This is a genomic window from Shewanella psychrophila (assembly GCF_002005305.1).
GTDB lineage: Bacteria > Pseudomonadota > Gammaproteobacteria > Enterobacterales > Shewanellaceae > Shewanella > Shewanella psychrophila.
In genome coordinates, this window is record NZ_CP014782.1 from 1 (window position 1) to 115,343 (window position 115,343).

General features: G+C 44.7%; 100 protein-coding genes, 3 rRNA genes and 4 pseudogenes. 46 read left to right on the forward strand and 61 right to left on the reverse strand.

The features are described from left to right. Positions 1–332: 332 nt before the first annotated feature. Both mioC and ubiG read right to left on the reverse strand, forming a co-directional pair. A complete protein-coding gene (gene mioC / locus sps_RS00005) occupies positions 333–773 on the reverse strand; it encodes an FMN-binding protein MioC (protein WP_077750598.1) in 441 nt (146 codons plus the stop codon). Between the two features lie 203 nt (positions 774–976). Further along, positions 977–1,750: a bifunctional 2-polyprenyl-6-hydroxyphenol methylase/3-demethylubiquinol 3-O-methyltransferase UbiG gene (ubiG, locus tag sps_RS00010; RefSeq protein WP_077750599.1), complete on the reverse strand. Its 774-nt coding sequence runs from the start codon at positions 1,748–1,750 to the stop codon at positions 977–979. Between the two features lie 217 nt (positions 1,751–1,967). On the opposite strand from ubiG, the gene sps_RS00015 reads away from it, so the two are divergent. The 7 genes from sps_RS00015 (at position 1,968) to sps_RS00045 (ending at position 9,103) form a co-directional block, all read left to right on the forward strand. After that, entirely contained in the window at positions 1,968–2,525 is a 558-nt protein-coding gene (locus sps_RS00015; RefSeq protein ID WP_077750600.1) for an NAD/FAD-utilizing enzyme, read from the forward strand. A gap of 503 nt (positions 2,526–3,028) precedes the next feature. Beyond that, complete coding sequence (locus sps_RS00020; protein WP_077755494.1) at positions 3,029–4,507, forward strand: c-type cytochrome; 1,479 nt, start codon at positions 3,029–3,031, stop codon at positions 4,505–4,507. Continuing rightward, the gene (locus tag sps_RS00025; RefSeq protein WP_077750601.1) at positions 4,504–6,327 is read left to right on the forward strand and encodes a cytochrome c oxidase subunit I; all 1,824 of its coding nucleotides are present in this window, start codon (positions 4,504–4,506) and stop codon (positions 6,325–6,327) included. Before sps_RS00020 ends, sps_RS00025 begins: the two co-directional genes overlap by 4 nt. Then, the gene (locus sps_RS00030; RefSeq protein ID WP_077750602.1) at positions 6,327–7,019 is read left to right on the forward strand and encodes a cytochrome c oxidase subunit 3; all 693 of its coding nucleotides are present in this window, start codon (positions 6,327–6,329) and stop codon (positions 7,017–7,019) included. Before sps_RS00025 ends, sps_RS00030 begins: the two co-directional genes overlap by 1 nt. Before the next feature lie 127 nt (positions 7,020–7,146). Further along, positions 7,147–7,839, forward strand: coding sequence for a heme-copper oxidase subunit III family protein (locus sps_RS00035; RefSeq protein WP_077750603.1), 693 nt, complete (start codon positions 7,147–7,149; stop codon positions 7,837–7,839). 170 nt (positions 7,840–8,009) lie between these two features. Beyond that, a complete protein-coding gene (locus sps_RS00040; protein WP_077750604.1) occupies positions 8,010–8,369 on the forward strand; it encodes a cytochrome C oxidase subunit IV family protein in 360 nt (119 codons plus the stop codon). Positions 8,370–8,410: 41 nt separating this feature from the next. Beyond that, complete coding sequence (locus tag sps_RS00045; protein ID WP_077750605.1) at positions 8,411–9,103, forward strand: SCO family protein; 693 nt, start codon at positions 8,411–8,413, stop codon at positions 9,101–9,103. Positions 9,104–9,192: 89 nt separating this feature from the next. Here sps_RS00045 and sps_RS00050 read toward each other — a convergent pair whose 3' ends face one another. The 3 genes and pseudogenes from sps_RS00050 to sps_RS00060 form a co-directional block, all read right to left on the reverse strand. Continuing rightward, positions 9,193–9,912: an SDR family oxidoreductase gene (locus tag sps_RS00050; RefSeq protein WP_077750606.1), complete on the reverse strand. Its 720-nt coding sequence runs from the start codon at positions 9,910–9,912 to the stop codon at positions 9,193–9,195. A 17-nt stretch (positions 9,913–9,929) separates the two neighbouring features. Continuing rightward, positions 9,930–10,187, reverse strand: a pseudogene (locus sps_RS00055) (2OG-Fe(II) oxygenase family protein); the annotation flags it as partial. 336 nt (positions 10,188–10,523) lie between these two features. Further along, positions 10,524–11,165, reverse strand: coding sequence for a LysE family translocator (locus sps_RS00060; protein ID WP_179948403.1), 642 nt, complete (start codon positions 11,163–11,165; stop codon positions 10,524–10,526). A gap of 894 nt (positions 11,166–12,059) precedes the next feature. Here sps_RS00060 and sps_RS00065 point away from each other — a divergent pair. The 3 genes from sps_RS00065 (at position 12,060) to sps_RS00075 (ending at position 15,543) form a co-directional block, all read left to right on the forward strand. Continuing rightward, on the forward strand, positions 12,060–12,260 hold the full coding sequence (locus sps_RS00065; RefSeq protein ID WP_077750608.1) for a hypothetical protein: 201 nt from the start codon (positions 12,060–12,062) through the stop codon (positions 12,258–12,260). A 767-nt stretch (positions 12,261–13,027) separates the two neighbouring features. Continuing rightward, positions 13,028–14,242, forward strand: a complete 1,215-nt coding sequence (locus tag sps_RS00070) for a winged helix-turn-helix domain-containing protein (RefSeq protein WP_077750609.1) — start codon at positions 13,028–13,030, stop codon at positions 14,240–14,242. A gap of 359 nt (positions 14,243–14,601) precedes the next feature. Next, the gene (locus sps_RS00075) at positions 14,602–15,543 is read left to right on the forward strand and encodes a DUF1186 domain-containing protein (RefSeq protein ID WP_077750610.1); all 942 of its coding nucleotides are present in this window, start codon (positions 14,602–14,604) and stop codon (positions 15,541–15,543) included. A 10-nt stretch (positions 15,544–15,553) separates the two neighbouring features. Here the strand turns inward: sps_RS00075 and sps_RS00080 are convergent, their stop codons facing one another. The 3 genes from sps_RS00080 to sps_RS00090 form a co-directional block, all read right to left on the reverse strand. Then, a complete protein-coding gene (locus sps_RS00080) occupies positions 15,554–15,814 on the reverse strand; it encodes a Txe/YoeB family addiction module toxin (RefSeq protein WP_077750611.1) in 261 nt (86 codons plus the stop codon). Next, a complete protein-coding gene (locus sps_RS00085) occupies positions 15,814–16,065 on the reverse strand; it encodes a type II toxin-antitoxin system Phd/YefM family antitoxin (RefSeq protein WP_077750612.1) in 252 nt (83 codons plus the stop codon). Before sps_RS00085 ends, sps_RS00080 begins: the two co-directional genes overlap by 1 nt. A 632-nt stretch (positions 16,066–16,697) precedes the next feature. After that, complete coding sequence (locus sps_RS00090) at positions 16,698–18,296, reverse strand: DNA cytosine methyltransferase (RefSeq protein WP_077750613.1); 1,599 nt, start codon at positions 18,294–18,296, stop codon at positions 16,698–16,700. Between the two features lie 282 nt (positions 18,297–18,578). Here sps_RS00090 and sps_RS29175 point away from each other — a divergent pair. The 3 genes and pseudogenes from sps_RS29175 to sps_RS28410 form a co-directional block, all read left to right on the forward strand. After that, positions 18,579–20,048, forward strand: a pseudogene (locus tag sps_RS29175) (MvaI/BcnI family restriction endonuclease). Positions 20,049–20,191: 143 nt separating this feature from the next. Then, positions 20,192–20,398, forward strand: a complete 207-nt coding sequence (locus tag sps_RS00100; RefSeq protein ID WP_179948389.1) for a hypothetical protein — start codon at positions 20,192–20,194, stop codon at positions 20,396–20,398. A 59-nt stretch (positions 20,399–20,457) separates the two neighbouring features. Next, positions 20,458–20,580 (forward strand): annotated as a pseudogene (locus tag sps_RS28410) (IS256 family transposase); the annotation flags it as partial. A gap of 23 nt (positions 20,581–20,603) precedes the next feature. Here the strand turns inward: sps_RS28410 and sps_RS00105 are convergent. Beyond that, entirely contained in the window at positions 20,604–21,521 is a 918-nt protein-coding gene (locus sps_RS00105) for an IS5 family transposase (protein WP_077750614.1), read from the reverse strand. A gap of 58 nt (positions 21,522–21,579) precedes the next feature. Between sps_RS00105 and sps_RS00110 the strand changes: the two genes are divergently transcribed. Next, a complete protein-coding gene (locus sps_RS00110; protein WP_077750615.1) occupies positions 21,580–22,728 on the forward strand; it encodes an IS256 family transposase in 1,149 nt (382 codons plus the stop codon). Between the two features lie 545 nt (positions 22,729–23,273). On the opposite strand, the gene sps_RS00115 is transcribed toward sps_RS00110, so the two are convergent. The 3 genes from sps_RS00115 to sps_RS00130 form a co-directional block, all read right to left on the reverse strand. Beyond that, positions 23,274–24,563 (reverse strand): type II toxin-antitoxin system HipA family toxin, encoded by a 1,290-nt coding sequence (locus sps_RS00115; protein ID WP_077750616.1) that lies wholly within the window; start codon positions 24,561–24,563, stop codon positions 23,274–23,276. Beyond that, complete coding sequence (locus tag sps_RS00120; RefSeq protein WP_077750617.1) at positions 24,553–24,852, reverse strand: helix-turn-helix domain-containing protein; 300 nt, start codon at positions 24,850–24,852, stop codon at positions 24,553–24,555. Before sps_RS00120 ends, sps_RS00115 begins: the two co-directional genes overlap by 11 nt. Before the next feature lie 430 nt (positions 24,853–25,282). After that, the gene (locus tag sps_RS00130; protein WP_077750619.1) at positions 25,283–26,392 is read right to left on the reverse strand and encodes a Fic family protein; all 1,110 of its coding nucleotides are present in this window, start codon (positions 26,390–26,392) and stop codon (positions 25,283–25,285) included. A 715-nt stretch (positions 26,393–27,107) separates the two neighbouring features. On the opposite strand from sps_RS00130, the gene sps_RS00140 reads away from it, so the two are divergent. The 3 genes from sps_RS00140 (at position 27,108) to sps_RS00155 (ending at position 31,754) form a co-directional block, all read left to right on the forward strand. Further along, positions 27,108–28,112 carry a 5'/3'-nucleotidase SurE gene (locus sps_RS00140; protein WP_077755496.1) on the forward strand — a complete coding sequence of 335 codons (1,005 nt, stop codon included), beginning with the start codon at positions 27,108–27,110 and terminating at the stop codon, positions 28,110–28,112. Positions 28,113–28,127: 15 nt separating this feature from the next. After that, positions 28,128–28,790 carry a hypothetical protein gene (locus sps_RS00145; protein WP_077750621.1) on the forward strand — a complete coding sequence of 221 codons (663 nt, stop codon included), beginning with the start codon at positions 28,128–28,130 and terminating at the stop codon, positions 28,788–28,790. A gap of 441 nt (positions 28,791–29,231) precedes the next feature. Then, positions 29,232–31,754: a helicase-related protein gene (locus tag sps_RS00155; RefSeq protein ID WP_077750623.1), complete on the forward strand. Its 2,523-nt coding sequence runs from the start codon at positions 29,232–29,234 to the stop codon at positions 31,752–31,754. 704 nt (positions 31,755–32,458) lie between these two features. Here sps_RS00155 and mnmE read toward each other — a convergent pair. The 5 genes from mnmE to rpmH all read right to left on the reverse strand — a co-directional run bounded on the left by mnmE (position 32,459) and on the right by rpmH (position 36,329). Continuing rightward, positions 32,459–33,820 carry a tRNA uridine-5-carboxymethylaminomethyl(34) synthesis GTPase MnmE gene (gene mnmE, locus sps_RS00165; protein WP_077750625.1) on the reverse strand — a complete coding sequence of 454 codons (1,362 nt, stop codon included), beginning with the start codon at positions 33,818–33,820 and terminating at the stop codon, positions 32,459–32,461. 135 nt (positions 33,821–33,955) lie between these two features. Beyond that, the gene (gene yidC / locus sps_RS00170; RefSeq protein ID WP_077750626.1) at positions 33,956–35,593 is read right to left on the reverse strand and encodes a membrane protein insertase YidC; all 1,638 of its coding nucleotides are present in this window, start codon (positions 35,591–35,593) and stop codon (positions 33,956–33,958) included. A 3-nt stretch (positions 35,594–35,596) separates the two neighbouring features. Next, positions 35,597–35,854 carry a membrane protein insertion efficiency factor YidD gene (yidD, locus tag sps_RS00175; RefSeq protein ID WP_077750627.1) on the reverse strand — a complete coding sequence of 86 codons (258 nt, stop codon included), beginning with the start codon at positions 35,852–35,854 and terminating at the stop codon, positions 35,597–35,599. After that, on the reverse strand, positions 35,821–36,177 hold the full coding sequence (gene rnpA / locus sps_RS00180; RefSeq protein ID WP_149027194.1) for a ribonuclease P protein component: 357 nt from the start codon (positions 36,175–36,177) through the stop codon (positions 35,821–35,823). Before rnpA ends, yidD begins: the two co-directional genes overlap by 34 nt. A gap of 14 nt (positions 36,178–36,191) precedes the next feature. Further along, positions 36,192–36,329: a 50S ribosomal protein L34 gene (rpmH, locus tag sps_RS00185; RefSeq protein WP_006083827.1), complete on the reverse strand. Its 138-nt coding sequence runs from the start codon at positions 36,327–36,329 to the stop codon at positions 36,192–36,194. Positions 36,330–36,776: 447 nt separating this feature from the next. Here rpmH and dnaA point away from each other — a divergent pair, with 447 nt between their 5' ends. The 8 genes from dnaA to sps_RS00225 all read left to right on the forward strand — a co-directional run bounded on the left by dnaA (position 36,777) and on the right by sps_RS00225 (position 45,794). Beyond that, positions 36,777–38,165 (forward strand): chromosomal replication initiator protein DnaA, encoded by a 1,389-nt coding sequence (gene dnaA / locus sps_RS00190; RefSeq protein WP_077750629.1) that lies wholly within the window; start codon positions 36,777–36,779, stop codon positions 38,163–38,165. Between the two features lie 19 nt (positions 38,166–38,184). Then, positions 38,185–39,285, forward strand: a complete 1,101-nt coding sequence (gene dnaN / locus sps_RS00195) for a DNA polymerase III subunit beta (protein ID WP_077750630.1) — start codon at positions 38,185–38,187, stop codon at positions 39,283–39,285. A gap of 211 nt (positions 39,286–39,496) precedes the next feature. After that, positions 39,497–40,594, forward strand: coding sequence for a DNA replication/repair protein RecF (gene recF / locus sps_RS00200; protein WP_077750631.1), 1,098 nt, complete (start codon positions 39,497–39,499; stop codon positions 40,592–40,594). A 1-nt stretch (position 40,595) separates the two neighbouring features. Beyond that, the gene (gene gyrB, locus sps_RS00205; RefSeq protein ID WP_077750632.1) at positions 40,596–43,013 is read left to right on the forward strand and encodes a DNA topoisomerase (ATP-hydrolyzing) subunit B; all 2,418 of its coding nucleotides are present in this window, start codon (positions 40,596–40,598) and stop codon (positions 43,011–43,013) included. A gap of 433 nt (positions 43,014–43,446) precedes the next feature. Next, entirely contained in the window at positions 43,447–43,782 is a 336-nt protein-coding gene (locus sps_RS00210) for a c-type cytochrome (protein WP_237157965.1), read from the forward strand. Positions 43,783–43,784: 2 nt separating this feature from the next. Continuing rightward, positions 43,785–45,011, forward strand: coding sequence for a sulfite oxidase (locus sps_RS00215; protein WP_077750633.1), 1,227 nt, complete (start codon positions 43,785–43,787; stop codon positions 45,009–45,011). Continuing rightward, positions 45,011–45,442: a cytochrome C gene (locus tag sps_RS00220; protein ID WP_149027195.1), complete on the forward strand. Its 432-nt coding sequence runs from the start codon at positions 45,011–45,013 to the stop codon at positions 45,440–45,442. The genes sps_RS00215 and sps_RS00220 overlap by 1 nt, the downstream gene beginning before the upstream one ends. A 1-nt stretch (position 45,443) precedes the next feature. Continuing rightward, positions 45,444–45,794, forward strand: a complete 351-nt coding sequence (locus tag sps_RS00225) for a c-type cytochrome (protein ID WP_077750634.1) — start codon at positions 45,444–45,446, stop codon at positions 45,792–45,794. 24 nt (positions 45,795–45,818) lie between these two features. On the opposite strand, the gene pxpA is transcribed toward sps_RS00225, so the two are convergent. From pxpA to pxpB, 3 genes are all read right to left on the reverse strand, one after another. Next, a complete protein-coding gene (gene pxpA, locus sps_RS00230; RefSeq protein ID WP_077750635.1) occupies positions 45,819–46,556 on the reverse strand; it encodes a 5-oxoprolinase subunit PxpA in 738 nt (245 codons plus the stop codon). An 84-nt stretch (positions 46,557–46,640) separates the two neighbouring features. Next, on the reverse strand, positions 46,641–47,570 hold the full coding sequence (locus sps_RS00235) for a 5-oxoprolinase subunit C family protein (protein ID WP_077750636.1): 930 nt from the start codon (positions 47,568–47,570) through the stop codon (positions 46,641–46,643). After that, on the reverse strand, positions 47,567–48,286 hold the full coding sequence (pxpB, locus tag sps_RS00240) for a 5-oxoprolinase subunit PxpB (protein WP_077750637.1): 720 nt from the start codon (positions 48,284–48,286) through the stop codon (positions 47,567–47,569). Before pxpB ends, sps_RS00235 begins: the two co-directional genes overlap by 4 nt. Positions 48,287–48,432: 146 nt before the next feature. Here pxpB and sps_RS00245 point away from each other — a divergent pair, with 146 nt between their 5' ends. Continuing rightward, positions 48,433–49,500 carry an HDOD domain-containing protein gene (locus sps_RS00245; protein WP_077750638.1) on the forward strand — a complete coding sequence of 356 codons (1,068 nt, stop codon included), beginning with the start codon at positions 48,433–48,435 and terminating at the stop codon, positions 49,498–49,500. Positions 49,501–49,605: 105 nt separating this feature from the next. On the opposite strand, the gene glyS is transcribed toward sps_RS00245, so the two are convergent. Both glyS and glyQ read right to left on the reverse strand, forming a co-directional pair. Further along, positions 49,606–51,675, reverse strand: coding sequence for a glycine--tRNA ligase subunit beta (glyS, locus tag sps_RS00250; protein ID WP_077750639.1), 2,070 nt, complete (start codon positions 51,673–51,675; stop codon positions 49,606–49,608). An 11-nt stretch (positions 51,676–51,686) separates the two neighbouring features. Further along, a complete protein-coding gene (gene glyQ / locus sps_RS00255) occupies positions 51,687–52,592 on the reverse strand; it encodes a glycine--tRNA ligase subunit alpha (protein ID WP_077750640.1) in 906 nt (301 codons plus the stop codon). A 180-nt stretch (positions 52,593–52,772) separates the two neighbouring features. On the opposite strand from glyQ, the gene sps_RS00260 reads away from it, so the two are divergent. Continuing rightward, positions 52,773–53,357, forward strand: coding sequence for a DNA-3-methyladenine glycosylase I (locus sps_RS00260; protein ID WP_077750641.1), 585 nt, complete (start codon positions 52,773–52,775; stop codon positions 53,355–53,357). A 190-nt stretch (positions 53,358–53,547) separates the two neighbouring features. Here sps_RS00260 and sps_RS00265 read toward each other — a convergent pair whose 3' ends face one another. From sps_RS00265 to fadB, 8 genes are all read right to left on the reverse strand, one after another. Then, positions 53,548–54,534 carry a hypothetical protein gene (locus sps_RS00265; RefSeq protein ID WP_077750642.1) on the reverse strand — a complete coding sequence of 329 codons (987 nt, stop codon included), beginning with the start codon at positions 54,532–54,534 and terminating at the stop codon, positions 53,548–53,550. 233 nt (positions 54,535–54,767) lie between these two features. Further along, positions 54,768–58,013, reverse strand: coding sequence for an amidohydrolase family protein (locus sps_RS00270; RefSeq protein WP_077750643.1), 3,246 nt, complete (start codon positions 58,011–58,013; stop codon positions 54,768–54,770). Between the two features lie 417 nt (positions 58,014–58,430). Next, positions 58,431–58,868 (reverse strand): MOSC domain-containing protein, encoded by a 438-nt coding sequence (locus sps_RS00275; protein ID WP_077750644.1) that lies wholly within the window; start codon positions 58,866–58,868, stop codon positions 58,431–58,433. 33 nt (positions 58,869–58,901) lie between these two features. Then, positions 58,902–59,135, reverse strand: coding sequence for a sulfurtransferase TusA (gene tusA, locus sps_RS00280; RefSeq protein WP_149027376.1), 234 nt, complete (start codon positions 59,133–59,135; stop codon positions 58,902–58,904). A 188-nt stretch (positions 59,136–59,323) separates the two neighbouring features. After that, positions 59,324–59,791, reverse strand: a complete 468-nt coding sequence (ybaK, locus tag sps_RS00285; RefSeq protein WP_077750645.1) for a Cys-tRNA(Pro) deacylase — start codon at positions 59,789–59,791, stop codon at positions 59,324–59,326. Beyond that, on the reverse strand, positions 59,788–60,288 hold the full coding sequence (locus tag sps_RS00290; RefSeq protein WP_077750646.1) for a GNAT family N-acetyltransferase: 501 nt from the start codon (positions 60,286–60,288) through the stop codon (positions 59,788–59,790). Before sps_RS00290 ends, ybaK begins: the two co-directional genes overlap by 4 nt. 202 nt (positions 60,289–60,490) lie before the next feature. Further along, the gene (gene fadA / locus sps_RS00295) at positions 60,491–61,654 is read right to left on the reverse strand and encodes an acetyl-CoA C-acyltransferase FadA (RefSeq protein WP_077750647.1); all 1,164 of its coding nucleotides are present in this window, start codon (positions 61,652–61,654) and stop codon (positions 60,491–60,493) included. 18 nt (positions 61,655–61,672) lie between these two features. Next, positions 61,673–63,826 carry a fatty acid oxidation complex subunit alpha FadB gene (fadB, locus tag sps_RS00300; RefSeq protein WP_077750648.1) on the reverse strand — a complete coding sequence of 718 codons (2,154 nt, stop codon included), beginning with the start codon at positions 63,824–63,826 and terminating at the stop codon, positions 61,673–61,675. A gap of 302 nt (positions 63,827–64,128) precedes the next feature. On the opposite strand from fadB, the gene pepQ reads away from it, so the two are divergent. The 4 genes from pepQ to hemG (sps_RS00320) all read left to right on the forward strand — a co-directional run bounded on the left by pepQ (position 64,129) and on the right by hemG (sps_RS00320) (position 68,460). Continuing rightward, positions 64,129–65,448 (forward strand): Xaa-Pro dipeptidase, encoded by a 1,320-nt coding sequence (gene pepQ, locus sps_RS00305; RefSeq protein ID WP_077750649.1) that lies wholly within the window; start codon positions 64,129–64,131, stop codon positions 65,446–65,448. 126 nt (positions 65,449–65,574) lie between these two features. Further along, complete coding sequence (locus sps_RS00310; protein WP_077750650.1) at positions 65,575–66,192, forward strand: YigZ family protein; 618 nt, start codon at positions 65,575–65,577, stop codon at positions 66,190–66,192. Between the two features lie 166 nt (positions 66,193–66,358). Further along, a complete protein-coding gene (locus sps_RS00315) occupies positions 66,359–67,816 on the forward strand; it encodes a TrkH family potassium uptake protein (protein WP_077750651.1) in 1,458 nt (485 codons plus the stop codon). Between the two features lie 116 nt (positions 67,817–67,932). Continuing rightward, on the forward strand, positions 67,933–68,460 hold the full coding sequence (gene hemG / locus sps_RS00320) for a menaquinone-dependent protoporphyrinogen IX dehydrogenase (protein WP_077750652.1): 528 nt from the start codon (positions 67,933–67,935) through the stop codon (positions 68,458–68,460). A gap of 742 nt (positions 68,461–69,202) precedes the next feature. Here hemG (sps_RS00320) and sps_RS00325 read toward each other — a convergent pair. Beyond that, positions 69,203–69,508: an ArsR/SmtB family transcription factor gene (locus tag sps_RS00325; protein ID WP_077750653.1), complete on the reverse strand. Its 306-nt coding sequence runs from the start codon at positions 69,506–69,508 to the stop codon at positions 69,203–69,205. A 197-nt stretch (positions 69,509–69,705) separates the two neighbouring features. Between sps_RS00325 and hemG (sps_RS00330) the strand changes: the two genes are divergently transcribed. From hemG (sps_RS00330) to sps_RS00340, 3 genes are all read left to right on the forward strand, one after another. Further along, positions 69,706–70,245, forward strand: coding sequence for a menaquinone-dependent protoporphyrinogen IX dehydrogenase (hemG, locus tag sps_RS00330; protein ID WP_077750654.1), 540 nt, complete (start codon positions 69,706–69,708; stop codon positions 70,243–70,245). A 587-nt stretch (positions 70,246–70,832) separates the two neighbouring features. Further along, the gene (locus sps_RS00335; protein ID WP_077750655.1) at positions 70,833–71,279 is read left to right on the forward strand and encodes a hypothetical protein; all 447 of its coding nucleotides are present in this window, start codon (positions 70,833–70,835) and stop codon (positions 71,277–71,279) included. Between the two features lie 316 nt (positions 71,280–71,595). After that, positions 71,596–71,970 carry a hypothetical protein gene (locus tag sps_RS00340; RefSeq protein ID WP_149027196.1) on the forward strand — a complete coding sequence of 125 codons (375 nt, stop codon included), beginning with the start codon at positions 71,596–71,598 and terminating at the stop codon, positions 71,968–71,970. A 539-nt stretch (positions 71,971–72,509) separates the two neighbouring features. On the opposite strand, the gene sps_RS00345 is transcribed toward sps_RS00340, so the two are convergent. The 5 genes from sps_RS00345 to def all read right to left on the reverse strand — a co-directional run bounded on the left by sps_RS00345 (position 72,510) and on the right by def (position 78,233). Continuing rightward, entirely contained in the window at positions 72,510–73,952 is a 1,443-nt protein-coding gene (locus sps_RS00345) for a TrkH family potassium uptake protein (RefSeq protein WP_077750657.1), read from the reverse strand. A gap of 102 nt (positions 73,953–74,054) precedes the next feature. After that, positions 74,055–75,464 carry a Trk system potassium transporter TrkA gene (gene trkA, locus sps_RS00350; RefSeq protein WP_077750658.1) on the reverse strand — a complete coding sequence of 470 codons (1,410 nt, stop codon included), beginning with the start codon at positions 75,462–75,464 and terminating at the stop codon, positions 74,055–74,057. A gap of 10 nt (positions 75,465–75,474) precedes the next feature. Beyond that, complete coding sequence (gene rsmB / locus sps_RS00355) at positions 75,475–76,752, reverse strand: 16S rRNA (cytosine(967)-C(5))-methyltransferase RsmB (RefSeq protein ID WP_077750659.1); 1,278 nt, start codon at positions 76,750–76,752, stop codon at positions 75,475–75,477. Between the two features lies 1 nt (position 76,753). Continuing rightward, the gene (gene fmt, locus sps_RS00360) at positions 76,754–77,713 is read right to left on the reverse strand and encodes a methionyl-tRNA formyltransferase (protein WP_077750660.1); all 960 of its coding nucleotides are present in this window, start codon (positions 77,711–77,713) and stop codon (positions 76,754–76,756) included. Between the two features lie 7 nt (positions 77,714–77,720). Beyond that, complete coding sequence (gene def / locus sps_RS00365) at positions 77,721–78,233, reverse strand: peptide deformylase (RefSeq protein ID WP_077750661.1); 513 nt, start codon at positions 78,231–78,233, stop codon at positions 77,721–77,723. Between the two features lie 181 nt (positions 78,234–78,414). Between def and sps_RS00370 the strand changes: the two genes are divergently transcribed. From sps_RS00370 to sps_RS00380, 3 genes are all read left to right on the forward strand, one after another. Continuing rightward, positions 78,415–79,515, forward strand: coding sequence for a LysM peptidoglycan-binding domain-containing protein (locus sps_RS00370; protein WP_077750662.1), 1,101 nt, complete (start codon positions 78,415–78,417; stop codon positions 79,513–79,515). Between the two features lie 230 nt (positions 79,516–79,745). After that, positions 79,746–80,741, forward strand: a complete 996-nt coding sequence (gene dprA, locus sps_RS00375) for a DNA-processing protein DprA (RefSeq protein WP_472542682.1) — start codon at positions 79,746–79,748, stop codon at positions 80,739–80,741. 2 nt (positions 80,742–80,743) lie between these two features. After that, positions 80,744–81,217 carry a DUF494 family protein gene (locus sps_RS00380; protein ID WP_077750664.1) on the forward strand — a complete coding sequence of 158 codons (474 nt, stop codon included), beginning with the start codon at positions 80,744–80,746 and terminating at the stop codon, positions 81,215–81,217. A 334-nt stretch (positions 81,218–81,551) separates the two neighbouring features. Here the strand turns inward: sps_RS00380 and sps_RS00385 are convergent, their stop codons facing one another. Beyond that, a complete protein-coding gene (locus sps_RS00385; RefSeq protein WP_077750665.1) occupies positions 81,552–83,324 on the reverse strand; it encodes a collagenase in 1,773 nt (590 codons plus the stop codon). A gap of 141 nt (positions 83,325–83,465) precedes the next feature. On the opposite strand from sps_RS00385, the gene sps_RS00390 reads away from it, so the two are divergent. From sps_RS00390 to hemF, 3 genes are all read left to right on the forward strand, one after another. Further along, positions 83,466–84,029 carry a DNA topoisomerase family protein gene (locus sps_RS00390; protein WP_077750666.1) on the forward strand — a complete coding sequence of 188 codons (564 nt, stop codon included), beginning with the start codon at positions 83,466–83,468 and terminating at the stop codon, positions 84,027–84,029. 173 nt (positions 84,030–84,202) lie between these two features. Next, complete coding sequence (gene tsaC, locus sps_RS00395) at positions 84,203–84,760, forward strand: L-threonylcarbamoyladenylate synthase type 1 TsaC (protein WP_077750667.1); 558 nt, start codon at positions 84,203–84,205, stop codon at positions 84,758–84,760. Between the two features lie 91 nt (positions 84,761–84,851). Then, positions 84,852–85,775, forward strand: a complete 924-nt coding sequence (gene hemF, locus sps_RS00400; RefSeq protein WP_077750668.1) for an oxygen-dependent coproporphyrinogen oxidase — start codon at positions 84,852–84,854, stop codon at positions 85,773–85,775. A 35-nt stretch (positions 85,776–85,810) separates the two neighbouring features. On the opposite strand, the pseudogene sps_RS00405 reads toward hemF, so the two are convergent. Continuing rightward, positions 85,811–85,951: pseudogene (locus tag sps_RS00405) on the reverse strand (globin domain-containing protein); the annotation flags it as partial. Between the two features lie 72 nt (positions 85,952–86,023). Between sps_RS00405 and aroE the strand changes: the two are divergent. Next, the gene (gene aroE / locus sps_RS00410) at positions 86,024–86,848 is read left to right on the forward strand and encodes a shikimate dehydrogenase (RefSeq protein ID WP_077755500.1); all 825 of its coding nucleotides are present in this window, start codon (positions 86,024–86,026) and stop codon (positions 86,846–86,848) included. After that, positions 86,845–87,108 carry a DUF1488 family protein gene (locus sps_RS00415; RefSeq protein ID WP_077750669.1) on the forward strand — a complete coding sequence of 88 codons (264 nt, stop codon included), beginning with the start codon at positions 86,845–86,847 and terminating at the stop codon, positions 87,106–87,108. Before aroE ends, sps_RS00415 begins: the two co-directional genes overlap by 4 nt. Positions 87,109–87,176: 68 nt before the next feature. Here the strand turns inward: sps_RS00415 and sps_RS00420 are convergent, their stop codons facing one another. Continuing rightward, positions 87,177–87,731, reverse strand: a complete 555-nt coding sequence (locus sps_RS00420; RefSeq protein WP_077750670.1) for a gamma carbonic anhydrase family protein — start codon at positions 87,729–87,731, stop codon at positions 87,177–87,179. Positions 87,732–88,386: 655 nt separating this feature from the next. Here sps_RS00420 and sps_RS00425 point away from each other — a divergent pair. From sps_RS00425 to sps_RS00440, 4 genes are all read left to right on the forward strand, one after another. Continuing rightward, positions 88,387–89,931 (forward strand): 16S ribosomal RNA (locus sps_RS00425). A 350-nt stretch (positions 89,932–90,281) separates the two neighbouring features. Continuing rightward, a 23S ribosomal RNA gene (locus sps_RS00430) occupies positions 90,282–93,186 on the forward strand. A 189-nt stretch (positions 93,187–93,375) separates the two neighbouring features. Next, positions 93,376–93,491 (forward strand): 5S ribosomal RNA (gene rrf / locus sps_RS00435). The 16S, 23S and 5S rRNA genes sit together here, the layout of an rRNA operon. Before the next feature lie 693 nt (positions 93,492–94,184). After that, positions 94,185–96,530 (forward strand): putative bifunctional diguanylate cyclase/phosphodiesterase, encoded by a 2,346-nt coding sequence (locus tag sps_RS00440; RefSeq protein WP_237157966.1) that lies wholly within the window; start codon positions 94,185–94,187, stop codon positions 96,528–96,530. Positions 96,531–96,887: 357 nt separating this feature from the next. Here the strand turns inward: sps_RS00440 and sps_RS00450 are convergent, their stop codons facing one another. The 22 genes from sps_RS00450 to sps_RS00555 form a co-directional block, all read right to left on the reverse strand. Further along, complete coding sequence (locus tag sps_RS00450) at positions 96,888–97,322, reverse strand: hypothetical protein (RefSeq protein ID WP_077750673.1); 435 nt, start codon at positions 97,320–97,322, stop codon at positions 96,888–96,890. Beyond that, the gene (locus sps_RS00455) at positions 97,319–98,329 is read right to left on the reverse strand and encodes a flagellar motor protein MotB (RefSeq protein WP_077750674.1); all 1,011 of its coding nucleotides are present in this window, start codon (positions 98,327–98,329) and stop codon (positions 97,319–97,321) included. Before sps_RS00455 ends, sps_RS00450 begins: the two co-directional genes overlap by 4 nt. Beyond that, entirely contained in the window at positions 98,329–99,186 is an 858-nt protein-coding gene (gene motA / locus sps_RS00460; RefSeq protein WP_077750675.1) for a flagellar motor stator protein MotA, read from the reverse strand. The genes sps_RS00455 and motA overlap by 1 nt, the downstream gene beginning before the upstream one ends. Before the next feature lie 16 nt (positions 99,187–99,202). Further along, a complete protein-coding gene (locus sps_RS00465) occupies positions 99,203–99,925 on the reverse strand; it encodes an RNA polymerase sigma factor FliA (protein ID WP_077750676.1) in 723 nt (240 codons plus the stop codon). A gap of 11 nt (positions 99,926–99,936) precedes the next feature. Next, positions 99,937–100,395, reverse strand: a complete 459-nt coding sequence (locus tag sps_RS00470) for a flagellar basal body-associated FliL family protein (protein WP_077750677.1) — start codon at positions 100,393–100,395, stop codon at positions 99,937–99,939. Between the two features lie 14 nt (positions 100,396–100,409). Next, entirely contained in the window at positions 100,410–101,447 is a 1,038-nt protein-coding gene (locus tag sps_RS00475) for a flagellar hook-length control protein FliK (RefSeq protein WP_077750678.1), read from the reverse strand. Then, complete coding sequence (locus tag sps_RS00480; RefSeq protein ID WP_077750679.1) at positions 101,437–101,763, reverse strand: hypothetical protein; 327 nt, start codon at positions 101,761–101,763, stop codon at positions 101,437–101,439. Before sps_RS00480 ends, sps_RS00475 begins: the two co-directional genes overlap by 11 nt. Beyond that, on the reverse strand, positions 101,732–102,112 hold the full coding sequence (gene fliS / locus sps_RS00485; protein ID WP_077750680.1) for a flagellar export chaperone FliS: 381 nt from the start codon (positions 102,110–102,112) through the stop codon (positions 101,732–101,734). The genes sps_RS00480 and fliS overlap by 32 nt, the downstream gene beginning before the upstream one ends. An 18-nt stretch (positions 102,113–102,130) precedes the next feature. Next, positions 102,131–103,498, reverse strand: coding sequence for a flagellar filament capping protein FliD (gene fliD, locus sps_RS00490; RefSeq protein ID WP_077750681.1), 1,368 nt, complete (start codon positions 103,496–103,498; stop codon positions 102,131–102,133). A gap of 365 nt (positions 103,499–103,863) precedes the next feature. Further along, the gene (locus sps_RS00495) at positions 103,864–104,718 is read right to left on the reverse strand and encodes a flagellin N-terminal helical domain-containing protein (RefSeq protein ID WP_077750682.1); all 855 of its coding nucleotides are present in this window, start codon (positions 104,716–104,718) and stop codon (positions 103,864–103,866) included. Positions 104,719–105,103: 385 nt separating this feature from the next. Further along, on the reverse strand, positions 105,104–106,147 hold the full coding sequence (locus sps_RS00500; RefSeq protein WP_237157967.1) for a hypothetical protein: 1,044 nt from the start codon (positions 106,145–106,147) through the stop codon (positions 105,104–105,106). Positions 106,148–106,161: 14 nt separating this feature from the next. Continuing rightward, a complete protein-coding gene (gene flgL, locus sps_RS00505) occupies positions 106,162–107,079 on the reverse strand; it encodes a flagellar hook-associated protein FlgL (RefSeq protein WP_077750683.1) in 918 nt (305 codons plus the stop codon). A 63-nt stretch (positions 107,080–107,142) separates the two neighbouring features. Beyond that, positions 107,143–108,525 (reverse strand): flagellar hook-associated protein FlgK, encoded by a 1,383-nt coding sequence (gene flgK, locus sps_RS00510; RefSeq protein ID WP_077750684.1) that lies wholly within the window; start codon positions 108,523–108,525, stop codon positions 107,143–107,145. 58 nt (positions 108,526–108,583) lie between these two features. Then, complete coding sequence (locus sps_RS00515) at positions 108,584–109,036, reverse strand: rod-binding protein (protein ID WP_077750685.1); 453 nt, start codon at positions 109,034–109,036, stop codon at positions 108,584–108,586. Further along, positions 109,036–110,076 carry a flagellar basal body P-ring protein FlgI gene (locus sps_RS00520; protein WP_252997350.1) on the reverse strand — a complete coding sequence of 347 codons (1,041 nt, stop codon included), beginning with the start codon at positions 110,074–110,076 and terminating at the stop codon, positions 109,036–109,038. The genes sps_RS00515 and sps_RS00520 overlap by 1 nt, the downstream gene beginning before the upstream one ends. A gap of 184 nt (positions 110,077–110,260) precedes the next feature. Further along, positions 110,261–110,923 (reverse strand): flagellar basal body L-ring protein FlgH, encoded by a 663-nt coding sequence (gene flgH / locus sps_RS00525; RefSeq protein WP_077750687.1) that lies wholly within the window; start codon positions 110,921–110,923, stop codon positions 110,261–110,263. A 34-nt stretch (positions 110,924–110,957) separates the two neighbouring features. Further along, entirely contained in the window at positions 110,958–111,743 is a 786-nt protein-coding gene (flgG, locus tag sps_RS00530) for a flagellar basal-body rod protein FlgG (protein ID WP_077750688.1), read from the reverse strand. Between the two features lie 41 nt (positions 111,744–111,784). Next, positions 111,785–112,519: a flagellar basal body rod protein FlgF gene (locus tag sps_RS00535; RefSeq protein ID WP_077750689.1), complete on the reverse strand. Its 735-nt coding sequence runs from the start codon at positions 112,517–112,519 to the stop codon at positions 111,785–111,787. An 11-nt stretch (positions 112,520–112,530) separates the two neighbouring features. Then, the gene (gene flgE / locus sps_RS00540) at positions 112,531–113,739 is read right to left on the reverse strand and encodes a flagellar hook protein FlgE (protein ID WP_077750690.1); all 1,209 of its coding nucleotides are present in this window, start codon (positions 113,737–113,739) and stop codon (positions 112,531–112,533) included. A 56-nt stretch (positions 113,740–113,795) separates the two neighbouring features. Next, positions 113,796–114,503 carry a flagellar hook assembly protein FlgD gene (locus sps_RS00545; protein WP_077750691.1) on the reverse strand — a complete coding sequence of 236 codons (708 nt, stop codon included), beginning with the start codon at positions 114,501–114,503 and terminating at the stop codon, positions 113,796–113,798. Between the two features lies 1 nt (position 114,504). Continuing rightward, entirely contained in the window at positions 114,505–114,924 is a 420-nt protein-coding gene (flgC, locus tag sps_RS00550) for a flagellar basal body rod protein FlgC (RefSeq protein ID WP_077750692.1), read from the reverse strand. A gap of 11 nt (positions 114,925–114,935) precedes the next feature. Then, positions 114,936–115,286, reverse strand: coding sequence for a flagellar basal body rod protein FlgB (locus sps_RS00555; protein WP_077750693.1), 351 nt, complete (start codon positions 115,284–115,286; stop codon positions 114,936–114,938). Positions 115,287–115,343 lie beyond the last annotated feature (57 nt).

Here is a 115,343-nt window from a genome sequence, read left to right on the forward strand (position 1 = left end):
TAATAGATCTTAAGATCTTTATATAGATCCTTTATTATTGTTACTATTAAGGGAGCGATCTTCTGTGGGTAACCGCTTTTTCCCTTTAGTATTCATGAGTTAGCAGCGATCAGATCCTGTGATCTTATTATGATCAAACTAATGTAAGCTTGTGGGTAGATCGGCTACTTATCCACAGGGGGGATCCTTAACCGGATCGGGCCTTGAGTAATACAGAGTTTGATCAAAAGAAAATAATAGGTTATCCACATATTTATCATTTTAGATCGTAATATGTGGATAAGTTAGATCTAATCTGTGAGTCGATCCTTAACTTATCCTTTAAAAAGATCTTAAAGACGATCTTGCCACTGTTCTAACCAAGCTAGTGCAGGATCTTCAGGGACATGATCGTATTGCACATCGATCTGGATCTTATCCACATAGACTTGTGCACCGCAACTCTCCAATGCTTGAGCTAATTTTTCCGGTCCTTGGCAGAAAGTGTCGTAACTTGAATCTCCGATCGCACAAATCGCATATTTAGTGTCACTAAGATCGGGTTTTTGAGACAAGATCTCCTCTAAAAATGGCGCTATATTGTCCGGAAGATCCCCTGCGCCATGTGTAGAAGAGACGATCAACCACAATGATTTTGGGTCTAGATCGGCATATTTTGGGGTCATATGTATGATATTTTCATGGCTTAAACCGGTTAAAATTGCCGAGAATTCATCGGCAACATACTCAGCATTACCCAGAGTAGTGCCTACTAAGATGTCTATTTTTGCCATCTTGTTTCCTTATTTTTACTGCTATGCCTATTTAAAAGGCTTGATATAAAGTGCTCAAATGGCCAAGTTTGAATCCTAAAATGGCCAGAGAAGACTCAGCATTTTTCCTAATACTAAGTGAAAAGCCTGCTTGGATCTTGCTACTTAGTGGGATTTACATCTGTATTTTCGTTGATTTTGACTCTCAGACTAAGCTAAATTGATTAGGTGTCTGATGATTTTGTAGCGAAAAGCAGATAGTTAACCTTGGTATTCCGGTTTACTGACCAGTGTTTAGTGAAGGGATTAAACGTCATGCCTTTAACATTTATTGTCTCTAGACCTTGTTTTGAGAGCATGGCCGATATCTCCTGTGGTTTCACGAAAAATCGCCATTCATGGGTGCCTATGGGGAGATACCTCATGACATATTCGGCGCCAATGATACCGACTATATATGACGTAACGGTTCGATTTAGGGTCGCCATTACCAATAAACCACCGGGCTTGAGTAGCCTACAGCAGGTATCTACCAATCCTTGTTGATCGGCGATATGCTCTATGACTTCGGTATTAAGTACTATGTCGTATCTATTGGATTTATCTTCAAGATCACTGGCTAAACAATGAATGTAATTGACTGATATATGATTTGTTTTCGCATGTTGGTTAGCGACTAGTATGTTGTGCTCGCTAGCATCTATACCTGTGACGTCAGCGCCAAGTTCGGCTAAAGGTTCGCACAGGAGTCCGGCACCGCAGCCGATATCGAGTAAGCTAAGGCCTGCCAATGGGGCCGGGTTATTAAGATCGAGAGCTAAATGTTGGGCTATCATCTTCTCGATGGCGATTAAGCGTGTTTGGTTAAATGCCAAAACCTGTTTGAATTTTCCTTTAGGATCGCGCCATTCTTTGGCTAAACGATCAAACTTAGCTATCTCTTCGGCCGTATTTAGGCTCGTACTGTGACCGGAAGTTAATTTGCTTCTATCTAACACGATATATTTGCTCAAAATTAGCTATTAGCTCGAGTATACCAAGTCTTGGTCTTTCTATTAATGTCTTGTCACAGCTAGCTATCCGCTCTGTTTCACCAATTATCGAGTAATGAATCGCTGCTATACTTGAGTAAATAACTTGGGTATTTTCATTACTTGTTATAACTGCTCAAACGTTTTTGACAAGCATGAAAAGATCTATTGTGAGGGTAAGGGCATGTTAAGACATTACTTTATTAGCAGCGATCTCGATGATCTGGAGAAGGTTGAACAGGAACTAGAAGCCGAGGGGATCACTGAGCCACAGATACATATATTGAGTGAGAAAGATGCCGATGTAGAAAATCATCATCTCCATGAAGTTGAACCTGTGCTAAAGCAAGACGTGGTTCACTCGACTGAAATTGGTGCCGTGATTGGTTTTGTTATTTCATCCGCAACCCTGATGCTTGCCTATGAGATGGGCTGGACCGAGAGTGCTGCGGGGTGGCTGCCGTTTATCTTTCTTTCAATTGTCATACTGGGTTTTTGTACCTGGGAGGGCGGTTTTATCGGTATTCAGAAACCAAATGTACATTTTGAACGATTTCAGGAGTTATTACATAAAGGAAAACATGTGTTATTTGTCGACGTTGACCCTAATCAAGAGCCTGTTTTTGCCAAGATCATCAATGCTCACCCTAAATTAGAGCCTGCAGGTCTGGGATCGGCAACCCCACATTGGGTGGTTCGTTGGCAAGATAAGTTCCACAGTTTCATGAAGACTATGCCTTAGTGGGATCCCTAAAACGTGGAGGGAGTTTCATGTTGAAACCGCTAGTTGTTTAAAGTTATTTAGCGCCTGTTCGGCGCTTTTTTATTGCTTGAGTTTATGGGCTTCTCAGGAGAGATCGCCATTTATAGTCTATCTTAATAATACCAGTTGCATTAAGTATCTGACCATTCAGCGGGAGTTCAAAGCGCTGTAGGCAAGGCTGGGGTTTGAAGCTAATAGTTATTCTATATCTAGGGCCCCAAACGCAGCATAAAGTGCTTTGAAGCCCGCGCTATGTGAGCGACTCAGGATTTCCACTTCTGCTTTGCATTGATTTAAAAGGGAGTAACCATTTCCTCATCACTGCGCCTTGAATTGAAAACCCTGAGGAACTCTGAATTGATTACATATTTAATGCAATCGGTATATTAGTCAGAAAAATCTTAATGATCTCGTAATTTTAAGTGTGGTCACTCTGGAGTTCAGCTGCTTTAAGTGTCCACTCTCTTATAGGGATGAGTGGCATGGCTATAGCGATTGTTATCCTGTTATTAGTACTCGTATCTGTGGTATTTCACTTCGCAAGCCCTTGGTGGTTTACTCCGATCGCGTCCAATTGGACAGCCATCGACGATACCATCACTATTACCTTCTGGATCACAGGTATAGTCTTCATTCTTGTTAATGGCTTCCTCGCTTTCTGTGTATTCCGCTTTCGTTTTGATAAAAACAAACGTGCCGATTATGAACCGGAGAATAAGAAACTCGAAGTGTGGCTAACCGTGTTCACCACTGTCGGTGTGGCGGCCATGCTTGCCCCTGGTTTGGTCGTTTGGGGGGATTTTGTCACGGTTCCCGACGATGCGGAGACATTCGAGGTCGTTGGTCAGCAGTGGCATTGGAGTTATCGGTTACCCGGTAAAGACGGCATATTAGGCCAAAGCGCCGTCGAGTTAATGGATGAGAAAAACCCTTTCGGTCTCAATCCCGATGATATGAATGCCCAAGACGATGTATTGATCCCCAGTAATGAGATGCATATTGTGTTAGATCAGCCGGTGAAGGTGTTGATGCGATCTAAGGATGTATTACATAACTTTGCGGTACCGCAATTTAGAGTCAAGATGGATCTGGTGCCCGGCATCGAGACCTACCTCTGGTTTACGCCTACACGACTCGGTCGTTTCGAGATGCTATGTGAAGAGCTATGTGGCATGGCTCATTACACCATGCGAGGCCAGATTGTGGTGGACACGGCTGAAGATTATCAAGCCTGGTTGGATAAGCTATTTACCTTCAGAGAGTCACTTAATGCACCTGAGGGAGATCTGCAGTTAGGTAAAACTTTGTATGCCAGCTGCGCCGCCTGTCATGGCAATAATGGTCAGGGCAATGAAACGCTCAATGCACCTATGTTGGCGGGCCAGCCAGCCTGGTATTTAACGCGTCAGCTTAACTATTATAAAAGTCAGGTTCGTGGCAGCCACCAGCAGGATATTTATGGTCAGCAGATGGCTGCTATGGCCAATACCTTAGCCGATGCTAAAGCGATCAAAGATGTCACGGCTTATATTGCATCCTTGCCAGCTCAGGCTATCTCCCCTGCAGCCGTGAATAACGGACCTCTGGCTCGTTCCATAGCCAGTGGTCAACGCCTGTTTACCAACTGTGCATATTGCCATGGTGATAAAGCTGAAGGTAAGTTTGCTCTTAATGCCCCCAGATTAGCGGGGCAACATGACTGGTATCTAAAGCGGCAGCTACAAAATTATCGTGCCAGCATCCGCGGGGCTCATAGGGGGGATCTTTACGGTACTCAGATGATTATGATGTCGCGATTACTGCAAAATGAACAAGCCATAGATGATGTTATTGCTTATATCACCAGATTAAAGCCAGCTTCTGATACCGGTTATCATCAATCGGTGAGTAGGGCGGTTAAAGCAACTGAATCCCCAAGCATTATGGATCAGAGCCATGAAACACAGGAGGTGAGCCGATGAGTTTTACCGCCATTGTCGATCAAGCCGACGAGTCCCAACATCCCACCAGCTTTATGACTAAGTATATCTGGAGCCAAGATCATAAGGTTATTGCTATTCAGTATTCTATCACTGCGCTGTTCGTTGGTTTAGTCGCTCTGGGGTTGTCGGCAATGATGCGTTTGCAGTTAGGCTTTCCCGATACTTTCTCCTTTATTGATCCCAGCAACTATCTGCAGTTTGTCACCATGCATGGCATGATAATGGTGATCTATTTGCTTACTGCTTTACTGCTAGGTGGTTTTGGTAACTACTTGATCCCCTTGATGGTAGGTGCCAGGGACATGGTGTTTCCCTACCTGAACATGCTCAGTTATTGGACTTACTTGTTGGCGGTCATCGTTTTGCTGGCGAGCTTCTTCGTTCCCGGAGGTCCGACAGGTGCAGGATGGACCTTGTATCCACCGCAAACTATTTTACCTGGTACTCCGGGAAGCGACGGTGGCATCCTGTTGATGTTGGTGTCACTGGCAATATTTATCGTCGCCTTCACCATGGGCGGGCTCAACTATGTCACCACCATATTACAGGCTCGTGCCAAAGGTATGACCCTGATGCGTATGCCGTTAACCATCTGGGGGATCTTCATCGCCACCATCTTAGGTCTGTTGGCATTCCCGGCGCTTTTAGTGAGTGCCATTATGATGATGTTAGATAAATTAGTGGGAACCAGCTTCTTTATGCCCGCAATATTGTCTTTGGGTGAGCCTCTCAATTACACCGGCGGTAGCCCGGTCTTGTTTCAGCATCTATTTTGGTTTTTCGGTCATCCCGAAGTCTATATTGTGGCGCTGCCGGCCTTCGGTATGGTGTCCGATGTGATAGCGACCCATGCCAGGAAAAATATCTTCGGCTATCGCATGATGGTGTGGGCTATCGTCGCCATTGGCGGCCTTAGTTTTGTTGTTTGGGCACATCACATGTATGTCAGCGGCATGAATCCCTATTTTGGTTTTTTCTTTGCGACGACAACCTTGATCATTGCTATTCCCACGGCACTTAAAGTCTATAACTGGTCGCTCACTTTATGGCGTGGCAACATACATATGACTGTGCCCATGATGTTCGCCATCGGTTTTATCTTCACCTTTACCCATGGCGGGTTAACCGGGCTGTTTCTCGGTAATGTGGTGGTCGACTTGCCCTTGTCGGATACCTACTTTGTTGTGGCTCATTTTCATATGGTGATGGGGGTTTCACCTATAATGGTGTTGTTTGCCGCTATTTATCATTGGTTTCCTAAGATCACAGGACGCTTCCTCAACACTGGTCTGGGTAAGTTTCATTTCTGGATGACTTTCATCGGGACATACTCCATCTATCTCCCCATGCACTATCTGGGTTTTCTCGGTGTACCGCGGCGTTACTTTGCTATGGGGCCAACCGAGTTTATCCCCGAGTCGGCTCAATCTCTGAATGCCAGTATCACCATATCGGCGCTGATTGTTGGCCTGGTGCAGCTAATATTCTTATTTAACATCATCTGGAGCATCTTTAAAGGCAAGAAATCCGGGTCTAATCCCTGGAATGCCACCACGCTGGAATGGCAAACCGAATATACACCGCCTAGACACGGTAACTGGGGAGAAAAGATCCCCGTGGTTTATCGCTGGGCCTACGATTACAGCGTCCCTGGCGTGAAGGCTGACTTTATTCCGCAGAATGTCTCACCGGAAGAGGTTGAGATGATGGATGAGCCAGATGTGATGCCAGCAGCCACTAGTGAAACGAACGACCAAACAAAAGTTAACTCGCAGTCAGATGATAAGGGAGGTGTTTGATGAACTTTTTCACGAGCACATTCAGCAAACTCACCGAGAAGCCCTGGTTAGCTCAGTCAGCTGGCACATTTGATCAAGGTGTAATCGAATATCAAGCTGGGTATCCCGGCAAGACGGCGCTGAAATTTTTTATCGCCGTGGTCACTGTCATCTTCTTTCTGTTTAGCGTGACTTATCTGTCGCGCTCTCAATATGCCGACTTTCAGGCCTTGGGGGGCGAGCCCTGGTCACCTCTCTATCAACCTCTGTGGTTATGGGTTAATACGGGCTGGTTGCTGTTGGCTAGCCTGAGCCTACACTTTGCCGTTGGCCAAGTGAGTGAAACTAAGCTCAACAGATTACTGGGTTTACTGACATTGGGCGTTATCTTCTCCCTATTCTTCTTATTTGGTCAGTGGAGTGTATGGCAGCAGCTTTATCTACAAGGTTTTTCTATTAACTCGAATCCGGCCAATAGTTATTTTTATTTGCTAACAGCAATTCATGGTCTGCACTTGCTCGGCGGCTTATTTGCTTTGGCTCGGGTGCTGGTTATTTTTAGCCGCAAGGTGAAGCTGGATATATTGCAGCGGAGTTTAGTCTTATGTGCTTGGTATTGGCATTACCTATTGTTGCTCTGGCTATTTATCTTCGCCTTGCTGACCGCTTCCCCCAGCACTTATAACACTATCGCAGCCTGGTGTGGCTTGTAGGGATTTAGTGTTAGTGATTGTAGTTGTTTGTAGAAAACGACACATGAGCATAGATGATAAACGGAAAAGTAGCCTTATGTGGCTTGTAGGACTCGTGTTAAGGCTGGTGTAAGTAGTGGAGTGACACATGAGCATAGATGATAAACAAGAAAAAGCAGAAGCGCCCATAGCATCGGACAATTGGCAAGGTGCCGTGAGTGATTGGGGCGCTGATAAACAGGTTTTCAATATGCCTTGGGGCAAGTTGATGATGTGGTTGTTTCTGCTCAGCGATACCTTTGTTTTCAGCGTGTTTCTAGTGGGCTACATGAATGTGCGCATGTCCAGCATGGACAGTTGGCCCCTAACCAGCGAAGTGTTTGCGCTAACCATAGCCGGGCACCATATCCCGTTAGTGCTCATTGCCATCATGACCTTCATCTTGATCACCAGCAGCGGCACCATGGCGATGGCCGTTAATTATGCTTATCGCGGCGACAGACGAAAAACCGTTATGTTTATGGCCGCTACGGCTTTATTAGGCGCTTCTTTCGTCGGCATGCAAGCATTTGAGTGGTCCAAGCTCATCATAGAGGAGGGCGTTCGTCCCTGGGGGAATCCCTTGGGCTCGGCACAATTTGGTGCCACCTTCTTTATGATCACAGGCTTTCATGGCATGCATGTCACCGCTGGTGTTATTTTTCTCTTGGTTATTGCTAGACGTGTTGCTAACGGTCACTACGAAGGCAAAGGCTATCATATCGTCGAGATAACGGGTCTCTATTGGCACTTTGTAGACTTAGTTTGGGTGTTTATTTTCGCACTTTTCTATCTCTGGTAAGCGATATAGAAAATAGGTTAAGAGCGAAAAGTGGTAAAGGCGATAAGCAGGAAGGTAAAAGCTTTATTGGACGCTATGGTAGAGCTGGTCTGGGTGTTTATTCTTGATAAGTGATAAGTGATAAGTGATAAGTGATAAGTGATAAGTGATAAGTGATATTGAGGTGGTGTATGAGTCAGATAACAGGTAAAGATGCGGAGCCTGCTGAGGCGGATAAAGCCCAGCCTAAGCTACATCCCATCAGTCTCTACTTGAAAATATGGGGGTTACTGTTTGTGCTCAGCACCATGTCCTATCTGGTGGATTTCTTTGAAGTGCAAGGAATGCTGAGATGGACCTTGATCTTAATATTTATGGCGTTAAAGGCCGGGCTGATTATCACTATATTTATGTATGTCAGGTGGGAAAGGTTGGCATTAAAGCTGGTGCTGTTTATCCCTCCATTGGCTATAGTCGTGTTTATTAGCTTGATGGCCATCGAGGGTGACTACACTTTAGTTAATCGCCTAATCTCATTTATCTCGGTGTAAAGTTATGTCTGACGAGTCACTCGCTAAAGTTATTCGCTAATATGTCACGCCAAGTTAAGGCTAAACTCTTTTTAGGTGTCGGCGTATTCATTATCGTCACTTTAGTGCTAACCAGTATTTCATTCATTTGGGTTAAGTCCAGTCCTCGGGTTAATTTACAACTGCAAAGTGCGAGCTTGCTACAAAAGCCGATTAAACTCTCAGATTTCACCTTAGTTAATCAACATAATCAATACTTTACTCAAACTGACTTACGCGGCCAGTGGCATATATTGGCCTATGGATATCTAAATTGCCCGGATGTATGCCCGGCAACTCTGCTCCTATTAAATAGCCTGATGCTTAGTCTGCAAAAAAATCATCAATTTGAAGATGTTCAATTACTTTTCTATACCATAGATCCTAGTAGAGACTCGATTGAAAAATTGGCTGAGTATGTAGCGTTCTTTGGTGAAGATATAATAGGACTGAAGCCTGTTGAGGTTGAGTTATACGATGGAATGGCCAAGCGGTTCGAACAAGAATTAGGTATAAGAGTCAAGATAAGCAGGCAGATGGAAGGAGAGGATATTTATCAGGTCGGTCATGGGGTCGCCATTTACCTTCTGGACCCCCAAGGTCGGCTCCACGCTGTGTTTGAACCGAGCCTAGATCCCTTCGGCAATCGTCATTTCAATAAAGATGATATCTATCATGATTATGTTTTGATCCGCAAAAATGCCGCTAGGATATGAGTACGTTATAGGTTGATAAGCCACAACTGAACATTGTTTGTGTTGTACTCAATGTTATATCAGTTATGGCTGAAACCTATATTAATCGCTTAGTTTTGTTGCTTCGTTGGAGCTATTTTTAAGTCTCGAATACACACAGATTGAGGAAGTTCTACGGCAAACTCTACTGCTGACGCTACATCATCTGCTGAAATAACCCCACCGATAGATTCTTTCCAATCTTTATAATCTTTTTGTACTGCGGGGACAGAAATATGACTTACAAGTTCTGTTTCTGCTGCGCCTGGAGATATTTCAATAACTCTTACATTATAAGGAGCCAACTCCCACCTAGTTGCTTCCGTTAAACCATGAACAGCATATTTTGTTGCACAATAGGCCGCATGAAATTCATATGTTTTTTGTCCGGCCAAGCTCGACATATTGACTATTGTGCCACTTTGACGTTTTTTCATTTTGGAAATAACAATTTCCATACCATTCAAAACACCTTTGAGGTTTACGTTTATCATGGCTTCCCACTCTTTAGGATCTTGAGAATCAAGCTCTGATAACAACATAATACCAGCGTTATTGATTAAAGTTTCTACTTCTCCGTAGATAGCTTCAGCTTCAATAATGGCATTTTTAAATCCTTCGGCATCACAAACATCAACAGCTTTACAAATAGTATTTGATAATTTTAAATCTTCCATAGGCTCTAGCCTACGTGCGATCAAGAGTAATGGATAATCAAGCGCATTTAAACGTCGAGCGATGGCTGAGCCAAAACCACTGCTAGCACCAGTGATTACAACTAACTTTTTCATTTAAGATCCTTATAAAATTATTTGTTTACTTCTATCATAGGTTTTACTACTTGATCTAGTGTATCACCGAGGAAAAACGCTGCAGAATAGCGTTTAGTCTTACTTGTTAACACTCTATGTTCAGTCGCTGGAAGTTGACCCCTTGTAAGCATTTCAAGTAATTGACCTATTTTAACAACAATTCCTTCTGGAATTGTTGGTACATCTTCCCAAATACCATCTACCCTAATTTGCAATCCTCCAACTTTATTTTGCAAAAGTAAAGTGAGTAAGCCTTCATTTTTATGTACCCAACCCCTTGTAAACCCTTGGCTTCAGGGTAACTAATTGTAATTGTCCGAGCAAGTACATCTTCAGCTACTTTGATTGAACCATTATTTTAACGACTGACCATTACATCAGGAGTTAACATGGCTAAACGTTCTCATAAAGATTAGGGCCGCTTTGATAAAACAGCAGTCCGCTAGCAGTTTATCGATTACGGCTTTTTGTCGTAAAAATAAGTGTTGTCTCTCTATTGTCAGACCATCATAGATCACAGTAAAAAATGATAAACAAAACAGGGCGGGATCTTTTTATTTAAAAGATATCCCGTTTTTATAGAGAGAGTACTAGCCCATGGCCTGAACTTGAGAGCCCAGTAACAAGATGGCTAAGGCGAAGAATATCATGCCCATAAACTTATTCTGATTAGCCCTGAACTTGTCATTTTTCAATAGTGACTTACCCAAAGTACCCACCATTAACACCAGTAATAAGTTAAACAATAATCCCATCACATTGAGTAGCAGGCCTAGAGCCAGCATCTGCTCGCCTGATGTTGCCGTTAGCTGAGGTGAAACAAATTGAGGCAGGAAGAGCACAAAGAAGAGTAAGGCCTTAGGGTTTAACAGGCAGCAGAATGCCGCGCGTCGGTATAGCACCTTAGCTAGCCCAGATTGCTGGGTTATTTCCGGTGTATCAGCAGGTCCACTACGCATGCAATCCCAACCCATCTTCATTAGATAAGATCCGCCTAAGATGCGTAGCACCTGCAAAGCCATAGGATTCATGGCAATCAATGCCGACACGCCCATAGCTGCAAGTAGTGTCAGTATTAAGCCTGAAGTCGCATTGCCCAGGCTGGCAAATATACCGACTTTTTTGCCATAGCTTAAACTAGAGCTCGCAATCAGTAACATGTCGGGGCCCGGTATAAGGAGTAGGGCGATAATGGTAGTCAAATATAGCGGGAGTATAGCGAGATCGATCATCATAAATGCATAGGTTGGAACAGACGGCGGCATTCTACCTCTATCAGGACCTATCGGCAGTAGTTTATCTGTGGCTTTTGAGAACTCTTAGCTATTAAAACTACGTACAACTGAGATATTTGAACTAGGTCTAGGTTTACTACTGAGTGGTGTTTCTTGTAAAGCGCCTAAGATTAATAGCGTCATATTTTTGTCAAAGTGGCTTAAACACTGGCTTACATAGGATTCGCAGGGTTGTTTTTTTATAGTTTTTTATTCAGTAACTATATTTTTTGGTTATAAATATTGCGATTTTTCAGGTACCAGTAGAAAAGTGCTTTAATTTACAGTGATACTTTATTGGTTAGTTAATTTGATTTTTACGGCTTTGTTTACTAGCAGGCAATATTGGATTCAAATGAACATACTCACAATGACTAGGTCACTAGCTATTTGATATTAGCGTTATGGAAAACAGCTAACTGATTATTTGTATTGATTAAATATCATTCACTTCTATTTACTTTGGTTTGTTATGAGCATCGCTATAAATTTTATATTCGTAAATGACTGGCCTGGATAATCTATAAAAAGACGCGTCATATATTAGTTCATTTCTTCTAAAATCCACATTTAGCACCTGCTTGTTAAGTGTTCAATAAAATGACGATAAGTAAGATGTTTGACGCAACTAACAGTCAGTCAAAACTAAAAAAGTGCTGATAAAACAGACAACATCTTGACAGTATCCGCTGTATTAAATTTACTCTAAAATGATTTGTATTATCTCGTTACCATTATAAAACATCGGCTTTATAGTCTGTTTTTAGCCATGATATTGGTTAACCATTTCTCGAGTCATGTCGTGAACCACTTCATTATTAATTTCACGCAATAGGTGAATAAAGAGTCCTTATGTTACGTTATATTTTATCAGCCATAATCCTCTACGCATTCTGGTTAACTTACCAAGATGCATCGGAATACTTTGATGAGCAGTCACTCAATGAAGTCGAACTGGCTCAGGCTGAAGTTACAGTAAAATTAGCCAAGCAAGCGGCTCTGCTGGAGGAGACCAGGCGTTATAGCCAGATTGAAGATCTTGGCAGTGAGTAAGCCGATTATCGACCAAAAAATTTGGGTCCTTGTTGGTTCACAAGGTTGAAAGAACTTATTGGTTAGGTTTAGGGTTTGTTTGGCAGATTTTGTGTTTGGTTGGTTTATGGGAGAGCATAGCTTCATTTAAGTTTATAACCTGCGGTTCGCTGAATATGCAGATACTTCTGCGAGACGCCGGCTCTTGATTTCATAAGAGTTGTCCTTATAGGCTCTGCCAAAACTTCCTTGTTTTGGAAGCTCGCTGCCGCATCTACACCTGTTGGTAAAGCAAAACGTTATATCTTCGGTTTATCAGCCTTCATAACCATGCAGACTTAGGGCTTTTCTCCCTCTTTTACAATTCTATGAAGTGTTCGATGTAGTATCTGAGAAAACATCTGATGTGAATGGTCTTGTATGTTCCAGACATACATAAGACACTTTATAGGTAAGGTTCACAAATGCCGTGGTGACAGGTCAATGATATTCCCTTCATCATAATGACATTTCCCATATCCATATGGGAAATGTCATAGAACTGCCTTGTTTTTGCCTACCTACACCGGGTATTTAAAAGGAGTGCGTTTCTTCGATTAAATGATTTATCTCCTCCATTATTTTTCTATTTACCCTTCATATAAGCCTTGGTTAATTCTATTTTGAAATTGTGTGCTGTGTGGGTCATATTGATGGCTGTGTATTTGAAAGTGGCATATGAGTAAAAGGTTTATGAAAGGGATGAAGAGGGTGACTGTCTTGAATAACACCGTCAGTGGTGGGGAGTTATGACGAGTCCGTATTCTGCTCAGGAGTGGTTGCAGCTAAATCTACAGCAGCAAGGGTTATTAAAGTCTGCTAGCTCGGTGAGTGAGGCTATTGAGCGGCTGAGCTATGTGCAGATAGACTCTATTAACGTGGTGGAGCGGGCACATCATCATGTGCTGCATAATCGAATACCTGAGTATCAAGCCTCTCAATTGGATTTGGCTATGACTAATAAGGAGATATTTGAGTATTGGTCTCACGCTGCGGCTTATTTGCCTATGTCCGATTACCGTTACAGCTTGTACCACAAAACACACCTAAAGCAGGGGGGTAAGCATTGGTTTGAACCTGAGCATAAAGTCATGCGTGAGGTAAAAGCCAAGATCACCGCCGAAGGGCCGTTGAAGGCTAGCCATTTTGCTTCTACTTCGACTGGCACTAGCACCGGATGGTGGGACTGGAAACCGGCTAAGCGGGCTCTGGAGCAGTTATTTATGCAAGGCGAGCTCATGGTGGCTCACCGGGATAAATTTCAGAAGGTGTACGATTTAACCGAACGTGTGTTGCCATCCAATGTCGACAATCAATTACCTGATGAAACTGAGTTCGCCCGCTACCTTATCCATCGCTATTTAAGTGCCCACGGTTTCGGCACTATTCAGCAGATCTTCTACCTACGTAAAAACATCAAAGCTATTTTAGTTAAGACACTGAATGAGATGTGCCTCGCCGGAGAGCTAGCCCGCTTCTCTGAATCCGGGCAGGAGTATTTTTACTTTGCTGAACAGCAGCCATTAACCCCAGTGCCAAATCGTGTCTGGTTACTCAATCCCTTCGATAACCTGGTTATCCAGAGGCAGAGATTAAAACACTGGTTCGGATTTGATTATCAGATAGAGGTATATGTCCCGGCAGCTAAGCGCCGCTATGGCTACTACTCGTTACCCATATTATGGCGAGATCGCTTTGTTGGTCGAGTAGATGTAAAGGCTGAACGGAAACAGGGCTTGCTGTTACTCCAGCAATTAACCATTGAGGAACAGGCTTTTTCTTCTAATTCTAAATGCAGTACAGGCTCCAGTAGTAGCTCAAGAGCATATGAGTCAGAGCTTGAGCAGTTTGTTGCAGCGTTAGCGCTAGCGATAAATGAATATGCCAGATTTAATAACTGCCAGCAGTGGAAATTGGTTAAATCCAATCATAAAGGGGTGGCAGACTTGTTGGTTAACAAGTAATTTATTCGCTTGAACGATGAAGCTATTTCATCGTTTTAATTAACCCGTTATGGTGTTTGAGCGTGTGATGGGGAACCATGGCCTTCATTGTGTTAATCGCCTCCAGCAAGTGCTGTATATGGTCTTGCATGTTCCCTGCATGCATAAGACATTTCCAATATCCTTAGGGTCAGGTGTCACAGAACGGCCGCATTTTGGAAACTCGCAGCCGTATCTACACTGGATCTGTAACAGAAGTGTGTTTCTTCGATTTATCTGTGCGGTGTTCAATATTCAAGTGCACAATTATTACTTGGGGGTTTTAGTCTTCACTTTTGTTACTCTATAAGGCTAAATCACCTCTTAGCCTTGAATGTAATATGAAATTAGATGAGATAATTACCACCCTGAGTCGTGGCGACCTAACTGAACTTCCGGTTGATGCCTTGTTGGCGGCTAGAGATCAATGGTCTGAGCTACTGCCTGTGATAGACGATTTGATGCAGCAGTTTATTGCTAAAGAGGCGTTGACCGATCCTGAGTCCAATCTGCTCTTCTTTGGCATCTGTCTGATTATCGACCGTAAGCAGTTTAGTTGTTTTGACTCCTTGATATATCTTACTAATAAAGATGACTGTAATGCGCCACTAGATAAACTTCTTGGTGATTTCATCGCTTCAGATCTATCTACTGCTTACTATATTTTGGCCCAAGGTAAGCCTGAGCAACTAGGTTACTTAGTTAGCTCTGATCAAGCAGGTGAACTGGTTAAGATGGCCGCGTTAAGCGCGCTGTTCTCTCAATTACATACTGGCCAAATTGATAGAGAAACACTTAATCACAGCATTCAAGGTTTTATCGATAGTCTCGTTAAAAATAATCACTCCATAGCCCTATTTGAATTGATTAACCTGTTAATTTCGAATCAGTTTAATCAGTATCACAGCCAGTTTGTTGGTTATGTAGAGAGTAAAGTGATTGATGAAGGTCCAGCTGAAAATCAGTGCATTATCGATTGGGATAATCAATCTATAGGTTATTCAGAGTGGGAAAGTGGCCTAATAAGCGGTGAGTATGATGTGATTGATTCACTTAGCCAATGGGCAGGTTTCAATGCCGAGTCTGAGATGAATGATGAGGAGTTGCTGGCCATCTTCGGTGAGATGATGGAAAGCTCTGATGAACTTGGTTATATAGATAGCGAAAACTTTCCAGAGATGGGGGATATTCAGCTACCTTTTATCGCCGATATCCAAGCAGGCCGTAACGACCCTTGCCCCTGTGGCAGTGGTAAGAAGTACAAGAAGTGTTGTTTAAATTAGTTTGTATACTTTAGGAAGAGTAGTGATAGCGTACGGCAACGATCGTTAACTTATCCTGAGTCGCCTTATAAACTAAACGATGTTCATCGGTGATCCGTCTAGACCAATAACCAGAAAGGTTCTCTTTTAACCTTTCTGGTTTGCCGATACCTTCAAAAGGTGTCCTTTGGCAATCTTTAATAAGCAGGTTAATTCGTTTCAATGTTTTTTTATCTTGTTGTTGCCAATAAAGGTAATCATTCCAGGCGTTATCAGAGAAGAGAATATTCATTAATCCAGTAACTCACGCTCTTGAGCTTGGCCATCTTCAACCTGCTTTATAGAATCTAGCAGATGCTTTGCATTTACTGGGTTTGAAAGTAAGTAGATAGTTTCTTTCCAGCTATTGAACTCTGACTCTGAAAACATGACAACATTTTCAGCACCTCTACGGTGGATCACCGCAGGTTCGCAGTCGTTGACCACGCTGTCACAGACCGATTTAAGGTTACTTCTAACCTCGGTAAAACTATAAACACTCATAAACACCTCTACATGTACGTTAATGAGTACAGTTTAGTTTAAATGTGTTAGTTGTACAAGATTAAGTACAAGTGTGGGGCCTTGTAGATTCACAAGGTTGAAGGAGTTTTTTGGGTTCATTTGGCTTTACTTCTGTTTGGTGGATTGAAGGTAATCGTACCTTCATTGCTACTTATCACCTCCGGTGAGGGATGTGCAGACACTTCTGCGAGACGCCGCAAGCACATCCCTGTGGGCTCTGCCAAAACATCCTTGTTTTGGAAGCTCGCAGCCGCATCTACACCTTGTCTCTAAAAGGCAGTGTTTCTTCGACTTAGGTTGACTCTAGACAGATCATAGCGTTGGAATATTTTTGATGACCGATAAATAGCTTGTTCGCTTCTGCTTCGGCCATTAACCAATGTTGCGATTGGGAGTGGGGAGCATGATTGTTATGGGCTTCTGAACACTCAATAGGGTCTAAGGTGTTTTGTTGGAAGTACGCGATGGCGAGTTCTAATCCTTCATCAACTAACCAGTCTGGTACATCACCAATGCCATAAGCATCGAGAGTCGTATTTCCCAGTAAATATATGCTCCAGGGATATTAGTTACCGCTAATTATCCTCGGAGATAGGCCGCTAAACCACGGACTATGAGTCACATTTACTGTTAAGTAGATCTTTTATTACTTTGCCTAATGCTAGACCTAGTAGTGGAGGAACTGCATTACCAACTTGGGTATATTGTGGTACTTCAAATTTTCTCATTTGACCGCCTGTAGTAACCTTGGAGCGGAATACGAAATTATCAGGGAAAGATTGAATTCTAGCCATTTCTCTTACAGTTAGCACTCTTAATTCATCTTCATCATAATGGCAAGCATCATCTGGAATAGATAAGGCTGCTGGTGCTGGTGAATTTGGGGCGAGTGCTTTCTGTGTTTGCTTTTTAGTGGGATGTGACAATAAATAAGTTATAAACGATTCTTTGTTTAAAAATAATTCTAGCTTTCCACTTTCTTTTAGATAGCAGTATTCTTTTACTTCATTCCAAATATTATCATCTAGTTGAGTATCGCTACCCTTTAAAATTGCAAAAACAGCTTTAGTTACAGAACGATTATCTATCTGTTGAAGTACTTGATAAAGACGGAACCTGCGCTTCACTATTTCACTATTATTTCTTTGTTCGTTATTGGGGATTTCGCCTTCTCTTTTTTTGAGAGAGTTAGAGAATGTTTTATTTAAGTTTTTAACAAACTTTGATGGTGAACTTGGCTTCTTTTGTTTCAAATCATCTAACGCTTCACAAACTGAAACTTCTTCTCTACTTACTAGATGATGTAAAAATGAATTTTTATATAGAGCGAAATCTGCTGGTTTTGTAGCATCAAAATATGGAATTGATCCAAATTTCACGCTTTCGACATCCATTTTAACGGCTTGAAAAAAGCTTTCAGATAGCTTGAATAGCTTAGATTCAGTGCTATCACTTTTGAAGTTGATAGCTAATAGATCGTAAATATCTTCTCGTATAGCTATCATAATAAAACGAGGTCGGTTTTGAGCTACACCCGCTAACCGGGCATTTATGTGAAGGCATAGAGGGATATAACCTTTTGTAGCGAAAACTTTTGCGACTTCGAACCAAGCATGGAAAGAGTTACCCTCATCATCTTTGAAAGCTCGCAATATTCCAGTGACGTTTTCTAAAACAGCAATTTTAGGTCTTACATGAGAAACAAATTTAGCAAACTCCCATGGTAATGAGTTTTTATCGCAATCTTTTTTACGTAAACCAGCCATGCTAAAGCTTTGACAAGGTGGGCCGCCTGAAACAAGGTCTAAACCGCCATCTCCGAAAGCATCTTGTAATTTTTCTACAAGCTCAGGAGTTTTTTCCAGTAATTTATTTAGTTCAACAATGCTTCCAATTACCAGCTTTCCTTGTAATTCATTTAAATCTTTAGGGATGTCACTAAATCCTTCGCCAGAGGAGAAAGAAGGCGAATTAAATGGGTTTTCTCTTAACCTAGATTTTAAGTCGCTGAATTGACTATTTAACCAATATGATTGGTTTGGTTTCCCACCATTGTTTGCGATTTCTTCTAGGTTTTCATTTAAGAAGTTATAAGCAAATGTCTCTGCAGCCATAGGTGATAATTCATTGGCCATGACTAGCTTGAAGTCGGCCTTATCTAAGCCTAATGATAAGCCACCGCAGCCTGCGAATAATTCGATATGGTTCAATATACACCTACAAGAAGAAATTTTGACTTTGGGGATTCTAATCGAAAAAGGTTATAAAGTCCAGGCATTCAGGTCTAGTTTTTATAATCTAATCTTGACAGTTAAAATACTTAAATATACCTTATAAACAAGGCTTTGGAGAGAAGCCTACAACCCAATAAAGTAAAGACCCTATGCGTCCTCTCTGTAAAAACTAGTTTCGTTAGCACTAATTAGCTTATTTTTGGGTAGTAAGTCTGGTGTATAACTCATTGAAACTTAAGTTTTTACAGAGGTGTATGCGTGACTTCAGAACAAAGCCATTCTAAAAATCCCTTCATAAATATTGAGCGGTTAAAGCAAAAAGCAAAAAAGCTCAAAAAATCACAAAATATAACCCAATCAGAAGCCCTGTTACTCGTTGCGCAACAAGTAAACTTTGGAAATTGGAAAGCTGTTCTTAAAGCTTTTGATAAACAGCAAGTTTTATCAAGACCAGATCCTTTTGCATCTAAAAAAGTTGAGGATGGAGAACTAAACCAATTAGATGTTGGTAGTTATCATACTGATAGTAAGGAACTTCTAGTAAGTAAAAACAAATCATTATTAACAAAGTTAGGAATTGAATTTTCTATTTTTGAACCAACTACTACAGGTTTAAAAAAATCAATACTCGATGCTACTCAACCAGTTAGAACACACTTTGAACTCACAAATTTTCATGATTATGAAAATCAAGGCCAAGGACAAAAATCTAAAGTAAAGAAAAGTGCATTTTTCATCTCGGATAAAGGGTGTAATGCATCAAAAGTTAGTCTTTATAGGCCTGAAACTAAGAAAGGTGATCCTAGAATGTGGTTCACCAAGTTGGGTGATTTCGCTGATTCTGGAGATCAAATAGCCATTGTTGTCAGTGAAGATTCTGCATATTTAATAAACCTGAGTACCAATGCCTTAGAGTTAGAGGCTAGTAAACCAAATTTGATTCAAGAGATTAGTCCTAGTTATGGTATTAAAACTACGGATTTACAAAGTTTTATAAATAAGTACTTAGCTGCTAGCAATAGTATATCTTATGAGCTTTTAGCTAAATTAAAGGTGCTAGCTAAAAAACCTCTTCGAGCCATTATGGAAGGTAATACTGCAATTGGTATGTCTATAGAGGCAGCTTTAGATATTGAGGCTAACTCTAGTAAATTGCCCGACTACAAAGGGATTGAATTAAAATCTGGGCGCGGTAACAAGACTAGAACGACCCTATTTGCACAAGTTGCTGATTGGGGGCTTAGTACTTGTAAAAGTAGTGCAGCCATTTTGGACCAATATGGCTATGCTCGAGAAAACGATTTTAGGCTTTACTGTACGCTCAGCACTAACAGGGCTAACAGCCAAGGGTTGAAATTTGAGTTTAACCGTGAAAAAGATGAATTGAATGAGATTCATAGTAGTGGGGATCATGTAGCAACTTGGCCTGGTAATCTATTGCGTCAGAGATTAAAAGAAAAGCATGCTGAAACCTTCTGAATAGAGGCAAAAAGTCAATTTATTGAAGGTGTTGAGCATTTTAACCTATTATCAGTTGTACACACAAAGTCGCCTTTATTAGGTCAACTTATGCCTTTGGTCGAAAGTGGAGTAATAACAATGGATCATTTGATTAAGCGTACTGGAGGTGTAAAGCCCAAAGTTGCAGAGAAAGGGCCGTTATTTAAGATAAATAAGCGAGATTTGAGTCTTTTATTTCCTGAACCTGTAAAGTATTACCTAACCTAGTTAATAAAGTTTAGCTGTATCTAATTCTGATACAGCTTGAGTATTTATAAGTGCATTAAAATCCTCTTAAAATATTAACCATATAAAAATCAATGTAGTTATGTACTATAATTAAGTAGTGTAACCTTCTTCGGTATTTAGTCATGCACCAATACAAACAAGAGTTTGGTGAAGCTTTTGATCTTGGTTTTGAGCTTAGCCATTTTTCATTTCTTAAAGATAAAAGTTGGCATAATGACGTGTGTCCAAGCTTTATGTTTAAGGCCAAGGTGAACTCTGATATTTCAGTTGGTCTAGAGCAAAGTGAGCAATACCTCGTCTTGTGGGTTGACTATTTCAAGAGCCTGTAAATAATTTTGTGTAACTACCTTTCAATCAGTACCCTATGTGGGTCAATGGAAGGTAGAGTATGAATAAAAAAGAACTAGAAGCATTCGCTAAACAAGCCGCTAAAGGCATTAAAACCGAAGCCGATTTAAATGACTTTAGGGCTATGCTAGGCGTTGTTGATCAAATCCTCGCTATAGATGCAGCTACTCCAAGGGTTTGAGCTAACTAGGCAGCCTGTTTCCTAACTGGCATTCCTAGTCTTATGACTTTGTTCATTGCCTTTACACCTGCCAGCGCTTCACCTACTTGAGCATTATAATCTCGTAGGCTAAGTTTCGGACTAATTAGTTGCTTATATCGGTACATTGCTGTTTCAGATAGTGACCGTAAGTGATAGTCATTTTCCTTCTTCCATTGCGCTAACTCATTATTTTTGAGGGCTCTCACAGCCTCGTTTCGAGGGTGCCCATCCTCCCAAAACCCAGCACTGCTTCTTGGTGGGATAGTGGGTTTGCAACCTTTACGCTGAAGGAGTTTGTGACACGCTTTGGTGTCGTATGCTCCATCAGCAGAAACTTGTTTAATCTGTCTTCTTAACGGCTTGATTAATGTGGGTAACACTTCATTATCAGCAACGTTAACCAGAGTGACTTCTGCTGCTACGACTTCATGCGTATTAGCATCTACTGCGAGGTGTAACTTACGCCAGGTACGACGCTTTTCTTTACCATACTTTCGAGTCTTCCATTCTCCCTCGCCGTAAACTTTAAGGCCCGTTGAATCAATCACTACATGTGCCACAGAGCCACGACTCGGTGAGCGATATTTGATATTTACGGTCTTGGCACGTTTGCTAATGCAGCTATAGCTTGGTGAGGTTAGTGGCACATTCATAAGCTGGAAAACCGAGGTAGTGAAACCTTCTAGTGCTCTCAGTGATAAGTTGAATACACCTTTAACAACCAATGCAGTTTCAATAGCAACATCAGAGTAAATATACCCACGGCCACGGCGGCCGTGATGTTCAGAGCAACACCAAGAGCTAATGGCGTGCTCATCAATCCAAAAGGTCAAGGACCCTCGATTAATCAATGCCTTGTTGTACTGAGACCAATTGGTCATTTTACGCTTAGCTTTACCCATCTTGATGTTTCCAATAACCACATTGGAAGATCAGATCACATAAGCTGCAAAAGGTTCAATCGATTTAGGAAACAAGGCCGCTATGCTAACCAAAGTCACTGTTGAGGCCGCATTAAATGCTGAACTCGATCATCACTTAGGCTATCAAAAAAACGAGAAGGTCGCGGCTGGTAATAACCGCAATGGCTACTCCCACAAACAAATAAAGACCGAAGATGGATGCTTCGAGTTAGACACTCCCCGTGACCGAAATGGTAGCTTTGAGCCTGAGATTGTTAAAAAGAACCAAAGCCGCTTCACCTCGATGGATGACAAAATTTTACATCTTTATGCGAAAGGAATGACGACACGAGATATTGTCGATACCTTTGATGAGATGTATGGCGCAGAGATATCACCAACGCTAATTTCTCGCGTCACTAACTCAGTCCTTGAGCGTGTCGTCGAATGGCAATCTCGTCCGCTAGAACCCGTGTATCCTATCGTTTACCTTGACTGTATTGTGGTTAAAATCAGGGAGAACAGTAAGGTCATCAACAAAGCTATTTTCCTCGCGCTTGGCGTTAACCTCGAAGGCCATAAAGAGTTACTTGGCATGTGGATAGCAGAGAACGAGGGCGCTAAGTTTTGGTTAAATGTACTGACAGAGCTTCAAAATCGTGGACTCAAAGATATCCTCATCGCCTGCATTGACGGTCTAAAAGGTTTTCCTGATGCCATAAATACCGTGTTCCCAAACACTCAAATCCAGCTCTGCATCGTCCATATGGTTCGAAACTCGATGAAGTTTGTGCCGTACAAAGATTACAAGGCGGTGACAGCTGATTTAAAGAGGATTTACCAGTCAGTGACCGAAGAGGAAGCGTTGCTTAATTTGGAACGTTTTGGCGAGCAATGGGACGCTAAATATCCTAGTATCTCAGCATCCTGGCACAGGCACTGGACTAATCTTAATACGCTATTTAATTACCCTCAAGACATCCGGAAAGCCATCTATACAACTAATGCTATCGAGTCATTAAACAGTGTGATTAGGAAAGCAATCAAGAATCGTAAGCTCTTCCCAAATGATGACTCAGCGAAGAAAGTCGTTTACTTGGCGATTATGCAAGCTTCGAAGAAGTGGACCATGCCGATAAGAAACTGGAAACCAGCACTCAATCGTTTTATTATTGAATTTGAAGATCGAATAGCAGACTATATATAATTTAGGTAGTTACACAGAATCTGCTACAGGGTCTATTTCAATGGAACCCCCGACGAGGATGAACGTGAGAATGCCGGCTCTAGTCGCTACACAGTGATCACAGCAACAGCTACCCGTTTCAGCACTTCTGAATGCGATATAGAAATAGGCCATGACGAAGACAGTATCATCCTATTTGAATCTGAAGATCCCAAAGCACTAACGCAATTTCTTGAAAAATATCGCCTATCAACCCCCACCTCTTTAGTAACAAGCTAATTAGTCGTAGATCGAAGAGAAACACTGTTTTTGCTTTTTAATTACCAGTGTAGATGCGGCTGCGAGTTTCGGTTTCAGGGATGAAACCGCAAAGCGTATAGGGATATATTCACAGCGCCTCGCAGAAGTGTCTGCACTAAAGCCTGCTGCAAGCAATAAACACCAATATAGCCATGCTGCCAAATCCCCCACCAAGCAAAAATACAGCCAAATGAACCCAACAGACTAACCTTCAAAGCTATTACTCAAACTTGTTAGCTGACAAGTAAGTTAACTCCTGTTTTAACTCAAAATAGTGAGCTGTTTTCGGTTCTGCGCTGTGAAAGTGTGCTTTCAACCTCTTTAATTGTCTGTTTAGATACACCAATATCTTTTGCTAATTCAGCAAAACTAGCAGTGATATCAACGATCTCCTCTATAAGCTGCTTGGCCTCTTGCCAGCGGTTAAAGCCTGCGGTTTCGGCCAGCTTCTGTATTGTGGCTAAAGGTGGCTGTTTCCCATGACCAATAAATGAAGTTGAGTGTTCATTAAATGGGTGTGGGCTGTAGGTAGTATCGTAAAACGGTGCTGGACTCCAGCGACCCGAGTCATCTTGCAAAAATGCCCAGTTTTTACTGTGATCATCTTGATTACTGGCAAAGAGATTAAACATCGCACGACTAAATTGCAGCCTGCCTACTGCAGGTGATTTACATAGATGACGGCTCATCTTAATTAAGTCTTCATAATCTAAACTCGGCATTCTAAAGTCTGCATCTAAAAGACCGCATGCACTATGCATGTGAATGCGACCTGCCGTTTTATCTATGCCGTTATCTACCCAGTCAAATCGTTTTAACGCCAGCCAAGCTGGAGCTCCACTACTTGCAGGAGCCTCTAATAATTTCCATTTTGGAGGCTCAAGCTGCAAACTGTTTGCCATTTGAAGATAAACGGCCTCACATAGCCCCTCTTCATGGCCGAGTGACAAGTTTTTTGACGTGAACTTAACAAGCCAAGCCTCATCACCTTGCTTGGGTACTGTTCGACAGGTTTTATGATCACTTTCATTCAGATAGATTTGCGCTTTAGGGCGAGCACCGCCAGAGCTGCCTGCTGTGACTAGGGCTGCAAGTACCTCATCAGTTTGGCCATCAAACAGAGCCTGTGCCTGCAAGCCAAGGTGAGCGATATCGACATCATCATTCACTTTTTCTTGGTATTGATACTCAGGCGTAAAAATAAGTGAACCCATGGCATTGGATCCAACAAAGGCTAACCGATCCATTGCGGTAATTTGTGCTAACCCTATTCCCTGCTGCCTAAACACTCTGTCTTGCAGTAGAAGCCCCCATCCATCAGGTAAGCTGTCGGCAAAGACACCATGTAAACCACCGTGAGGTGCTCTGGGGGCAAGTTGTAACTCGCTACTGTCAGACATTGTAAATGGCGAAAGGTTACCAAACTGCTGCAAGTAATCGTTACTGTATTGAAAGTATACACCTTGACGGTTTTGAGCTAATTGACCAACAGTTACTTGCTTTCCTGACATTAAAGTTCTGTCGATCTCCAGCTTCTGAATTGGCTTAAAACTCATCTTTTAATACCTCTTCAATGGAAGTCGGCATTTTAGAGTGCTTGATTAATGAGGAGGTTCGCGTCAACTCATATAATCGTGCCAATTCATCTAAGCTTTGCCATAGCAACAGTAGTTGACGAAATGATATCTGACCCGTTAGCTCAAATTTTTTTATCGTAGGCGCAGGAACACAGCTACGCAGTGCTAATGCATCACGGGAAAGACTTTGTTGTTCTCGCAACTTCCTCAGGTGAACAGCAAAAGCTAATTGGACATCTTTATCATCTAGTAATTGAAATGGAGGCATAGCAAGCACCTGTGGACATAATAGTATCTATTATAACTTAAAAGTGGCAAGAATAGACACTATTGTATCCAAATTGAGTGTGCTGTCTCTCCCTCACTTTCTATATATTAATAAAGTAGTCAATAAAGGGGTAGTAGCTAATTAAGCGGAAATTAATCGATATATACTTTTTGGGCTATAAAATGCCTATGTCTATTCCAAATTATCGTGGTGAGAATGCTCTTTTTTCAAACGTTAACCTAGATACTCAATCTAAGAAGATAATTAAAGCTATCACCACGGCGAATATGGCGAAGCCATGTGCTAATGAGCGAGAGCTAGGGATAGCGAACTGGCCGTTTAACAGGGACGTTATTGGTACACAGAGGACACGGAGAAAAGACTAAGTCGAAGAAATACAGCCCAATGAACCCAACTAAAGCTAATTACGTTACTTGCTAGCAATTAAGTATCGAGTACTTCGTCCACCAGCTCCCGCTTTAACTAAAAAGCCTTGCTCAGCAAGCTGTGTCAAATGACGAGTTGCTGTTGCACGGCTTACCTTTGCGACTTTCTGATATTGGCTACTGCTTATGCCCAGCTCAAAACTATCTCCAGGGCTGGCATCCAATAAGCGGTTAAGCACTTTTACTTGTTCACCACTCAAGAGTGTCTGATCGACACGTTGCCAATAGTTGGTTTTCGCTACTGTTTGAGCTATATCATTGAGTGATTTCTGCAAACTGCTATTGAGCGTATCTAAAAACCAGACTAACCAAGAGGTAATATCTAACTCGCCTTTTTGAGTGCTTTCCAAAATATCGTAATAGGCTTGTCTGCGCTCTAGGATACTCACTGACATGGCATAAAAATGGATAGAGCGGTTTTCAGCCTGTGCGAGAGCTAAATCTGTGAGTAAGCGGGTTATTCTGCCATTACCATCATCGAGTGGATGCAGAGTCACAAACCACAGGTGAGTGATGGCTGCACGGATCAAGGGGTCCATTGCCACATCTTGCTGTGATCTGTTGAACCAATCTATAAACCTTGTGAGTTCATCTTCGAGCCCAGAGCGAGGTGGGGCTTCAAAATGGACTTTAGGCTTATCTATGCGTCCCGAGATAACTTGCATAGGCTCGATACCCCGTAACACGCCACCTTGAACGGGATTAAACAGGGTATAGCCTTCGGGGAAGAGTAATGTATGCCAATCCATGATCCGCTGTAAACTTAACTCTGTTTGCCAGTTCTGCAGGGCATCTAGTGTCATCTCAGCTAAGCCATCAGTTTGAACCGTGGTGGGATAGGGCTTCTCATCACTGATACCTAGCTTGTTGGCCAAAGATGATCGCACCGAGAAGGCATTGAGTTTTTCACCTTCAATAGCACTGGAGTGAATGATATTTGCCAGTAAGGTATCAAGTGTCATTTGAGCTGATGGCTCGCGATCAAATTTACCAAGCAGCAAGCCCTGGTTGAAACTAACCTGACGTAATAATAAGGCTATATTATCGGTTTCCCAGCGAAAATCAGGCCAGTTAGCTTGTTGCCAAATCCACATATAGAACCTCTATGAGTCGCTATGAGTCAAATAACACTGTTATTCTACTCACTATGTGAGGCGAATAACAAGCTTAATCGCCTCAATACTTGAGGCTAATAGCCCTTCTAATTGCCTCAATGACTGTTAAACCGACAAAACCGAAGAAATTCACAGCCTGTATTCTTTGTTTGTCATCAACAGGTGTAGATGCAGCTGCGAGCTTCGATGACAGGGCGAGGTTTCAAGAAATGAAACTCCTCGAGCGAGAGATAGGGATATCGAACTGGCTGTTTAACAGGGAGGTTATTGGAAACCGCAAAGCGGCCAGAGATGGCTTCATAGCGTCTCATAGAAGCGTCTGCACATACCCCGCTGGAGGCGATTAACATCAGAAATGTCATGAACTACTAAACCCCCACCAAACAAAAATACAGCCCAACGAACCCAACAGGCTAACCAAAAGCCTATTTGCCAAACTTGGTGCTCTTCATGTGAGGTGACAAGTGCATCAATTTGTATATTTATAGTTTCTGCACTTCCGCTGTCACACTCCCTTCATTTTCCTTCTCTATGGTTGGTGGCCGTTGGTAACCGGTATGTCGTCTGAAACCGCTTTTTACGGCAATCCTTTGGTCAATAAACACATTAACTATCTATTAGTTCTTCTGTTAGTTATTTCCGGCGGCCATCGATGATGGCTCGTCTGGTATTAGATAAAGAAATAGGGAATAAAATGAAAATTAAAACTGGTCTTTTATCTGCGTTGATTGCTCAAGCTTTGTTGGTTTCTGCACCTGCGGCGGCGTTGAATATTGTGCTAACGAATGATGATAGCTGGAATACCCATAATATTAAGGCGATGAAAGAGGCGCTGGTTGCTAAAGGGCACGATGTGATTATGGCGGCGCCTTGTACCGGCCAGAGCGGTAAGGGCGGCTCATTCGGTTTCTTTAAATCGGTGAAAGTTGATGAGACTAAGGCCGAGCAGTATGAGTACTGCGTGGGGGATGAAGATACTTCACAAGCCTTCGAAGATTATGTGGAAGGTACGCCTGTGATGTCTGTTTTATACGGCATCGATGTCGCGGCGCAAAATAAATGGGGTAAGGCACCCGATCTGGTTGTTTCTGGGCCTAACGAAGGCAATAACTTAGGTTATATGAATAATAACTCCGGCACCTTGGGGGCGACCATGATTGCACTTAGCCGTGGTATTCCGGCTATCGCAGTGAGTGGCAATGAGAATTCTCTGTCGGATCCGACCCAGGGCCCTAAGATTGCCAATGTAGTGGTGAATGTGATCGATAAGCTGGAAGCCAGCCGTACAGACAATCAGCCGCTGCTGCCAGCGTATATGGGGCTAAACATCAATACGCCGGAAGATATCGATGCCAGCTTAGGTTATCGATTTACCGATGTGGGTTGGAACGGTGGTGGTATAGCGCTTAAGTTTGTCGAAGATTTTAGTGAGAACGAGATGATAGTCGGCTATTTTGCGCAAATCCTGTTAGCTCAGGGAGCGGCTGAGACTATGGAGCAGGCATTAATCATGGCAAAGGGGATGTTGCGCGGTAAGCAAGGTATCGGCTTTAACCCGAGTGATGTGAATGACAGCAATGAAAACTCTGAAGGTGTTGCGGTCAAGAATGGCTACATCACTATCAGCACCATAGATGCCAGTGTGCAGGCGACCAGAGCTAAGGTGGCCCTTACTCAGCAACGTTTATCCGGCTTATAAGCAAGGGGCAATATCATGAACAAGTGTCTTTTAGGCTTAATGAGTCTCGCTTTATTGGCTGGGTGCAGCAGTGATAACGACGATGGCAACAAGGCTCCTGAAGTGTCAGGCGTGTTTTCTGGGGTTAGCTATAGCGAAGCCGGCACCCCCTTAAAGGTGACGGCTACGGTAATCAATTTAGCTGCCTCTAACACGATTAATGAAACAATTGTCACACTATGGGACGAGAGAGATCGGCAGATGAGTTACTCAGGGGTCTATCATCTAGACTCTAATAGGCTGACTTTTGCTAACGAGCAATATGAGTGTATCCCGGATAATAATCTGTGGTTGTGTGCCTCTGCTGTTGAGAGCTTTACACTGCCTAAAATTACCCTGGAAACGGTAAGTGCCGATGGGTTACTGGGCAGTTATCGTGCTCAAGTTGAGTCTGAGCCTTATGAAGTGACCATAGCTGCGGATAACAAGATGACTATCTCGGGTGCAAGCTGTGAAGCGAATGGTTCAATATCCTATGAACTCAACGAGCAAGTATTGATGTTTGAGATGGCAGATAATGACTGTGGGTTCGAGCATCTGACTGGGATTATGAGTTATGTCAGCGATAACGATGAGCTGTACAGTCTCGAGTTTCAGACCATTAACACAGATTTCCCGAACACTTGGGTGAAGCTTTAAGATGAATAAAATAGAAGCTGGTGAATATACTCACCAGCTTCTATTTTTGTCAGACATTAAGTCCGACTCTTATGTGAACGGCTTTTTTGACAAGTGTGTCTTGTCGTTTACACATTTAGGACTTAAAAATAGCCACTTCTAAGGCATACTGCCATTCACTCTTAGGTTCGTGTCTACCTCATTAGAGCGGAAATAAGCAGTGTCACCTTTATTTATAATGCTGATTAATGATTGATTTAGATGTATATTTTTTAATAATTTAAAATTTAACAAATACCTGAGTGATTGAATCGCTATAATTAAATTCTGTTTTCCTGTCTTTGTTCCCTCCAATCCCATTGCCCGTTAAACTTGACCAAATATTTAATATTCTCTATAGGATAAACATCCTATGTCGCATCATACTATGTATATGATCTACCTAATAAAAGTGACTCATCTATGAACTCATTACCCATTGACAAGCTCTATCAAGAGTTTAAATCTGCCATCAAGGACAATCACTTAGTGGTGGAGTCGGATACTGGTTCGGGTAAATCTACCCGCTTGCCACTTTGGTGTGTAGGAGCCGGGTGTGTAGAAGTTGGGGATAGAGAGAGAGGGGGGACAGAGCCAAAAGAAGATGGAAAGCTTAGGCGAGTGTTAGTGGTGGAGCCTCGTAGAGTCGCCTGTTTGGCGCTGTCTTCATTTGTTAGTGAGCAAACTGAGTTAAAAGTGGGTCATGCCATACGTTTCGACTCTACCGTGACTGACGATACTCAAATAGCCTTCGTTACACCGGGTATTGCTCTACGTTGGCTGCAAGAAACCGGTTTAGCTAGTTTCGATACTGTGATTATTGATGAATTCCACGAACGCCGTTGGGATACTGACTTGTTGTTGGCCATGTTGAAGCTGAAGGCTCAATCTTCTCCTGAGTTTAGAATCATATTGACTTCGGCCACCATAGACGGTGAACGTTTGACCCGCTATTTAAGTAAAACAGCACATCGTTTAGTGACGGAAGGAAAAAGGTTCCACGTGGAACTAAAATTTCAGGCCAGTGAAAGTCACCATCTGCCTGACATTCGTGGCGTGGAACAAGGGGTGAAAACCGCTGTGTCGGGTCTGCTGCAAGAGACTGATGGAGATATACTGGTGTTTCTTCCTGGTAAGCGTGAGATTCAAAGCGCTATTCAAAGTTGTCAGCCTTTGATTATGGCCAGTGGTAAGCCATTGGAACTATTAGCACTCCATGGTGGTATCAGCCCTCAAGAGCAGAAGAATGTCTTGCAGCAAGCCGATCATCAGCGAGTCATCTTCGCCACCAATGTGGCGGAAACTTCATTGACTATCCCTGGGGTCTCCGCTGTGGTTGATACCGGGCTTGAGCGAAGAACCCATCAGCGCAACGGCCGTACAGTGCTTTCTCTTGCAAGAATATCTAAAGCCAGCTGTGACCAGAGAATGGGACGTGCTGGCCGTACGCAAAACGGTATCTGTATACGCTTATGGGGCAAGAATGCTCCCATGGAGGCTATGACACCGCCAGAGGTTCAACGTGAGGAGTTAGTGGAGCCTATGCTAGCTGCCGCTTGTTGTGGTTATAAGTTGTCTGAACTTAAGTTTGTCGATGATTTGCCGCTAAAATCAGTGGCTATTGCCGAGCAGAAGTTACTGGCTATGGGCGCTATAGATGACAGCGGGTTAATCACTGCTCATGGCAAAAAGCTATCCCCGTTACCGATAGATACTCAGTTTGCTCACCTTATCAGTGCTATGCCCGATGACATTTGTCGTGGCCTTATGATCGATCTCGCTGGGGCTCTGAGTGTGCCACAAGGCTTGTTCAAGTTACCCACCAGTGAATTTGATCTTAAGTTGCTGAGTGAATGGGAACCTCTGGGTTGTGATGCATTTACGCTAATAAAAATAGTCAGAGAGAAGCTCCCCGGTTTTCTTGGGGATGCCGATGCTGGCTATGTTCATCGGGGAGCTCGCAAAGAGGCGCGCATGCTTGCAAACCAGATCCGCTCGGCCCTGGGCTTGCAGAGTATCGAGCAATCATCCGCCTTGGTCAGCAAAGACATCGAGCTGCGCAGGCGTTGGTTGTTAGCCGTTATCAAGGCTGCACCTGAACTTGCCTACGTCAGGCGTGAAAAACGTATCACAGCCCTTGGAAACGGTTTTAGTGAGGCACAAATCGGCCGTGTCAGTCGTTTCTGTAGTGAGCTTAAGGGAGTCGATGGCAAGGAGCGTGCTTTAGGGGCGGTGATATTCGATCTGCACTCTATAGCCGGTAAAGGGGCAAAGCAAACACTTAATCTAGCCTCTTGTATGGCACCAGTTTCATTTAACTTCTTGTTAGAGGCTCAGTTAGGTGAGGAGCGCCTAGGAGACACTAAAGAGAAGGGGCAGAGTCATAAGCTGGTGGTTGAGACTATTTACGCTGGTAGAGTGATAGGTTCTCGTCTGAAAAAAGTTGAGGGAGAGCAGGCGATAGAGGCTATTGTGCGTAGCATAGACGTTGGCCGGCAATTTAAGGGGTTATCCCAGCGTTTAAAAAACGATATTGCCGCCTGGAATATCTGGTTAGCCCTAGGAAAGGCCAAGGAGCAATTTGCTGAATCGGGTCAAATTAACAGTTTAGGTGAAGAACCATTAGTGTTCGATGTCTATCTTATGGAGAGGTTAAATGAGCTTGGGGTGGAAAGTTTTGATGATCTGGAGCTGATAGAGGCGGATGATCTCTTGTTCGAGGGGATACCTGATTGGCTGCGTGAAGAGTTCGATAGCTTGTACCCGGCTAAATTGATATTAGCTGACCTCAAACTTACCGTTGAATACCAAGCTAAACGTAAGCTAGTGACACTGGTTTACGCTAATGGATCACGTAAAACTGGCCCTAAGCGCTGGGAGTTACCTCGCTGGCAAGGTTGGAAGATTCAATACCGGAAGGCCAGCCGAGTTATAGATGTAAAGTGATTCATATTAGCTAGCGGTTGGATGTGATAATCGAGGGTTTTATCGGCTATATTTAAATGTTTTGATCCGTTTTTAGGTTTCAATTTTGAGAGATATATTGAGCATAAACTTAAAAGCATCGAAGTTATAAAAATCATTTTTGATCTTTGCCCGATCAGATCGATTTTGATCAGTAGAATTAAAATTCGTTTTGCGTATAACTTTTTAGCTAAGATCTTAAATTTTGTATTTTACAAGTAAAATCGGCATTTTTATCCACAAAGAGAATTGTTTTATATCAGTAGGTTAGGTTTTGATCTGCTCGATATTTGAATAAATGATCTAAATTTACATTGCTTGTTGATATCTCTGTTGATGATTTTGATCGAGATCAAAAAACGTACAGGCTTAGATCTGCTATTTTTATCGGCTAAAATAGTGGCTTTAACGGCTAATTTAGCTGCATAAAGCATAATATTCAGTCGTTCGTTTTATTTTAAAATATGAGTATTTAATATTGTCGTGAAACTTGTCGATCTGAGGAGCTAGGTCTTAGAAGCCATTTTCTAGGATCGAAACGCTGGATTCCGGCCAAAAGAATGCCGGAATGACGCAGGGGGAAATAGGGAAGGAGTGCCTCGGATCTTTAATTAGCGCAGCGTCGTCTTAGCTTTAACAGGATGAAGTCCGTCGAACAGCGAAGCGTCCGTCTTTTGCCGAGGTCTTTACTTCCCTATACAGAAGGAGCTGAAGATCTTTCCGAGTAGATCGTCTGAGGTGAATTTACCTGTGATCTCAGAAAGTGCCATCTGAGTCATGCGTAACTCTTCGGCAAGTAATTCACCGGCCAGGTAAACCTCTAACTGCTCTTTGCCTAACATCAGGTGACTGCTGGCTAGATCAAGTGCCTCTAAATGACGACGACGTGCGATAAAGCCGCCTTCGAGATTACTCTGATAACCCATAAGGGATTTCAGGTGTTGTTTGACGGAATCGACACCTAAACCTGTCTTAGCTGAGATGCGAAATACTGGATGGCCGTGATCTTCGGTGAGTTCTAGTGATTCGCCTGTGATGTCTGCCTTGTTACGTACCACTGTAATACCTAGTTTCTTAGGTAAGCGATCGATAAAGTCAGGCCATATTTCGTGCGGATCTACTGCATTTGTTGTGGTGCCATCGACCATAAACAGCACCTGATCGGCGGTTTCTATTTCGGCCCAGGCTCGTTCGATCCCTATCTGTTCGACGGTATCCGAGGTGTCACGTAATCCAGCTGTGTCGATAATATGCAGTGGCATGCCATCGAGATGGATATGTTCACGTAGTACGTCACGGGTCGTGCCTGCTATTTCGGTGACGATGGCAGACTCTTTACCCGCAAGTGCGTTAAGAAGGCTAGATTTCCCCGCATTGGGTCGACCTGCAATCACTACCTTCATACCTTCACGGATTATCGAACCTTGCTTGGCGCTGGCCTTAACCGAATCCAGTCTGGTGATGATCTTGTTGAGTGAACCGGCAATCTTTCCGTCTGAGAGGAAGTCTACTTCTTCATCGGGAAAGTCTATGGCTGCCTCGACGTATAGGCGCAAGTTAGTGACCTGTTCGACTAATGCATGTACTTCTGTCGAAAATTCGCCTTGGAGCGAGTTCAGTGCGCTCTTAGCAGCTTGTTCGCTGGTGGCATCGATAAGATCGGCGATGGCTTCGGCCTGGGTGAGATCTAATTTGTCATTCATGAAGGCCTGTTCGCTAAACTCACCGGGTCTGGCGATGCGAATGCCTTTGGTTTCCATTACACGCTTGATCAGCATATCGAGCACGATTTGGCCGCCATGACCTTGTAGTTCCAGTACATCTTCACCGGTAAAGGAGTTAGGGCCCTGGAAATAGAGGGCGATACCTTGATCGATCACTTCACCATCGGCAGTCTTAAAATCACAGTAGTCGGCATATCGTGTCTTGGGAATGTGTCCAAGCATGGCCATAGCTACTTCGCTGGCCTGATCGCCGGAGATACGAATGATACCTACACCACCACGCCCTGGAGCGGTTGCTTGTGCCACGATAGTATCTGCTGTCATTACTGTGATTCCTACTCTTGTTCAAGGGTATAAAATGGGTGTGAAACTGAAAGGCTCAGTCTCTCATAAAAAGCAAAAAGCGGTTGATACCTAAGTATCAACCGCTTTTCAATTAACGCTTATTTGGTATCAGACTTATTTTAAGCCTTTCTTCGCCAGACCTGCGTAGATTATTTTCTGCTGCGTGATAGCAACTAAGTTACCTACTAACCAGTAAAGTACCAGACCGGCAGGGAACCACAGGAAGAACACAGTAAATACTACAGGCATCCACTGCATCATCTTCTGTTGCATAGGATCCATAGTCGGTGCCATAGGCTGCATCTTCTGCATGACGAACATGGAGATACCCATCAGAATCGGCATCACGTAGTAAGGATCTTGTACCGATAAATCGGTGATCCATAACATAAATGGTGCATGACGCAATTCAACACTTTCCAGTAGTACCCAGTAAAGTGCGATGAAAATTGGCATTTGTAGCAAGATAGGAAGACAGCCACCCATAGGGTTAACTTTCTCTTTCTTGTACAGTTCCATCATGGCTTGACCCATCTTCTGACGGTCATCGCCAAAGCGCTCTTTCATTTCAGCAAGTTTAGGCTGTAGATTACGCATCTTAGCCATAGACGTGTACTGAGCTTTAGTTAGCGGGAACAACATACCACGTACTGTAAGCGTGATAAGAATAATCGCTAGACCCCAGTTAGACACAATCGACTGGAAGAACATGAGTAGCTTGTAGATAGGAACAGCTATCCACCAAAGGAAACCATAATCTACTACTAGGTTAAGTGAGTCTGAGATTGCAGAAAGGGCTTCCTGATCTTTAGGACCTACATAGAACTCAGCATTGATAGTCTGAGTCGCACCCGGTGCAACATCATAGATGGCGCCACGGAAACCGATATTTGCCTGACCGCCTGCACTGATGCTAGAGAAGATGGTGTTCTGGTCACTTTCTGGTGGTACCCAAGCAGAAACGAAGTAGTGTTGCAGCATCGCTGCCCAACCACCTAAGGTCTTCTTATCCAGATTCTTATCAGCCATATCATCGAAGCTGTACTTCTCGTAACGAATGTCCGAAGTTGAGAAGGCGGCACCACGATAAGTCGGCATCATCATGCTGCTTTCGCTTTTCTTGATGCTGTGCTTAATCTGACCGTACATCTGAACTTGAAGCTGCTTATCTGTAGTGTTGTTGATGACATAATCGACATCAATCTTGAATTGACCACGGTGGAAGATAAACATCTTAGTGTACTTAGCACCGTCATCAGCAACATAGGTCAATGGTACTTCTAGAGTATCTTGACCCGAAGCCATGGTGAAGTCACGGGATGTACTGTCGAAGTGAGCACGGCCCTTAGAACTGCTGTCGATACCATTACGACCAATAAGACCACTTTGAGCTATGTAGTTAATATCTTTAGTCTGTTCAAGAAGAACGAATGGTTCGTCATTTTCCAGTTCTAGCTTATGTTCAACTAGGGCCGAGTAGACGATATCACCACCAACAGGATTAATCTTGATAACGAGTTGGTCGGTATTAACAGTGATCAATTCTTTTGAAGCTACAATTGCAGCTGGAAGCGCAGAATCAGCATCTGGAACATCTGAACTGTGCGCGTCTGTAGAATTTGATGCAGTCGTTACTGAAGTTGTTGTTTCAGTAGCTACTGGTTGCGGAGCTTGATCCATCTGCCATTGTTGCCAAAGCAAAAAGCTGACAAAAAGCAGACCGATAAGCAATATATTGCGTTGAGATTCCATAGCCTATTTATTACACCTGTGTTTTTTTGAGGGGACGGGATCAATACCGCCCGGATGCAAAGGGTGACATTTTAATACGCGTTTAGCTGTAAGCCAACTGCCTTTTACAAATCCATGCAAACGAATGGCTTCGATAGCATAATGTGAGCATGTTGGATGAAAGCGGCACTTATTAGCCCCCAGCAGGGGACTGATAAAGATTTGGTAGCCACGAATAATCGTGGTAGCTAGCCATTGTAACGGCGACTGAGTTTTCGCCATAGCTTTTCTACCAATTTATGGAGCTCTGCATTATCCATCTCTACAACGCCATTTCTGACCAAAACAACAATATCGACCGGAGGTATTTCGTGTTGATGCAAACGAAAGTTATCTCGGATGATACGTTTAATTCTGTTTCGCTGGTGAGCTTTCTTAACAAAACGCTTAGCAACAGTTAATCCAATACGTGGATGCTGCTCAGAATTCGGTATAGCAAGTAAGGTTATTTCAGCGGATGAAGCTTTGATAGGTTTTGCAAATACAGATTTGAATTGCGCGGGAGTTAACAAACGTAACTCCCGCGTAAAGGTATAGCTAGTCACTTGCATTTCTACTATTAAGCAGAAAGACGAGCGCGACCTTTAGCACGACGACGAGCTAGGACCTTGCGGCCTCCAACTGTAGCCATACGAGCGCGGAATCCGTGAGAACGCTTGCGCTTGAGGTTGCTTGGTTGAAAAGTACGTTTACTCATTGTGGCAATCCGTCTTTATGTTAGTTGAACAAAACCCAAATTCTCAAAATTGAGCAATAGGGGCAAAAAAGAGGCCGAATTGTAATCACTTTAACTTTGCTCGTCAACAAGCAAACGCATCAAGTGGCAAAATTCTAGCCATTTATTTTCTAGCCGACTTCGCCAAAGCCACCAGAATTTGTGGATAACTCTGTGTATGACCACTACATGTTGTGGATCTAGTGATCATTTAGTCGATCTAGGCGCGGTAATTATAGATCGATTCGGATCGCTTTATAAAGCTGGATTTGACGCTTTTTACAAATAATAGGATCGCCGTAGATCCTTTTGGATCGGTATCTTCTGCCAAAGGTGATCTATCTGGGGATAATTATATTATAAGGATAGCGATCCTAGTGATCTCAATATAGAATACACCTCTTTGTATGATCTTTTGGGGATAAGTACGTGGCGGTTTCACTTTGGCAGCAATGTCTCGGGCGACTACAAGATGAGCTCTCGTCTCAACAATTTAGTATGTGGATCAGACCGTTGCAAGCAGAAATGGATGGGAACACACTGGTTCTCTACGCGCCAAATCGCTTCGTACTCGACTGGGTCAGAGACAAGTATATTAACATCATCAATCAGTTTTTTACTGAACAGCTGGGTAGTGATGCACCTAAGTTACGCTTCGATATAGGCAGTAAACCTGCGGCTCCACGTCCGGTTCAGGCCACTCCTGCCATGGCTCCCCCGAGAGTAGAGATGAATTCCAGGCCGGCTAGGACTTCATTTAATGTGAATACTCCCGAACCTGCGATTATGGCAAATCACAGAAGCAATATTAATCCTGCTTATCAGTTTGAAAACTTTGTCGAGGGTAAGTCTAACCAATTGGGTAAGGCTGCGGCACTTCAGGTTGCTGAAAATCCTGGTGGCGCTTACAACCCGTTATTTCTCTATGGCGGTACCGGTTTAGGTAAGACTCACTTGTTGCATGCTGTGGGTAACAGCATCATTAAGAATAATCCCAATGCCAAAGTGGTTTACATGCATTCTGAGCGTTTCGTTCAGGATATGGTGAAAGCCCTGCAGAATAATGCCATCGAAGAGTTCAAACGTTATTACCGTAGCGTCGATGCTCTTTTTATCGATGATATTCAATTTTTTGCTAATAAAGATAGATCCCAGGAAGAGTTTTTCCATACCTTCAATGCGTTACTGGAAGGTAATCATCAGGTGATCCTGACCTCAGATAAATACCCGAAAGAGATCGATGGCGTAGAAGATCGTCTCAAGTCTCGTTTCGGTTGGGGTTTAACTGTAGCGATCGAGCCTCCTGAGTTAGAGACTCGTGTTGCCATCCTGATGCGTAAGGCGCAGGAGAGTGGTATCAATCTACCCGATGAAGTCGCTTTCTTCATCGCTAAGCGATTACGTTCTAATGTTCGTGAGCTCGAGGGTGCATTGAATCGAGTTATAGCTAATGCTAATTTTACCGGTCGCCCAATTACTATTGATTTCGTCCGCGAAGCTTTGCGAGATCTACTGGCGCTGCAGGAAAAGTTAGTCACCATAGATAATATTCAGAAGACTGTTGCCGAATATTACAAGATTAAGATGGCGGATATGCTGTCTAAGCGTCGCTCTCGCAGTGTCGCCAGACCTCGTCAGGTGGCTATGGCGCTATCGAAAGAATTAACAAACCAGAGCTTACCTGAGATAGGTGATGCCTTTGGTGGTCGTGATCATACAACTGTGTTGCACGCATGTCGTAAAATTGCACAGTTGCGCGAAGAAAGTCATGACATTAAAGAAGATTATGCTAACTTGATCCGTACGTTATCTTCATAAATCTGGGAAATTGAAACTGATGAAATTTTCAATTGATAGGGATGCCCTATTAAAGCCGCTGCAATTAGTTAATGGAGCGGTGGAGAGACGACATAACTTGCCTATTCTGGCAAACCTTTTAGTTGAAGTAAGTGGTCACTCACTTAAGATGACTGGTACCGACCTTGAAGTCGAATTAGTCGGTCAAGTCCAGTTAGAAGGTGATGTTCAAGAGGGGCGAATAACCGTTCCGGCGAAAAAATTCCTCGATATTGTTAAATCACTTCCCGATCAGGTCGAGTTAAAGATTGAGCAACAGGAAAATCGCCTGTTACTTAGATCTGGCCGTAGTCGCTTTACTTTAGCGACACTTCCGGCAGAAGAGTATCCCAATGTCGAAGCCTTCGAATCTGACATCGAATTTACCATTAAGCAAGGCACACTGAAGTCGATTATTGATGCGACTCAGTTTTCCATGGCTAACCAAGATGTGCGTTATTACCTTAACGGTCTGCTACTGGAAACCGACGGTAATGTGCTGCGTGCCATAGCAACCGACGGTCATCGCTTAGCCTTGAGTCATCGTCAAATAGAGGCGACTCTGCCTGAGAAGCAAGTTATCGTACCCCGTAAAGGTGTCGTAGAGTTGCAACGTCTATTCGAAGGTGAAGACTTAGATGTGACTATTGCCATAGGTGATAATGCCATACGTGCGACGACATCCAGTGCAGTATTAACCAGTAAGTTAGTTGACGGCCGTTTCCCAGATTATCGCCGAGTCTTGCCTAAGGGCGGCGATAAGGTTGTTATCGCCAGTCGTAATCATCTTAAACAAGCGCTATTACGTGCCTCGATTCTTTCCAATGAGAAGTTTCGTGGCGTGCGTGTTCAGCTTGAAAACAATCTGATTAAGATCACCGCCAACAATCCTGAGCAGGAAGAAGCGGAGGAGATCTTAGATGTGGAATATGACAACACGCCACTGGAGATAGGTTTCAACGTTAGTTACCTGTTGGATGTGCTCAATAACCTACCCTCAGACGATGTACGCATCACGCTTATCGATGGCAACTCTAGTGCATTGATCGAGAATCATATCGAAGAAGATTCTATGTATGTGGTTATGCCCATGAGGCTCTAGTCTTCATTCGACTAGATAAACATAAATTAATATTGAAGAGGCTGCTAACGCAGCCTTTTTTTTGGATGAAATCCGAGCTTTGATGTGGTCTGTGGATATGCTAATCTTCTTGGCTATTTGAATTTTTCCACCCGATTATTTGCGGCTTTTTTATCCGTTAAATTAAGTGCATTTTGTTAGCTTGCCTGAATAAGTGATTAATGAGCCATAAATGAGTTTGACGCGTCTTCATATTGAAACCTTTCGGAATATCGCTTCTGCTCAACTGCTTCCGGCCGAAGGGATTAATCTCATTTATGGTCAAAATGGCAGTGGAAAAACCAGTATTTTAGAAGCTATCTATTTTCTTGGTATGGGCCGCTCCTTTCGTAGCCACCTTTCCCAGCGTGTGATTCAACACTCGGATGATAAGTTAACCTTATTCGCTAACTTAAATGTGCAGGATAAAGAGAGCAAGATAGGTCTCAGACGATTTCGCAGCGGCGAGACCGAGGTCAAGATTGACGGCGATAAAGTTAAACGTTTATCGACCTTGGCCGAATCTTTGCCGATACAAGTGATCACTCCAGAGAGTTTTGCCTTGCTGTTTGAAGGGCCAAAATCGAGACGTCAGTTTATCGATTGGGGGGCGTTTCATTGTGATAAAAGTTTTCATTCGGCATGGGTTAATGTAAAGCGAATTTTAAAGCAACGAAATCAGTTACTTAAAAATGAGGCGAGCTACGCTCAGATTCAATATTGGGATAGAGAGTTAGTTCGTTATTCTGAAGTCGTGACAGATATAAGAACTGAATATGTAAACTCGTTAAATGAGCAACTTAAGGGTATAATCGGAGAGTTTTTACCTCTGGTCGATGTGAAGATTTCTTTCACCCGAGGTTGGGATAGTAAAACAGATTATGCGCAGCTCTTAGAGACGCAATATTCCAGAGATGTATCCAGCGGCAATACCGCTAGTGGTCCCCATAAAGCCGATTTGAGATTACGTGTCGGCACCTTGCCAGTTCAGGATGCTTTATCCCGAGGACAGTTGAAATTGTTAGTCTGTGCACTGCGTATTGCACAGGGAAAGTTACTTAAGCAGCAAATAGATAAGAATAGTATTTATCTGGTGGATGATCTTCCATCGGAATTGGATGCAAAGCACAGGCAATTGTTGCTGCAGCAGTTAACCGATACCGGCGCACAAGTTTTTGTCACCGCCATCGAGCCTGCAGCGATACTAGATTCGTTAAACACGCCACCGAGTAAGGTGTTCCATGTGGAACAGGGGCGTGTAACGGTAATTGAACAACCGACGAGAGAATAATATGTCAGAGAATAGTTACGATTCTTCGAGTATTAAGGTACTAAAAGGCCTTGATGCAGTACGGAAGAGACCAGGGATGTATATCGGTGATACCGACGACGGTTCAGGTCTACATCACATGGTATTCGAAGTGGTCGATAACTCTATCGATGAAGCTTTAGCGGGTCATTGTAATGAGGTTGTCATCACAATCCATGCCGATGGTTCGGTATCGGTGAAAGATGATGGTCGTGGTATTCCTGTGGAAATTCACCCAGAAGAGGGTATTTCGGCCGCAGAAGTGATCATGACCGTACTCCATGCGGGCGGTAAGTTCGATGATAACTCATACAAAGTCTCCGGTGGTCTTCATGGCGTGGGGGTTTCGGTTGTAAACGCTCTGTCTGAGAAGCTACAGCTTACTATTCGTCGTAACGGTAAGCTCTATGAGCAGTTCTACAGCATGGGTGAGCCCGATGCACCGATCAAAGAGATTGGCGATTCGACTAGTACGGGTACCGAGCTAAGATTCTGGCCAAGCCATGAGACCTTTTCCGATACTCTGTTCCATTTCGATATTCTGGTTAAACGGGTACGTGAGCTGTCATTCCTAAACTCAGGTGTAGGCATTCGCTTGGTTGATGAGCGTGATAACCGTGATGAGTTTTTCCAGTACCAAGGTGGCATAAGCGCCTTCGTCGATTACCTGAACGTGAATAAGACACCTGTGAATAAAGACGTGTTTCACTTTATTCAAGAGCGTGAAGACGGCATCACAGTCGAAGTGGCTATGCAGTGGAACGATGGTTTCCAGGAGAATATCTTCTGTTTCACCAATAACATTCCTCAGCGTGATGGTGGTACTCACCTTGCTGGCTTCCGTGGTGCCTTGACCCGTAACCTTAATGCCTACATGGAGCGTGAAGGTTATAACAAGAAGGGCAAGACTAGTGCTACTGGTGATGATGCCCGTGAAGGCCTGACTGCGGTTGTTTCGGTTAAGGTTCCGGATCCTAAGTTCAGCTCTCAGACTAAAGACAAGTTAGTTTCAAGTGAAGTTAAGTCGGCGGTTGAGCAGACCATGGGTGAGCAGTTGGGTGATTACCTGATGGAGCATCCAAACGAAGCCAAGTTGATAGTAGGTAAGATTATCGATGCGGCTCGTGCTCGTGAAGCGGCACGTAAAGCCCGTGAGATGACGCGTCGTAAAGGCGCATTAGATTTAGGTGGTCTGCCGGGTAAACTAGCTGATTGCCAAGAGAAAGACCCCGCGCTTTCTGAAATATACATAGTGGAAGGAGACTCTGCTGGCGGTAGCGCCAAGCAGGGACGTAACCGAAAGAATCAAGCTATTCTGCCATTGAAAGGTAAGATCTTAAACGTTGAGAAGGCTCGCTTCGATAAGATGCTTTCTTCTCAGGAAGTTGCGACTCTGATCACCGCACTAGGTTGTGGTATTGGTCGTGATGAATACGATCCCGATAAGACGCGTTACCACAACATCGTCATCATGACCGATGCCGACGTCGATGGGTCTCACATTCGAACTCTGCTGCTGACCTTCTTCTTCCGTCAGATGCCTGAGCTTATCGAACGTGGCTATATTTATATCGCCCAACCACCTCTCTATAAGGTGAAGAAAGGCAGACAGGAACAGTACCTGAAAGATGAACTTGCCTTGACTGAGTTTCTGACTAACTTGGCCTTAGACGGTGGTGAACTCCACGCCTCTGCTGATGCGCCGGCTATGTCGGGTGCACCGTTAGAGAAATTGGTTTATCAGTATCGTGAAGTTGAAACCATCTTTGAACGTTTAGAGCAGCGTTATCCGACTCTACTGACCGAGCGTATGCTCTATCATCCGGCACTGAGTACAGATGTGTTAGCCGACGAGGGTAAAGTTCAGAAATGGTGTGACGAGTTTGTCGCAGATCTAACAGAGAAAGAGTCTGGCGGTGTTATCTATAGCGCTGAGCCGATTTTGGATCCTGAGCGTAAAGTGTATCTGCCAAATGTGCACATACGTAAGCATGGTATCGATACCAGCTATCTGTTTACTTACGACTTCTTGACCTCAAGTGACTATGAGCGCATGGCTAAGCTTGCTGCGGCGCTTGAAGGACTTATCGTTGATGGCGGTTATGTTAAGCGTGGTGAGCGCGTCAAGGAGGTTTCTACCTTCGTCGAGGCACTTAACTGGCTGATGAATGATTCTAGACGTGGTCTCTATATCCAACGTTATAAGGGATTGGGCGAGATGAACCCTGAGCAACTTTGGGAAACCACTATGGATCCTGAGTCGCGCCGTATGCTGGTAGTGACTATTGAAGATGCCATCGGTGCCGATCAGTTGTTTACCTGTTTGATGGGTGATCAAGTTGAACCGCGTCGTAACTTCATCGAAGAGAATGCGTTGAACGTAGCGAACTTGGATGTCTAAATAGATCTGCTGCGCATCTCTATTGATGCCACTACGTGGCGTTAAGAGCTAAGCGTTAACAGTGAAAGATAAAGCCTCAGAGAAATCCGGGGCTTTTTTGTACATGGACCTTTTTTATAGAGTGCTTATCCCCGGAGTACAGGAGGTACTAGGAGGGGGGTTATATCTGGCCATTAATGTTCCCTTGTTGTAATCAAAGAGTATTGGCGTCTCCTTCTTAATCCCTTCTCACTCACCTTCTTTATTCCCTCTTTTCCAGCCCTGATTAACTTTTCTCAACGCTTTAAATCAAGAAGTTTGAATATTCTTAACCGTCTTGTTAAGGCTAAATTAGCGACACGTTAAGTGAGCCTTCAGCTAATGCTATAGGGTTCACTGCAAATGATACCAATGGGTATGAGTCGTTAATTTATTGAGCACTATGGAGGCTGTAATGCCCATGTTTAATCTCAGAAGTGCCGAGCATAGATTGAGTTTGATTCTATCAAGCTTAGTCATGCTTACTGTTTTGGCGCCTTCGGCTGCGCAGGCCGGAGAGTCACCTCAGTTGCTCAATATGTGTATTGCTTGCCATGGCGCTGTAGGCACTAATGACTTTCCCAATATTGCAGACTTACGATGGCAGAATCAGGAATATCTGGTTAAACAACTTCAGGCATTTAAATCCGGTGAGCGCAGTGACAAGACCATGTCTAAGGTGGCGCAGTTATTAACCGATGAAGATATGCAGAGCCTGGCGCAATATTTTTACACTGGAGAGAATAAATAATTATGAGTTTAGACAGACGAGCTTTTATTAAAGGGGCTATTGCTACCTCTGCGGTCGCTATATTGCCGGTTAAATGGGTATTTGCTGGAAATATGCCTCTGGGAATGGCCTCTCTGGATATTTCATCTTTAACCTGGAGTAAGGCTGAAGATCTTCCCGATTACTTCACTGTTTTGAATACAAAACCGTTAAATGCTTACCCAGCAGAGCACATGCTGGATAAGGCTGTGACTCCTGGTGATGTAGCATTCATTCGCTGGAATGGTCAGATGCCAGACTTTAAGGCTATGGATCTTAAAACCTGGACCTTCAAGGTGGATGGCGAATCTGTAAAGACACCTAAGACCTATACCTTAGATGAGCTAAAGCAAAGGTTTAAACATCATACCCGCAGACTCGTGCTTGAGTGTGGCGGTAATAGTCGGGTTAACTTCTTTCCCGGTACTAAGGGCAATCAGTGGAATAATGCTGCTGTGTACTGTTCTGAGTGGACAGGGGTCTTAGTCAGGGATGTGCTGTATGACTGTGGCATCAAGGAAGATGCCGTGTATACCGGACATCATGGTATCGACAAGCATCTTAGTGGTCACGGTGAGGCTATTTCACGAGGCGTGCCTATCGATGCTGCTCTGAGTGATGATGCCTTGATCGCCTGGTCGATGAACGGTGAAGATATCCCTTATATGCATGGTTATCCACTGCGTATTGTTTTCGGCGGACGGCCCGCTTCGGTATCACAGAAATGCGCGGTGGGGATCAGTGTACGAAACAAGGTACACGACGGTCATAAGATGGCGGCTCCTGCTTATCAGGTGCCTAAGTATCCGGTGGCTCCTGGTGAGAAAGTCGATAACAAAGACTTTGAGATAATTGAGCAGATGATTGTAAAGTCATTGATCACTTTCCCTGAATCCGGTACCGAGATGAAGCTTGGCAAGAAAACCGTGCTTCGTGGTCATGCCTGGGCTGGTTTGAGAGAAGTTATCAAGGTTGAGGTTAGCTATGACTATGGTACTCGCTGGCATATCGTTGAGCTAGAGAAGCCCAAGAACGCAACGGCCTGGCAGCAATGGCAGACAGAGTTAGACTTACCTGAGCAGGGGTATTATGAGATTTGGGCCAGAGCCACTGATAGCGAGGGTGATACCCAGCCTGTGGTGCAGCCTCAGTGGAACCCAAAAGGTTATATGTTTAATGGCTGCCATAGAATAGCCGTTAGGGTGGTCTGATGAAGTCCTTTATTCGGTTTGTCTGTCTGCTCCTGCTCTCTACATGCCTGCATGCTCAAGCCGTTGAACTAAGCGATACCAATACTTCAATTGCTAAGATTGATTACCCCGTCGATGCTAAATCCGGTTTGATTAAGGCACCTGGCTGGGAGTTAGTGAATGGTCAGTGTAACGCCTGTCACTCTAGTTTAATCGTGTCACAAAATCATGGTGATAGAGATTTTTGGCGAGAGACTATTCAGTGGATGGTGGATACACAGGGATTATGGGATCTGTCTGATACCTGGGATCCAACATTGGATTACTTAAGTACTTATTACAATCAAGTCGATATTGATATGACCTTGTTTCGACGTAAGCCAATAGATAAAGACCTGCTGCCACCAAGTCGGAAAGCCGATACTGGCACTGTGATAAAGAGGGAAGAGTAAGATGAAAAAGTTAATCGGTATCGCATTTCTATTTATTATTTCCATCGTCTCTGTTGGTGTGAGCGCAGCGGAACCACAACAAGGGAATATTGAGCAGGGGAGACAGCTAGCCAACACCAGGTGTGAAGCTTGTCATGGACCTATGATGTTAAGTCAGGCGGGTTTATTTCCTAGCCTCAGGGGACAGAAGCAAGCTTATCTATATAAACAACTTAAGGATTTTAAATCTGGGGACAGAGCCGATATCAACATGCAGGCTCAGGCTGGTGGCCTGACCGATGAGCAAATGAGAGATCTTACTTTCTACTATAGCCTTCTGACTCCCATCAATCTGAATGCCAAGGTTAAATAAGTTATCTTTGGCGTTTGATTGGCGTTATCTATTTTTAAGGTATTCAGTGATCTTCTGGGCGAACCTTAAGGCATGCTCATTATCCCCATGTAAACAGATACTATCGGCCTTGAGCTGCAGCATGGATCCATCTAATGTCGATAGTGGTCGATTAGCTAACACTTGCTCAACTTGTTTTATGGATTGATTGTCATCTTCTATTACCGCTCCAGACATAGTTCTGGGAGCCAGAGAGCCGTCAGCTAAATAGGTGCGATCGGCAAAAGCCTCTTCAATTACCGTTAATCCGTGCTGTCTTGCCAATGGCACCAGTGGACTGGCAGCGAGAATCATTAATTTTAAGCTTGGGTCTATTCGTTTTATGGCGTTAATTAAAATCAGCCCTAAACGCTCACTGAAGGCCGCTTGATTATAAAGGGCACCGTGAGGTTTCACGTGGAACAATTTTGCGCCTAGTGAGCTACATACGGCTTTTAATGAGCCAATTTGCTGATTGAGTGAGGTTAATAACTCTTGATCTGTAATATCAATGGATTGCCGGCCAAAGTTTTCACGATCGGGAAAGCTGGGATGGGCGCCAATATTAACGCCTGAGGCTAGTGCTAATTTTACCGTTGTCTCCATGCTCGTTCGATCACCCGTATGACCACCACAGGCGATATTGGCCGAAGTGATTAATTGCAGCAGGGCTTCATCATGGTGACCGCCTTCACCTAAGTCGGCATTGAGGTCGATAGGGTAAGTGTTTTGGTTCGATAACATTATTGACCTCTGTTTCACTTGTTAACTCGTCGCTTTCTTAGCTTTGTTTTTAGCTCGCAACTCGATACTTTCTTAGCCTTAGCCTTAGCTATTAGCGTCTATAGATCTCTGTAAGCGATAAAAATATTGTTGCCACTCGTAATTTGCATCTTCTGCCTGGTTTGGACTCACGTGAATAAATTGCAACTGCTCTCCAGGCCTGGTTTGAGCCAGTTTCCAGAGGTCGGCTTCAATCACTGTGGCTATTTTGGGGTAACCGCCAGTTGTCTGCCCATCGGCTAGCAGAACTATGGGCTGGCCCGATGGTGGCACCTGAATGCTGCCTGGCATAACCGCATGTGAGTTTAAGTTCAGCTCTTGTGTTAAGTCTAATACCTCACCGGTTAAACGTGCGCCCATACGGTTACTGTCGTTAGATAGCTGCCATTGACTACTCCAGAATACTTTGCGCGACTGCTGGGTAAATTGGGCCATTTCGGGTCCGGGCAGGGCACGTATCTCATTAGAATAGCCTCTCTGTACGGCGCCAATTGGCTTAGAAATTGAGAGTTTGTTCCCTAAAGATATTCGATCTCCCACTTTGAGGGCTCGACCTTGATGACCACCTAGTTCGGCGGCAGTCAGTGTCGATCTCGAGCCTAAATATAGGGGGACATCTATGCCACCATCTATGGCTAAATAGGCACGCATACCTGACTTAGGCCCTCTTAGGCTGAGGGTTTCTCCTGCCTTAATGTTGTTGCGCCAGCCATGCCAGATCTCTCTGGAACCAATCTTAATTTCATAGTTTGCTCCCGTTAGAGTAAACCAGGCATCTCGATAGAACTTGAGTTCGAATGTTCCGGCTGTGAGTTCCAGGCCTGCTGCGTTGTCCGGGTTACCGACCAAGCTATTAGCAAGTATCAAGGCCTGTCGATCCAATGCCCCTGAGACTGATACACCTAAGTGGCGATAGCCTGTGCGTCCCAGATCTTGAACTGTGGTGTGAAATCCCGGGGTGAGTACCTCTATCATCTTGGTACCTCTGATTTGGCTTCTTCAACTTCACCCAAAGACTCTATGGCAATGAATTGAACTGTATCGCCAGGTGAAAGCAGGGAGGGCTGCGCTCTATCGTTACCGAATAAAGTGCTGTCGAACAAGTTGACTGAGCTGCGACCTATCAGTTGCCAGCCGCCGGGAGATTGAGCCGGGTATATGCCAGTTTGCTCGCCACCTATCCCTACTGAACCAGCTGGAATGGCTAACCTTGGAGTCGCTAATCTGGGGGTGAATAGTCGTTTATCAAGCCCATGGAGATAGGGAAAACCGGGCTGAAATCCCAGAAATAGCACGCTGTACTGAGCTGAGGTATGTATTTCTATGACCTCTTGTGGTGTTAGCTTATTGTACTGTGCAACAGCATTTAGATCTGGCCCATACTCCCCACCATATTGAACCGGGATCTGGATAAGTTTCCCCGGTTTTAGTTGGACTAATTTATGTGTCCAAAACTGGTTAACTTGATTGCTCCAGAAGGGGATTTTTTTACTGTCTTTGAAAAATAGGGTGAGATTGTTATTACCCGGGACAATGTCTTCAAAGTCACCACTGGCTTTGCATAGATCCGATATGTGCCAAATTTGTCTCTGTATCTCTAATTTGCTGTTTGAGCCAGATAGAGAAGCGCAATCCAACACCAAGGCTTTTTCACCTAATTTGAATAATTTGGGTCGAAGATCCTTGCTCATGGTGTGTTCTTTATCTATTGCAGTAAAGGTTCAGGATAATACTTAAAACCAAATTTGTAACCCAATAAACTGCAACGGTTATCTTTCTAAGCACTATGATTAAATTGCTAACTTGGCGCATCGCTTTATAGTCCCGGTCATATAAATTGGTTAAAAAACTTTTTAATAAGCTCTTTAATATTAGAGACAAAACTTCTGTTGCCGAGCCGAAAGGCTTTAGGCAAGACACAAGTGTGCAAGAAAAATTAGCTAATGAAGCGGTTAAACCCAAAAAACAGGCAGCAACAGAGGAAGTGTTTATTTCTGATTCTGTCGATGTTTCAGCGTTGTTTTATAGTCTACTTTTCCCGACAAAATCCAATGATACAGGCGGGGTCGCTAATAATTTAGAAAAAGCTGTTATGGATGATGTTGAGCACGCTCTGATGTCACCTCAAGATGTGGCCGATAAGGTGCTTAAACTTCCGAGCAAATTAGCCGAGTTAGATAAGCGCCTCAAAGATGAAAGTGTCGATATCAGGGTGCTGGTGGATGAGATTCATGATGATCCTGTATTGAGCGTCGAAGTGATAAAACTGTGTAACTCTCCGGTATTTAAGCGTGGCGACAGGGAAGTAACTAGCTTGCAGCAGGCCTTCGTTCAGTTAGGTAGAGATCAGCTTAGGCGTCTGGTTACTACTTGTATGGTGCGTGAGATGATAGTGATTAAACCTATCTACTATCGTCGCTTCGGTCTGCAGATATGGCGTCATTCAATGCAAGTCGCCTACTTGTCATCTGAGTTAGCTACGGATAATTCCGGTCAGGATCCCGATACGGCCTTTCTGTTGGGCCTACTTCATGACGTTGGCAAAATTGCCATCTTTAAGATGCTGTTAGATGAGTTTCAGTTAGCCGAACCTGGAGAGCAGCCCAGCTCCTGGCTGTTCAGGCAAGTTATGACCTCAAAATCCCTTAGCCTGAGCGCCTTACTGGCCCAATGCTGGCATTTGCCTGCTTGCTTCGAATCATCCTTGAGCCAACTAGCCAATCTTGATTCAACACCCACTGAGCCACTGGCTGCCTTGGTATGGCGCGCAAACCTGATCAGTGAATGCTCCATGCTTTATCATGGGAAAAAGTTAGATGAGCCCTGTCTAGCACGCTTGTTAATTGATGCAGATTTGAGTCGGGATGAATTTGAGGTTTTACATGAGAAACTGATAGAGGTTTAGAGGGAAGGAGTGCACAGGGATTGTTACTCTATGTTTTTTCTATTAAAAAAGCCTCAGTGGTATCTGAGGCTTTTTTAGTTCCTAGGTTCTAGGAATTTAAATATCTTATTGCAGCAATGATATGTCCGCAGCATGGAGGAACTGGTCGCGTAGGCTAGAAAGTAGCGCTAAGCGATTGTTCTTCAGTGCTTCGTCATCGACCATCACCATGACATCTTCAAAGAAGGTATCCACGCTTTCACGTAGGTCAGCCAACAGTGCTAATGCTTCCTGATAGTTTGCCGAGGCAAACAAAGGAGCCAGTTTAGGTTGAAGCTCCTTGAGCTTCTCTGCCAGTGCTTTTTCAGCGTTTTCAGTCAATAAACTCGCATCGATATTTGCCGGAATATCACCTTCAACTTTAGCCAGGATATTAGACACACGCTTGTTAGCGGCGGCCAATGCCGAAGCCTGTTCTAGTGTTCTGAAATGAGCTACTGCCTTGATACGACTATCAAAATCTGCAGGTGATGTTGGACGACGAGCCAGTACGGCTAAGATTACGTCGACGCTAACACCTTGATCTTGGTACCAGGCACGGAAACGAGCCATGAAGAACTCGAGTACCTGCTCGGCAGCTTTATCATTACTTAAATTACTGCCATGTAATGCCTGTGCCTTAGCAATAAGGTCAACCAGATCCAGCGGCAGGTTATTCTCAACACAGATACGCAGGATACCGATAGCGGCGCGGCGCAGTGCAAATGGATCGGCAGCGCCCTTAGGTGCCTGGCCAATTCCGAAAATACCAACCAGAGTATCTAGCTTTTCAGCTAGAGCGACACAGACAGAAATTGATGCTGTAGGAACTGTATCACCGGAGAACTTAGGCTTGTATTGCTCTTGCTGTGCAAGAGAGACTGCTTCAGTTTCACCGTCGAGGCGGGCGTAATGCATGCCCATTGTGCCCTGAAGATCAGTAAACTCCATCACCATGTTAGTCATCAAGTCTGACTTAGAAAGCAGGCCTGCACGAGATGCTTCCTCGGCATTTGCATCTATGCTGCTAGCGATGAAACCAGCTATTTCAGAGATGCGCTCGACACGTTGCTTAATAGTACCCAGCTGCTTCTGGAACACGACGGTTTCCAGGCTGACTAGGCGCTCTTCCAATGTCAGTTTTTTATCATTTTCGAAGAAAAACTCGGCATCGGCAAGACGTGGACGAACCACTTTCTCGTTACCGGAGATAATGACCTGAGGATCTTTAGACTCTATGTTAGTGACGAAGATAAAGTTAGGTAGCAGCTGACCTGTCTTGTCGAATACCGGGAAGTATTTTTGATCGCCTTTCATGGTGTAAACCAAGGCTTCAGCAGGTACATTAAGGAACTTCTCTTCGAAGTTAGCGGTTAATACCACAGGCCATTCAACGAGTGAGGTAACCTCTTCTAAAAGCTCATCTTCAAGATCGGCAACACCACCAATCTTAGTCGCTGCAGTTTCAGCATCTGCCTTAATAATCGCTTTACGCGCTTCATAATCTACTAAGACTTTCCCTTGCTCTTTAAGTGCAGTTAGGTAGTTATCGGCATGATCTAGCTCGAAACTGGATTGACCCATGAAACGATGTCCACGGATAACTCGGTCAGATTTGACGCCTAGCAATTCTCCTTCGACGATTTCACTGCCAAGAAGCATGGTGACAGTATGAACCGGGCGGATAAATTGAATCTTGCTGCTTCCCCAGCGCATAGGCTTAGGAATGGGTAACTTATCTAGCGAGCGCTGTGCCATAGCTGAGATTAGGCCTTTAGTCTCTACACCGACAACTTTTGCCTGGTGTAATAACCATTCGCCCTTTTCTGTTTTAAGGCGACCAGCTTCTTCGACTGTGATGCCGTTACCACGAGCCCAGCCCATGGCGGCTTTAGTCGGATTACCGTCAGCGTCGAATGCTTGGGCTATTGCTGGCCCACGTTTCTCAACAACTTTATCGGCTTGAGCGTCTGCGAGTTGATTGACACAAAGTGCTAAACGACGCGGAGCGGCATGCCAAACAGCTGATTCGAAGCTGAGTTCAGCTTTGTTCAGCTCATCGGTAAAGTTGCTTAGGAAAGACTCTGCGAGTTTACGCAGGGCTTTCGGAGGTAACTCTTCAGTTCCTACTTCAATGAGTAAGTTTTCAAAATTCATTAGGTCTACCTCTACTTACACATTGGGAAGCCGAGAGCTTCACGGGCTTGGTAATAAGACTCTGCAACACCTTTAGACATAGTACGTACGCGTAGTATGTAACGCTGACGCTCTGTGACTGAGATTGCGTGGCGTGCATCAAGCAAATTAAATGCATGAGAGGCTTTCATCACCTGCTCATAAGCGGGTAGTGGAAGTGGTTTTTCCAGAGATAATAGACGCTGACAGGCTTTTTCACAGTCATCAAATAAGGTGAATAGCACATCAACATCGGCATGCTCGAAGTTGTAAGTTGATTGCTCAACTTCATTCTGGTGGAAGATATCGCCGTACATGATCTTGCCCATTGGACCATCGGTCCAGACAAGGTCATAGACACTGTCTACTTCCTGAATGTACATGGCCAGACGCTCTAGACCGTAAGTGATCTCACCGGTGACCGGACTACATTCCAATCCACCGACTTGCTGGAAGTAAGTGAACTGAGAGACTTCCATACCGTTCAACCAAACTTCCCAACCTAGACCCCAGGCACCTAGAGTAGGAGACTCCCAGTTGTCTTCGACGAAACGCACATCATGAACGCCCATGTCTACGCCCAGAGCTTCCAGTGAACCCAGGTAGAGTTCCTGAATATTACTTGGAGATGGCTTTAACACGACCTGAAACTGATAATAGTGCTGCAGGCGGTTAGGGTTTTCACCATAACGGCCATCGGTCGGGCGGCGACATGGCTGCACATAAGCACTGCTCATTGGCTCTGGGCCAAGAGAGCGTAGGAAAGTCTGTGGGTGGAATGTACCAGCGCCAACCTCCATATCGAGAGGTTGAACAATGGCGCAACCTTGCTGCGCCCAGTACTCCTGCAGGGTCATAATGAAACCCTGGAATGTCTTTACGTCATGTTTCGTCGTCATGTCTACTATCTACGCCGTCAGGATGATACCAACACCTTGTCTAAATGCTTTTTAGCAGCTAGAGCTAGCTTGGAAATATAAAAATGGTTTCGATTATACCTTGTAGAAATATGCATATGTAGGTTATTTTTTATCTCCTAAAGGAAATACCGCTAAATATTAAAATAAGGGAGTAACTCCATGGACAAGAAGCGTTGTGGCTGGGTTGGGGATGATCAAATTTATCTGGATTATCATGATGATGTTTGGGGCCAGCCTGTATTCGATAGTCTGGAGCTTTTCGCCAAACTCTGCCTCGAAGGTCAGCAAGCCGGGCTTTCATGGATCACTATCCTTAAGAAACAAAAAACCTATGAAGCGGCATTTTCCAATTTTGATCCTGAGGTGATTGCCAAGTTCGATGATACCAAGGTCGAAGAATTACTCCTAGATAAGGGGATAGTCAGAAACCGTCTCAAGGTAAACTCCATCATCAAGAATGCTCGTGGCTATATGGCCAACTTTTCTGACACCAAGGGCGAGCAGGGGAATGATTTCTCTGAGTTTCTTTGGAGTTTCGTTGGCGGCAAGCCGATTGTGAATCATTTTACTGAGATGAAACAGATACCAGTGCAGACTACCGAGTCTGAAGCCATGTCTAAAGCTTTGAAAAAGCTTGGTTTTAACTTCGTTGGGCCGACAATCTGTTATGCATTCATGCAAGCGGTAGGTATGGTGAATGATCATGCAACATATTGTTTTTGTTATGATAAGTGTAATAAGTAAGGAGGGGCTGAGAAGGTATCAAGGTTGAGAAGGGAGTAAAGCCAAGATGACGGCTGCGTCTGTTGGACGTTTGTTCCACTCTCTGATAATACAAGTTCCTAGGATCTAGGTTTTAGGAAAAGCTAAGACCCAAGCAACGCATGTTGGGCCGAATAAGGCGTATTACATCGATTGGCATCAGTGCTGCACGTTACTGTTCGATCAATTCTATCTGTGATAGAAAAAAATCTATCTCTTGTTGTGTGAATCCATTGAACGTCAATTTAATTATTGTTTTGTTGCTGTAAACATTAACTCTTACAACTGTATTCAGCTCCGACTCTCCAAATTGAAAACCTTGATATCCTTTATCTAGTTTAAATTCTAATATGTTTCCATTGATAGCTATAAAAGTTGACTTGAGGATTGTGGACATCAATGCCAGTTTATAGTCATCTAATGAGGAAAAAAAACTTAGGTCATCTCTTTCAAATTTAAACAGGTATTTGAGTAGTTCAAAATCAGAACTTAAGGGCTTAACACCAACTAAATTCTCTAATTCTTCAGAGTTCTCTTCGGTTAACAGCTGTTTGAGATAATTTGAGTTTCCAACTACTTTACTAATATTCAATGATTTATAAGTGTTATCATGTTCATAAAAATACATTATGCTATCGGTATCGAGTCTCTTACTGCTAACTTTTAAAATATCTAAAGGAATTAATGATTTAGATAACATAAAGCTTAATGATATATCTGTAGATACATCAGAGCTTTGAGGGCGATATTCTATTTTTCTCAACTTAAGTGGGTTGGTATTATTAGTACTTGTTTCTTGGTTCTGGTATTCATTGAAGGCGAGGAAATAGACCATTCGCGGTAATGTATACAAGGATAAAATAGTTACCAGGATAACAAGAGTAACCGTTATCACTATGTTGAACCGGCTATTCTTAATCTTTTTTAATAGATAACATGCTACTCGATAAACAAGCATGGATGTAAAAAAGGTTGCCACTGAATTCATAGCATTAACAGCTTCAGGCTCAAGAGGGAAGAAGTACTTCTTAGTGATAAATATAATACTTAAGCTAGAAATTGTCGCAAAGTAGAGTGTGGTTAGCTTCCATTTTAACCTCCTAAAAATGGCCATGCATAAAAGGAAGAGAGCCAAGATTGTCAGTAGAATAATTTGCATGAACCTTCTCTAATTTTGGGCGGATGAAGTATGTATATTATGATAAGAAAAAGAGTGTTCCACGTGGAACACTCTTTGTCTTATTTAATACCGAAGTATTACTTTTTCTATCTCATTTTTCTTCGCGAAGCGAAAATTTAATTATTTTTTGGTTCTTTCTCTTTAAAAAATAATTTTCATGAAATTAAAATTTGGCAGTAAAGTTAGCCAGATTTTAAAATTAAAAACAGAAATTAAAGTTCAAAAAAGAAAGGTTTTCTCTCTTTGCCTCTGTTTTTGGATCCACCGTTGACTTGGTTCATGGTTTCGGCATTGTAGAGTTTGCCGTTGACCATTGTATAAGTCACTCGATCTGTGACTCGAATATTTTCGAGTGGGTCACCGTCGATGACGATCAAGTCGGCGAGCTTGCCTTGTTTGATTGAGCCGAGCTGATGATCCATGCCGAAGTGTGTGGCCGGATTGATAGTTGCTGTTTTTAGTACTTCGAGATTGCTCATACCACCTTGAGCGAACATCCACATTTCCCAATGAGCGGCTAAACCTTCACGTTGACCATGAGCACCAATATTGGGTTTAACACCCAGATCATTCATCTCGTTGGCGACACGAGCAACATTGAAATGGTTATAATGTTCATCTGGTGCGGTAGGGCGTCTCATGGATCTTGCATCTAATAGATCACTTGGTACATACATAGACAGTCTTGGGTGTGCCCAAACATCTGTTTTATCGTACCAATAGTTCTCACCTGAGATACCACCATAAGCGACTACTAGGGTCGGTGTGTAACCGACTTCTGTTTGACTCCAGAGCTGCTTAATATCATTGTAGATAGCTGCCGCTGGTAGTGAATGCTCAATACCCGTATGACCATCGACTATCATGCTTAGGTTGTGTTGCAGTAAACTGCCACCTTCAGGCACTACCATCATTTCGAGTTCACGAGCCGCGGCAATGACTTGTTGACGTTGATTACGACGAGGTTGGTTATAGCTCTTCACACTGAATGCACCGACTTTCTTAAGGCGTTCCAGGTGAAACTTAGCATCATCCAGTGAATCTATATGGGATGTGTAGCCAGGACCATTGGCTCCATAGAGAATTGTACCAGTCGAGAAGATACGCGGGCCGGCAATATTACCTGCTTTTTGTTGCTCGGAAGCGGCGAATATCTCAGTTGTATCGTTAGATGGATCATGGATAGCCGTCACACCCAAAGACAAGTTAGAGTAGAGTTCCCAGTTTTGTTGGGGGATTATCTCCTCTTCACCTTGTGCACCATGAGCATGGGCATCGAACAGACCCGGCATCAAGGTCTTGCCCTTGATGTCTAAAACTGTAGCTTCACTGGGGATTTTTGTTGATGAGTCACCGACTGAGACAATCTTATTATCCTTGACGATGACCACGCCATTCTCTATCACCTTATCATCTTCCATGGTGATGATCTTGCCGCCAACGAAGGCAATTGTTCCACGTGGAACATCGGCCTTCTGTGTGAATCCTAGATCGGTGATCTTAGGTTCGACCTTAGCTTCATCTGAATTAGCTTCCTCGTCATTGTTGGCTTGACGCTGATCTTTGTACTCGGTATCAACGGCCATTTGGTAGAGCTCAGGACCTAAGGTCCAGTAAAGTTGATCGCTGTTGCCGTTCCAGCTAATGCTCTCTCCGGCACGCACACTCAGTTGGCTGACAGGTAGATTACTTGCCTTAGGACCTATCTCTATGGTCTCACCATGCTTAGCAAATGGAGTGACCCAGACCTTGAACCGCTCAGCGAAAGCGAGCTGCTTGCCATCGGGAGATATGCGGAATTCTGTACCTAGCTTACTGGTGTAATGAACTCGCTTCTGAAAGCCATCTAGGTTGATAGAAGCGAACTCTGGGGTCTCTCCTTGAGCCATAAAGTAGACGCGTTTTGAATCGGCAGCAAATTGTGGCTGATAACCATCGGGAGTGATGCGGGTATTTTGTTTGCCTTTGATGTCTACCTTGTATAGACCAGTATCCTGAGACCAGGTTCTGGGTGTGATATAGCCGCCCTTGGCCTTACGGTAAACAACGAAGGAACCGTCGGGTGAGAAGGTGGGCTCTACATACTTTCCTGGCTCCTTGGTCAGGGTTTTACTGCGCTTGTTTCTAACGCTGACGATTTTAACTGTGCCTTGGTCTTGATCATCCCAAGTGGTAAACACGATATTTTTGCTGTCACGAGACCACTGGGGATAGAGCTCTCTTAAGTCTGAATCTAGCTTGGTAAGACGGCTACCTCTTCCCTCTGATTTTCCACCAGAGAGATTTTTAACCCAGAGTTTGCCAAGGGCCTCATAAACCACTTTTTTACCATCCGGTGATACCTGAGCCATACGCAGCATCTTGACGTCGAATACATCTTTATCAAGATCTTGCTTGAATCGTACCGCAGGCTGAACCGCCAATTCGGTCTTCACCGAGAAGGGGATCTGTTTAACTGACTTAGATTCAACATCTAGTTTGTTAATCTTACCGCCAGCCCAGAAGACTATCTCTTCGTTGTCGGCGGTCCAACTCATGGTCGGGTAAACTCCATGAATGGCCCATGTCTCCTGCATGTCTCTGTCAAGATTGCCGTATAGCTTTTCTTTCTTGCCAGACTTAAGGTCAAGGAGGTACAGGGAAGACTGAAATCCATCGCGCTTGATATAGGCAAGCTTAGTTCCGTCAGGGCTAGGAGTAGGTCTTATGGCACCACCTGTGCCTTGAACTAATATTTCTATGTCACCGGTTTCGGTGTCATAGCGTTTGATCTTATAGATGCCTTTAACCGAATCTTTAGAATAGTGAAATGTCTTACCTGGAGTCGCGTCCTGACTAAAGTAGATATAGCGGCCATCTGGTGAGTAGGCGGGTTCGCCTAAGTCTTTCTGCTCGTTAGGGCGTTCAGTGAGCTTAACCCCTTCGCCGCCAGCCACATGGTATAGCCAGACTTCTCCGGCGCCCAGGCTACGTGAGCCTGTATAGTGCTTACGTGCAATTAAGTATTGTGAATTAGGGCTCCAGGCTGGGCTATTGAGCAGGCGGAAGGTTTCGTTGGTTACGGCTCTTGGATTACTGCCATCGGCGTCCATGATCCAGATATTGTCGCCACCATCCTCATCCGAGGTAAAGGCAATATACTTTCCGTCCGGGCTATAGGTAGGCTGCATCTGCCAGGCGATACCTTTGGCTAATACTTTGGCTTCACCACCTTGCATAGGGATCTGATAGATATCACCCAGCATGTCGAACACGATGGTTTTACCATTCGGGCTGACACAGATGTTCATCCAAGTACCTTCGGAGACATCAATCTTAACTCTCTCAAGGGGGGCATTAGCCGGTGCATTTACCTGCCACTTGGTTTCCTTGTCTGAGGTTGATTCACTCGCCATTATTGGCAAACTTAAACTAAGTGCGATTGCTGCACATAGAGGAGTTAGCTTTTGTTTTATCATTTTAATCCCTAGTTTTCTTATTTTAATTGAGTCATTACTGGCTATAATTATTCTTTATTGATTGTGCCAGACTTTTATTAAAGCGAACTTAGTTGTTGTTTTTGTGACGCTAGTGTTTTTTGTATGCAGTATTCAAGTTAATTTAGCCTGTCTTTTATCGCATATTTAGGGGGCGGGTAAAACAACTATCGTGTAGCAAAATTGTTAATTGGTGCTGGATTTGGGACTCATTGTATAGCTGAATACATTGGTATTTTTGGAGAGAGGTTTTTTGGTTAGTTTTGTTGCTTGGACAGGCTTGCTGTAGATTTTTGAATGAATATGTAGGATTGAGAAAGAAGAAAATTTGCCTTAGCGTAACTCGATAGCCAGAGCTAAGGCCATCGAGTTTGGTTTTGCATTTGCAGGTAAGGCGGTTTAGTTCAGTTGAACTGTATCGCCTTCAAAGATTTCCGCATCATTCAATACTCGGCAGGTGACGCCGCCACGCCAATCAGGTCTTAATGCGGCTTCGAGTCCGGCATGAGCTATTTCCATCTTCTTACATGGGTCTGTTTCGCCGGTGATCTCGAGTTTAAGTTCACCAATCTCGAGAATCTTGCCGACATGCTCGGGAGTAAAGCTCAGTCCTTCGACCAGCAAGTTCGCTCTACGAGTGGTCCAAGGTAACAGGGTATTAAGCTCACTACAGACGGTCTGCCATTGTTCTTTCGACATAACAGTGACTTGTCGCTTGCTTGGTCGGCCGAAGAAGTCCTGTTCGACACCATGGGAACAAGTGACATTCGCCTTAGTAACGAGTGTCATAGGTTGCTGCTTAATGGGCTTAAATCCGATGGCAATGAGCGTCGACATAGATGATTCCTTCATGTTGTTAAGGCTTGCGGTTCAGAGACCTTTTTGGATTAAATACTGGTAGGGTGTTTTATCTGTACTGCTCGAGAGTAGCTTATGATCCATAAATTCACAGAAGCTAGGAATATCTCGGGTAGTGGCAGGGTCATCTGCGATAATCAGCAGGGTCTCGCCAGCTTCCATTTTTCGTACTGACTTACGAACCATCATCACAGGCTCTGGACATCTGAGTCCAATGGCATCTAAATGATGGTCGGCTTGATTCATGCCATCGATAATAGTATCACTCACTCGGTCGCTCATAATTCCTCAACCATATATTTGCCATCTAACCTACTGCAAATCAGAGGATAGGCTTGTAAATAGGTGACTAATAATACGCTAGCAAAGTTAATAATCCAAGTTGAGCGATTGCTTTTGTGAGACTAAGAGTGAGTTGGAAAACAGGACACGAACTAACTCGTAAGTGGAGCGAATTGTGCTTTAGTCACCAGTAGTAACTGTTCTGGTGCTAGTTCGATATCTAATCCTCGTTGACCACCGCTGACATATATTTTTACGTAGTTCTTTGCGCTAATGTCTATGTAGGTCTTGAGAGGTTTTTTCTGGGCTATAGGGCTGACACCTCCCAATTTGTAACCCGTGGACCTTTGCACATCATCGGCATTGGCCATGGCTGCTTTCTTAGCTTTCGTTGCCTTAGCGATGAGTTTCATGCTGAGTTTCGAGTCCACGGGAATAATGGCAACCGCGAGTTGTTTGCCATCTAGCTGAACGACTAAGGTCTTAAAGACCTGCTCAGGCTGCAAACCTAATTTTTCAGCGGCCTCTAAACCATAGGAATCACAACCAGCTTCATGGTGATATTCATGAATGGTGAACTCTATGTTAGCTTGCTTTAATGCATTGATTGCGGGAGTCATGCTTGTTTCTGCTCTTCACAATAAACGTCATTAACCTTTAGCTTCATCACCAGTACATCGACGCCGTGGTAGGTCACCTGTTCGACGGCTTTCCAGCCCATCTTCTTATATAAACCACCAGAGTGATCTTCTGTTTGTAGATATAGTTCGTTTACTCCATGCTTATTAGCTAAATCCAATATGCCATTTATGAGTGTTTGCGCCACAGATTTTCCTCTGTGGGCTTTATCTACATAGACACCGCCAAGCCAATGTGATGTTTTGGGGTAAGTCGTCATTTCCTGAAAACGCAATTGAGCCGTTGCAACCACTTGGTTATTGACTGTAGCCAAAAGCACCAAGGGGAGTTTGTCTGTATTGAGATAACCATTTAGCTTAGTTTCTAACGCTGAAGTTGATCGACTGCTGTCGTTACTTATGTATCCCCACTCATCGCTATACCATTTAGCTATTTGCGGGATAGCCTCGGGTTTATCTGCGAGTAATACCAGTTCCATCAATGGACTCCATAAGAATTTGTGAACAATAGTGCCTATTTTTGCCAGATTTTTATATATTTTTCAAGGGGATATTCGAGCTGTTTGCGGAGAAATTTTCTATTGCTTGGGAGTAAGATGTTCCACGTGGAACATAAAAAAGACCCTAGGAACTCGTCCCTAGGGTCTTCATATCTTATTTAATACTTCTAGCTACAGAAGATTAAGGTCTTTCGAATATTGTTGCTATGCCTTGGCCTAAGCCGATACACATGGTCGCCAGACCATATTTTGCATCTTTGCTTTCCATCAAGTTGATAAGCGTTGTAGAGATTCGAGTACCAGAGCATCCTAATGGATGACCGAGTGCGATAGCACCACCGTTGAGGTTAATCTTCTCATCGACAACATCCATTAAGCCTAAGTCTTTTACACAAGGTAGAGACTGGGCGGCGAAGGCTTCGTTAAGCTCGATAACATCAAGATCATCGACAGTTAGTCCAGCACGCTCTAATGCTTTTTTAGTCGCAGGAACCGGACCATAGCCCATGATGGCGGCATCACAACCTGCAACAGCCATAGAGCGGATGCGTGCACGGATTGGTAAGCCTAAAGCCTTGGCTTTCTCTTCTTCCATGACCAGCATGGCTGAAGCTCCATCAGACAGTGCTGAAGATGTTCCCGCTGTGACTGTGCCATTGGCAGGGTCGAAAGCAGGTCTAAGTCCTGACAGTGACTCCATTGATGTTTCAGGACGAATAACTTCGTCATGCTCAACCGTGATCAAGGCACCATTGGCATCATGACCTTCGATTGGGTGGATCTCATTGGCGAAGCGACCTTCGACTGTGGCTGCATGAGCACGTTGATGTGAGCGTACCGCAAATTCATCTTGCTGCTCTCGTGTGATGCCGTGCATCTTTCCTAGCATTTCAGCCGTAAGACCCATCATGCCCGATGCCTTTGCTACATTGCTGGCAAGGCCGGGATGGAAGTCGACACCGTGATTCATAGGAACGTGGCCCATGTGCTCGACACCACCGACGATAAACGTATCGCCTTGACCTGTCATAATTGCGCGTGCCGCTTGATGTAGGGCATCCATAGATGAACCACATAAACGGTTTACGGTCACGCCGCCAATCTGCTTAGGCAGCCCCGCTAGGAGTGATGCGTTACGTGCGATATTGAAGCCTTGCTCCAGAGTCTGTTGAACACAGCCCCAGATCACGTCTTCAATGGTATTAGGATCTAGCTTGGGATTACGCTCAACCAGTGCCTTCATTAATTCTGCAGAAAGAGTCTCTGCACGTACATTTCTAAATACTCCAGCCTTAGAGCGGCCCATGGGAGTACGAATGCAATCTACGATAACTGCTTGTTTCATTGTTTTATTCCTTCCCACTTATTTAGACTGGTAGTAGCTGCCATTATTTGCGGCAAGTTCACGCATGGCATCTGTTACTTGATATAGGCCACCTAAGTGAGCGTATTTATCGGCGAGAGCAACAAAGTTTGCTACGCCCATGGTATCTATGTAGCGGAATACACCGCCTCGGAATGGTGGGAAACCTATACCGTAAACTAGACCCATATCAGCTTCAGCGGGTGAAGCAATAATACCTTCTTCGAGACAGCGTACGGTTTCTATGATCATAGGGATCATAGTACGGGCGATGATTTCATCGGACTCGAATTGCTTAAGCTCACCGAATTCGGTACCTAGCAATTCATAGCTAACGGCATCGACATCTTTCTTTGGCTTGCCACGACGGTCGACTGAGTAAGCATAAAAACCTTTGCTATTCTTCTGACCGAAGCGATCAGCATCGAACATGATATCGATAGCATCTTTGCCTTCTTTCGCCATGCGATCAGGGAAGCCTTCAGCCATAACAGCCTGGGCGTGATGACCTGTATCTAAACCGACAACATCGAGTAAGTATGCTGGGCCCATAGGCCAACCGAACTGTTTCTCCATCACTTTATCGATAGCGGCGAAATCAGCACCGTCGGCGAGTAGGCCGCTGAAGCCTGCAAAGTAAGGGAACAGCACGCGGTTGACGAAGAAGCCAGGGCAATCATTCACTACGATAGGTGTTTTACCCATCTTACTGGCGTAGGCAACAACTGTTGCGATAGTCTCTTCAGAACTATTCTCACCACGAATCACTTCAACCAGTGGCATCTTATGTACCGGGTTGAAGAAGTGCATGCCACAGAAGCGCTCAGGCTTTTTAAGCGCCTTAGCCAGCAAATTGATCGAGATGGTAGATGTATTAGAGGTGATGATGGCGTCGTCGGCAACATTCTGCTCAACTTCGGCCAATACCATAGACTTGACCTTAGGATGTTCGACAACCGCTTCGACGACTACGTCGACATCTTTAACCGGGGTGTAGTCCAGAGTTGCTGTGATGTTGTTAAGCACCTTAGCCATCTTCTCTGGTGTGGAGCGACCACGTTTAATCTGTGCAGCAAGAAGCTTAGACGCTTCCCCTAGACCTAAATCCAGAGCTGGCTGTGCAATATCCTTCATGACGATAGGCGTGCCCTTGCTGGCGCTCTGGTAGGCGATACCGCCACCCATGATGCCTGCGCCCAATACGGCAGCTGTGTCGACTTTCTTAGCCAGTTTTCCGGCTTTCTTAGCCTTGCCTTTTACTAACTGGTCATTGAGGAAGATACCTATCAATGCCTGGGCCACATCTGTCTTGGCTAACTTAACAAAGGCCTGATGCTCTATCTTAAGGGCTTCATCTCGTTTAAGGTTTGCAGCTTGCTCTATAACGCTGATGGCTGTCATAGGTGCAGGGTAATGCTTGCCCGCTATCTTGAATACCATGCCTTTCGCTGTGGCGAATGACATCATAGCTTCTAGCTTAGGTAGTGTAAGTGGTGCCTGCTTGCGAGCACGGCGAGTCTGCCAGTCGAGTTTTTCTGTGACGGCATCCTTCAGCATCTGAATTGCTGAAGCTTGTAAGTTCTCTGGTGCAACAATAGCGTCGATTGCGCCGACTTTTAGTGCCGCTTCAGGACGTTGGTCTTTACCGCTAGTGATCCACTCGAGCGCGTTATCTGTACCAATTAGGCGTGGAAGGCGAACCGTACCACCAAAACCAGGAACAAGTCCCAGCTTAGACTCAGGTAGTCCAACTCTTGCCGTGGAATCGGCAATGCGGAAATCGGTCGCTAGTACGGTTTCGAAACCGCCACCTAGTGCAAAGCCATTGATGGCTGAGATAGTTGGAAAGGGAAGATCTTCTAACTTATTAAATACGACATTCGCTTCTGCTATCCAAGGGAGTAGCACGCTATCATCCTGTGCGAACAAGCCTAAGAATTCAGTGATGTCGGCGCCAACAATAAAGGCGCCTTTACCTGAAGTCAGGACTAAAGCTTGGATGTCTGAATTTTGCTTGATTGCATCGAGTGCAGCGTTAAGAGAGTCAATCGTTTCTCTATCTAACTTGTTGACTGAACCCGGTGCGTTAAAGCATAGCCGAGCGATATTATCTTCAAGTAACTCAACCTGAATCGTAGGACTTTGGTAGATCATTGCTTGCTTCCTTTTGCGTGATACCCGTCTTAACTAGGGGTTATTCTTCTATCTCAGCGCAGGTCATCATCTGACCAGTTACTACTCAGTGTGCGACGAATTTAGATAAATTACAACACCCAATTTAAACACTTGTTTGATTCCCGCTTTGGTGGAGGTATTTTTGTGCTTTATGTTAGACTGCTTTCAGCTGCTATACAGGAATAAATAGTCTAGTTAACTGGCGCTGAAAAGCGAGTCTGGTATTTACTATACTTATACCTTATTTAGTAATAAGAACAACTAACAACAGGAAGTCACTCATGGATCAGCTCGCTAGCCATTATCTTGCTCACATCACCGAACTGAACCGTCGTGTGGCGGACATTGTTACCCGAGAAAATTTATCTGGCCTGGTGATCCATTCGGGCCAACCTCATCGACAGTTTTTAGACGATATGGATTATCCTTTTAAGGTCAATCCGCACTTTAAGGCCTGGCTACCTATTTTGGATAATCCCCATTGTTGGTTGTTAGTTAATGGCCGGGATAAGCCGCAATTGATTTTCTTTCGCCCGGTAGATTTTTGGCATAAGGTTGCCGATGTTCCCGATGCATTCTGGAGCGAACATGTAGAGATAAAAATGCTGACCAAAGCCGATAAGGTTGCCGAATTACTACCAAAAGATATTGGCAATTGGGCTTACATAGGTGAGCACTTAGATGTCGCCGAAGTGCTTGGGTTTAAGACTCGAAACCCAGATGCCGTGATGAGTTATCTTCATTATCATAGAGCAACCAAGACTCAATATGAGCTCGAGTGTATGCGACACTCTAACGAGATAGCTGTCCATGGCCACATAGCGGCTAAAAAGGCCTTTTATAATGGCGGCAGCGAGTTTGAGATCCAGCAGGAATACCTGAATGCTTCTTGTCAGGGTGAGAATGAAGTTCCCTACGGCAATATCATCGCGCTTAACCAGAATGCTTCGATTTTGCATTACACTAAGCTTGAACATGCGAGTCCTCATCCGAGAAAGTCATTTCTTATCGATGCAGGGGCTAATTTTTCTGGATATGCCTCAGATATTACCCGCACCTACGCCTTCGAGAAAAATATTTTCAGCGAGTTGATCGAGGCGATGAACAAGTCACAGCTTGAGCTGGTAGATATGATGAAGCCGGGAGTTAAATATGTTGATCTGCATATTGAGACTCATAAGAAAGTCGCCCAGATTATGTTAGATTTTAATATAGCCAAAGGGGATGTTGAGAGCTTGGTGGAGCAGGGGATCACCAGTGTTTTCTTCCCCCATGGATTAGGTCATATGTTAGGGCTACAAGTCCATGACATGGGGGGTTATCTTCATGATGAGCGCGGCACCCATATTGCAGCACCAGATGCGCATCCTTTCCTGCGTTGCACTCGTACCTTAGCCGTGAATCAGGTGCTGACCATAGAGCCTGGCATCTATATCATAGACACCTTGCTCGATGGCTTGAAACAAGATAAACATCAGGCACAGATCAACTGGGACACTATAGATCTATTACGTCCATTCGGCGGCATTCGTATCGAAGATAATGTTATCGTCCATGCAGATAGAAACGAGAATATGACTCGTGATTGTGGTTTAGGTTGATAGATCTGTTGCGCATCTCTATGTGAGCCACTGCGTGGCGTTATTTTTGAATAACTGCAACTTAAATTTTTTGGCTTATCGGTAACCTATTATTTATGTTTATTTTATGATTGAGGCTGACTTGTATTGATTGATAGTTATCAAATTCCATCCGCCGAATTAGTAATAGAAGAGGAGATAAAGCATAGCCGCTTTATCTCTTTTCTTTTTCACTGCCAGTCTACGGATGAGCTGAAGTGTGCACTTACTAACGTTAAGGGTGAATACCCCGGAGCTAGCCATTATTGCTATGCTTTCGTGAATGCAGAGCCCGGTAACAGCATGGCTATCGGTTCCAGCGATGATGGAGAGCCTGCCGGGAGTGCGGGGCGTCCCATGTTGGCTACTTTACAGGGATCTGGTGTGGGCGAGATAGGGGCCATAGTGGTGCGTTACTTCGGTGGTACTAAGCTAGGAGTGGGTGGTTTAGTCAGAGCTTATAGTTCGGGGATCAGACAAGGACTGACTCAGTTACAAACAGAGCTTAAACAGATCCGCTATCCGGGCCTACTGGAGTGTGATTATGGCCAGCTTCAGGATGTAGAGTATCAAGTTAAGTTAGGTGACGGCGTGATAATAGACAGAGTTTTTACCGACAAAGTGCTTGTGACCTTTGAACTTCCTAAGCGATATCAAGACAAATTGAATACTGACTTAGCCACCATGAGTCAGGGAAAGCTTAAAGCTAATTTTGAGCTGGAGTGATCTCAGCCTCAAGAGGCTTATATCAGTTGGTATTAGTGGTGATTGAGCAAGATTATTTGTCTCTGTGCTGAGTTATCGAAATGTGCGAAAATAACAAAATGTGCGTTTTTTCTCGCTCTCATTTTATGTCGAGTGAGTTTCGCTAATGGATAATAGATAGGCCTAGATGCAATATAGAACGATAATAAGAATAACAGGTTTGCTCATGGGCTTGTTTTCCCTGTCTCTGCTGCCACCGGCTCTGGTGGCGGTGATCTATAAGGATGGGGGAGGAACTGCATTTATTCAGGCGTTTGTATTGAGTCTATTTCTCGGTTTTATTCTTTGGTATCCCAATCGTAGACACAAGAAAGATCTGCGAACCCGTGAAGGTTTCCTATTAGTGGTACTTTTTTGGGGAGTACTGGGCTCTATCGGTGCCGTGCCTTTTATTTTCTCAAGTCAGCCGGATTTATCTATTACCGACAGCTTCTTCGAGTCTTTTTCGGCCTTAACTACCACAGGTGCTACTGTGATTGTGGGCTTAGATTCTCTTCCCAAAGCCATACTCTTCTATCGACATCTGCTGCAATGGTTGGGTGGCATGGGGATCATTGTTTTGGCCGTCGCCATTCTGCCTGTGCTGGGTATTGGGGGAATGCAGCTCTATCGCGCCGAGATGCCTGGACCGGTGAAAGACAGTAAGATGACTCCTAGAATAGCCGAGACAGCTAAGGCTTTATGGTATATCTACTTTCTACTGACTGTCGCCTGCGCCTTCTCTTACTGGGTTGCGGGAATGAATGTATTCGATGCTATATGTCATTCTTTTTCTACTATCGCTATCGGCGGGTTTTCTACCTATGATGCCAGTATAGGGCATTTCGATAGCCCGGCAATTAACATTGTCTGTGTGGTCTTCCTGTTAATCGCAGCGCTCAATTTCAGCCTTCACTTTGCAGCCTTCACCCGCCGCGGTATTAATCTCAGAGTTTACTTTAAAGACGCCGAGTTTAAGGTGCTCATAATAGTGCAGCTTGTGTTGACCGCGATCTGCTTCGCGACTCTCTATCATTCTGGGATCTATGATTCTCCGGAAGAGACTTTCGATTACGCCCTGTTTCAGGCTGTGTCTATTTCGACAACGGCAGGGTTCGGTACTGAAAGCTTCCACATGTGGCCGTTGTTTCTGCCTATGTTACTTATCTTCTCCAGTTTTATCGGTGGCTGTGGTGGTTCGACTGCAGGCGGTATCAAGGTGATACGAATGATCTTGTTACTTAAGCAGGGCTCCCGTGAACTAAAGCGCCTGGTACACCCAAGAGGAATGTTCTCGATACGGATCGGTAATAAAGCCTTACCCGAGCGCGTGATCGATGCGGTATGGGGGTTTTTCTCGGCTTACGCCCTGGTTTTTGTCATCTGCATGCTGGCATTGATGGGGATGGGGATGGATAATATCACCGCCTTTAGCGCAACTGCGGCTTGTTTAAATAACTTAGGTCCAGGTTTAGGCGAAGTGGCAAGTAATTACGCCAGCATCAATGATGGTTCTAAATGGATACTCTTGCTGGCTATGCTATTTGGCCGACTAGAAGTCTTTACACTTCTGGTTCTGTTTACGCCTACTTTTTGGCGAAATTAAGATGGAATTAAACCTTTACCTTATAGCATTACTGGCTACATTTTTATTTAATTGATATAGACAAAGTGGCCATGAAAGGCCGCTTAAATTTCTACCTTCATTATTCAGGAAATCTGATGAGCAATACGTTAATTATCTACTCCACCGTCGATGGCCAAACAAAAGCAATCTGTGAGCTTGTGCAGGGGATTAGCGAAGGTGCGGGTGATAGTGTGACTTTGGCTTCACTGGAAGAGGCCCAAGGGTTAAACCTCTCTTACTTCGATAAGATTTTGATCGGCGCCAGTATTCGTTACGGTAAGCATAGGCCTGAGCTGTATCAGTATATTAACCGTCATCAAGCTGTACTGAATGCAAAGAAGAATGCCTTCTTTACCGTGAATGTTGTCGCCAGAAAGCCAGAGAAGAACACCCCGGAAACTAATCCTTATATGAAGAAGTTTTTGGACTTGTCTCTATGGAAGCCGCAACAGTTAGGCGTTTTTGCCGGTAAGATTGATTACCCTAAGTATCGCTTCTTCGATAAGACCATGATCCGTTTCATCATGTGGATGACCAAGGGGCCTACTGACACATCAGGCACCTATGAGTTCACAGATTGGGATCAAGTCGAAGAGTTCGCCAAGGCTTTTACTGATAGATAATGGTTAGGTGCTAAAAGTTCGTGGGTGAGAAGTAGTGGATGACCAAGGGGTCGTCCATGGACACATCAGGCACCTATGAGCTCACAGATTGGGATCAAGTCGAAGAGTTCGCCAAGGCTTTTACTGATAGATAATGGTTAGGTGCTAAAAGTTCGTGGGTAAGAAGCAGTGGATGACCAAGGGATCATCCATGGACACATCAGGCACCTATGAGCTCACCGATTGGGGTCAAGTCGAAGAGTTTGCCAAGGCTTTTACTGATAGATAATGGTTAGGTGCTAAAAGTTCGTGGGTGAGAAGTAGTGGATGACCAAGGGGTCGTCCATGGACACATCAGGCACCTATGAGCTCACAGATTGGGATCAAGTCGAAGAGTTCGCCAAGGCTTTTACTGATAGATAATGGTTAGGTGCTAAAAGTTCGTGGGTGAGAAGTAGTGGATGACCAAGGGGTCGTCCATGGACACATCAGGCACCTATGAGCTCACAGATTGGGATCAAGTCGAAGAGTTCGCCAAGGCTTTTACTGATAGATAATGGTTAGGTGCTAAAAGTTCGTGGATGACCAAGGGGTCGTCCATGGACACATCAGGCACCTATGAGTTCACAGATTGGGATCAAGTCGAAGAGTTCGCCAAGGCTTTTACTGATAGATAGTTTGCGGTGATGGCTGTGATTAAAATAGCAATGCCAGCCGAATGACTGGTATTTTTTATAAATCAGGCTGATTATTGCTTTAAGAGTTAAGCACAAAACTGCTTATGCATGATCGAGATGATTTCTGTGACTTGCTCACTCTTGAGTGAGTAATACACCACCTGAGAGCTCTTACGTGTAGACACCAGATCCTGAGTTCTTAACACGGCAAGATGCTGAGACAGAGCCGACTGGCTGAGGGGGACGGTCTCATTCAACTGAGTCACACTCAATTCATTATCCAGTAGCAGGCACAAGATCATCAATCGATTCGGATTGGCAATCGCTTTTAGCCACTTAGCCGCATTCTCAGCGTTGGTCACCATGGCATCTACATCGATATCTTTTTGCATATCTGTACTCACTTCACTCTGGATTAGTTTATTCTAATTGAGCCGTTAAGCTAAGACAATGATACTAACCCAGTGCTAGATCTCAATTTTGACTTCTATTTATATGAGCTATCGCTAATTTGTGATCAATTCCTGTGTTTCTGAAATGACTTGCTGCAACAATAAGCGCTGAAAATAGTTTTGAATTGGACATATTGATGAAGTCAGTACTGGTACTTTATTATTCCAGAGGTGGACATACCGCCAGGATCAGCCGAGCCGTTGCCGAGCAAATTGAAAATAGCGGTAACAGATGCACTGTGATGCATATCAGTGAGGCGGCAAAAAGTGGCTTGGATTGGTCAAAATATGACTGTGTCGCCTTAGGTGCCTGCGTACTTTATGGCAGCTATGACAAATCGGTATTCGCCTTTGCCACTGAACATCAAACCGCTTTAAATCGTATTCCCAGTAGTTTTTATAGTGTTAACGTTGTCGCTCGTAATCCCGAGAAGCGCATCCCTGAAAATAACAAGTATCTACAGAAGTTTATCGAGCTTTCTCCATGGAAACCCAAGGACGTCAAAGTCATCGCTGGTAAGGTAGATTACCCCTCATGGCGTTGGTGGGACAGACTCGCTATTCAGATGATTATGAAGATGACAGATGGTCCAACAGATCCTAAGTCGGTGATCGACTACACCGACTGGGAAGATGTTAAGGTTTACGCTAATCATTTGGTTAGCCTAGCAAAATGATTTAACAGCCTTCGAATGAAGGCTGGTTGCATTTTCTTAGTTCGAATTTAAGCTTCTAGCTGAGTTTGATATTGGGTTTGTGTATTTGAAGCTCGAACCTACATTGCTTTTTATTGCCTCCCGAAGGGTATGTGCAGACACTTCTGCGGCACGCTGTGAATATACCCCTATACGCTCTGCGGCTTCGTCCTTGAAGCCGAATCTACACTGAGTTATTTTCCTCTTCGATTGTGGTTTTTGGGGATTCCCCAACACTAAATGTCCCAAAGCTTGTTAGCTTTCGAATGAAACTTGAGGCTGTTTTGCCTTATTTTCTCCGCCCCCTTTATTTTTGGTTTTTTAGCCAATGCCTGTAAGCGAAAAGATGATAAAGGCTATGATATGGAAGCGATAAAGCTCAAACAATTAACTGTGAACGGTATAAAAACGACTACTCCAGAAAAGAAATTTCCTATAGCATAAAGCATACTAAGCAACATGGATGCGGCAGCGGCCAAGTCCAACAAGTGATTTATGCTTTGCAAACAACACGATAAATAAATACTAAGACGTTATGTTTTTAGGTGGTATGGAGATGGTTTCACATTATGAAAAATTTGATTGTTTTGACTTTTGTTTTGTTTTTCCTACTTCATGGGAATTTGTATGCCAAAACAAAAAAGCTTAGTTGGAAAGGGGTTGCTACTCTTGATGTTGAATTACTCGAAGAAAAAGCACGGGCTTACATAAATGAAAAAATGCCAGAGCTAAAAGGTGCTGAAATTAAGTTAGTTCAAGCCAATGTAGGGTATTATAAAAATAGTGAACCAACGCTAGATATTTCATTTATCCATTCAAATTCGTTCAAACCTATGGATCAAAACAAGACGCTAGGTGACCAGAATCAATATTTTGTTAAATATTACATGGAGTTTGTTTTTGTAGAATTTTCACAGAATGATGAACCCATAAAAATTAAAGTGAATGAGGCTTTGCTTGGTGGAGATGAAACCAGTTCAAGAGAACGTTTTTTAGGCACTTACAACTCATTCTAAACATTGTATTTATAGCAATATAGCAAGCATCTAAATCAAGATTCGCCAAGGCTGTCATGCTATTTGTTGTATAAATCGCTCGCTAGTACATGGCTAACTTAGTACAGAGCACTAGCTTCTTTGTGCATCAAATAATGAGTTTATAGAGATAGAAATAGACATTGAATATGTTTATCGTTGGTTATTCCCTGATAACTCACCGTATTTTGTTGAGTTTGATCGCAATAGTGTTCCTATCTCTCCTCCAGGGAAATTAGTCCCATTCATCAAAGAGCAAGTGACTAAGCATGATGGTTTTGAGGAGTGGGTGAAAGATATGAAAGCAAATAAAAGCATTGATCAACTTATTGATTTATTAAATGTATACAAGGATACAGCCACTGAATTTGGCATTCACAGTAAAGGTAAATCAAGGTATACCGCTTCAATTGAATTTGAACCCAATTCATACAAACCATACTTTATCCATGCTGACGGAATTGGAATGACGATCATGTCGCTACGAAAATTTCTAGGTCAGTTATGTAACTTTGCAAATGTAAAACTGGACTTCCCAGTTGATAACGAACTTTTTTGGCTTGATGGTTTTACTCAGGACTGGGAGTTTTATCGTGTAGAGGGTGAGAACGATTTTGAATCAACCATAAAAAAAGAAAGACCGTTTGCAAGAAAACATAAAAGAGTTGTTTGAAAAAAACACATCGTAAAGTAGTTTGAAGGCTAACAAGGCACTAAAATCGACATCTCACGCTTGGTAATTTTGCTTCGCCAGAATATAAGCAAGGCTTCGTGCGAGTTAGCTTGGCGTTAGGCTTCGGAGATCATTATGATTGTTAGCGAAGTAAAAAATAATACTCAGGTTTGTATAGAATATATAGGAGGCGGAGCGAATTAGGGTCTTCGAGTAAATTAAGATACTTTTTTTTGGTCAAAGTAACCTTAGCTAGACGCGATGCTCTTACTTATTCCAGTCCAAAAACGTGTTAGTGACTGACTATAAACCTTCAATCGAAGAAGCAAATATTCTGGTGTGAACACGGCTGTGACCTTCGACTGCAAGGACGCTGTCGCAGAGGCTATAGGGATATACTTGTGCCGTGTCACAGAAGCGTTTGCACTTAAGCCTGCTGCAAGCAATAAATACCAATGGAGCTCTGGTTTTCAATAAACTTACCAAATATCAAAATCTGCTAAATGAATCCAATTCAAACTCGAACCAAATACTTCGAACTAGTATTTCCAAAAGCCTGGGTGGAACAACACCGCTACCGTCAGTATCTCCAAGCGTCCCAACAACATACCAATTGCTAGTGCCCACTTGGCCACATCGGGTAAGCTAGAGAAATTGCCTGAAGGTCCGATAGTACTCCCTAGTCCCGGACCTACGTTTGTCACAGCTGTGACAGCGCCGGTGAAACTGGTGGTGGGATCGAGTCCCGTCATGACTAATATGACTGAAAGCGCGACAATTACGAACATGAAAAGCAAGATAAAGGTTACTAGGGAGCGAACGATATCGTCACCAATGGGCCGGTTGTTATATCTTTCCTTGAATACACCGTTAGGGTGAAACTGCTGCTTAAGCTGTTCACGCATGATGGCGATAGCTATCTGAAAACGGAAGATCTTGATGCCACCAGAGGTCGATCCAGAGCAGCTACCGGCGAACATTAAGAACAGGAAGGTCACATTGGCAAGTGCTCCCCAGGCTGTGTAATCGGTTAATCCGTAACCTGTAGTCGTGACCACAGATACCACGTTAAAACTAGCGAGACGGATGGCATCTATCAGTGGCATCTCGTGACCGTTCCAAAGCCAAATCGCCATGCAAGATGACACTGCAAAGATGAATAGTAGGAAGCCTTTAACCTGGGCATCGTTCCATACTAGTAAAGATCTTTGTTGGATACAGTTGACGAACATCAGCATTGGCAAGCCTCCGGCCGCCATAAAGAAGGTACCGACCCAATGAGCATTATCTGAAAAGGCTGCCATGGAACTATCGGAGGTGGAGTAGCCGCCGGTGGAGAGGGTGGTCATGGCATGATTGATCGCCTGAAACCAACTCATGCCTGCCATATGGTAGGCGAAACCACAGAGTACCGTAAGTAAGATATAGATATAGAAGAGATTCTTGGCCATGTCTTGAGTACGGGGAATAGCCTTGTCACTCCAGTCCGAGGATTCTGTTCTAAAGAGCCGCATACCACCGACATTAAGAAAAGGGAGTACAGCCACAGCCATCACGATAAAACCAATACCGCCGAGCCATTGTAATAGGGAACGCCAGATTAATATGCTGTGATCCATATTATCTAAGCCTGATAATACCGTCGAGCCTGTAGTCGTTATTCCTGACATGGTCTCGAAGAAGGCATCGGTATAATTGATGCCGTGATAGAGGGTGAAAGGCATTGCTGCGAAAATGCTGACGATTAGCCAAGTAAGGCTAGTCAGTAAGAACATGTCGCGGATATTAAGATGGAGCTTTTGGCTTTTTCCCTGATGCATGCAAGCGGTGGCTACCGTGGCAGTGACCAGAGATGAAATCATGAAGGCCCCCACGGTTTCTTCGCTATAGATAAGTGCAAAGAGTAATGGGATAAACATAAATACCGTCAAGGTCGACAGAAATATGCCCAAGATAAACAGCAGCGGCCGAAAGTTCAGCATAACTCAATCCTTTGAAAAGCAAACGAGCGGCCAGCCTCTATTTTCCCCAGTAAAACTGAGTTAACAGCCAAGCCACTATTCAAAAGTGTTTGATGGAAGACATTAAAAGAAAAAAGCACTCGGCTGGAAGAGTTTTTCTACCTCACCGATAAACTTCTTGTTTACCAAGAAGAGGATGACATGGTCACCTTGCTCTATGACTGTCTTGTCATGAGCCATCAGCACTTCTTCATCTCTTACTATGGCACCGATAGTTGTACCCGGTGGCAGCTTGATTTCGCCTATCTTTTTACCTACGACCTTAGAGGTCTTAGAGTCGCCATGTGCGATAGCCTCAATGGCCTCGGCAGCGCCGCGGCGTAGTGAGTAGACGTTACAGATATCACCTTGACGTATATGGGTCAGGAGTGCCGATATCGTGGCTTGCTGAGGAGATATGGCGATATCGATATTGGCTTCCTGAACGATATCCACGTAAGCCTCACGCTGGATCAGTACCATTACCTTCTTGGCACCCATACGCTTAGCCAGCAGGGCGGCCATGATATTGGCCTCATCGTCATTAGTGACGGCGATAAAGACATCGGTCTGGTCGATATGTTCTTCTAACAGGAGCTCCTGATCTGAGGCATCACCACAAAATACTGTGGTGTTTTCTAATCGCTCAGAAAGTATCTCGGCACGCTCTTGTCTATGTTCTATAAGTTTGACCGAGTGATTTCGCTGTAGCTGCTTGGCGAGTCCCATACCAATATTACCACCACCGGCAATCATGATATTGCGATAGGAGTTATCCAGTTTTTGCATCTCACTCATCACTGCACGGACATGGCGACTATCGGCCACGAAGAAGACTTCATCATCGGCTTCGATGATTGTGGTTCCACGGGGCATGATCGGCCGGCCTTGTCTGAAGATGGCTGCGACTCGGGTATCGATATTGGGCATATGTTCGCGTAGAGCGGCGAGGGCGTTGCCCACTAAGGGGCCACCATAATAGGCTTTTACAGCGACCAGACTGAGACGCCCCTCAGCAAATTCAAGTACCTGTAGGGCTCCGGGGTATTCTACTAAGCGACGAATATAGGCGGTGACCAGTTGTTCCGGGGCGATAAGTTCATCAATAATGAAGCCGCCTCGAGTTCGATTATCACTTTGTTTGGTTTCACTGTTGATAAACAACTTGTCTTTAAGCGCTAAGTATTGCTCTGAACGGATTCGGGCAATCTTAGTTGGCGTTCCAAACAGGGTATAGGCGATCTGACAGGCTGCCATATTACACTCATCGCTGTTAGTCACAGCGATCAGCATATCGGCATCTTCGGCGCCCGCTTCCTTGAGTACATCAGGATGAGCACCGTGACCGAGTACGACTCGCAGATCGTATTTGTCCTGCAATGAACGCAAACGCGTCTTGTCGGAATCGACTATGGTGATGTCATTATTCTCACCCACTAAGTTCTCAGCCAGTGTGCCACCGACTTGACCGGCACCTAAAATGATAATCTTCATTGCCTTTGTTTTATCCCTTTACTAGGCGAGCGTAATAGAATCCGTCCATATTCTCTGTTCCCGGTGTGATTTGCCAGCCGATATCATCGGGGTTTGGCTGTTCATCAATAGGAACCAGAGTGGCATCATCGGCTCTTTCTAAGAATGAACGGATCTGCTGTTCATTCTCTTGTGGGAGAATCGAACAAGTAGCATACAGGAGTGTGCCACCTGGCTTAAGCCACTGCCAGCAATGATCTAAGATTTTACTCTGCAGCGAGGCTAGTTCATCAATATCAGACTGTTTTCTTAGCCATTTGATATCGGGGTGGCGGCGTATCACTCCAGTTGCCGAGCAGGGAGCATCGAGTAAGATACGATCGAATTTGTCCCCTTGCCACCAGGAATCGATATCTGCTGCGTCTCCATAAACTAGCTTGGCCTGGAGCGATAGGCGATCTAAATTCTGTTGTACACGCTCGAGTCGTTTCTCATCAAAATCCACGGCGACCAGTTGGATATTTGCCTGCTCTAGCAGGTGGCAAGTTTTGCCTCCCGGCGCTGCACAAGCATCGAGGACTAGCTCACCCTCTTTGGGGGCCAGTAGAGTGGCCGCCCATTGAGCAGCACCATCTTGAACCGAAGTGGCGCCCTGTTCAAAACCTGGTAGCTGAGCTACATCGCGAGGGCTTTCGAGCAAGATAGCATCGCTGCTTTTGCCTGCTGTTGCCGGGATTTCTATTTCGGCTAAGGCGGCAAGGTATTCATCACGAGTTTGTGATTGTTTGTTGTTACGCAACCACATTGGTGGACGCTGGTGGCTGTGCTCGATAACCTCTTGCCAATTATCTGGGTAGGCAGCCTTGAGGCGCTTAACAATCCAGGCTGGAGTGTTGAAGGCTAAGGTATCGTTATCTGTAGGCAGAGGTTTTTCCTGGCGCTGAATGTTACGTAATACACCATTGACCACTTTCACTAGGCCTTCAAATTTAAGCTGTCGGCAGGCCTCGGCAGTTTCTGAAATCGCAGCATGGCTGGGAATGCGGGTAAAATAGAGCTGATAGCAACCAATGAGAAGTAGCTGGTGCAGGATTCTTTGTTTGCCTTTCAGTGGCTTGCTCATACAGTCACTGACCAGTTTATCTAGCTGGGGCAGGTGACGCATCACGCCGTAGCTAAGTTCGGCAAGGAGTGCTTTATCTTTGCCATTCTCGAGATGTTTCTGTTGATCGGGTAGGGCAACAGAAAGTGAGATGCCTTTCTCAAGCACCTGAAATACGACTTTTGCCGCCAGCGCGCGCAAGTTCATATCAGCTAGCCTCTTTATTATTTAAGCGTGTGCCTGGGGTGAACCAATCACCGCGAGAATTAAGAATGTCGCCGACACTCAAGGGTTTCTTACCCGGTAATTGCATATTCTGCAGACTCAGCACGCCTTCACCAGTAGCTATCTCTATACCATTTTTGTCGGCAGAGATTATGGTTCCTGCTGGTGCATCGCTAATCGATTCACTCATTTTGGCTTGCCTGATCTTGATGCTGGCATCTTGATGAGTGAAGTGACTGATTGGCCAAGGGTTAAAGGCGCGAATTTCCCGCCAAAGCTGTAGTGCTGATTTGCTCCAATCCAGCTCAGCTTCCTCTTTACTTAGCTTCTCGGCATAGTTAGCCAGAGCTTCATCTTGCTTCTCGGCTTTAAGCTCGCCTTTTGCCAGACCCGCTAATGCTTGAATAAGTGCATGAGGTCCTTGTAGTGCCAATTTGTCGTAGAGGCTCCCCGAGGTGTCATCATCTTCGATAGTTAACTGAGTTTTGAGTAGCATGTCCCCGGTATCCAGACCTAAGTCCATCTGCATTATGGTGACACCAGTTTCTTTATCGCCGGCCCAGAGTGCTCTTTGGATAGGCGCCGCGCCGCGCCAGCGTGGCAGAATAGAGCCATGAACATTGATACAGCCTAGTCTTGGGGTATCCAAAACAACTTGTGGCAAGATTAAACCATAAGCAACGACAACCATAAGGTCGGCATTTAAAGCGCTCAATTCCTGCTGGGCCGCTTCATCGCGTAAGGACTTAGGCTGGTAAACAGGAATGTCATGCTCTAGCGCCAAACTTTTTACCGGGCTTGCCTGTAATTTTTTCCCCCGTCCAGCCGGTTTATCTGCTCTAGAGTAGACAGCAATCACATTATGTTCTGAGTCTATAAGTGCTTGCAGGTGGCGAGCGGCGAAGTCCGGAGTACCGGCAAAAACGATATTTAATGGTTTCAAGATTAGGCTATCCCTGTTTTGCTTCTAGTCGTGCGGCTTTTTCTAGCTTCTGTTTGATGCGCTGACGCTTTAGGGGCGACAGGTAATCGACAAACAACTTACCCTTGAGGTGGTCTAGTTCATGCTGTAAACAGATAGCGAATAAGCCATCGGCTTCGAGAGTGAACTCATTACCGTCACGATCTAATGCCTTGATGGTGACGTGCTCGGCACGCTCAATATCGGCATAGATCCCGGGCACAGAAAGACAGCCTTCTTCGTTGGCAAAGTGGCCGCTGCTGGCAACTATTTCCAAGTTAATGAAGACTTTGGGTCTCTCTTCTTCATCTTGAAGATCCATGACAATCAACTGCCTATGAAAATCGACTTGGGTTGCGGCCAGGCCAATCCCCTTCTCTTCATACATGGTTTCGAACATATTATCGATTTGAGTTTGCAGGCTAGTGTTAAACTCTGTTACAGGCTTAGCAAGCGTGCGTAATCTCTCATCGGGGAAACGTAAAACTTTTAATAAACTCATACATAAACTCTTAACAAGTCTGTCAAATCCTAATCAGTTGGTTATACTGACTTTAGCTAATGGGTCAATTTTAATCCTTAGTGGCAATCAATAACAGCAAAAGCTCTCTATATCATCAAACTAGTTTTATCTTTCGAGTGCTTCCAGCAAGGAAGAGTTTGTCATATAGAGGAAAAACAGCGTGGATACCCCGATGAAACGATTAATTTTACTCGGTTTAATTTTATTAAATTGCTCCTTTGTGTTCGCAGATACCCTGACATTGAAATCAGGTCACCCCGACTCTTATGTAGTGGAGAAGGGAGATACCCTTTGGGATATATCTGCACACTTCCTGAAAGATCCTTGGCGTTGGCCTAAGCTTTGGGGAGCGAATCCTCAAATAGCCAACCCCCATCTCATTTATCCTGGCGACAGGTTGACCTTAGTCTTTATCGACGGGGAACCTAGACTAGTCGTTAAGCCCCATATTCGTAAGTCTCCTGAAGGGAGAATACTGTCTAAAGACGGGGCTATTCCCGCCATAGATCTTGCGTTAATCAGACCATACTTGATTCAGAACAGGGTCGTAGATGGTGACTGGTTCGACACTCAACCTATGGTGTTAGGTGGCGAGAGTGAGTCCAGGCATCATGTCGTAGGCGATGTTATCTATATTCAAGCCGAGCTTACTTTGGGGGACAAATTTGGTGTCTATGAGCAAGGTCGCGAATTTGTCAGCAAGGAGGGAGACGAGCTTGGCGTCGAGGCGATATTAACAGCCAGTGGCCGTGTCATCGAGTCGGGTCCAGTCTCTAAAGTTAAGTTACTGAGTAATTTTCGTGAAACAGTTGCAGGCAGTAGAGTGCTGCCAATCGAAGATGATTCATTGATGTCCGCGTATTTTATGCCTCGAGCTGCCGAGCTTGCGTCTCCAGCATCTGTGCTGGCATCAGAGAAGCATCTTCGTGAGATGGGGAAGCTCGATGTTGTCTATATTGATAAAGGCAGCGAGGATGGTGTCGAATCTGGTCACGTATTCTCTATTTATAAAGATGGTATCGATGTGGTGATTAATGGTGATGGCCAGCCAGTAATACCGACAGAGCGAAGTACATACGAGACAATGTTGTCGAGTGTTTCTTCCGGTAATTCTATCAAGATGCCGGATATCTACCGAGGCAAGTTGATGGTGTTTAAGGTGTTTGACAAGACCAGTATGGGACTCATCATGGTTAACGAGAGGCCCGTAAGAGTCGAAGATAAGTTAGTAACACCCGATGCGCTGTTAATTAGTGAATAAACTGTCAGCGAATAAAGAAGCCAATAAGGCAAAAGAATTGAACAAATACACTGATTAGCAGATGACGGATTATCTGTTGATTCAGGTTGTGGGCTTGTAAATTAGAAAATTGAGGTGAAGGAATTACCGATAAACTGGTCGACTGGCTGGTTGTTAGCGCAGTATCCGGGCTAGGACCCGCTCGGATCCAACAACTACTCAACTACATGGATGTAGAGGAACTCAGACAGATGTTAGAGCATGAGCCCGGTGCGCTTCCTCTGCCAGAGAGTCTGCTCAAGCGTTCACTCACTCCCGACTTTTCTCGCGTAGAGTCAGCCCTGTCATGGCAACAAGCTGCCGATGACCATTATGTACTAACCTTAGACGATCCCAATTACCCTTATTTGCTCAAGCAGATTATCGATCCGCCAACTATCATATTCGTCAAAGGAGATCTCCATGCATTGAAGTTTCCTGGTATTGCAATCGTCGGTAGTAGAGCCGCGTCACAGACTGGGCTACAAATAGGTTATCGGTTAGCTGCTGAATTATCAGGGTTGGGCTTTGCTGTGGTAAGCGGCATGGCTGTGGGTATCGATGGTTCGGCTCATCAAGCATGTATAGATAATGGTGGAAGAACCTTGGCTGTTTTGGGAACGGGAACCGATGTTATCTATCCCCGTAGACACAGGGCTATATATGAAAAAATTCAGCACCATGGAGCCATTGTCAGTGAGTTTTGGCCTGGAACTAAACCTTTCGCGGGTAATTTCCCGAAACGTAATAGGGTTATCAGCGGTCTATCTTTAGGTACCTTAGTGGTAGAGGCTTGCAGAAAAAGTGGTTCACTCATCACTGCTAAATTGGCACTGGAACAGGGGCGCGAGGTGTTCGCGGTTCCTGGTAATATTCTGGCAGGTCAGAGCCAAGGTTGTCATGATCTTCTTAAAGATGGGGCAAAGCTTGTAGAGAATGCGGCCGATATAATAGAAGAAGTTGCGGCTTTATCGAATTTTCACCTTGAAGAATTGAGAAGGCGTCACCATATAGGGGAGGTTAAGGCCGTTGATTTGCCATTTGCCTCACTGTTAGCTAGTGTAGGATATGAGACCACAACAATAGATGATGTGGTTGAGCATAGTGGAAAGGCCATAGATTTAGTATTAGAGCAAATGCTTGAACTTGAATTACAAGGTTGGGTCGCTGTAGTACCCGGTGGTTATATAAGACTAAAGAGGAGCTAGCCATGTTTGATGTCCTCATGTATCTATTTGAAAACTATGTTCACAGTGAAGTAGAGTTTCTAGTGGATGAAGATGAGCTTACACAAGAGCTCACCCGTGCTGGTTTTCATCAGTCCGAGATAACTAAAGCCATCTCTTGGCTTGAACATTTAGCCGAGCTACAGGAAGGTGATACGCCTTACCTGTGTGATCATGCTCAACACTCTTTCAGAATTTATACTCAGAATGAGATGGATAAGCTAGATGTCGAATGTAGAGGTTTTCTTTTATTCCTAGAGCAAATCAAGGTGTTAAGCGTTGTAACTCGTGAGATGGTCATAGATCGTGTCATGGAACTTGATGAGCCGGTGTTAATATTAGAAGATCTCAAGTGGGTCGTGCTTATGGTGCTATTTAATGCGCCTGGTAATGAGTCTGCTTACGAGAAAATGGAAGATCTTATCTTTGAACAGCCCGATGGAAGGTTACATTCGTAACATCACTTCTATATTGAATATCTCTTCACGTGATAAAAAGAAAGGAGGCTAAGCCTCCTTTTTTATACATGGAAGTATTTATCCCCGAGCGCAAGACCATGAATACTCCCGGTATTTATTGGCATTTTCTCCATCTCAGGAGATCAGACAGCGTTAGAGGGGATTTTTGTCCGGAATACTTATGAACATTTGTCATGGATGGGTATAAATGTTCGTTGTGTCCGGCCGTAAATGTTCCCTACTTTGATCAAGAGTATCGGCATTTCCACCATCTATATTTCTTTGAGGGAAATACCTTCGAAGCCCATAAATGAGCTTCGTCTTCCTTAATTGATTAATAATGCCTGTGAGCATCATCTTTTGTCAGGTGTGCGGGGGCTAAGTAATCTCGATAGCTATAGCGGTTTTGTTTGTGCAGCCTAGGCTTAGCTTGATTTTCGCTATCATCAAACTGTTCTGCTCGAGCCGATAGCCAGCGACTAAACTCATCTTGATGCTGAGTCAATTCAGTAAGTAACTCATCATAGCCCTCGAAATAGTCTGTTTTAAGATATTGGCTCAGTTGAACGAAGTCTTTGTGGTAGTTCTCGGCCAAGAATCGAATGGCCATATAGCTCCAGCTATAAGTTCGCTCTAAACCGTCCTTATATTCTGTGGCGAAGATCTCTTCCAATGTTGGAGCCTCATCAAGTTTTTTCTTCACTATTCTTAAGGTTTTGGCGTTGTTATCACCCTTAGAGATGTATTCGGCTAAGCCTTCTGACCACCACACCATCTTCTCAGGGAAGTGACCGAAGCCGCCATATTTGATGAAGTGTCCGTCTAGGTAGTGCACGTACTCATGATTGAGATTCCAGATAGCGAATTCAGGTTGAATCCAGAACTGACGGTAGGCGAAGAAGCTTGCCTGATTACCTGGCTTAGATGGTGTGCCTTCTATATACATGCCACCGTTATCCGTGCTGATATCGAATAATAATTGGCCGTAAGCGTTATATTGACTCCAATTTTTGAAGGCTATGACTCTGAGGGCGTCATTAAAATCGTTAGCCGTTGGCTGGTTTCCTGTCTCTAATAAGGTATGGAAATTAGATTCTTGAGAAGTGAGCTTAGTACAGCTGATTGCCAGTTCTTCCTTATTCAGGTCTTGTGCAAGAATAAATAAGCTGTCCGAACAATGATGTTCGATAGGCAATATTTCGCTCTGCTCAGGGATGCGGCAGACATCACTATTCTTCTCACACTCTTCTAATCCTACAAATGAGTTTACGTGATAGCCTAGGGTGTAGGCATCCTTTGCTACATCACCTCTAACACTGATATCTTGCCTCGCTATATTGGCTATGGCCTTATCCAAAGCTGCTTCATCTTGAGTGACGCTAGCGTCTTCACTGGCTGGTAGTGCTAAGCGATATAGACCAAGAGCCCAGTAGGCATTACGCTTAGGCCAGTCTTTATCATTACGTATACTGTGTTTTGAGCCTGCAAAATCCAATAAGGTTTTATCGACTCTCAGCTCCAGCAGTGTCTTATTAAGTTCACCATCACTATCTTTTCTCGCGACATTGAGAAGCAAGCCGTAAGCCCGGAGGGTTTCCCATAGAGCGTAATCATTTTCTTGAGCACTGGTACTGTTAGCGAGTTGGTTAAACTGTTTATCGAGAATTGGGATCAATGTTACTAGCGCATTCGATTGTTCGTTGTTGGCGTAATAGCGATACAGGGTGACGGCAAATTGCTCTTGCAGCCGAGCTGATGAAACAAAAACATCTGTAGAAGCTAAGCTGGTTAACCCGGATGTCAGTAATGCAATGCTATTTTCATCTAAATCATCTATTGGGCCGAAGTAACTAAAGGCTCTTAAATAATAGAGTAGGCTATTGGCTTCAGATAAGCTGGCTGTACTATTTAACCTGAAGGCAGCTTGTTCGAAGGCACTTTGACTAAGCAGTGGACTACTGGCATCGAATAGTTTTTCATCTGATGCTTGAGTCATTTTCTGTAATAGACTCGTGTCGGTGATGATATGAGGTGAAGTGCTACAGGCCGATAGTCCTACAAGTGTAGGGAGAGCTATCGCCAGAGCCAGAACTGACTTGCGCAACATAAGATTCATCCTATTGTGTTTTTTGCATACAATATACTCATGTTGTGTGTATAAACCTAGTGGTAATTATTTTCCTAAGATATTTCCCTGTTTTGGCTTTGCTTGGTAAAATGGTTAATACCCGATCTAGCCGAGAACCCCATGTCTAAAATTGATGACCAACTGTTTAGTTCCCATGAACATGCATTAGAGAAAGAGTATGAACTCTGCCCTAAGTGTGGCTGTGAGCTATCGGTTAGGCACAGTAAACATGGCGGTTTCATTGGATGTAACAGTTATCCTGTATGCGATTATACCCGGCCATTAGTGCAACATGAATCAATTGAAACTCAAGTTATTCCTGGCTCAGAGTGCCCCGAGTGTGGCCATGAGTTGGCGGTAAAGTCTGGACGGTTTGGCATCTTTATTGGTTGTACTAACTATCCTGATTGTAAGCATATTGAAAAGCATGATCAGGAGGAGCCGGAAGATCAGATAGCTTGCCCAAGTTGTACAACTGGAAAAATTGAGCAGAGAACCAATCGGTTTGGTAAAAATTTTTATGCGTGTAGTGGCTACCCTAAGTGTAAGTTCTTAGTGAACTACCCTCCAGTCGCCGAAGCCTGTCCCGAGTGTGATTTCGGTATCTTGGTTGAAAGGAAAGGGGCCGCTGGATCACGTTTGGAATGTCCTAAAAAGGCATGCAAATATAAAAGAACAATCTAAGCGCTTTTATTAGCCTTGGAGGCCATAGTGGATGGGTTTCTTCGGCTATAATTTCTATTCATTTATTCGTCTTACAATCTCTGTATAATCCCCCCTGTTGGGCTCTCCTGAGTGATGGGGCGGTGAGTTCTTTCATGGCTAAAATTATTAAATTTGATTGAAGGTAGCGATACATGTTGCAGTTAGACCCATCAGAAATTTCTGAGGTGATTGAAAATGGAGGCGTGATCGCCTATCCAACCGAGGCTGTGTATGGCTTAGGCTGTGATCCAGATAATGATGTAGCAATAGGAAAGTTGCTCGAGTTAAAACGGCGCCCTTGGCAGAAGGGATTGATCTTAGTCGCCAGCGATTATTCTCAGCTTGCGCCCTATCTTGATGAATCTCAGTTGACTCGAAAACAGCTAGAATCTGTTTTTTCTAAATGGCCCGGCCCTTTCACCTTTATCATGCCTGTAAGGCCCGATATTTCTAAGCTGCTCTGTGGCAGCTTTAATTCATTGGCAGTCAGGGTCTCTGCTCACCCTGGAATACAAGCTATCTGTAATAAGTTAGGTAAGCCTCTGGTATCTACCAGTGCCAATATCACTGGCCAAAAACCGGCAATGAGTGTGGATGATGTTATTGCACAGTTTGAAGGTGTGATAGCAGGCGTTGCCAGTGGAGCGTTAGGCCTTGAGGCAAGTCCTTCGACGATTATCGATGCCATCAGCGGCAAGGTCATACGTTAAGCCTGTTACATAAAAGCTCTTAGGTAAAGGCACTTAGATAGAAGACGCTATAAAAGTGCCAGCTTATAAATATAAAAGAAAAGGAATCTATATGTCTGTACCTGACATCAGTGCAGTAAAATCATTTTTACTCGGCCTTCAGCAGCAAATCTGCGAAGGCTTGGAACAGCTTGATGGCAAGGGAGCGTTTAGAGCTGACTCCTGGGAGCGAGAAGAAGGCGGTGGTGGACAGAGCCGAGTACTAACTAAAGGTGCGGTATTCGAGCAAGCCGGAGTAAATTTTTCCCATGTAACAGGCGCAGCTATGCCTGCATCGGCAACGGCCCATCGACCTGAACTTGCAGGACGCAGCTTTGAGGCTATGGGGGTGTCACTGGTCATTCATCCTAATAACCCTTATATACCGACGACACATGCAAATGTGCGTTTTTTTATTGCATCTAAAGAGGGAGCTGATCCGGTTTGGTGGTTCGGCGGGGGATTCGATTTGACTCCTTATTACCCGTTCGAGGAAGATGTTATTGAGTGGCATCAACATTCGAAGTCTTTCTGTGACCCATTTGGTGATGAGGTTTACCCCAAGTATAAGAAGTGGTGTGATGAATACTTCTATTTACCTCACAGAGATGAGACTCGTGGTGTCGGTGGACTCTTTTTCGATGACTTAAACCAACAAGGATTCGATACTAGCTTTGAGTTTATGCAAGCGGTAGGAACTGGCTTCTTAACTGCCTATACACCGATCGTTAAGCGTCGTAAAGATACTGAATATGGTGAGAAGGAACGTGAGTTTCAGCTTTACCGTCGTGGACGCTATGTAGAATTCAATCTTGTGTATGACAGAGGTACCTTGTTCGGACTGCAAACCGGTGGTAGAACCGAGTCTATTTTGATGTCGATGCCGCCCTTAGTCCGTTGGGAGTATATGTACACACCGGAAGCCGGATCACCAGAATCTTTGCTTTATACCGACTTTCTTAAGCCGAGAGACTGGTTGGGTTTGGAAAGTAGATAGTTAACTAGGCGTAACCAATAATCCATGCTTAAGGTTTATTGGTTACGCATATTATCAGCTAATATGCTGATAGCCTGATAAATCACTTCCCTGTGCTGTGGATTTTTAATCTCAATATCTAGTGCCGCCCTCATACAAAGCAGCCATTGATCTCGCATCTCTTCATCTATTTTAACTAATCAATTGCGCCTCGATCCATACTGGGTGAAACTATGGCTAAATCAGAAGCATTTACTCTTGAGAAAAATATGACTGACCGGTATGCCGTTTTTGGAAATCCGATAGCACACAGTAAATCTCCATTAATTCATGGTTTGTTTGCCGCAGAGACTGAACAAGCACTGGAGTATGAGGCCTTGTTGGCTCCTATCGATGGTTTCGAAACAAGCTTGTCGGAGTTTTGGCTAAATGAGGGTAAGGGAGCCAATGTTACCGTCCCTTTTAAAGAGCAAGCATTTAAATTATGCGATGAGTTGAGTGAATTAGCTCAGTTGGCCGGGGCGGTAAACACCTTAACTTTGTTAGAGAATGGTCATGTTCGTGGTGACAATACCGATGGTTTAGGTCTGGTCGCCGATCTCCAGCGTAACTTTGGTAGCTTAGTCGGAAAACAAATTCTTCTTTTGGGGGCTGGTGGGGCGGCAAGAGGCTGTATTCTTCCTATGTTAAATGCCGGGATAGCTGAGCTTTGTATACATAATAGAACCCATGAAAAGGCTATAGTCTTGGCTGAACTGTTTTCTGAATATGGCGACATCAGGGCTGTCGTGGCGAATGAACTGATAGCTTCATTCGATATTATCATCAACTCTACTTCTTCAAGCTTATCTGGTGATGTTCCACAGATCCCTGAGTCAGTTATTGATGGTGAAACGAATTGCTACGATATGATGTATAGCAAGCAGATCACTTCGTTTAATTCCTGGGGTTCATCTTTGGGCGCGAGTAAGGTAGTCGATGGCTTAGGTATGTTAGTAGGCCAGGCTGCGAAGAGTTTTGAGTTATGGCGCGGTGTTAAGCCTAAGGTGGCGCCAGCCTTAGATGCACTAAGAGTAAAGTTGGATGCAGAATGAATCAGAGTGTTTTATTTCCAGACTTGCAAGATTGGGATGACATTAGGCTGCTTGTTATTTTTCCGGCCCAAGTTCAAGGGGCTAATATACAGTGTCGGATAAGCCTATCCAGACTAGCTAAGCTGCATGGTGAGGAGCTGACTGGGGAAACTCAAGTACTCGAAGCCTTTGAAAGATGTCGTTTCGATATAGAAGACTATATCGAAGAGCTCATCGAACAGGAGAAGTTCGATGAAGATGGAGGGGTTAGTTGGTGCTAGTCAGAACTCCCATATTGGTAAAGCCTTTTGCTAAAGGCTTTACCTTCTATTGAAAGATTACTCGCTACCTAGATCGAAGTGACTATCTCTTCATTTAAATATTCATTCTTGAGTCGAACGTAATTATCCGCTGACTGGGGGAGAAACTTAAGTTCTGCTTCGGTCAGGGCACGGATCTGTTTTGCTGGGCTACCTACATATAAATGGCCACTCTTTAATACCTTCCCTGGAGGAACTAAAGATCCCGCTCCTAATATCACATCATCTTCCAATATTGCACCATCCAGTATGATGGCGCCCATACCTACTAAGATTCGATTGCCAACGGTACAACCATGGAGCATAGCCTTGTGTCCTATGGTGACGTCGTCTCCTATTAATAGAGGATGGCCATCGGGATTGGAGGGGGACTTACGTGTCACATGAAGAATGGCACCATCTTGTACATTCGTCCTCTTGCCAATTCTCATGTGGTTTACATCACCGCGTGCAGCAACTAAAGGCCAAATACTAGCATCGGCATCTAAAAATATGTCACCAACGAGTACACAGGCATCGTCCAGGTAGACAGAATCATCGAATTGAGGGCTTACCCCTTTATAGGCTCTTAATGAAACAGGCACTGAAACTCCTTAAATATAGGTTTGAAGCGTAATTAAGCCATTATAATGCTTAAAAAGTAGGAGGTCAGGCTAAATAACATTCAAACGGACAGGGAAAGGGAATTAACTCAATATTAGCCCTTGTGCTCTGGGCTGACATGCCTATAATGCGCATCCACTGACACGGCAAACCAGTCTTCTTAAGCAGTAAGCTAACTAAGACAAGAGCGAGTCAGGGCAACAAGTAAGCGCTTGAAAATTTAATTTTTAAAAGCCCTTGACGCCAACTACGGAGAGTGTAGAATACGCCTCCCTAGCCAAGACGAATAGCCTTGGCCAGTAAGTAAAAGCCTTCGACCTAGCGTCAACGGCGGTGCTACTTAGCACCACGTTCTTTAACAATTCAAAACAAGAAATCTGTGTGGGCACTCACAGGTGTTGAGTTATTCGAAGCCATCTTACTTTGTAAGTGGCAACAAATTTTCTCAATGAACCACTGAGTGACCATAGCAACTTTGATTTCTACTTTCTTACTCTCACGAGCAAGCAAAGTAAATTCAAAGAAGCAAAATATGTAAGCTTCATTGACATTCTCTTTATAGAGAGTGGTTAATGAAAAACAGTATAATTCGTTGAGCCGATGTCATTTTCGAAAGGAAGTGCATCAAAAGAACTTTAATTGAAGAGTTTGATCATGGCTCAGATTGAACGCTGGCGGCAGGCCTAACACATGCAAGTCGAGCGGAAACAGGAAGGTGCTTGCACCTTTGCTGTCGAGCGGCGGACGGGTGAGTAATGCCTAGGGAACTGCCCAGTCGAGGGGGATAACAGTTGGAAACGACTGCTAATACCGCATACGCCCTACGGGGGAAAGGAGGGGACCTTCGGGCCTTTCGCGATTGGATGTACCTAGGTGGGATTAGCTAGTTGGTAAGGTAATGGCTTACCAAGGCAACGATCCCTAGCTGGTCTGAGAGGATGATCAGCCACACTGGAACTGAGACACGGTCCAGACTCCTACGGGAGGCAGCAGTGGGGAATATTGCACAATGGGCGAAAGCCTGATGCAGCCATGCCGCGTGTGTGAAGAAGGCCTTCGGGTTGTAAAGCACTTTCAGCGAGGAGGAAAGGTTGTAGTTTAATAAACTATAGCTGTGACGTTACTCGCAGAAGAAGCACCGGCTAACTTCGTGCCAGCAGCCGCGGTAATACGAGGGGTGCAAGCGTTAATCGGAATTACTGGGCGTAAAGCGTACGCAGGCGGTTTGTTAAGCAAGATGTGAAAGCCCCGGGCTCAACCTGGGAATTGCATTTTGAACTGGCAAACTAGAGTCTTGTAGAGGGGGGTAGAATTTCAGGTGTAGCGGTGAAATGCGTAGAGATCTGAAGGAATACCGGTGGCGAAGGCGGCCCCCTGGACAAAGACTGACGCTCAGGTACGAAAGCGTGGGGAGCAAACAGGATTAGATACCCTGGTAGTCCACGCCGTAAACGATGTCTACTCGGAATTTGGTGTCTTGAACACTGGGTTCTCAAGCTAACGCATTAAGTAGACCGCCTGGGGAGTACGGCCGCAAGGTTAAAACTCAAATGAATTGACGGGGGCCCGCACAAGCGGTGGAGCATGTGGTTTAATTCGATGCAACGCGAAGAACCTTACCTACTCTTGACATCCACAGAACTTTCCAGAGATGGATTGGTGCCTTCGGGAACTGTGAGACAGGTGCTGCATGGCTGTCGTCAGCTCGTGTTGTGAAATGTTGGGTTAAGTCCCGCAACGAGCGCAACCCTTATCCTTATTTGCCAGCACGTAATGGTGGGAACTTTAGGGAGACTGCCGGTGATAAACCGGAGGAAGGTGGGGACGACGTCAAGTCATCATGGCCCTTACGAGTAGGGCTACACACGTGCTACAATGGTCGGTACAGAGGGTCGCAAAGCCGCGAGGTCAAGCTAATCCCACAAAGCCGGTCGTAGTCCGGATCGGAGTCTGCAACTCGACTCCGTGAAGTCGGAATCGCTAGTAATCGTAGATCAGAATGCTACGGTGAATACGTTCCCGGGCCTTGTACACACCGCCCGTCACACCATGGGAGTGGGCTGCACCAGAAGTAGATAGCTTAACCTTTCGGGGAGGGCGTTTACCACGGTGTGGTTCATGACTGGGGTGAAGTCGTAACAAGGTAGCCCTAGGGGAACCTGGGGCTGGATCACCTCCTTACCTATACGACTAACTTAATATTTGTTGAGTGTTCACACAGATAACTTGTTCTTGTTAGAGCGAGAAACGCACCTTTACGGTGTAGTTTGTTCTTTAAAAATTTGGAAAGCTGATAGTGTTAATGCGAAAGGGACTATTGTGAAAGCGACGTCGTAAGATGAAGTGATAGCAGTGGTTAATAGCATTAGCGCGAAAAATAAATAATTGAGTTCTCAAACACTTAAATCAAGTGCCGACTCATTCATTATAGATTCTTGTAAGAAAAGGTCTTTAACGATTGAGTCATGAGTATTCTTTTGGCGAAAGTAAACACCATTAGTTGCGATACAACAAACTTATGTGGGTTGTATGGTTAAGTGACTAAGCGTATACGGTGGATGCCTTGGCAGTCAGAGGCGATGAAGGACGTAGTAACTTGCGAAAAGCGTTGGCGAGCTAGTAACAAGCATTTGAGCTAACGATGTCCGAATGGGGAAACCCACTCACATAAGTGAGTATCACTTCATGAATACATAGTGTAGTGAGGCAAACCCGGGGAACTGAAACATCTAAGTACCCGGAGGAAAAGAAATCAACCGAGATTCCCCTAGTAGCGGCGAGCGAACGGGGATTAGCCCTTAAGTCTATAGGGTGTTAGTGGAATGAGTTGGAAAGCTCAGCGGCACAGGGTGATAGCCCCGTACATGAAAACTAACTATAGATGAAAACGAGTAGGACGGGACACGTGACATCTTGTCTGAACATGGGGGGACCATCCTCCAAGGCTAAATACTCCTGACTGACCGATAGTGAACCAGTACCGTGAGGGAAAGGCGAAAAGAACCCCTGTGAGGGGAGTGAAATAGAACCTGAAACCGTATACGTACAAGCAGTGGGAGCGGTTCTTGAGACCGTGACTGCGTACCTTTTGTATAATGGGTCAGCGACTTACATTTTGTAGCGAGGTTAAGCGAATAGCGGAGCCGTAGGGAAACCGAGTGTTAACTGCGCGTTTAGTTGCAAGGTGTAGACCCGAAACCCGGTGATCTATCCATGGGCAGGTTGAAGGTTGAGTAACATCAACTGGAGGACCGAACCGACTTATGTTGAAAAATGAGCGGATGACTTGTGGATGGGGGTGAAAGGCCAATCAAACCGGGAGATATCTGGTTCTCCTCGAAAGCTATTTAGGTAGCGCCTCGAGCGAATACCATTGGGGGTAGAGCACTGTTAAGGCTAGGGGGTCATCCCGACTTACCAACCCTTTGCAAACTCCGAATACCAATGAGTACTACTCGGGAGACACACGGCGGGTGCTAACGTCCGTCGTGAAAAGGGAAACAACCCAGACCATCAGCTAAGGTCCCAAAGTTATTGCTAAGTGGGAAACGATGTGGGAAGGCTTAGACAGCTAGGAAGTTGGCTTAGAAGCAGCCATCTTTTAAAGAAAGCGTAATAGCTCACTAGTCGAGTCGGCCTGCGCGGAAGATTTAACGGGGCTAAGCAATACACCGAAGCTATGGGTACTAGTGCTTGCACTAGTGCGGTAGAGGAGCGTTCTGTAAGCCGTTGAAGGGAAAGGGGTAACCCATCCTGGAGGTATCAGAAGTGCGAATGCTGACATGAGTAACGATAAAGGGAGTGAAAAACTCCCTCGCCGAAAGACCAAGGTTTCCTGTCCAATGTTAATCAGGGCAGGGTAAGTCGACCCCTAAGGTGAGGCCGAAAGGCGTAATCGATGGGAAACAGGTTAATATTCCTGTACTTCTGCTAACTGCGATGGAGAGACGGAGAAGGCTAGGCTAGCGCGGCGTTGGTTGTCCGCGTTTAAGGTTGTAGGTTGTATTCTTAGGCAAATCCGGGAATACGCATTAAATTGCAAGACTGAGGACTGATGACGAGACCCTAAGGGGTTGAAGTAGTTGATGCCATGCTTCCAGGAAAATCTTCTAAGCTTCAGGTTAGTAGGAATCGTACCCCAAACCGACACAGGTGGTTGGGTAGAGAATACCAAGGCGCTTGAGAGAACTCGGCTGAAGGAACTAGGCAAAATGGTACCGTAACTTCGGGAGAAGGTACGCTGCCGGCGGTGATGGGACTTGCTCCTTAAGCTGCTGGCAGTCGCAGATACCAGGTGGCTGCAACTGTTTATCAAAAACACAGTACTGTGCAAACTCGCAAGAGGAAGTATACGGTATGACGCCTGCCCGGTGCCGGAAGGTTAATTGATTGGGTTATCTTCGGAGAAGCTCATGATCGAAGCCCCGGTAAACGGCGGCCGTAACTATAACGGTCCTAAGGTAGCGAAATTCCTTGTCGGGTAAGTTCCGACCTGCACGAATGGCGTAATGATGGCCACGCTGTCTCCAGCCGAGACTCAGTGAAGTTGAAATTGCGGTGAAGATGCCGTATACCCGCGGCTAGACGGAAAGACCCCGTGCACCTTTACTATAGCTTGGCACTGAACATTGAACCTACATGTGTAGGATAGGTGGGAGACTTTGAAGTTGGGACGCTAGTTCTGATGGAGTCAACCTTGAAATACCACCCTTGTAGTTTTGATGTTCTAACTCTGGCCCCTGAATCGGGGTTGAGGACAGTGCCTGGTGGGTAGTTTGACTGGGGCGGTCTCCTCCCAAAGAGTAACGGAGGAGCACGAAGGTTGGCTAAGTACGGTCGGACATCGTACGGTTAGTGCAATGGCATAAGCCAGCTTAACTGCGAGACATACACGTCGAGCAGGTACGAAAGTAGGTCATAGTGATCCGGTGGTTCTGTATGGAAGGGCCATCGCTCAACGGATAAAAGGTACGCCGGGGATAACAGGCTGATACCGCCCAAGAGTTCATATCGACGGCGGTGTTTGGCACCTCGATGTCGGCTCATCACATCCTGGGGCTGAAGTCGGTCCCAAGGGTATGGCTGTTCGCCATTTAAAGTGGTACGCGAGCTGGGTTCAGAACGTCGTGAGACAGTTCGGTCCCTATCTGCCGTGGGCGTTGGATGATTGAAGGAAGCTGCTCCTAGTACGAGAGGACCGGAGTGGACGAACCGCTGGTGTTCGGGTTGTTATGCCAATAGCATTGCCCGGTAGCTACGTTCGGAATCGATAACCGCTGAAAGCATCTAAGCGGGAAGCGAGTCCTAAGATGAGTCATCCCTAGGAATTTAATTCCTCTAAAGAGCCGTTCGAGACTAGGACGTTGATAGGCAGGGTGTGTAAGCGTTGTGAGGCGTTGAGCTAACCTGTACTAATGACTCGTGAGGCTTAACCATACAACCCAGATGGGTTTGTAGCGTTAATGTTGATTACTTTACAAGCACAAAAGAATACGAACTTGATTTAAGTTGGTCATAAAATGCTTCTGTATTTATGACATAGAGTACATCCGTGTACTAGACCCAATTATTTAACGCTATTTAGACGATTTCTGAATAGCCAGCTTTTCAAATTTACCAAATTAGTCTGGAAACCATAGCATTGTGGCCCCACCTGACCCCATCTCGAACTCAGAAGTGAAACACAATTGCGCCGATGGTAGTGTGGGGTCTCCCCATGTGAGAGTAGGTCATTTCCAGGCGCCTAATTAAGTAGAGAAGCCACCTGAATAAGGTGGCTTTTTTGCGTCTGGGTATTTTTAAATATAGATCCAATTTCCTATATCGAATGTCAATGTAGGCAGGTGGCTTATCCACTTAAGCACGTACGTGCAATGTCACTTTGGTTTATAAAGAGTCGATGTCGTTCGATAAATACTCCTCGGCTCTGGCAATAACATTCTTGTTAAAAGGCCTGTTCGACCTCCATGTCTCTCGTTCAAAAGCCATCATTTCATGATTTTCGCCCTGCTTCGCTCTCGAGAATAGCTCCTGCATTATTCTACCTTCGTCCTTCCTTTCCTATATCTGTGCAAACATTGGCTGACAATGTAATGCTTCTATAAAAGGAGTCATCAAAGCATTTTTGTTTAATCTTTATATTCATCTATAACATTTTAATGGGGAAATAGTGTATCTTGCTAGAGCTTAGCTTGTTAACATTTACGGATTACTAGAAAGTGCTTTCTGGATGCATTTGTCTGTTTTTACTTTAGTTTTAGGTGCTGTCAGGTTTGTTTAAAATCAATCGACCATCTTTGGTCTATGTTGTGCCCATATTCACGTTTATTCTATATCTCTGTTTAATGTCTGCAGAGTTTTTTTATGAGAGTAGTAAAAGTCAGACTGAAGCCCTATCTCAAGTCCAAACGAGAATTGAACAGCATTTGATTCGAATGCAGTATATTGTTGAATCGGCATTGGTGGTTCAGGATACTAGACGTATAGAGCAAGAGATATCTCTGGCCGCTACAGATCTGGATGTCATGGTTTTCACTGTTTTGTATCAGGATAGTGAGATTCGGTTTGCTAATCATCTGGTGTGGCGTGGAAGTCAGGCTAATTATGTCATCGACGGCTATGAGCCGAGTGTTCACAGTAAGGCCACCCAAGCTGATACACTGGCTATTCAGTTTAATCCTGCCCGTCTATCTACTCAGGCTTATCAACCCATCAAAAACGTTACAAGTCTGGAGAAAGACCAAGGCAATATCATCTACCTTGAATATGATGTATCTCCTCTGCTAGCAGAAGTTAAAAAGGCTACTTTTCAGAGGGCTGTTCGTTCCTGGAGTATGAGTCTACTTGGTTTAATTATTTTTCTGATTTTCCTTCATTTTTATCTGATGAGACCCCTGAGGCTTATGGCTCAGCAAGCCAATAAGGCGAATGATGTCGTAAAAAACAATGATCCTTTTCCTAAATGGAAATCTTCTCCTGCTTATGTTGCATTCAGTGAATTAGAGGCGATTAGAAATCACCTTATCAATTTTTCGGATAAGCTTTATCACAGTGAAAGAAAGCTAAAGGACAGTCAGCAAAGGTGGTTATTCGCTATTGAAGTGTCTAGAAATGGCATATGGGATTGGAATTTTGCCACTGGTGAAGTATTTCTTTCCGATCGCTGGAAAGAGATGTTAGGTTACTCTGAAGATGAATTAGCCAGTGAATTGTCAACCTGGGTAGATTTATTACACCCGGAAGATAAGCAAGATGCATTGCTTGCTCTCAACCAATATCTAAATAATGAGCTAGATGAATTTGAAAGTGTTCATCGGCTTCAGCATAAGCTTGGTCATTATATCTGGGTGTTAGATAGAGGCATGATTGTTGAGTGGGATGATAAAGGCAAGGCTACTCGAATGATCGGTACACATGCCGATGTGTCTAGTGACGTGAGAAATAAGCAGGTCATTCTTCATCAGGCAAAACATGATTTGTTAACCGATTTACCTAATCGTAGCAGCCTGCTTGATGCACTTTATTCTCTTAAAGAGAGTAAACAAGAAATTTCAGCGGGTCTGTTCCTTATCGATTTAGATTATTTTAAGATGATAAATGATGCTCTAGGACATCATTACGGTGATAGGTTGTTGATTCAGGTCGCTGCGCGTCTTTCGAGTTTTTTTTCAAATAACTCATTAATAGTCAGATTAGCTGCGGATGAGTTTGTTGTCTTAGCTAAGAATCTGCCTGAAGATCAAAGCTCTGCTAAGCGGAAAATTCATGCGTTGGCGAGTCAAGTGCGCCAGGTTATCGGCCGTAATTTTAACATTAATAATCATAAGTTTAGTGTGTCAGCCAGTGTCGGGGTTTGTTTTATTGATAGTCCAATTAACATCGATCCTGAGCAATTACTAAAACAAGCTGACGTGGCTATGCACCAAGTGAAAGAAAGGGGCAGAGACGGCTACCTGCTTTATAGTGCAGAAATGGAGGAGGTTGCCCAACATAGTTTGTTTATACAAAGTGAGTTACGGGGGGCTATCGCGGCTAATCAACTTTCTTTGGTCTACCAGCCTATAGTTGATTCCAGAGGGCAAGTTGTTTGCGCAGAAGCTCTACTCAGGTGGAACCACCCTCAGATGGGTAATGTTTCCCCTTCGACCTTTATTCCTCTCGCTGAAGGTAGTGGTTTAATTGAAGACTTGGGAGAGTGGGTCCTGTTAGAAGCCTGTGACTTCATTAATAAACTTCATGGCAATGGTGTGCCCTTAGATGCGGTCGCCATAAATGTTAGCGCCAGACAATTTAACCAAGGGGCATTTGCGGAAGATTTGCTGAGGGTAATAGAGAGGCTTGGTGTTAAGTCAAATGCTATCGAATTAGAATTGACCGAGTATGCTTTACTGAGCAATTTAGACGTCGTTAAACAGGCGATGGAGAAGTTAAGGTCGGCTGGAATCTCCATTGCGATAGATGATTTTGGAACTGGATATAGTTCATTAAGTTATTTGCAGAGTATTCCGCTGGCTAGGCTAAAATTGGATGCGATATTTGTTAGTAAGATAGGTGTAAACGAGTCATCAAATGCCATCGTTAAGGCGATCATTGACATGGCTCATGGTCTAAATTTAAAAGTCGTTGCCGAGGGGGTTGAGACCCAAGCACAATATGATTTTTTACTGCAGCAAAGATGTGATTTATTCCAAGGTTATCTCTTCTCTAGACCATTAAAGGAAGCTGACTTTGTTAATTATATCGAATCAGTTCCTGTCAAAGGGCTTAAGTCTGTGAGTTAATATTAATTGTATTAACTCACAGATTTAGAAAAAGAAGAAATAGCTCATAAGAGCGAATGAGAAAAGGGCTCCAGATATTACAGGGTAAATTAAGTAACTATCTCCTGAACGACGCGCGCGGCGGATGCATAGGTTGACCAGAATCAGATTAAATACTGCTAGCATTAGAGATGCCATTGCACCGTGTCTGAATGGCATGTGTCTGATTTCCGTAGAAACGTAGAGCAATATAAACCAGTCGAGCAAAATGAGGTAGAGGAAGATTTTTTGTAGACCGTCCGGTCCTTTGCGCTTGTTGGGGCGTGTCATTGAAACCTCTTAAACAAAATCATGATCCGTTATGCATGTTTAATTGAGCTAGATATCTACAGACTTGTATGTGTTGTGTGGCGTGATGATATTGAGCATAGTGATAATCTCATTTTCATCCTGAGTAACCCAGGTCGCGCCGACAAAGTGGAGTCTGCTATTGATTGGCCAGCTTCTTGCCACTCGAATTTTTAATTGAGAGTCTAGATATTCGATATGTATCTCTTGAGCGGACGACAAAGGAACTGTAGTCAAGAGCCCTAAACCTCCCAGGCCTATGTCCTTTATATTGGCCACACCTAACTTATGCTTTCGCCACCAACTTTTACGGATCAGATCTACTGTGACTCCATCGCAAGCCAGAGTCAGACATTCTTCCTCATTGGCTCTTAGGCTCAATCGAGTGTGAAGCCTAAGATTACTATCTGACTCTTTTGGCTGTTGTTTTTTGTCTGCGGGAATAAACTCTTCAAACAGCATCATTCGGTTGTCCACTGCTCAGGGTAACGTGTTCTGGGTCGATTGTCCTCGGCAGCCTTTTTAGCTTGGCTCAGGTTTGAGTCTGTGTCTGGCACTTTTTTAGTTAGTCCTGCCATCTCTCTTATTTGTGATTCAGCTGCACTGGTCAACACCAGCATTTCGATACGTCTATTAGCTGCGGCAGCAGGGTCATCATTGATATACGGCACTTGATCGGCCATCCCTGTAACCTGAATGACCTGATCGCGCTTTACACCACCATATTCCAGGACTCGTCTGGCTAATAGTGCCCGCTTGCTGGAAAGCTCCCAGTTAGTGAAAGTTTTTCCTGCGTAGGGAGTAGAGTCTGTGTGACCGGATATACTGATTTTATTTTCAACTTTTCCCAGAAGAGGACCTAAAGCTAGAAGGAGATCTTCAAAGTAAGGTGTCATGTTTGAGCTTCCCCGGGTAAACATAAACTGATGGACATTGTCGTGGATCAGAATTCTTATGCCTTGAGGTACGATTTTGATCTCAACATTGGCACTTAAATTTACTTGGGTGATGACTTCATTAACCTCTCTGGCTAAAAATTCCAGCTGAGACTGAGTCTCAAATTGTCCTGGCACTAAGGAGTTAAGCTCTGGGCCTCGACCTGCCTTGGGGTTACTTTCGCCTGCAGGAATATGGTTATGCATGGCTTGGCCGGCTCTTTCGACCCCAGTCCCCGTTGCCGGAATTATGGCTTGTTGTAGAGCGACAGAACCTTGTAAATCGATCATTGAAGGAGATTGGCTCAGATCGAAAGGATTTATAGAGCCATCAGAAAACATATCGCCTTTTAGATATTGAACAATCAATGTTCGCTCTTGCTGGTCGGCGATTTGTAAAATCCACAGCACCATAAACAGCGCCATCATGGCTAAGGTGAAGTCTGCAAATGCAACTTTCCACGCGCCGCCATGTGAGCCTTTTGACTTTGTTCGCTTGCGGCGCTTGATGATAATTGGCTCGTTCTTTATTGCCATTAGCTTTTCTGCTCCACCATCCAACGTTCTAGCTCTACAAAGCTAGGTCTGTTTTCACTCTGTATCTGTTTTCTACCCGCATCAATGGCTAGCATGGGAGGCTTACCTTTGGAAAATGAGGTTAGTATTGCAGCGACACAGCGAAGTTGTGCTGATTTTCTATCGACTAAGTGCTCTAACGCCTTAGAAGCGGGTTCAAACAAACAGTAACAAGCAAAAATACCGATGAAAGTGCCGACGAGTGCCGCTGCTACCTTGACGCCAATCATAGTAATTGGACCATCTATGCTGGACATGGTGATAATGATGCCCATGACTGCGGCAAGAATACCAAACCCAGGCATAGCTTCGGCAACTCTAGCCAGTGCATGGGAAGGGCGTAACCTGTCTTCCTCAATTCGGTAAATCTCTTCTTCCAAAATATGTTCAAGATCGTGTGGTGAAATCTTGCCTATAGATTGCAGACGCAGGTTATCGATAAGAAATTGCAGCACATTCGGGTGCTCTAACACTGTGGGATACATTAGAAATAATGAGCTTTCTCTAGGCTTTTCTACATGTTCATCCAGCACTTTCATCCCTTGAGACTGGATCTGGCTCATTAGCATCCCCATTAAACCAAATAGTTGAGGATAGAGTTCCGGATCTTCTTTTTCTACAGATATTAGTTCCTTTAACTGTGAAACCATATCTATCAGTACGGGTCTAGGGTTAGCAATAATAAGAGCACCAGCACCAGCACCAAAGATGATAAGTATTTCTGCTGGTTGCCAGAGGGAACTCAGATTTCCACCTGCCCAAACATAGCCTCCAAATACCGAAAATAAAATAATCGCTAAACCTAATATCTTACTCATGTTCTCTTACCTGCCTCTACCGCTCCCAAAGTTGGTAAATCTCCTTAAGATGCTTCACCGCCTGTTTATGTAGCTGGCAGATCCGCGTCTCAGTCAATCCTAAGGTCCCGGCAATTTCTTTTAAATTGAGTTCATGTTGATAATAAAGCGACAGGATCACCTGTTCTCTTTTACTTAATTTAGATATTGCCTTTTTTAATGTTTGTTTGGATGAAAACTGCTCAATCACATTAGCCTTATCGGCGAAATGGCTGCCCGCACTTAGCATGTCATCTAAGCTTTTCATGGACTCAGATTGAGAGGCATAGAGACGTTCTCTATATTGGTCTCTGCTTATCCCCATCGAATCAGAGACTTCTATATCTGTCGGATCACGCCCCAGCATGCGGGTGAGTTTACGCACAGCGTCATTAAGCTCGTGAGCTTGTTGTCTAACGGGCCTAGGACGCCAGTCCTGGCGTCTAAGCTCATCAAGAATTGCACCGCGAATTCGCTGTCCAGCAAATGATAAGAAGCCATTGTCAAACTCTCCGGGGTAGCGTCTCGAGGATTCGAGTAGAGCCATCATGCCAATCTGTTCCATATCCTCGACAGCAAGTACGGCTCCGCAGTGGCTTCTAAGCTGAGAGACTGATCGCTTTACCAAAGGTAAATACTGCTTCATCACCTGGCTTTCACTGAGTCTGTTTACTGTCTTTTCTTCACTGGTCTCTTGGTATGCGAGTTGAGCAGAGTTCATGATGTCATTCCCTATTGTATAACCATGCGAGTAAATAGGACTTCATCGATCTCTATCTCATACTTATTCTCTGTCAATACGTTGGAGAGTAGGACAAGAGCTTCTCGTTGAAGGTTTTCCAGTTGTTTAGAGTCATTGAGCTGATTGAAGTGCTTGCGAGAGAACATCTTCATTAGTGAGTTTCTTACTAATGGATCCGCTTCTTTAAGAATTCTACTTACATTGGTCGAACGGCTTTTTAGCGCCATTTCAAGTAAGAGGTAGTGAGGTAAATTATCACCAGGCACAGAGATAACAAATCTATCTAAGGGATAGAATTTTGCTTTGTTGGCTTCTTCATCTTGTGTGACAAATGGACCACCGATAATACTTGGTGATTGCCAACCGACCCAAAATATAGTGGTACTCCAAAGGATAATGAGTAGTGAAAAAGACAGTTTTTTGCTTACGCTTGTTTTACCAAAAGCCATTAAATTACTCCTAGTTAGGCTAATAAATCGATTTGATTATTTTGCTGATCTTGTTGTTCGGTCTCAGGTTCAATAAGATCAACTTGAGAATTGGAAATGTTTATTGCATGCCTCTCATCCTGTTGCTCACGTTTGTCGCCCTGACTGATATCCAGATCTATCAGGCCTCCATGATCCATCGCTAGTTCTTCTCTTAATCGATCCAACCCCATTAATAGTGAATCTCTCACTGAAGCGTTAGCTGCATGCATTTGAATGTATAAGCGGTCACCATCGAGGCGGATGTTGAGTTCTACTTTTCCAAGTGAAGGGGGATCTAACCTAATCTCCGCCTGTTTAATTTTCTGATCGATCTGGAATCTAAGCTGTTCTCTCAAGGGGGTTAGCATCTCTTGAGCTTGCATCGCCAGAGGTGCATTGGTTGTAACGGGTACAGGTCCCCACTGGCTAACCGCTGCATGAGTTCGGTTGGCAGTGGCGATGGTCAAATGGTTTGTTTCGCCCTCAGTAATCTGCGCCGTAGCCTGAATAAGCTGGCTAGTAACCAAGTTAGCCTGCAGGCTTGCCTCACCTTTTTGAGTTTTTATTACTTGGTTCATATTAGGTATTGGCAAAGACAGCTGTTGTGTTTGGGGTTGTGTAGCCCCTTTCTCAAGTTTCTCTGGTTGTAACTGCTCACTCTGACTTGTTGGCGGAGTGTGAGTGGGATTAGAAGATACGTTCAGTGGTTTATCAGGAACCCCTTCTCTGGATACGATAGACTGAAACTGAGTCGATTTTTCTAATTTACTGGTTAGCTGTTCTGCATCCTGAGTTAGATTTGCCAAGGAGCTACCACTAACCTTTGTCCTCTCTTGAGCTATATCACTATAGATAGAGCTTAAGCTTGTATTGCCGCTGAGCTTCTCTAACTGAGACAGGCTGGCTGAGGCATATATGGCAAATTCAGTGGACTCTGTGGAGAAAAGCTCTTCGTTAGCATCTGAAATATCACCTGTTAATTTCTCTGAATTATTTCTAGGTGAATGTAGATTAATTGAATTAGATATCATCACGATCTCCACTCAGGCTAGTGAGTTGATAAGCTGCGATGCCATCTTGTTGGCTTTGGAACTGTTTCATCTCAACTTCCAACTTATCCTTCTCCTTTTTGAGCTGAGCCAATATGGCGGCATGGGTCTTTGCAAGTGCTTGTCTGGCAGTAAATTGAGGGCGTGTTTTAGCTTTACCCTCTCTCTGGAGCGCTTTGATCATGACTTCATTGATCATCACGACCTTGTCCCAATCCTTTGACTTTGAGTGCTTATTCAAAGCCGTTTCAAACTGGCCCCACTGCTCAATTGAGATTGGTCCAACCTTCTCTGACATCGCTAATTACCTTTATTATGGGATCTAATTTTTCCGAGCTGTTTTCGACACTGGCGGAGACGAGTTGGCGGCTGCAGTACTCATAAAGGCGGTTAAGGCTGGTTGCTACTTCACCGCCATTCTCAAGATCCAACATGGAATCGAGACCATGCACTATGTTGAGGCACTTATTGACGCTCTTCCCTTTATCTTCGAAGCTTCTTCGCTCCATAAAGCCTCGGGTGCGTTCCATCTCCTCGAGTAGTCCGTCGAGTAACATGCGCACCATTTCATGGGGGTTTGCAGCTGCAGCTCTGGCATCGAGAGTGGTCTGTTTATAAGCGCTGAAGGGATCATGCTCATTCAACATAGTGTTTGGTTTCCTTAGTTAAAACAGCCCGCTGGCTGAACTCATTTTCATAATATTGGCTTCCATTGCAGTAAACTGGGCCAGGTAAACCTGATACCTTTGCTGCATGTGGTAGTCATGGCGTTCCATATTGTCCTCAATGCGAGACACCTGCTTATCCAGGTTGCCTTGCTTAAGATCCAGGTAACCATCGGATTTTGTGAAAGGGTCGATTATGTCGTCGAGTCGACTGACGTAACCTTTGTCATCAGTGAACATGGCCTTAACGGCCGAGGGATCACTCTTTAGGGCTTCCGAAAGCTTGTCGTCGTCGATCTTGAGCTTGCCGTCACGGGTCATCTCGATGCCGATATCCGATAGACGCATTCCATTTGGCGACGCTACGAATGCCGCTTGCCTCATGTTATTTTGCAGCATGCGTACACTGGAGTCGCCTTTTAAGACGCCGAGTTGATCTTCAGTTATCGAGCTATTGCCGGACGATGAGTCGTCATCATCATCGTCATCGTCATCGTCTTTTTTCTTATCATTGATTTCATCGGCCACTTCACTGCCCATGGTGCGAGTGAGCTTATTGACCTGATCCATCAATAGATTAAAAGCGTCGACAAAATCTTTTACCGCCTGCTCACTGGACTCAAAGTCTGTGCCTACAGTGATAATGCTCGGTTGCCCTGATTCGTGGACTTTTTTGAGCTCTACGGTCATGCCATCGATGACATTTTCAAGGTAATTACTGCTGCTTTTAATTTCGATGCCATTGAGCTCTGCTAATGCATCTTGAGCTTTGCGGCGCTCGGTCATACCAAAGTCAGTACCGTTATCAAGCACGGTTATCTCACTTGCTGTTCCCGTTTCTGTAGAGGTCAGCATAAACTCAACACTGCCACCAGTGCGTACCAGGGATGCCTGTACACCAGGGTTATCCGCGTGGTTATTGATATGGTCTCTGAATTGACTGATGGTGATACTGCCATCACCATTGATTGCGCCCATATCTAAGGTGAGTGTTTCGCCTGCAATCTCTATGGTGAAGTCACCACTAGTAGGCAGGCCGGTGGCGTCTTCACTGGCAAAGTTTTTTGTTAGTTGATGAGCCTGAGCAAGTTGTTTTACTAATAATTCATAGTTACCTTCTGGCGCATCTGAGCCCACGGTAACGGAGGCATTATCATCACTGACAGATACCGTTTTTTCATCGAAGGCATCGCTATCGATCTTATCCAGCTTACTGGTCATGCTATTTAAGCTTTTTTCCAGCACGCTGTAGGCATCAAGCTGGGCTTGATAACGATCCATTTGATTTTTATAGAGCTGATCTTTACCCATACGTTCGGCCATAATTATCTGTTCGGCGAACTGGGCGGCACTCATACCTGATATCATTGTGACTCCTCCTGTTAAAGGGGTATGGCAATCTTTATGCCAAAAGTTAAGTTGTTAATTTTCAACATGTTAGCTTTTACTCTTGATTCATCTAATCTAAAAGTTTTCCGAAAATGGAATGATTGAAGGAAGCAAGGCTTCCGCTTTAACTTGCTGACCGTTAGGCATTCGCTAAATAAATAAAGCGACGCTAGTTCAAAGAGATGAAGTGTAAGATGGATAGATTGAACAATTCTTTGTGACTAACGAAACACTGAATGCAGTTAGCAGAGAAAAATAAATGAAAAGGAGCCGTTAGGCTCCTTTTTGATGTTTGATAAATCGATACTCTATGTTGAAGAGTAAGGTTTAACGAAGAGCAGGGTTTATAGCAGACCCATAACCAAACCAGTGTTCTGGTTGGCAGAAGATAGGATGCTAGTACCGGCTTGAACAAGTAGCTGGTTCTTAGTCATGTTGGCAGTTTCAACGGCGAAATCTGTGTCCATGATACGGCCAGCAGCGGACTTAGTGTTTTCAGTGATGTTAGATAGGTTAGATGATGTATGACCTAGGCGGTTGATGTTAGCACCAAGAGTTGAGCGATCTTCTCCAACGGCATCAGTGAAAGATTTTACTGCTGTGATAGCATCTGTTGGGTCGTCTGCACCAGGTACAGCAGGTGTACCTGGTACAGCAGGTGTACCACCCCAATCAACATCTGCTACTGCGTAACCACCGTTGATCTTAACGTCTAGCTGCTCAGTGGCACCGGCACCAATCTGGAACTTAACACCTGTACCCGAAGTAAGTGCACCGGTGGCTGTGTCAAAAAGGTTATTACCGGCAAACTCAGTGTTGTCGACGATACGAGTTATTTCAGAGTTTAGCGCGTTGTACTCAGACTCAAGCGCTGCAAGATCTTGTTGTGAGTTCACGCCATTAGCCGCTTGTGTTGCAAGCTCTTGCTGACGATTAGCGATAGTTGTTAGCTCGTCCAGTGCACCATCGGCTGTTTGTAGCATAGAGGTAGCGTCTGAAATGTTACGGTTAGCCGTTTCCATACCGGTAACGTTAGAGTTCAAGCGATTAGCGATCTGCAGGCCTGCAGCATCATCGGCTGCGCTGTTGATGCGAAGACCAGTAGATAGGCGCTCCATAGAAGTGGTAAGTAAGCTGTTATTTTTGTTTACAGCATTTTGAGCGACGTTAGAAGCATAGTTAGTATGAACAGATAACATGGTTAATTCTCCAAGTATTTTTAGTGTTATTCAGCTTCCGTTCCAGCTAAGCACTAAAGCGTGTTTAGCTAGGAGAGAACAAAAGTTAAATAATTCGTTGTGTCTCATATTTGTTAAAACGACGCCCTGATTTGAAACTGAACTCTCGGATAGAAAAATAGTTAAAAATAATAAATGCAAAAAGCAGAAGTTAGGGCGAAACAGGATGCCAGAGCCGAGAACAACTTTTGCTTCAAGCCCCAGCCTTGCCTACAGCGCTTTGAACTCCCGCAGAATGGTCAGATACCTAATGCAATTGGTATTTCGATGTGCGGGATATTCACATATAAAAAACCGGCGCTAGGCCGGTTGAATGAATCAAGTTATCAATTAGGGAGAGACATGGTTATTTCAGTAATGAAGAGACATGGGCGCGTGTAACATTGGCCTGAGCCATGATAGACGTCATCTGTTTAGAAAATGGGTTGGCTTGCATTACTGAATCTAAGGTTTGTAAGGTCTCGATGACCAAGTTATCACTGTTGTGGCTGCGGTTGATTTTGTCTAGCTGACGCTGCACCTTTAGCTTGGCTTCGGTAAGATCCCTGAGTTGTTGATCGACTTTATGCAGAGACTTATTGATCTTGGCTATGGCCTGTCTGAGCTCATCATTACTGGTAAATTTCCATTCTCTTGGATCTTGCCAGGAGAGTTTTTCATCCAATTTGATATTTCTGGCTTCCCCGGCTGGTAGTCGTTGGCCTTGACCTGTCATCATTATGCCGTTTTTTAGTTGTTGCCACTGCTTATCATTGGTCGAAAAAATGGTTTCTTGTGTCGATGGGCTATCTTTGTGTGTGAAGACATCGATGCCAAGGACTTTCATCCCCAGGGCAAGTTGCTCTCTGAGCTGTTGACTAGGAGTTTTTGCCGGGAGAAAAACACTGGCATTTTTTTGGTTGTGCTGTAGCTGAATGTATTCATCTCTTGGCTTAGTGCTCGCGAGATCCACGGATTTCATCGTGAACTCTCGTTGCGCTGCCGGGCGACTTGGTGTGATCAGGTTCAGTTGATGATCTATAAGTGGTGTGTCTTGATACTCGACCTTTAGCTTTGTTAGCTGATTCTGTATCCTTTTAGCCATATTGGCTTTTTCTGTTTGTAAGCTGCCCTCAACGCTCAGTGCTTTTTGAGTCTGTTTCTTGAGCTGCTTCAGGATATGGGTTATCTGCCTAAGGCCTTGTTCGGCAACTTGAGAGGCTGAGACCTTATGCTGGCCTTGAGTTACTTTTGCCCAGCGGGAGTAGCTCTCTAGCCTGTGTGTCGGGATATTGGATTTATGATTCGGCTCGAGCTGACTTTGTGCCTGCCGATCGTTAATCGGCGCGCTGAGAGGCTGGCTACGGTGTTGAACACTTAGCGCATCTGAGACTCCAGTTACCATAGCCATCTGCTTTTTCCTTGTTAAATCTGACTGAAGAGAGTGAGTTGGGTGATCTGCACGAAGGTCTGCTGTGTCACCTGTAGTGTGGTTAACTTCAGATTAAACTCAGCCGTTGCCTGGGCATAATCCAAACCTTCAGTTTCACCGATCACCTCCTCATTAAAGAGAATCATCTCTTCATGGGATTCTTCCATCAACATCAGGCTCTTCTGCTTACCCCCTATATCGGTAATCGCGCCGCTGATACTGGATAATGTGTCATTTAATGTCTCCATCATGGCCTTAGATACGTTATCAAATCCAGGTTCTCCGGGGGCTAAACTTGGGTCTTTAAGCACATCGATAAATTCTTGAGTCTGATTGAGGATATCTGCACTACCGTTCGAGAACAAAAACTGCTCTGCGGTGACGTTTGCTGTCATCCAGGATGAGCCAGAGGTCTGTACCTCTCTGTGATTATTATCGCCTTGATAGATATAGTTGCCGCTGGCATCTTGGGCTATAGGCGCTGTGCCAGTCTGGTTCCCGGAGAAGATATAGTTTCCGCCATCATCCTGCGCGTTGGCCATGCCAACGAATGTTTCAAGCAACTCTTCCAGCTCTGCACCGTAAGCAGCTCTGTCTTCTGGGGATAGCGAACCATTACTCGCCGCTAATGTTACTTCGCGCATTCTGGACTCTATCTCCACCATGGAAGATAAATTGGTCTCTGCACGATCGAAACTCGTGCTCAGCGAGTTGATATTTTTAAGGTACTGCTCGGTGGCTGCGACTTCACGTTGGCTGGCTATGACTTTGACCGAACCAATAGGATCATCGGACGGGCGTAAAATAGACTTGCCCGTTGCCATCATCTGATTGAGGCGTGCGATATCAGCGGTAGAATTTTGCAGGTTATGTAAGTTACTGGCATAGAGGTTGTGGGTACTGACTCTCATTGTGTATTCCTTAAATCTGATTCAAAAGCCCATACTTAAGTGGTGGGCAGCTGCGCCGACGGGTTAAATGTTGACTATGGTTTGAAACAGTTGATCGGCGGTGGCGATTACCTTGGCATTAGCTTGATAACTCTGTTGATAGATAATGAGGTTTACAGCCTCTTCATCCATATTGACTCCACTGGTGCTGGCCCATTGTGCCTGCGCCTCCATCTGAAGGCTGATGGCGGTGTCTTCACTGACCTGAGCCTGTCTCGATTCGGAGCCTAGTTTGCCCACCATGCTCGAATAGGCATCTCCCATAGAAGTCGTTACATCGATAGAGCCGAAGGTAAACTCAGTGTTAGCCAGCTCGATTAGCTCTTTTAGGTTGCTGTTATCTCCAGGCCCATCACCTTGACCGAAAGCAAGCATCTCTGCGGTAAAACCTTCGGTTACCTTGATGCTGCCAGCTGGATTATTAGGGTCATAGGTAAAGAGGTCTTGTGTCGGTGTACCACCGTTAAGATCGGTACCACCGTTAAGATCGGTACCGCCAGCAAGAATGGCATTGAACTCATCGGCAAAAGTCATCGCTAGTTCATCGTTAAATGCCATGGATTCCAGCAGGCTATTATCACGGTAATCGAGCATGGCGCCTAAGCTACCACCTACGTTCTCATCTAACGGGAAGCTGGAATCGCCAAACTTAATCGTGACGGTGCTTAGGGCTGGATTACTTGGATCTGGCTTTACTTCCAGTGTCGAAGCGGTAGTGCCTGAGAGCAGTGGCTGACCCTGGGCCAGGGAGATATTGACCATGCCATTTGATTCTTCGGTGACTCTGATATCAACCAGTTGAGCCAGATCATCTATCGCCGCATCTCTGGCATCGAGCAGTGAAGCTGGAATATCGGTACCGGAGCGCTGAATTTCTTGGTTAAATTTAGCAATAGATTCGAGCTGGGAGTTAATCTCTTTAGCCGATGCACCTATCTGTCCCTCAATCTGTGAAAGTTGTGAATTGAGCGAGTGGCTGATGGAGTTGAATCTCTGTCCCATAGCCTTAGCTTCACTCAAAGCACCCTGACGATAGGCAATATCACTGGGTTGCTCTAGTGATGAGTTTAGTGAGGCAAAGAGTTGATCTAGGCCGTAAGAGATATTATTGCCTTTAGAGCCGAAGATCTGCTCCACCTGACTGTAGTAACTATTTGTGACTCGGGCATAACCCACACCGCTGGTGGTGTTCCATAGCTGCGCAACTTCATATTGATCTGAGATCCGGCGTACCCCATCGACCTGAACGCCGGCTCCGCTACCATAGATACCGCCGCCTACAGAGCTCATCATCACCTGCTGGCGAGAGTAACCAGGTACCATGGCATTGGCGACATTATTTGAGGTTGCATTCAGGGCCGCCATACTCGATGTCAGTCCTGACATGCCGATATTAAGCATGCTCATAGGGTTTCCTTATCTGTTAAATTTATAGGTAGCAGAAGTCAGCGAGTGTAAGGCGTCTCTACTTATCGTTTGTATTGGTTAATTGAGGCACAATAAGTGCGGGTTGCATCGCCATTGTTGAGCCACTGTTCCCATTAAACTGAGCCGAGTTAGCCGCTTCACTTAATGGGGTCTCTTGTGTAGAGGCGACTGCTGTGGGTTGCGACTTAAGACCGACGCTTAATTGTTTTGTCATAACGCTGGCAAGGCCCGTGCTTTGCATCTGACTGAGGCGTCCTGCAAGTTCGGCGTCATGCCAATCTCGATACATGCCATCATTCTGCGAAGAGAGTGGACTATCACTGTCGGCCATTACGTCTGATGCACTGCGCATCTGCTTAAGCACATTTTGTAAAAATTGAGCTTCGAATTGCTGGCTAACCAGCTCGAGAGCGCCATGTTCACCATTGGCCTTGATCAAATCGCCTGCGTTGAGGTTGTTAAGGTAACTATGGGAATTTTCTAACTTCATTATATAACCACCAGTTCAGCTTCCAGGGCGCCCGCTTCATCCAGTGCCTGAAGTATTGCCATTAGATCCATAGGGGAGGCCCCTAAACTGTTTACAGCCCTGACGACTTCCTCTAATGCTATGCCTTCAGGCCAGACAAACATGTGACCATCTCCGGTGTCAATATCGACCTTACTGTCTGAAATTACTACAGTTTCACCTTGGCCCTGTCCCCACATTGGTGCATTCGGCTGGCTAACATATTCCTGTTCTATGATAGATACAGTCAGATTACCATGGCTTACAGCGGCTTTTCTGACGACGACATCTCCACCCATGACCACAGTGCCAGTTCGACTATTGAAGACAACGCGAGGGGATTTTCGGCCTTGTTCTATCTGCAACTCTTCGAGCATCGACATAAAGGTGACACGTTCTCTATTTGATTGTGGTGCCCGGATCCTTACTTTAGCGCTACTGTCGGCCTGAGCAACATCCGGCCCAAATAGGGCGTTGACCTGGCGCTCTATATTGCGAGCGGTCATAAAGCTTGGGGCCCTGAGATTAAGGACTATCTCCTCATTGTCATTGAAGTTACTCTCCATCGGGGCTTCCAACAGGGCACCATTGGGAATATTGCCGACAGTTGGCACATTGATAGTGACCGAAGTGCCGTTACGTCCTTGAGCCGATACGCCGCCTACTACTAAGTTACCCTGACCGACGGCGTAGATCTCACCATCGACCGCCCTTAACGGGGTCATCAAGAGTGTACCGCCACGTAGGCTCTTAGCATCTCCTAAGGATGAGACCGTTATATCGATAGTCTGCCCCGGGCTGGCAAGTGGTGGTACTGTGGCGTGCACCGCAACAGCTGCCACGTTCTTTAGCTTAGGGTCGATTCTTCCATCGACCTGAACGCCAAATTGTTTGAGCATGTTGACGATAGACTGGCTGGTAAATCGAACTTGGGTTCTGTCACCCGTGCCATCTAGGCCGACAACTAAACCATAACCAACAAGCTGGTTATCACGTATGCCTTGCACATCGACAATATCCATCAAGTATCGAGTCTGACCTGTGGCTTGAACTGGCGTATGATTGATGGCAAATACGAGGGTCACACTCGCAATAAATAGACTGATCTGTCTCATTGACTCACCCTTGTTGCAAGTGAAAGCTGTAAGCAAGATTCTTGCTTAGAAGTGTTCTGTATATCTTGTTTTGCATGGATATTTTCTTGCTTCATAGGGGGAACCAGGGGCTATTAAAGTATCGTGCAGCCCATCCCATGGCGTTACTGTCGGCTATTGCACCTTGGCCGCCATAGATGATACGAGCATCGGCGATTCTCTGTGAGGATATGGTGTTATCGTTACCGATATCATCGGTGCGGATAAGCCCTAACAAACGCAGGTATTCATCTCCCTGATTGAGCCTCAACCACTTCTCGCCACGTATAAGTAAGGCGCCGTTGGGGAGCACTTTGGCGACAGTTACCGTGATAGAACCCGAGAGTTGGTTCTGTTGAGTGCTAGAACCTGACCCTCTAAAGCCACGGGAAGCTGCGCCACTGCCACTTCCACTGAAGCTTTCACTGCCCGTAGAGGCTTGGCCGCCGAGAGACATATCTTGCTCTTTGTTTGCCTTAGTATCGGCTCGCTTACTGGAGTAGGTTTTTTCATCCAGAGCGACTGTGAGAATATCTCCCTCTCTGAAGGCACGTTTATCTTTGAACAGGGTTAGCATATAACCATGTCTGTAAACACTGCCGTCTTTCGCGTCCGGTAGGCTATAGTCAATCTCTGGCGGTGCCCATTCAGGTTCTCCCGGCTTGGTCTCTGGCTCAGGGAAGTGAGAGATACATCCAGATAAAAGTAATAACATCCCTATCCATAAGTGGCGCATCTGTTGTCCTTATCTATCTAATTGAATAAAAGGCTTAAAGCGCCTGATTGAGGAACTTCAACATGTCATCTGAGGCGGATACCACCTTGGCATTCATCTCATAGGCACGTTGAGTCGAGATCATTTCAACCATCTCTTCAACCACGTTAACGTTGGAACCTTCAAGAGCCCCCTGGCGTAGCTGGCCGATGGCCTGATCGCCTGCTACACCTTCAATTGCTGCTCCTGAGGCACCCGTTTCACGGTAAAGGTTATCGCCGCGAGACTCTAATCCCGCAGGATTGGTGAAGTTTGCCAAGGTGATCTGCCCCAACTCCTGGGATTCTGCTTGACCCGAGATCTGTGCACTGACTACACCATCTGTGGCGATTGTGATGGTTTGTGCATCTTCAGGGATCTCGATATTGGGAACTAGAGGTAAGCCTTGTGAAGTCACCATCAAGCCGTCGCTGTTACGATAGAATTGGCCGTCTCGGGTAAATGACAATTCACCATTTGGTTCCTCTATCTGGAAGAAACCTTGACCTTCGATGGCAAGGTCAAGTTGTTGATTGGTGGTTAGCAGGTCGCCAGTGGTAAATACTTTCTGGGTGCCTGCTACTCGAGTACCAGTTCCAAGCTGCAGGCCTGCAGGCAACTCGTTCAGTTCATCGACCTGACCGCCTGGTTGACGCTGTGTCTGATAGAAGAGATCGTTGAATGCCACACGATCACGCTTAAATCCTGTGGTATTCACGTTTGCCAGGTTGTTGGCTATGGTGGTCATCTTGATATCTTGAGCCGTGAGGCCGGTTTTACTCACCCATAACGAGGATTGCATTTTTATTCCTTAATTCTTTAACTGATAAATGTGCCTATCTCTTAGGCGTTACGGATCAACCTGTTACCTGCTTCGGCTAACTTTTCTGCGGTCTTCATTAGTTTGACCTGAACTTCAAATTGGCGACTGAGATCCATTGAAGCGATGAGTTCATTGACCGCATTGACGTTACTGGCTTCTAAGAAGCCACTGTCTACTCGTACTTCTTCACTGGCTGGTAAGATGTTACCGTCACGGCTGTAAAACATGCCGTCCAGTCCTTTATCTACGGCATTCAGTTCAGGCTTGACCAACTTGAGTAGACCCACCTCTTCGATGATGCCGCCTTCGGCTGCAACTACGCTGATCCTGCCATCATCACCGATAAAGAGTTGTCGATATTCGGGTAGAACTATGGGGCCATCGATGCCAGCCACAGGCCGGCCATCTATGGTGAGTTGACCATTGGTATCGGGAACCAGATTGCCGGAGCGGGTGTAAGCTTCCCCTTGTTCTGTCATCACGGTAAACAAGCCTTGATCACGAATGGCAAGGTCTAAGGTTCTGCCTGTGGGGTTCATCGCACCAGCTTGTTGGCTAAAGCCACTACTCTCGGTTTGCGCCATCACCCGTGTGTGCAGACTGTTTCCCGTAGGAGCGAGTACCTTGGCATTGACGCGCTCAAGGTCGGCCTTAAATCCAGTGGTTTCGGCGTTGGCTAAGTTATTGGCACGTATGGTTTGTGCTTCCATAACCCTAGCCGCCCCCGTTGCCGCCGTGTATAGCATCTTATCCATGGTCAGATCCTTTAAATGGCATTAAGCAGTGATTGCTGCATGCTGGCATTGGTCTGTAGAACTTTGGCATTTGATTGATAGTTGCGCTGGGCAGTCATCAGGTTAACCATCTCTGCCGTTTGGTCGACATTAGAGCCTTCGAGGTAGCCGCCGAAAACAGCACCGAAGGTTCCTGTTCCCGGAGTGCCTATCATGGGCTGGCCAGCGGCATTAGTGGCGGTCCAGGCGTTTTGGCTGGCCGGTGTAAGGCCGTTAGGATTGTTGAATGATGCCAATACCACCTGGCCTTGGGTTTGCTCCTGTCCATTGGTATAAGTGCCAAAAAGTATGCCGTCTTCATCGATGCGTATGCCGTTAAGGTCGCCCGAAGTATAGCCATTTTGTGTCAGACTGGAGTTGTTGTAATCAGAGGCGTATTGGGTGCTCTTGTCATAGCTAAGTGCGAGACTCAGGGCTGATGCGCCGCCGACAATATCTGGGTCGGCAATATTAAGAGTCAGGCTGTCACCGGTTATCAGGTTACCGTCAGAATCAAACTCCAAAGAGTGACCACCCGGTGGAGTGACTTCTTCACCGTCCATCATGTAGTGAACCTGCCATTGGTTATCGCCGGTTTTGACATAATATTGGGTCAAAGCATGTTCTTTACCTAAAGAGTCATAAGCCGTGACAGTACCCGATGAGTGGTAAGTCGAGGCATCATCAGCATCGAATGGATTTGCCGTTTGATCAATTTTTTCGACTCGGGCATCTAAATTAGAGACCTGACCTATGTTGGTGGTCGCTTTTGCCGCGAGTGAACCCGAGTGAACCTGTAGATCACTCACATTACCCGTCTGTAGCTGACCATTAGCACCCACTGTATAGCCTTGAACCCGGTTACCGGCAGGATCGACCACATAACCGTCTGCATCTTGGTTGAACATACCCGCTCTGGAGTAGAGCGTAGTACCATCAGTGGCTGACAACATAAAGAAGCCATCGCCTTCGATGCCCATATCCAGCTCGCGACCCGTATAGGCTAAGCCACCGCCCATGGAGAAGTTCTGGCTGGTGGACATGACGTTGACACCACCGGGTTGACCGCCGTTATAGATGGCTGAAAACTCGCTGCGACCACCTCTGAAACCAACGGTTGATGAGTTGGCGATATTGTTACTTATGGTATTAAGATCTTGGGTGGTTGCTTGCAATCCACTCAGTGCAATATTAAATGACATTCGGTTTATCCTTGAATTAATCGTTATTGTGCTTTTAATCTTTAGCTAACGTAATGTTATGAAACTTCAGATATATCCAATACTGATACTGTGCCTAAGCCATTACCAAGCTCAGCCATCATCACGCCGGATGCACTGACGAAGTGGACTTTTTCTATGGTAGCCTTGATGAAGGTATCGGCGGTGAGGGTATCTTCGCCATCGGTAGCCTTAGCTTTGATGGCATACTCGCCTGGAGGTAGGTCTAATTTGTCAGGATCTATGGTGAAAGCGATGTCACCAGTTTCCTGTGAACCTAAATCGATAGTGGCGACCACTTCACCATCTTTATCGGTGATCTCTAGCGTTAGCTCTTCAGTGGTATTCTCAAGATAGATCTTGCCATCAATAGCGTCTGTATCGATCTCAAACTCAGAGGCCGGGACCATGGCACTTTTACCAATCAACTGCGCCGATTGCACTATGCCTAGGTTCTCCATCATGATCATGCTCATCCCCTGATTGGCTCGCATCATCTCCAGACTTTCTACTTGAGATATTTGCGCCATCTGGGTGACAAACTCATTATTATCTATGGGGCTAGTCGGATCCTGATTTTGAATAGAGGCGAGCATCAAGGTTAAAAAATCATTTTTGATTGTTGCTGCATTACCATCTGACGAGCTAGTGCTGGTCGATTGTGTGGCTCCACCTGAGGATGCTTTTATCTCCGGATTGTTACTCTGCTTGGTTTCATTTTGATTTGAAACAGTATTGATACTCATCTTAATTGCTTCCTAATTGCAGCAGACCCTGCTGCATAGAGCGGGCACGGTTCATCACTTCTACATTGGTTTCGAAAGATCGACTCGCAGCCATCATGTCGGCCATTTCATCGACTGTGTTCACATTCGAATAAGCCACATAACCTTGCTCATCGGCGTAGGGATGGTTTGGCTCATAACGCATATCCAATGGTGCATCGGCTTCGACAATGGCAGAGACTTCCACATGGGCACCCGAAAGTTGCCCTTCCTGAGTTTGTTTGTAGATGGTTGAGAACACGGGCTTGAGTGCTCTGAATGCTGTTTCCGGTGTTTCAGCGGCAGCACCTGCGTTTGCTAGATTACTCGCGACTGTGTTGAGACGTATTGTTTGAGCGTGCATGCCTGCACCTGCAATATCGTAGATCTCTCCAAAAGACATAGTTACAGCTCCTACTGGCCTTCGATGGCGGACTTAAGCCCGGAAATTTTCATGTTGAGAAATGTGAGACTGGTTTGGTAGTCCATCGCATTTCGCGAGTATCTAGCCTGCTCTTTACCTAGCTCAACGGTATTTTGATCCCCGGATGTCTGATAGGGCACTCGGTAGGCTGCTTGATAACTTCTATCGTGGCCCATTCCCGCATTGATCTGAGTCATTACAGTCTTGAAGTCGAGATCTCTGGCCTTGTAGCCAGGGGTCTCAGCGTTGGCTAGATTACCTGCCAGCATCTTGCTACGCTCGACGCGAAAATCGAGTGTTTGTGGGTGTATGCCAAGTGCGGCATCGAGGTTGATAGCCATCGCGACTCCTAGTAGTGTATGTTCGGTTTCTTTCTTGTTGTTGCTACGTTACAAATT

Excerpts from the sequence above, each read along its gene's own strand:
- sps_RS00545 (WP_077750691.1), bottom strand. The coding sequence starts at position 114,503 with ATGAGTATCAATACTGTTTCAAATCAAAATGAAACCAAGCAGAGTAAC.
- sps_RS00155 (WP_077750623.1), top strand. The coding sequence starts at position 29,232 with ATGAACTCATTACCCATTGACAAGCTCTATCAAGAGTTTAAATCTGCC.
- sps_RS00415 (WP_077750669.1), top strand. The coding sequence starts at position 86,845 with ATGAATCAGAGTGTTTTATTTCCAGACTTGCAAGATTGGGATGACATT.
- sps_RS00085 (WP_077750612.1), bottom strand. The coding sequence starts at position 16,065 with ATGAGTGTTTATAGTTTTACCGAGGTTAGAAGTAACCTTAAATCGGTC.
- sps_RS00535 (WP_077750689.1), bottom strand. The coding sequence starts at position 112,519 with ATGGATAAGATGCTATACACGGCGGCAACGGGGGCGGCTAGGGTTATG.
- motA (WP_077750675.1), bottom strand. The coding sequence starts at position 99,186 with ATGAGTAAGATATTAGGTTTAGCGATTATTTTATTTTCGGTATTTGGA.
- flgH (WP_077750687.1), bottom strand. The coding sequence starts at position 110,923 with ATGCGCCACTTATGGATAGGGATGTTATTACTTTTATCTGGATGTATC.
- fadB (WP_077750648.1), bottom strand. The coding sequence starts at position 63,826 with ATGATCTACCAAAGTCCTACGATTCAGGTTGAGTTACTTGAAGATAAT.
- yidC (WP_077750626.1), bottom strand. The coding sequence starts at position 35,593 with ATGGAATCTCAACGCAATATATTGCTTATCGGTCTGCTTTTTGTCAGC.
- dnaN (WP_077750630.1), top strand. The coding sequence starts at position 38,185 with ATGAAATTTTCAATTGATAGGGATGCCCTATTAAAGCCGCTGCAATTA.
- rpmH (WP_006083827.1), bottom strand. The coding sequence starts at position 36,329 with ATGAGTAAACGTACTTTTCAACCAAGCAACCTCAAGCGCAAGCGTTCT.
- flgC (WP_077750692.1), bottom strand. The coding sequence starts at position 114,924 with ATGTCTTTTGGAGAGATCTACGATATTGCAGGTGCAGGCATGCACGCT.
- sps_RS00105 (WP_077750614.1), bottom strand. The coding sequence starts at position 21,521 with ATGGGTAAAGCTAAGCGTAAAATGACCAATTGGTCTCAGTACAACAAG.
- flgG (WP_077750688.1), bottom strand. The coding sequence starts at position 111,743 with ATGCAATCCTCGTTATGGGTGAGTAAAACCGGCCTCACGGCTCAAGAT.
- hemF (WP_077750668.1), top strand. The coding sequence starts at position 84,852 with ATGTCTGTACCTGACATCAGTGCAGTAAAATCATTTTTACTCGGCCTT.
- sps_RS00235 (WP_077750636.1), bottom strand. The coding sequence starts at position 47,570 with ATGATAGAGGTACTCACCCCGGGATTTCACACCACAGTTCAAGATCTG.
- glyQ (WP_077750640.1), bottom strand. The coding sequence starts at position 52,592 with ATGACGACGAAACATGACGTAAAGACATTCCAGGGTTTCATTATGACC.
- sps_RS00555 (WP_077750693.1), bottom strand. The coding sequence starts at position 115,286 with ATGGCTATCAACCTCGATGCCGCACTTGGCATACACCCACAAACACTC.
- mioC (WP_077750598.1), bottom strand. The coding sequence starts at position 773 with ATGGCAAAAATAGACATCTTAGTAGGCACTACTCTGGGTAATGCTGAG.
- pxpB (WP_077750637.1), bottom strand. The coding sequence starts at position 48,286 with ATGAGCAAGGATCTTCGACCCAAATTATTCAAATTAGGTGAAAAAGCC.
- sps_RS00210 (WP_237157965.1), top strand. The coding sequence starts at position 43,447 with ATGCCCATGTTTAATCTCAGAAGTGCCGAGCATAGATTGAGTTTGATT.
- trkA (WP_077750658.1), bottom strand. The coding sequence starts at position 75,464 with ATGAAGATTATCATTTTAGGTGCCGGTCAAGTCGGTGGCACACTGGCT.
- flgL (WP_077750683.1), bottom strand. The coding sequence starts at position 107,079 with ATGAGAGTCAGTACCCACAACCTCTATGCCAGTAACTTACATAACCTG.
- flgK (WP_077750684.1), bottom strand. The coding sequence starts at position 108,525 with ATGAGCATGCTTAATATCGGCATGTCAGGACTGACATCGAGTATGGCG.
- sps_RS00450 (WP_077750673.1), bottom strand. The coding sequence starts at position 97,322 with ATGATGCTGTTTGAAGAGTTTATTCCCGCAGACAAAAAACAACAGCCA.
- fliS (WP_077750680.1), bottom strand. The coding sequence starts at position 102,112 with ATGTTGAATGAGCATGATCCCTTCAGCGCTTATAAACAGACCACTCTC.
- rsmB (WP_077750659.1), bottom strand. The coding sequence starts at position 76,752 with ATGAACTTGCGCGCGCTGGCGGCAAAAGTCGTATTTCAGGTGCTTGAG.
- sps_RS00455 (WP_077750674.1), bottom strand. The coding sequence starts at position 98,329 with ATGGCAATAAAGAACGAGCCAATTATCATCAAGCGCCGCAAGCGAACA.
- sps_RS00315 (WP_077750651.1), top strand. The coding sequence starts at position 66,359 with ATGCAATATAGAACGATAATAAGAATAACAGGTTTGCTCATGGGCTTG.
- sps_RS00345 (WP_077750657.1), bottom strand. The coding sequence starts at position 73,952 with ATGCTGAACTTTCGGCCGCTGCTGTTTATCTTGGGCATATTTCTGTCG.
- sps_RS00275 (WP_077750644.1), bottom strand. The coding sequence starts at position 58,868 with ATGTCGACGCTCATTGCCATCGGATTTAAGCCCATTAAGCAGCAACCT.
- sps_RS00030 (WP_077750602.1), top strand. The coding sequence starts at position 6,327 with ATGAACTTTTTCACGAGCACATTCAGCAAACTCACCGAGAAGCCCTGG.
- flgE (WP_077750690.1), bottom strand. The coding sequence starts at position 113,739 with ATGTCATTTAATATTGCACTGAGTGGATTGCAAGCAACCACCCAAGAT.
- sps_RS00440 (WP_237157966.1), top strand. The coding sequence starts at position 94,185 with ATGCAGTATATTGTTGAATCGGCATTGGTGGTTCAGGATACTAGACGT.
- sps_RS00045 (WP_077750605.1), top strand. The coding sequence starts at position 8,411 with ATGTCACGCCAAGTTAAGGCTAAACTCTTTTTAGGTGTCGGCGTATTC.
- sps_RS00060 (WP_179948403.1), bottom strand. The coding sequence starts at position 11,165 with ATGATCGATCTCGCTATACTCCCGCTATATTTGACTACCATTATCGCC.
- sps_RS00380 (WP_077750664.1), top strand. The coding sequence starts at position 80,744 with ATGTTTGATGTCCTCATGTATCTATTTGAAAACTATGTTCACAGTGAA.
- sps_RS00265 (WP_077750642.1), bottom strand. The coding sequence starts at position 54,534 with ATGCAAATTATTCTACTGACAATCTTGGCTCTCTTCCTTTTATGCATG.
- sps_RS00385 (WP_077750665.1), bottom strand. The coding sequence starts at position 83,324 with ATGTTGCGCAAGTCAGTTCTGGCTCTGGCGATAGCTCTCCCTACACTT.
- sps_RS00080 (WP_077750611.1), bottom strand. The coding sequence starts at position 15,814 with ATGAATATTCTCTTCTCTGATAACGCCTGGAATGATTACCTTTATTGG.
- hemG (WP_077750652.1), top strand. The coding sequence starts at position 67,933 with ATGAGCAATACGTTAATTATCTACTCCACCGTCGATGGCCAAACAAAA.
- sps_RS00215 (WP_077750633.1), top strand. The coding sequence starts at position 43,785 with ATGAGTTTAGACAGACGAGCTTTTATTAAAGGGGCTATTGCTACCTCT.
- def (WP_077750661.1), bottom strand. The coding sequence starts at position 78,233 with ATGAGTTTATTAAAAGTTTTACGTTTCCCCGATGAGAGATTACGCACG.
- fadA (WP_077750647.1), bottom strand. The coding sequence starts at position 61,654 with ATGAAACAAGCAGTTATCGTAGATTGCATTCGTACTCCCATGGGCCGC.
- sps_RS00050 (WP_077750606.1), bottom strand. The coding sequence starts at position 9,912 with ATGAAAAAGTTAGTTGTAATCACTGGTGCTAGCAGTGGTTTTGGCTCA.
- sps_RS00335 (WP_077750655.1), top strand. The coding sequence starts at position 70,833 with ATGAAAAATTTGATTGTTTTGACTTTTGTTTTGTTTTTCCTACTTCAT.
- sps_RS00475 (WP_077750678.1), bottom strand. The coding sequence starts at position 101,447 with ATGATATCTAATTCAATTAATCTACATTCACCTAGAAATAATTCAGAG.
- sps_RS00520 (WP_252997350.1), bottom strand. The coding sequence starts at position 110,076 with ATGGATATTGTCGATGTGCAAGGCATACGTGATAACCAGCTTGTTGGT.
- recF (WP_077750631.1), top strand. The coding sequence starts at position 39,497 with ATGAGTTTGACGCGTCTTCATATTGAAACCTTTCGGAATATCGCTTCT.
- yidD (WP_077750627.1), bottom strand. The coding sequence starts at position 35,854 with ATGGCGAAAACTCAGTCGCCGTTACAATGGCTAGCTACCACGATTATT.
- sps_RS00480 (WP_077750679.1), bottom strand. The coding sequence starts at position 101,763 with ATGTCAGAGAAGGTTGGACCAATCTCAATTGAGCAGTGGGGCCAGTTT.
- ybaK (WP_077750645.1), bottom strand. The coding sequence starts at position 59,791 with ATGACTCCCGCAATCAATGCATTAAAGCAAGCTAACATAGAGTTCACC.
- sps_RS00515 (WP_077750685.1), bottom strand. The coding sequence starts at position 109,036 with ATGAAGTTAGAAAATTCCCATAGTTACCTTAACAACCTCAACGCAGGC.
- tusA (WP_149027376.1), bottom strand. The coding sequence starts at position 59,135 with ATGAATCAAGCCGACCATCATTTAGATGCCATTGGACTCAGATGTCCA.
- sps_RS00220 (WP_149027195.1), top strand. The coding sequence starts at position 45,011 with ATGAAGTCCTTTATTCGGTTTGTCTGTCTGCTCCTGCTCTCTACATGC.
- pepQ (WP_077750649.1), top strand. The coding sequence starts at position 64,129 with ATGGATCAGCTCGCTAGCCATTATCTTGCTCACATCACCGAACTGAAC.
- sps_RS00340 (WP_149027196.1), top strand. The coding sequence starts at position 71,596 with ATGAAAGCAAATAAAAGCATTGATCAACTTATTGATTTATTAAATGTA.
- sps_RS00075 (WP_077750610.1), top strand. The coding sequence starts at position 14,602 with ATGAAATTAGATGAGATAATTACCACCCTGAGTCGTGGCGACCTAACT.
- sps_RS00225 (WP_077750634.1), top strand. The coding sequence starts at position 45,444 with ATGAAAAAGTTAATCGGTATCGCATTTCTATTTATTATTTCCATCGTC.
- sps_RS00035 (WP_077750603.1), top strand. The coding sequence starts at position 7,147 with ATGAGCATAGATGATAAACAAGAAAAAGCAGAAGCGCCCATAGCATCG.
- sps_RS00290 (WP_077750646.1), bottom strand. The coding sequence starts at position 60,288 with ATGGAACTGGTATTACTCGCAGATAAACCCGAGGCTATCCCGCAAATA.
- mnmE (WP_077750625.1), bottom strand. The coding sequence starts at position 33,820 with ATGACAGCAGATACTATCGTGGCACAAGCAACCGCTCCAGGGCGTGGT.
- sps_RS00065 (WP_077750608.1), top strand. The coding sequence starts at position 12,060 with ATGTTACGTTATATTTTATCAGCCATAATCCTCTACGCATTCTGGTTA.
- sps_RS00325 (WP_077750653.1), bottom strand. The coding sequence starts at position 69,508 with ATGCAAAAAGATATCGATGTAGATGCCATGGTGACCAACGCTGAGAAT.
- sps_RS00465 (WP_077750676.1), bottom strand. The coding sequence starts at position 99,925 with ATGAACTCTGCTCAACTCGCATACCAAGAGACCAGTGAAGAAAAGACA.
- gyrB (WP_077750632.1), top strand. The coding sequence starts at position 40,596 with ATGTCAGAGAATAGTTACGATTCTTCGAGTATTAAGGTACTAAAAGGC.
- sps_RS00500 (WP_237157967.1), bottom strand. The coding sequence starts at position 106,147 with ATGGCTATGGTAACTGGAGTCTCAGATGCGCTAAGTGTTCAACACCGT.
- sps_RS00495 (WP_077750682.1), bottom strand. The coding sequence starts at position 104,718 with ATGTTATCTGTTCATACTAACTATGCTTCTAACGTCGCTCAAAATGCT.
- sps_RS00470 (WP_077750677.1), bottom strand. The coding sequence starts at position 100,395 with ATGGCTTTTGGTAAAACAAGCGTAAGCAAAAAACTGTCTTTTTCACTA.
- sps_RS00270 (WP_077750643.1), bottom strand. The coding sequence starts at position 58,013 with ATGATAAAACAAAAGCTAACTCCTCTATGTGCAGCAATCGCACTTAGT.
- tsaC (WP_077750667.1), top strand. The coding sequence starts at position 84,203 with ATGTTGCAGTTAGACCCATCAGAAATTTCTGAGGTGATTGAAAATGGA.
- sps_RS00070 (WP_077750609.1), top strand. The coding sequence starts at position 13,028 with ATGACGAGTCCGTATTCTGCTCAGGAGTGGTTGCAGCTAAATCTACAG.
- sps_RS00100 (WP_179948389.1), top strand. The coding sequence starts at position 20,192 with ATGCACCAATACAAACAAGAGTTTGGTGAAGCTTTTGATCTTGGTTTT.
- sps_RS00025 (WP_077750601.1), top strand. The coding sequence starts at position 4,504 with ATGAGTTTTACCGCCATTGTCGATCAAGCCGACGAGTCCCAACATCCC.
- sps_RS00120 (WP_077750617.1), bottom strand. The coding sequence starts at position 24,852 with ATGCCTCCATTTCAATTACTAGATGATAAAGATGTCCAATTAGCTTTT.
- aroE (WP_077755500.1), top strand. The coding sequence starts at position 86,024 with ATGACTGACCGGTATGCCGTTTTTGGAAATCCGATAGCACACAGTAAA.
- sps_RS00115 (WP_077750616.1), bottom strand. The coding sequence starts at position 24,563 with ATGAGTTTTAAGCCAATTCAGAAGCTGGAGATCGACAGAACTTTAATG.
- sps_RS00040 (WP_077750604.1), top strand. The coding sequence starts at position 8,010 with ATGAGTCAGATAACAGGTAAAGATGCGGAGCCTGCTGAGGCGGATAAA.
- sps_RS00015 (WP_077750600.1), top strand. The coding sequence starts at position 1,968 with ATGTTAAGACATTACTTTATTAGCAGCGATCTCGATGATCTGGAGAAG.
- sps_RS00130 (WP_077750619.1), bottom strand. The coding sequence starts at position 26,392 with ATGTGGATTTGGCAACAAGCTAACTGGCCTGATTTTCGCTGGGAAACC.
- sps_RS00260 (WP_077750641.1), top strand. The coding sequence starts at position 52,773 with ATGGACAAGAAGCGTTGTGGCTGGGTTGGGGATGATCAAATTTATCTG.
- sps_RS00020 (WP_077755494.1), top strand. The coding sequence starts at position 3,029 with ATGGCTATAGCGATTGTTATCCTGTTATTAGTACTCGTATCTGTGGTA.
- sps_RS00145 (WP_077750621.1), top strand. The coding sequence starts at position 28,128 with ATGAACAAGTGTCTTTTAGGCTTAATGAGTCTCGCTTTATTGGCTGGG.
- hemG (WP_077750654.1), top strand. The coding sequence starts at position 69,706 with ATGAAGTCAGTACTGGTACTTTATTATTCCAGAGGTGGACATACCGCC.
- pxpA (WP_077750635.1), bottom strand. The coding sequence starts at position 46,556 with ATGTTATCGAACCAAAACACTTACCCTATCGACCTCAATGCCGACTTA.
- sps_RS00140 (WP_077755496.1), top strand. The coding sequence starts at position 27,108 with ATGAAAATTAAAACTGGTCTTTTATCTGCGTTGATTGCTCAAGCTTTG.
- fliD (WP_077750681.1), bottom strand. The coding sequence starts at position 103,498 with ATGATATCAGGTATGAGTGCCGCCCAGTTCGCCGAACAGATAATTATG.
- sps_RS00390 (WP_077750666.1), top strand. The coding sequence starts at position 83,466 with ATGTCTAAAATTGATGACCAACTGTTTAGTTCCCATGAACATGCATTA.
- glyS (WP_077750639.1), bottom strand. The coding sequence starts at position 51,675 with ATGAATTTTGAAAACTTACTCATTGAAGTAGGAACTGAAGAGTTACCT.
- dprA (WP_472542682.1), top strand. The coding sequence starts at position 79,746 with ATGTTAGAGCATGAGCCCGGTGCGCTTCCTCTGCCAGAGAGTCTGCTC.